Here is a 106,830-nt window from a genome sequence, read left to right on the forward strand (position 1 = left end):
ATGATCAAATTTTTCATCATTTACTCCAAATACTACTTTACCAAATAATTGAATAAACCTCCTATAGGAATCCCATGCAAAACGTGGATTCTTTGTTTGCTTTGCTAGGCCTCCTACGGTTTTTTCATTTAACCCTAAATTCAAAATTGTGTCCATCATTCCTGGCATTGATATGGCTGCCCCTGAGCGAACTGATACTAGTAATGGGTTTTTAGTTGAGTTCCATTGTTTTCCTGTCTTCTTTTCAATTTTTTCAATATTTTTCATAACTAATGGCATTACATCTTTTGGAAGTTTTCTGTTATTATCATAGTATTTGTTACAAACCTCAGTCGTAATTGTAAATCCTGGTGGTACCGGAAGCTTTAGTCGAGTCATTTCGCTTAATCCTGCGCCTTTCCCGCCTAGAAGCATCCTGTTTTCGCTATCTGCCTCCTCAAATGCATAAACTGGTTTTGTTTTTGCCATGCAAAAATGCGTAAATTTTTTGGCTTTTTAAACTAATGCCTTGGCAAATTCCGAAATTATTTTATCCCAATTTTTTGCTTTGATTATACCACTTGCAACTAGGATTCCTTTGGAACCTAATTCCACTGCCTTTGAAACATCTTTTCCAGAAACAATTCCTGCTCCACAAAGAAGTTTTGTATTGTTTTGTGCACTTTTTACAGCAATTGTTGCTTCTGTTATCAATTCTGGTCTTTCAGTTGATACAGCTTTGCCTGATCCTATGAGTTCTGGTGGCTCTATTGCAATATAATCTGGATTTAGTTTGGCATATTTTTTTGCCTCTGCCACATCTTTAACACAAACAATTGATGTCATCTTGAGATCTTTTAATTTCAATACTAATTTTTGAATTTCCTTTGATGTAATTCTGTGTTCACTGTGATTGATTAACGATCCATTCACTTTTGATTTTTTTAACAGTTCTGGAATTACAAAACCTGTTGTGCTTCCCACTTTGGAATTATCTACATGTTGTGCAAAAATTGGAATTGAACTGGTAGCTACCACTCCAATTAGATGTTGAGGTGGACAGATTGCAATTTTTATTTTAAATTTTTTTGAAATTTTTTCAGCAGTTTTTACAAATTTTATAATTTTGTCCCCTGAAATTTCTTCATAATTTTTACAATTGATTACAAACATCTTCTTTGAGCCTTCTTGTATTGTATTTAATCTTTAATTAAATGAATCAACTTGACGTTTAAACACCCTTTTTACCATAATATAGCGTGAAAAAATCAGGTACATTAAACAAGTCTCGATCAATCCTTATCTTTGAACAATATGTTCAAAGCCCTAAAACTAGAGAGCAATACCTGTATCATTTAACCAAATTTGCAGAGCATTATCATCTAAAATCCATTGATTCTATCTTATTCTTTGACATCAATGATCTAAAGGAGAAAATTGAGGACTATGTTTATTATTCAAGAATGAGGGTAAAAGTGTAAGCTATATCCGTTTGATTCTCTTTGCATTACAGTCATTCTGTGATGCTAATGATATTGAGGGGGTTAATTGGAAAAAAATTAGAAGATTACTTGGTAAAAAGCAGAAACCAAAGAAATCAAGACCTTTTACAACTGATGAAATCAAACTCATGTTAGGTGTTACAAAAGAACTTAGAAGTAAGGCAATTCTTTTGTTTCTAAGTTCTTCAGGTGTTAGACGAGAGGCTTTGACAGAATTAAAGATAGGACATCTAAAAGAAATGCCAAATGATTGTCTAGCAGTTACGGTTTATGCTGATACTGATGAAGAATACATTACTTTCATCAATAAAGAAGCTAAAGAAGCACTACCAAGATACTTTGAAAAAAGAAAGAAGGATGGAGAAAGTTTAGATCCTGATCACCCTGTATTTAGAACAAAGTACACATTAGCTATTTCAAAACCTAAAGTTGTTTCTGAAAAGACAGTTTCAAATTTAGTTCATAGAGCAAAAACAAATTCTGGAATCAATCTAAACGATGAACCAAATATGTTGTGTCATGCCTTTAGACGAAGATTCAACCCAATTCTAAAATTAAACAACAATGCAAACAACCCCTTAATTGAACGCCTTATGGGCCATGATATGAAGTTGGATAATGCTTATTTTCAACCAACAATAGAAAATCTATTTGAAGAATATCAAAAGGGCGTATCAAATCTAGTAATCGATGATAAGGAACGAGTCTTAGAAGAAAAGAAGAAAGTAGAACAAGAAAAAGAGGAACTAATCAAAATAAAGGAAGAAAATGAGAATTGGCAAAAGAAATACGCCCATGAAAGAAGAAAACAGTAAACAAAATATTATACAAAAGAACAGGTTGACGAACTACTAAAAAATCTAAAAAAATAATCTGAACTCGAATGAAGTTTTATCTTCGTTAACATCAAAATTATAACAATGAGTTTATTTGTCCAAATGAAAAAAAGTTCAACATTATATTATAGAAAAAAACATCATCTATGCCGTAACAAAAATGACAAGTGCGGGTGTGATTGTCACCTAGTCGAAAAGAATCAACACAAACTAGACCAGGGGGTCTAACTTGGGGCGTTTACTAAAAGCACGAAAGCGAGCACAAAATAAGGTTAATTCCGCTAATCGAATCAAGCGTGACATCGTTAAACAGGGTGGGCGGTTCATATCTTCAAATGATAGAAGCAAGCAACAGGCCGACCAACAACTAAAGGACGCCTCGCTTAATGATCCCGTAGCACAGATTAACGCCTTAGAAAACCAATTTGTAGCAAGCGGGGATTAACCCCGGCAGAAATAGACGGCATCAATAAAACCCGAAGCGGTCAGGGGTTTAGAAAAGGATCCAGTAAGCAAACTATTGAAGTAGTAAAGAAACAAATCCGCGATAGGGTATCAAGGGATGCTCAAATAAAACAAGCAAAATTAGATAAAATTAAACAACTAGAATCTGAAATTACAGCATTAAAGAAACCCGCTCGCGCTTCATGTCCCGGCCGTATAAGAATCGCAAAATTGCGAAGTCAATAATAAAAGAAAAAGAGCAAGCAATAGTAAATTTATGTGGGGATCTTATAACCATTGATAAAAACAATAAAATCACATTACAAAAACAACAGGCAAAAATAATGAATGAATATTCTAATCTCCGAGTTGCTTTCTACAGTAACATCAAACCGAATGAACTATAATTTTTGTAAATGTTTGTTCAAATGAACACATAATTTTGATGTTTGTTCAAATGAACATTTTCTAATTTAAATTTCAACTGTAAAATATATTCAATCCAAATTGAAACAAATAATAAATACCATGAAAATAATAGCATCATACTATAATATTTGATAAATCATGGTAAAAAAGAAACTACAAAGATTTGATCTCAAAGTTTTACTGCGTCTGCTTACTGTAATGTATGAATCTGGCCATGAAAAGAGGACAAATCTGGCGCTAAATGCAAAGCTTAGCTATGATACATGCGTATCATATCTTGAAATGTTAGAGTTTTTGGGATTTGTAACCAAGACCAAGAGATACCCACATCAGGTTTATGACATTACCGCTCATGGAATTTTACTGTGCAAGAAGAAACTTGATGTAGAGTTTGACAAAAAATATAACGCAATTCCGACAATTTTGGAATGACACTCACCATGTAGATACTATCTATGTAGATAGTATGTGATTGAGTAGTATCCATATAACGAGCGCGGCTTATTAGACTATTCCAATATTGGAAATGACAATGACTAGTAAAACGAAAATTTCATTGGCTTTAGTTGCAATTGCAGCTGCAATTATTCTTCCAGTATCCGCAATCAGTATTGATGCTGCTCCAGATACAGGAAATAATGCAGCCTTGGCAGAAACTGAACGAATCAATAAAATCGCAGAGCCATATTTTGCAGCAAAAGATCAATTGAATAGAGCCGAATTTGAACTAAAAACACTTCAAGCCAATGGCACATCAGCACAAGTATCTGACAAACAAACTCAGATAGATCAACTAAAAGATGAACTAGTTAGTTTGAAAAAAATAATTGCTGAAGCTGAAAGAGAAACAATTGAAAAATACAAAATTGAACCAATTCTGGAGAAGAAACTAAGAACAGCACAATCTTCTATTGATCACAAAGATTTGCCAGTTAGTTCTACTTCTGTGAGTGGATTAGAAAAAGTATTAATCATCAATTTAGATGAATCACGTTTTGAAGAAGGTAAAGATAGAGCATATTATGTTGCTTTATTTGAAGAAAGATTCTCCGACATACCTGTCAAAATAAGATTTAATGTTGCTGTGGCTGAAAGTTGTAATGGTGTAGGAAGTAACTGTGATCCATTAGTAGGCGGAATCAAAATTGAAGCAAAAAACCACGGTTATTGCTCAATGGCATTACCAATTGAGCGAAATGGTGTTGATGGATTCCTTACTGCTGCTCATTGTGTAGATGATGGTTCAGGTTCAGCTGATGACGTTTTCCAACCAACAGAAGATTGGCTTGGATGGAACAAAGTTGGAGATGTATCTATCATTGCAGACAATGCAGATTGTGACTGTGCTTGGGTAGATCAAAGCAGTTCTGAAACAAATGAAGAAGCTGTTTGGGATGGTTATAACTCATGGGAATATATAACAAGTTATAACAACAGGCCAACAAGTGGAACATATGTTCTAGTTCATGGTGCAACAAGCTCTTTAGGTTGGACAACAGTAGATGATCCAAATTCATCATGGTATAACCCTGATACGGGAATTACTTATGATGCAGTTCTTACAGTAGCTCATGTTACTGCTGGTGGTGACAGTGGTGGTGCATGGACTAATTGGGATTCTGATGAGTTTATGGGAATTCATGCTGCAGGGGATTCTGCAGGTTCCTATTTCACACCTTGGGAAAACGTCAATGATTCAACAACCGGTGTAGGTCCATTAGGATAAATCACCCTTTCTTTTTTATTTTAAAATATGAATATTCTAGTTTATATTGCAATTGCAACAATTACTGTAATAGGTATCGCAATCAGTGTTATTTTCTTTTTGAATTTCACTCCTACTGAAAAATTAGAATTATGTGCCGGAATCTATGATGATATGATAAAAAATAAAAATTCTGAAGAATTACGGTGGCAATATGATGCAAATAATTGCTCAGATTCGATCTTGCAGTGGGCACCTCTAGCAGAATCAGAAGTGACAATTCCAGAGTAAAAAGACATCCACGATTATTACGTCAAGGAATAGTATTGGTGTAAGGATGAGCAATAATACCTTAATCCTGACTTGTAACCACAAGGCATGGGCAAGAATAAAGTCATACTGCGCAGAAGCAGAATCTCAAATTATCTTGATGAACATGAGACAGTGGGAATTGACCAGCCAAAACCAATTTCTGAAGAACTTGGAATAAACTATGACACTGTAAAAAATGACCTGCGTTGGTTTGACAACCAGTTAAAGAATAGACTCAAGGGGATAATCTACATGTGTTTTTGAAAAAGACTTTATCCAAAAGAGACCGCATACACCAAATCCAACTTGAGGTAAAAGAGATTGCAAGAAACAGCGAGGATCCACATGTGCAGCTAAAGGCATACCATGTTGAACTCAAGGCAATACATGACGAGTTTGATATATAGTCTGATGGCATTGCTCTAATCCAAGACGAGTTAGAATCAAGGAAATGTGGCAGACAAAGCTAAGCAGGAAACTGTCCCAGAATAATGAATACTGCTCCTTTCCAGTACTGACATCCAACCTCTATGACTGGGCAAATACAGTAAGGACAAACATCGGAAACGAAAAAAGAAATTTCAAGAGATGATTGTTCTATTAGGATTCAAGTATTGAATTGAGAAAGATAAATCTGGACATCAAAGATAAAGATTATCTTGATTTTCTGCCAATCTGTATCGAGGAGGAATTATCAGTTGAAGATAAACTCAAAAACATCATAAAATATCATCTAATTACCTAAATAGGAATAGAGTAAAACTAAGGAATCAAAGATTGATGTAAAAGCCGATCAAATGGGGTTTAGCTCGTAAAAGCATTATCATAGCTTTAATTTAACCTCTTAATTTTCTATCGTATATTTTCTTCATTCCTAATACTATCATCATCAAGGCAATTGCAGCTACATTTGTTCCAATGATAAACACGTCTTCTACTATTATCCCATAAATCAGCCATAAAATTGCACCAGCTGATATGAATATCATCAAAAATTTTGAAACATCTTTGAGACTTTTTGTTTTATACCCCTTGTAGATTTGTTCTACCCATCCTGTTAGAATAAGAATCCCTGCAGTCACTCCTAGAATGGTAAGTAATGTACTGTCAACTTCCATTCTATTTTCACTAATTCCAGAAAAACTCGTCTAATCCTGTTTGCTTTGGTTTTCCCAAAATTGTGTCAAAATCCAAGTCCATTGATGATGTAATTTGCTCAAGTGTTGATTCCATAAATTCCATGTATTTTTTAGAATCAATCTCTTCTTTTTTTGCCATTTCTACAGGCTTTACTCCGGGTTTGTTTAGAATTTTGATGTATGATATCCTATCTCCTTTTTTTATTTCTCTTATGGACTCTAATTGTTTTGCTGCACGGATATGCTGTGGGATTGTCTTGGTGTATTCAGATGGAGCCTTACTAAGCATTACATTAAATGTTAAATCTTCAAGAGGAATTTCTTTTGACTCGACTTTTTTTCCACATGTTGCAATTTTTTCAGAGATCTGTTTTTTTGCTTTTTCAAAACCCTCCACTGTTTGAACTTCAGATAACACGTCAAGTAATTCATAAAATAATTTTTTGATAAATGGAGGAGTATGAGACTTTTTTCCTGTCAGTCCTTTAACGTCTACTTTACCTTCTTTAGTAACTCCCAGATAGTTTTTCTTTCTGTTACTTAGCACACAATATCTGTATGTTTTATCAATCTCTAAATCAACACCGTGATCTTTTTTTGCTTGTTCAATTACTGTTTGAATTTGTTCTTTAGTTGGATTTTTTATAAATAACGAATCTGTATCTCCATAAAGTACTTCAATACCTGCAGATTCACATTTTTTGATTGTCTCTAAAATTGTATGTCTTCCAATTGCAGTAGTGGCTTCAGCTGCAGGCAGAAAATATAATGGAAATATTTCAGCTCCCATTACCCCATAGCTCGCATTTAGAATTACCTTAAGTGCTTGACTTACTACTGTGTATTGCTGCCTTTGTTCTTCAGTTAGTGTCTCTTTTTTTGATAAACTCTTGTAGTAATTTACCCTCAGATCTCTTAATGAGCCAATAATCATTGATGTCAAGCCATTTCTCTTTGAGCATGTCCAGTGATTTGTTCCTGGGATTGAATTTTTTTTGCATTCTTCATGTGGGCATCTTACTGTTTCATACGAAAGGTTTCTGACTTTGATTATGCTTGGATACAGACTTGCAAAATCCATTACAACTACATCAAAATGAATTCCTTCTTTTGGTTCGACCACTAACCCTCCTCTGTATTTTTTATCTTTGATTACTGCATCTGACATCACTCCTTCTGATCTTCTTTCAAGTTCCTGCCTTTTTGGAATTAGGCAATTTCTTTTTCTATGCTCGTAATACAAAAGACTACGAATCCATTGAGATACTCCCATTCTTGCAATATCGTCAATTGGCATTCTTGCAATTCTTGAAATAATGACTAGTAACTGCATCAACAATTCACTGTTAAAACTGGTAAGCTCGTACGTCAGCAGGGCATCATTGTAACAATAATTTGCAGTCTGGTAGAGTGATAATTGATCAAACTCTAATCCATAGTCTATCTTTTCTTTTCCTAGTAACGCTTTTGAAACTTCGTTTAATGAGAAATTTGTATATTTTTGACTAAAGGCATAGATTTGAAATGATCTGTTTGAAAATGTTCTATACAAATCAAGATGAACCCCCTCTTTGAGTGTTGCAGAATCCCTCATCATATAAAATGGATTCTCTGAATTTTTAATCCCTAGTCTCTCTGCTCTGTTGTATAGATATGGCAAATCAAATTCATCTCCGTTGTATGTTACAACAAATGGAAATTCTTTGATTATCTTGAATGCATCATAAATCATATCTTTTTCTTTATCTAAATCATAAAATGTCACTTTGATGTTTTGATCTAATTCATTTGTACCTTGTTCTGTTCCTTCTGTTTTGAGCACAAAAATTTGGTCAAATCCATCTGTTCCCTTCATACCTATTGCTGTAACTTTTTTTTCTGCAATCTTTGGATCTGGTATTCTGCCAATTTCGGCTTCAACTTCTATATCTACACTTAGTCTTTTGATCTTTGGAATTGGTTGGTTAAGTAAATCTGCCCATTCAGAAACAAATTTTTTGAATCCTTCAGCATCTACCATGCTTTCACTATCAACCTTATCCCATAGCAAACTCTTTAGTGCAATCTTCACCTCGTCAGAAATTTCTAAATCATGTGGCTTTATCTTCCCACCAATTACTTCGTAATATTTTCCAACTATTAGCTTTCTATCATACAGATAATTCTCATAATACTTGATATCTGATTCCCATGTTTCAATTACATTTCTTATGCTTTTGTCTCCTGATGTTCCTCCAATTGCTAGCGGATCTGCTACAGTGATCTTTGACATGTCTATTTCTTTGTCTTTCATCAAATCATATCTCTGAACTGTTTTAATTTCTAAAACATCGTCTCTTTCTTGAAGAAATTCTAATTCCTCTGGTGCAAGTCTTGAGTAGCAATATGGTTTATGGCCAATCTCATCTTTCCACAAAAACAATTTTTGAGACTCTGGTTCGTAGAATTTTAGAACTGCTGATTTTGAATTGTTATCATACGTAGCTGATACTAACATAGCTGGTGGCATTGATTCAATTCTTTTTGATTCTTCCATATTGACTTGCATTTTATCATCCAGAATTGTATTTGTTAACTAGTTCTTGAGCCCATTTTGCAATTTTTGCTTTATCTAATTGTATGACTTCTACACCTGCTTCTTTTAGCAAGTCAAAGTCTGTTTCTGGATAAGAGTCAAGACATACAAATTTTCTAATGCCAATTGTAATTGCCATCTTGGTACATTCTAAGCATGGGACAAATGTTGTGTATAGTATGGCTCCCTCTATTCCTGCTTCTATGCCTAAAATTGCACAATGCATTATTGCATTAGCCTCTGCATGATTGCATAGACATCTATCAAGTGATGCTCCTGATTCTATTTTTCCCTCCATTCTTAATTGGCATCTTTTACATCCTCCTTCAAAACAATTTTTGATTCCTGGGGGTGTTCCATTATACCCTGTTGCCAACTGTCTGTGATTTCTGACAATAACTGCTCCTACTTGTCTTGTTACACAATTTGAACGCAGTTTAGCAAGTTCTGCTTGAAGCATAAAGTATTCATCCCAATTTGGTCTCTCAAAAGTACTCAACACATTTTCTGTTTGTCTGTTCAATATATGGATCGCGTTATGTGTAAGTGTTTTTGCGATCAATTCTCTTTAGATAAGTTGTACACAAACTACTTTAGCATCTTTGAAACTGTTGATTTGATGGCAAGCTATACAGCTGAAGTAAACGCAATTCATAAAAAATTCAATAATGCTGTCAAGAGAGCAAAAACAAAAAAATCTCTTAACCAAGCATATAGTGCTCATAAAAAAGCACATGAGCGTTTATTGAAGAAACACCTCCGTGAGGAGACTGCAATGATTAACAAAGCCAAGAAAAAACTAGACTAGTTTTTCCTGACTTTTTTTATTTTTGTTTACTACCTTAATGTTTAAGCATTTTATTTTTTGTTCATATTTTGAACTAATTCTAAGAATTTGTCTATGATTATTTTTGGTTGTGAGTCTGCTAATGCAAGCATTGCTCTTCCCATTTCAGAAATTATAACTTGTTGTTCTTGTGTAAGATCCTTTTTGATTGATTCATATTTTTCCAAATACTCTTCGACAACTCTCCAGTTAGGATCTTGATTCAAAGATTCAAGTAATGATTGAAAATATTCTTCATTGGAATTTTTATCACTCAACACACCCATCAGGTAATATTGAAATAAAAATGGACTCTTTTTGTCTAATTTTCTAGTTGAATTGCCGGTCTCAGGCACAGATTTTCATTAATCTAAATTGAATGGTATATGTTTGTCAATGGTCAACTACACGAAAGCATAAAATCAACAAATTACAAATTTTCTTTATACTTTGACTGAATTTATTGAAAAAAAATATGTAAAAAAAGGCTCTATTGAAAAACGAGATTATCAGGTAAACCTTGCAAATCAGGCTATTGATGAAAACTGTATTGTTGTTTTGCCTACTGGTCTTGGAAAAACTGCAATTGCATTACAAGTCATTGCTGAATTTCTATCTCAAGGAACTGGAGGTGCATTATTTTTAGCCCCTACTAGAGTTCTCGTCAATCAACATTACGAATTCTTAAAAAAAAATCTAGTCCTAGATGATATCTCACTAATTACTGGCGAAGATACTATTCAAAAAAGAACTAAGCTATGGAGCAATAGTGTAATTTGTGCAACTCCTGAAATTGCTAAAAATGATTTAGACAGGGGCATAGTATCATCTAATCAATTCAGTCTTGTAATTTTTGACGAAGTCCATCGAACAATTGGAGATTATGCATATTCTGGAATTGCAGAACGCTTTGTAAATTCAACTGCCAGAATTGTTGGAATGACTGCTACTTTGCCAAGTGAAAAGGATAAGGCAACTGAGATTCTCACCAAACTCAAAATTGCAAGTGTTGCTGAAAGAACTGAGAATAGTCCTGATGTAAGACCCTATACCCAAGAAACTAATACTGAATGGATAAATGTTGAACTCCCTCCTGAACTAACATCTATTCAAACATTGTTGAAATTAGCACTTGATCAAAGATATGAAACATTACGTAACAATGGAATCAAACTTGCTGAACAACAATCTCTTTCTGCATTGTTGAGAATTAGACAATTTGTTTTAAATCAAAACCGACGTTCTGCAAAACCATTATTCACTGCAATCCGAATTCATTACGCACTAAATATTTTAGAGGCCCATGGAATCACTCCTTTTTTGAAGTTTTGTGAACGTGCTCAAGCAAAAAAAGGTGCAGGTGTAAAGGAACTCTTTGAGGTTGATCCAAACTTTACTCGTGCAATACATCTTGCAAAAGAAGCTCAATCTCGAGGAATCGAGCATTCTAAAATCCCAAAACTAAAAGATATCATAGAATCTGTCCCCGGAAAGGCTTTGATCTTTACTAGTTACCGTGATTCTGTTGATTTAATTTTTAACAAATTGACTGAACTTGGAATTTCTGCAGGTATTCTGATTGGCAAAGCAGGTGAAACAGGGTTAAAGCAAAAAAAGCAAATTGAAACTGTACAGAAATTTCGTGATGGAGTTTTTGATGTTTTAATTGCAACACGTGTCGGTGAGGAAGGACTAGATATTGCAGAGGTAAACCAAGTAATTTTTTATGACAATGTCCCCAGTTCTGTCAGATTTATTCAAAGAAGAGGCAGAACTGGCAGAAAGGACACTGGAAAATTAGTAGTATTAATTGCAAAAAATACTATTGATGAAACGTATTATTGGATAGGAAAACGAAAGATGACTGCCTCAAAATCAATGGGTGATAAAATGACCAAAGTTTTAGAAAAAAATCAAGAAGTAACTTCTAAAAAAACAGGCCTTGATGCCTTTATCTAATTTTGATATTGTTTTGAAATGTTTTGAAAAACTTCTTGCTTTCTTTGAATGATTTTATTTTTCATTCCTGATTCTAAATGATGTGTACTGCTACCTTTTGCTACAAGTAGGTTTTCTAGTCTAATGTCAAACTGACTTTTTAAAAAATTTATAGCTTCGTCAAACCCTCCATCTAATTCTAAATTTCCAAATACATCTTTTGCTAAATTATTAATTGATTTTTCTAAATATGTCAAAATTTCATCTATTGTTTCTTGTGTTAGTATTGTCACTGCATTGTAAGTGTAAAATTAGCGTTTATTTTGTTTTGGTTTTTAATACTCTATGTTGCTAAAACAGATCAAAAACTAATCATCTGTTTGAAAATATTATTAATTAAAATCTAAATGAACTTAGCCAAGTCTTTTGATAATATGATATCCAAATTCTGATTTTACAGGTTCAGATGTCTCGCCAATTTGGAGTTTAAAGGCTGCATCTTCAAAAGGCTTTACCATCATACCTCTTGTGAAATATCCCAAGTTCCCATCTTTTTTGGCACTTCCTGAATCCATGGATAACTCTTTTGCTAATTTTCCAAACTTTTCTCCACTTTTTAGTTTCTCCATTATTGCTAGTGCTTCACTTTGTTTTGAAACAAGAATGTGTGAACATTTGATCTTATTACTCATTTACATTTCTAAATTATTCTACATCTTAATTGTTTAGGAATGGTTTTACAGGTTCACACTGGATATCTTTGATATATGATTATATACAACAGAAACTCTATATTTTTGTGAATTCCTTACTAGTATTTTCTATAATGGCAATTTTGGCAACTGGTATGGTTGCTCCAGCATTACCATTTTCTCATGCAGACATTATCCCACCAAAACATCAAACAAAAATTGGAATATCATCTGAAGATATTGTTTGTGATTCTGGTTTATTCAAGGTAATTCGAACTACAAGTGACTCTGTAGCATGTGTAAAAGCAAAAAGTGTCTTGAAACTTATTGAAAATGGGTGGGCAAAAACCGTTAATGATAAACAAGTTGATGAAGAACTCTTAAACAAAATTATCAATAGAAAAAGCATTGATCTTGCTACAATCAATATTCTTGAAACCGTTCCAATAAAATCTAAAACAGGTACTTCTGCACCTGGAAAATCAATTGCAAACTATGATGTTGCCTTTGAGATTTGTCCTTCTGTTCCAATCTATGCCCCAGATGTCCATATTTCTTCAGATAGTGAAACAAAGCACTATGAATTACCTGGATTAGTTGAATCTGGTTCTTGTACTCTTAGTGCAACAAAAATAAAAGCATCTGATGCAAAATCAATCAAAATTACATTATTAAACCAAGGTGACATCTCTGAAAAAATTGTAACTCTTCAAACTGAACTTGATTCATTAAAAGAACAATTAGCAAAAATCAGACAATCTATTACTCGAGATAACCCTGAAACTCAAAAACAAGGAACTAAAATTGCTGAACTTCGAAAGCAAATCAATGACAAACGTGAGCAATTACATAGAACCCTATTTGCTATCCATACACCATCTACGGTAAAAGATAAACTCAATGAGATGACTTTTTCAGGAAAAATAATTGAAGGTAACTCTGCTAGTATCTTGTCTGTCTTAGATTCAACTCCTGGGCTTTATCATACAGTCTTTGAAGTGTGTGCAGGGCCTACAACAATTAAACTGCCCGTAATCAAAGTTACTTCTGATAAACAGTCTCTAACCCTAAGGTTGGGCGATAAAATCACTGCAAACTCTTGTCAAATGACTTATGTAAAAATAGAGGCAGATGACAAAACTTCCATATCAGTTAAACCTGCAGGAAATAGTGATTCATCAAACAAAGCATCTGACCTTGAAGTTCAAATCAGCAGTTTGCAGAACTCATTAGTAAAAGAGAGACAAACCCTAAAATCATTAATTCATAATCCTGATAGGCCTGAAGATTTTGCAGAATTATTTGATGCACATGTAGTTAAAATCACAGAACTAAGAAACCAAATATCTGTGGCAAAAGCAGAGTTTAGTAAAATTCTATATTTGACATATAATTAGTAAAAGATTCTTTTTGTACTGTATTCTTGGAATGATTTATTCATCTAATGATTTACTTTATTTTGATACTATCTAATTAAGAGATAAACATAAAATCAAACATTTGAAAATTAAGCTATGATTTTTCTACATCTATCTTTATAATTAGTCATGCATTGTATTGGCTCCTGTAAAAATTACAAAGCAACAAGTACAAGTCTTGATGGGGGTCGATATGAATTAGGACAAAAGAGATGTCCTGAATGTGAATTATTCATTAATTGGGAAGGATTGTGGTGTCCTTGTTGTGGTCGTTTACTTAGAACAAAACCTAGAGCTAAAAAATTAAAAAATCGTCGTAAAAAGTAATTTTGAGTATTTTCAATTTCTTCACTTGTTGAATCCTTTTTGGAACGCCTAAACAACAAAAATTTCCATCGATTTTAAGATGAAATGCCAATATTGTAATTCATGGGAAATAGAGTTTTGCCTATATTGGGTATTACTAGTATTGCAATGTTGTTTGGTATGGGTATGGTTTTTCTAGCAATGGCTGAATCCCACCTAATTAAGATAGTATTAGACTCTGGCACCTGAAAGCAAAGTCTATGTCTCTGTTGATTTTGATAATGATGGCATTTGTGATGAACAAGCAGGTTTTAGTTTCAACTTCAACAATTGAAAAAATTGGTGTGACTCAACAGTGCTTGCTATCTAATATCTAAACCCCAACTAACTTTGTTTTTAGGAATGATTTTTAGAAATGGCGCCTCATTTTCTTTCCAGGGTTCTCTTCTAACCCATTCAAATTTCTCAAAAAACATGTTGTAAAATTTGTTAAATTCTGACCCGTTTTCTATTATCTCTGTTATGCCTTGAATTAATACTGCCTTATGACCTCCAGATTTGTAGATGTCGATCACTACACTTGCATTTGGATTTGTTTTTAGATTCATGTATGTTCTTGTATCATAGTCTGTTGCAATAATTATTTCATTTTCACTTAACACAAACGAAACTGGTTTTACATGTGGAATATCGTTATGTGATGTAGCTATTCTTGCTTCTTCTAGTGAATTAAGAAACTCTTTTTCTCTTTGATTGAATTTAATCAAGTGAAAATCCGTTCTCGTATCTCAGGTATGTGTTTGTAGACAATGTCTCTTACTTTGATTTGATCTTCTGGTGTTGGCATCTCTTTTTGTGCACTAAGTATTGCTCCGCTCATCCCCAATGCCATGCCCATAACAATCCCATACACAAATTCTTTTGGGTCTTCAACTTTTAGCACTTCTTTGTTTTCCTTAATCTCATCCAGATATGCTGGAATTGTTGCTACTGCTCCATTTATTGTTTGAATTATTAATGCCTCTAATTGGTCTTCACTCATATCTGTTCTTCAAAGAGATTTGTTAATAAATTTGCGCCTAAGATTTTTAATCAAGAAATATTGAGGTGGTACATGTTCTCATTTTTCACTACAAATGAAGCAAATAATGCCCTTCCTGACGTTATTAAAAAATTTGAATATGCTTTGGCAAAAAAGAATGAAGTGACAAAACTTGAGCAGCAATTGCAAATGAGCCTCTCTTCTACCAACTCTTTTGAAGAATATGTTACCCTAAAACAACAACTAAACTCTGCAATCACAAAATTTTATGAAGCGGTTGAAATTCTTGAAAGTACTGGTGTTGTAGTCAAAAGTATTGAGCAAGGATTACTAGACTTTCCTTCCAAAAGATTTGATGATGAGGTATGGTTATGCTGGAAATATGGTGAAACTGAAATCAAATTTTGGCATGAAAAAGATTCTGGGTTTATGGGAAGAAAACCTATTGAAGTAAATGATGAATCTCTGGTTTAATTTCTAACAAAATTCTTTACATTTATTGTTTTAAGTGGACTAGATGGTAGGTAACGTCCAAAAGTGATGAAAGATGATGAAAAATACTTGATCACTCCTACAAACGGATTGATTGCAATTGAAGGACATTCTATCTCATTTGACATTATATCTACTATTGAAGGATGCGCTGAAGGGCAGGATTCTTTTACTGTAAATGTATCTGTCCCACAAAAAACATTTGATGTCATTGATTTGGAATTATCTGAATGGATAATTTACATTGTAATTATAGGAATTTTCATGGTCGGTGCTACCGTGCTCATATTCCTAAAGAAATCAAAAGCCAATATTGAAGAAGAATGGGAAGAGGAACTTTAATCCCTTCTTTTCTTATCTCTGCATACTCCACAAAGATAGTTTTTCTTAAAATCCTCTAATTCTGCATGAAATTCTTGTGTTTGATAGTATGATTCTCCAGTTTGAAGTCTACCTGGAACCTTTTTTCCACAGTTTGTACAGAAAATATCTAGTTCAAATTTTACCTTTTTTTCATTTTCTAAAACTCTGCCAATTATCATAATTGTATTTGATTGAATTTTTTAATAAACAATAGCCTAAAATTCAATGTCATGAATATTATAATGAAAAAATTATATTATTTTTAATGCTCTCTGTATGGTTTAGGGTTATTAGAATTCGTTTCCTTCTGGCATCTGTAATTGCAGTATCTGTTGGTTTGGCACTTAATTGGTGGCAAAACTCAACAATTCAACCCATTGATGCCTTTTTGACATTTGCAGGAGTTATGGCGCTTCATGCCAGTGTTGATCTGCTAAATGATTTTTGGGATTTTAAACGTGGAATTGATACAAAGACTCCAAAAACAAAGATGAGCGGGGGAACAGGTGTTCTTCCAGAAGGATTGCTCAAACCATCTAGCGTTTATCGTGCTGGTATTGCTTTTTTGATAATTGGTTCAGTCATTGGAGCTTACTTTGTAATTGTTGATGGAATAATTATTGCAATTATTTTGGGATTTGCAATACTTTCAATTTATTTCTACTCTACAAAAATTGTAGACTCTGGATTGGGGGAATTCTTTGTTGCAGTAAAAGGTTGCATGATTGTTCTTGGCACGTACTTTATTCAATCTGGATACATAACTGCAGAATCCATTCTTGCAGGTGTGGTTGTTGGTTCTTTGTCGGCATTGGTTTTGTTCATTGCATCTTTTCCAGATCATGATGCAGACAAATCAAAGGGTAGAAAGACATTGGTTATTGCAATTGGAAAACAAAAAGCAGCAAGACTGTTTTGGATATTTCCACTTGTTTCTTATGGCGCAATAATTGTAGGTGTGTCTTTGAATCTATTTCCATTGATTTCTTTGATAAGCTTTCTTAGTATTCCATTAATGATTAAATCTGGATTTGGGTTGAAGAAAAATTATGATTCAGTTCATGAACTAGTCCCCTTTATGTCTTCAACTTTGATGTTTAGTCGAATTACTGGTGCATTATTTGTCATCAGTTTCTTAATTGGATTTACAGTTTAAACATAAATTTAGTTAAAATTAAGACCATACATGATTTCTGGATGTGCCACTCCTGAAGGAACCAAAAAATTTGCCCAAAATTCAGGTGTAAATCAAGAAAATTTTAAAGAATTCCAGCATCTTGTCCTCTCAAACGTTGGTATTGGAACATATCTTGGTGATCCTGATTCAAAAACTGATGAGTTAGTAACTAATGCAGTAAAGCAGTCTATCTTGTCTGGTGTTAATGTAGTTGATACCGCTATTAATTACCGCTCTCAAAAGGCAGAACGCTCTGTTGGAAAAGCAATTTCGGAATTAATTCAAGAAAATAAAATTTCACGTGATCAAATATTTGTATCAACTAAAAATGGCTATGTCACAAATGATGCTGATGTTCAACTTGGATTTTGGGAATATGTAAAAGAAGAATATACTAAAAAAGGTGTTGTCAAAGAAGGTGATATTACCTCTGGATATCATTGTATGACTCCTAGATATCTTTCAGATCAATTGGATCGCAGTCTAAAAAATCTTGACTTGGAATGTGTTGATTTAATGTATCTTCATAATGCAGTGGAAGGCCAAATTAAGGATGTTTCAAAAGAGCAATTCCTACAAAATCTTCAGGCTGTCTTTGAATTATATGAACAAAAACGTAGTGAAGGAAAAATTAAATTTTATGGAATGGCCACATGGGAATGCTTTAGAGTTTCAAATGATGACCCGCAATATCTTTCCTTAGAAGACACTGTAAACATGGCTCAAAAGGTAGGTGGAGAAAATCATGGCTTCCGTTTTATTCAATTACCTTATAACATGTATTATGATCAAGCACTTCTTGGAAAAAATCAAATGATTGGAGAAAAAAATATCTCTGCTTTAGAATCTGCAACTAGATTGAATATTGGAGTTTTTACAAGTGTTCCATTCATGCAAGGAAGATTACTTGCATCTGGAGCGATGCCTGAATTCAGTGACCTTAAGCCATCTCTGAGAGCATTGCAGTTTATTCGTTCTTCTCCTGGGGTTTTGGCTCCTTTGATTGGACAAAAGTCCTCTGAGCATGTTTCTGAAAATCTTGAAATTATGCAAATTCCTCCTTTAGGAGAAGATGAATTTCTTAATCTTGTCAAAAAACTTACTTCTTAAGATAACCTTCTCATAATTTTACTGAAAAATTTTATAAAAATATAATAAATGGCATTTTTGAATAGTGATGCATGTCTGCCAAAATTTATGATTATTCAAAAATTTGTGATTCTGTACTGTTAATTGATCCTAAAATACGATTTGCTGGTGTAATTAATGATAGAGGAAGATTAGTTGCAGGTGGTATGAAACCAAATGTTGAACCTCTAGAAAGTGAAAAAGACGACGAAATGATATTCATGGAACTTGCATTACGTGTTAAAATGAGAAAAGAATTTGATAAACAACTCGGAGTAGTCAATTTTGCAATGGCTTCTCGTGAGCGAGCAATAGCAATTAGTGTTCTTCTTAATGAAGATATTTTGTATGTGGTGTCTGAACCCGATTCTGATTATTGTGCACTACCAAAAAAAATCCTTGAAATTGTTAATTCTTAAACGATCTTTAGTCAATCTATAAATAGAATTTACAGAAGAAAACCTTGTGCCAGTAGATCCTGTTTGTGGAATTGAACTTGATGAAGAATTAGCTTTACTTCATGAACATGATGGAAAAAAATTCTATTTTTGCTGCAATGGCTGTAGAAGAATATTCATCAAAAAACCTCGTAAATACAAATAATCTCATATGGGGAAAGCCCCGCACATCCTACAGAATTTTGAATTCTCAACTTTGTGTTTACAATATGGGCATGTAGTTTTTGCGTTTTTGCTTATAGGCAAGCCATACAATTTCTTGAAAATTTCATAATAATGCATTGACTCTCTACTTCTAATTATTACGTCATCTTCTTTTTCCACAGTTAATTTTTTTTCAACATATTTTTCTTCCTCTATGATTGATTCAAATAAATCTGTCAGACCAGATGTTCCTGATCCTTCTTGCATGGGGGATTTTTCTCTCCAAACAATTTGTTCAGGAAGATAATTTTCAAAAGTTTTACGTAATATCCACTTTCCATGTTTCTTTTTATTCTCTGCTTTTACCTTCATATTTGCAGGAATTTTTTTGGCCAGATTAATGACTTTTTCATTTAGAAATGGTGACTCTACCTCTATTCCTAGTGCCTTTCCAATTTCTTGTGTTGGGAAATGCATAATTGAACACACTCTATTAATTTCTGATTCCAACTCATCTTCAGATTTGTGAACAAGAAAATTGTATCCTGCAAATAGTTCATCTGCACCATCTCCTGTGATGATTGATTTTGCCCCGTTATTTTTTGCCCATTTTATGGCAAGATACATCACAACATTATTCCTGATCTCAATGTCGTTGAAATTTTTCAAAATTTTTATTGTCTGCTCAACTGCATCTAAAATTTCTGCTGTCTTTACATTGTAAATTGTTAAAGGTAGATTCATCTCTTTTGAAACTAATTGGCAATATGTGAGATCTGTTGAAACAAAGTCTTCTGCAATTATTGCTAATGTTTTTGGTTTTCTGTCTTTTAGAAAATATGCAATGATTGAGCTATCCAATCCACCAGATAACGAAATTAAATTAGATTTGCACAAATTACAAGATTTTTCTAAAACATCATAAAGTTCCTTAGAAGTCTTATTCAATGCAAAACAAATTATTTTGAAATTAAAATAGCTATGCCTAATTTAATGAGTAGAATATCCAATATTATAATTGCAAACTTTAAATTCTTTATAGAATTCTTGAGAATTAATGCTACTTCCTGCTGAGATTGAATCTAAAACTCTAATTCCTGCATTACGTGCAATTTTAGCAAAAAAACTTGCAGAAGATCACAACATTAGGGAAGACGAAATTTCTAAAATGCTTGGTGTCACACAAGCTGCAGTCAGTAATTACATTCGTGGCACACGAGGTGACCCATCTTTGATTGCAAAACTCTTAGCAGAGAAACAAGTTTTAGACATGATTAATGAACTTAGTGACAATCTTTCATCTGATATGGCATACACCCCATCTAGCTTGTCCAAATTTATTGGATTGTGCAATTATATCAAATCAAGCTTGTTGATTTGTGAAATACACCATAACTTGGAATCTGACATTGATGAGCAAGTTTGTAAAGAATGTGAAAACATGCTTCTAAAAGGCCCTGGCAGTGTTTACTAATTTTTAATTAAAATTATTTCTATAGTTGATGTCATTCTACCAATACCTGCTGCATTCTCTGTATCTAATTTTATTTTTTCAACTTTAGAATTATCCTTTAACATTTTTTCTGTGATGATGTTTGCAACTGCTACGGCGTTTGGAATTGAATTTCCTTTTGACCTGATTATTACTTTTTTCTTATTTCCAAGAGTCGATAACACATCAACTGCAGATTGCATTACTGGGTCATTTCCAATATGTATTATGGCTTCATCAGACTTTTTGGTCTGCTCTTGACCATACGGTTCACTTGTCTCTTCCATGAGCATTATTCAACAATCAGCAATTTTGTCTTCTTTTAAGTTTTATCGACCAATGATTCATTTCTCAAAATAGTCGATTGGAATATTTTGGTAATCCCCATTTGGAAGAACTCTTCTAATTGTAATTGGTATTACTCTTTGTTCTAATTCTTCCATTGAAATATCCAATGAGATTCTTGCAGTTTTTGGAATTGGGATAAATGGTGGTGCTCCTAAAGACAACTGCAATGCTCTAGCGCCCATGATTCTTGCCTTCTCAAATCTAGTTAATGTTGGTGGTCCTATAGTGATTTTTCCTTTTTCACAAGGAATTTCAGCTGGTTCATGTTCTTCAATATTTTCAACAACTTCTCTAGTTTCAATTTCTTTGATTCTTTTTTCTAGGTCATCTTGTTCTTTTTCAGTTAATGGTTCTGCATCAACTTTTTTCTCAATTAATTTTCGATAAGTATCAAGTGCTTTGTTTAGTCCTGCATTGGTTTCAACTTCAGTTTCTGCGATTTCATCGGTTGCAGGAATTTCATCTTCGGCGACTTCTACGACTTTAGTTTTATTGGCATCAGACAAGTACCGATTTTTTCTTAAAACGTTATATAATCTAATCATTTTAAACTACGAATTGAGTACTGCATCTGTATCTAGAAAACAACTAATTTTGGAAATTAAGGGTAAGGCAAAAATTTCATGTGATCTAAAACGGCATTTGTCTCCTAGAACTGTTGGAACTATTATGAGATCTTTACCATTAGAGGGACATGCCCATCTTCTAGGAAAAAACATTGTTTACTTTGAAACTTCAGTTGATTCTGGTATTGAGCGTGCAAGATCAGAATTCAAAAAGGGTGATGTTGCATTTTTACCTTCATCGGGAAGTTTTTGTTTTTTTACCAATGATGTTGTATCTGGCAAAACAATGACTCCTATTGGAAAATTATCTGAAAATATTGATGCATTAAAGGATGTTAAATCTGGTGATGTATTGTGTATCTATGAAGAAACTGCTTGATACAAGTGATGTCCTGAGTAACCGCCAACTTTTTTCACAATTCCTTTTTCTGCTGATTCTTTTAGGAATTTGTTTGCTGCCGAAATTTTTACTCCTGTCTGTCTTGCCATATCTTGAACAGTAATTACTTTGGCATTTTGGATGATCTTCATTGCTTGTTGCTCATTAACCATTACTGTGATCTCTGCTTTCTTTGGACCTCCTTCACCCTTGTCTTTCTTACTTTTTTTAGAGTCTTTAGTATTGGATGATGTATCTTTCTTTGCTGCAGTTGGTTTTTTTGCTCCACCCATATCTTGAGAAAAAAATAATCCTCTTATAAACGATGAACCTGTGAATTAATTTTCTTTTTTAGAATTTTCAAATATAAATAACATCCTAGTTATGAAATTGTATGGGTGTAGTATCAAAAGGTGCAAAATGTAATGTTGATGGATGTGACAAAGATGGTGCACGTTCACTAAATACTACCAAAGTTGAAAATGCCGGTTTACGGGTAAATTCTGCAGGCAAAAAAACAGTTCTCTGCAAAGAACATTACAAAGAATACAAAAAGGAATCTAAAGATGACCGAGAACTTGAACGGGCAAGATACGACAGGTTTTAGTTTTTCTTTTTTACTCTTTTCTTCTTTACAGGATTTTTGAAATAATCTTTGCTTAACTTTTCATAGAGTTTATCTAATTTTTTGTATAACCTCTTTGGTTTTCTTGTTTTTTGATTACTTAGAACATATAATGCAAGAATTGGAAATGCAATTGTAGCATCTGCATAAACTGTAATCATTCCGTGGTGTGCATCTTGTACTTTGCCCCAGCTTTTTCCTTCTTGTAATGTTGCACCCGATAGTCCTCCAGTATCTGGTCTTGCATCTGTTATTTGTATGACGTAATCTTGCCCTCCATCGTTTCTTCTTAAAATTTGGTCTAGTAACGGACCTGTTTGCTGAGCTGTGTTTTTTGGAACTCCTCCTCCTAATTCTAAAATTCCCGATTTTTTTGAATCATACAAAATTGCTGCCTGCTCTATTATCTCTCTAACAAAATCTAGACTGTATGTCTTGTTTTCTAGTCTGTGCACTGCAAGATTTAGGGCAAGGGACGAGTCTTTCATTGTTGAAATGTATACTGGGACATCATAATCATATGCTGTTGTAATGAAACTTTTTTCAGGATACTTTGATTTTTCTTTGCTTATTTTACCCATTAAGTTACAAAATTCAGCTGTGGTAAATGGCTTGTCAATAAATTTGTCTTCAAACATTTTTTGAATAATTTGATCTTCTGTTTCTAATGTCTCATAGAACTTGATGTAAACATCTCTAATCCTAACAATTTCATTTTCATACAATTTCATATCATCTACATCAAAACTGCCTTGTTTTACTGGTAAGCCCCATGCAAAATGATCTTCATGATATACATTTGCACCTGTAGTAACTATCCAATCTATGAACCCTCTTTCAATTAGTGTTTTAATAATTCCACCAAATCCAACTGGTGTCATTGCTCCTGAAACAGTGAGACATATTGTTGCATTTTCTTTGATCATTTTTGCATAAAGTTTTGCTGCTTCGCCAAGTTGTCTTCCATTAAATCCAGAACTTGCAAAAACATTGACCAAGTCTTCAATGGTCATTTTTGGATCTAGTTTAATGTGAGGAATATCTTTGCCATGAAATTTGTGTGGATCCACAACCAAAAAACTATCTCCACTCTAAATAATACTTACGTAACATAATCAAAATATTACTTAATTAGGAATGAACTAAAATTAGTCTTGATGGATATTGTTGATTTACATGATCCTCAAAGAGTAAATAGAATTCCTGATAAAACTAAGGTTTTATTTTCATTAGGGAATTTTGTGCAAGATGAGTTTAAAATTTTAAAAGTAGAACTGCGTCTATATCTTGAAAAAACTGATGAAAATTTAGGAGATTATTCTCTGATAACCTCTTTTGTAGAAACTGACAAAGGTAGTGTGGAGATGATTTATGATGAAGGGTATAGAGGAGATGATTCTTTAACAAGGGCATCAGAATTTCTTACATCAAATCTGGGTATTTCTGGGCTAATTTTACGCTCAGTAATTTCATTACGTGGTAAAACCTCCTAAAAAAATTGTAAACTTCTCAGCAAACACTTATTTCAATTGTCTTTTCTGTTTGAAATTATGCGAATATTGCAATTACATTGTGATAGTATAGAATACACTCCTACAAAAAAGGAGATCAAATCAGCTGAAGACATTGAAAATCCTCAAACTCAAAAATTAGATGAAATTGTAGTTGCATTTGTTGCAATTGAAGATGGTGATGACTCATCTGTTGCAAAAGATGCCATATCTCAGATAAAAAATTCTATGGAGAAAATTGGTTGCAAGAAATTATTATTGTATCCATATGCTCATCTTAGCTCAAATCTTGCAAAACCTTCTGTTGCAATATCTTTGTTAAAAGAAATGGAAGAAGGTGCATCTGAACTTGAGGTTTCTCATTCTCCATTTGGCTGGACAAAATCATACAAGATACAAGTAAAGGGACATCCTTTATCTGAGAGTTCCAAAGTTGTTACAAAGGATTCTGCAGATTCTAAGGATGAAGAGATTACTTCTGATGCTCTAAAAGGCGAATCTACTATTCGGTCTTTTTGGAAAATAATGTCTCCTGATGGAACAATGGTAAACATTGGAGATTTTGATTTTTCAAATCATAAAAAATTAGAGGTCTTGGCAAAATACGAGTCTGCTAAACAACGCCAAGTTGACGAACCTCCTCCACATGTTGCATTGATGAAAAAACTAGCGATTGCAGATTATGAACCTGCTTCTGATTCGGGAAATATGCGGTTTTTTCCAAATGGACGTTTGATTAAATCCCTAATTGAGAGACATGTTACTGACAGAGTAAAAGAGTATGGAGGTTATGAGGTTGAAACTCCAATTATGTATGATTCAGAGCATCCAAGTATGGTTAGTTACTTTAATCGATTCCCTGCGCGACAATATAATATTGATTCAGAAGGCAAAAAACTCTTTTTGAGATTTGCAGCATGTTTTGGACAGTTTTTGATGGCTAACCAATTCCAAATGTCTTACAAAAATTTACCTTACAAACTCTATGAACTTACCAGATATAGCTTTAGACGCGAACAATCAGGCGAATTGGTCGGATTAAGGAGATTACGTGCATTTACAATGCCTGATTGTCATGCATTCTGCAAAGATATTCCTCAGGCAATAGATGAGATCAAAGTAAGATTTGATTTATCACAAAATGTTCTAAAGGAATTAGGAATTGATGAATCCGATTATGATATGGCAATAAGATTTACCGAAGACTTTTACAATGAAAATAAATCTGCCATTGAAGAATTAGTCAAAAAACATGGTAGGCCTGTTTTAGTTGAGATGTGGAAAGAGAAATTTTTCTATTTTGTTTTAAAATGGGAATTTAACTTTATAGATAATTTAGGCAAAGCTTCTGCTCTATCTACTGATCAAATAGATGTTGAAAATGGTAGCAGATATGGCATAGAATTTGTTGATGAGAACAACACTGCACAACATCCAATTATTTTACATAACTCTCCAAGCGGTGCAATTGAAAGAATAATTTATGCATTATTGGAAAAAGCTGCTGCTGATTCAAAAAAAGGTAAGAAGCCTCAATTTCCATTGTGGCTTGCACCTACTCAAGTGAGGATCATACCTCTTAAAGAAGAATTTTATGAGTTTTGTGAAAATTTATGTGAAAAAATATCTGCTCAAAATGTACGTGTTGATATTGATGATAGAAATGAAAGTATAGGGAAAAGAATTCGTGAAGCAGAAAAAGAATGGATTCAATATATTTTGGTAATAGGGGAAAAGGAGGCAGGTTCTGAAAATCTTAGTATTCGTGACCGACAAACAGGAAATGTCCGAGAGGTATCTTTTGGTGATTTTATGAATGAAATTAATGAACAAACTTCAGGAAAGCCCTTTACTGGGCTAAATCAGGCCATGCATCTTTCAAAGAGACCTCAACTAATGGTGTAGATTATGAGTTTTCTTGATTTATACATGAACAAAAATCCTATGATAACTGCTTCAGATGATGACTCTGAACCAGTAGCAACTGTATTTGGAATCCCATTTGATTCTACACATTCTTACAAACCTGGTTGCAGATTTGGACCTGATGCAATAAGGGATTCATTTAACAATATTGAAATTTTTCATCCTGAACTTTCTGTAGATTTAGAGACTGTAAACATTGAGGATTTGGGTAATGCACGTCATACAGTTGTAGCCTCTGAAATGATTGAGATGGTAAAGAAAATTACCTCTGAACTTGTTGCAAAAAAAAGACAGTTGTTTATTTTGGGTGGAGAACATTCTATTACTTATGGTACTTACACTAGTTTTCCTAAAGAAACTGGTTATGTTGTATTTGATGCACATTATGACTTGAGAGATGAGTTTGCAGACATTAAACTGAGCCATGCATCATATCTTAGACGAATTGTTGAAGAAAGAGGTGGTGAAAACATTTTGCATGTTGGGGCACGTGCATTTGTCAGAGAAGAATTAGAATTTCTAACTGAACATAAAATCAAGACTATCTCTGATAAAGAAATTCGTGATGGAAAAGGCCCTCAACTACTAAAGGAATTTGTCTCAACTTTTGATGATGTTTATTCTAGTTTTGATCTTGATGTACTTGATCCTGCATTTGCACCTGGTGTTGGTAATCCAGAAGCAGTTGGAATAACTACTCGAGAATTGTTTGATATGATTTACTCCTTCCAGAATACCAAAGTAACTGGTGTTGATATTGTTGAATTAAATCCCTATCATGATAATGGTGCTACAGCTTCTCTTGCAGCAAAGATAATGTCTACACTTATTGCAATTAATCTATCTCAGAATTCATAGATTTTAAAAAAATTGACTCTGATTTGCCTTGATTTTATTTCTGTTCACTTTATTAGATAGTACTGTTGGGATTATCACGTGTTAAATAATCTAAGAGATTCCCTCAAGCCTACACTTGAGAAAATTGGTAAAGGATTTGCTGCAACAGGATTGTCTCCAAACTTTTGGACTGCTGTAGGATTGGGTATTGCGTTACTTTCTGCAATAGTTTATGGACTTGGAATGGAATTTGGATTAATTATTGGTGGATTTTTGTTACTTGTATCTGGATTCTTTGATATGGTGGATGGCCAAGTAGCAAGAGTTACTGGAAAAACTTCACAAAAGGGCTCGTATCTTGATTCGATGTTTGATAAAATTGCAGAGACTGCAATATTTTTGGGAATCTTAATTGGAGGATATGCTGAACCATATTTGGTATTACTTGCAATTACTCTGTCTCTGTTGGTAAGCTATGCTAGAGCAAAGTCAGATGCAATAAATGTCAAACTCCAAGGTGTTGGAATTGGTGAGCGTGCAGAAAGATTACTTGTAATTGCAATAATTGGGATTATTGGATATATGGAGATTGCATTAATCATTGTAGTAATAATTGCTGCAATTACACTAATTCAAAGAATGGTTGTTACTGCAAAAAACATTAAAGAATAATACTATCGTAATTTTCCGCGTTTTCTTCTATTGTCTGCAGATCTAATTTTTAGAATTTTAAAGTGAATTGCACATGAAATACAATACCATTTTAGAACTGTAGGTGATGCAATGTATGCTCCTTGCGCACGTAGTTCTTTAGCTAATGTATGTTCGACCAAATTTAATCTGGATGTAACTTTCTTTGCCTTGTCTTTTGGAACTGTTTGTCCACAGTTTGTACATTGTACAACACCTGAAGATCCTTTTCCTCCTTTTGTACGGCCTCTACTTGCACGTTTAAGTGGCATGCACGTAAGCTGATTTGCCTCTTTATATTCTTGATGGAGATACGATCATTTTTTGAGTATGGCTTACAAGAATCACGATTATTTCTTGGATGTGATCCTGGTTTAGGGTTTGGAATTAGTAAAAATATTGTAGAATGGCATGATGGCCAATTCCATATGAAAACAGTTCTGCAACATTAGCCAACATCCTATCAAAAAATGGAATATTTTCCCTAAAATTTTGCAAAATATGGTTCATGTTTTAATGTGATAACTAGTAATTTTTATTGATAAATTATGCGGGGTTTGTGTCATGGTTGTTTTACATCTGGTGTTGAGCTTTTTCTGCTAAAAGGCAATATTTTGTGTAAAGAGTGTTTTGATAAAAATAATGCAAAAAACTAAATCTCTTATTATTTGACAAAGAGAAATGAAATTAGCTATATTTGCTCACTGTGCAATTGACACAATTACGATTGATGACTCAAATTATGAACAAATTGGTGGTTCTGCATGTTATTGTGGGCTTACTGCAAGAGAATTTAAATTTGATGTAGATTTGTTTACAAAATTTGGTAATGACTTTCCAAAACAATATCTTTCTGAACAAAAAATTAATTTTGTAAATCCTGATTCTGCAAACAAAACCACAAAATTTGCAATTTCAATTACTGGTGCTGATAGAACTTTAAAACTTGAAAATGAATGTGATCCGATTGAATATTCTAGTATTGATGCGGATGGTCATCTTGTTAGTCCTATTTTTCATGAAATCTCTGATGATACATTAAAAAAAATTAAAGATGATTCAAATTTCTTATTTGTTGATCCTCAAGGGTTTCTTAGAGAAAAGGATTCTCAAAACAATATTTTCTTACAGAAAAATAATATTGATTTAACAGGAGTTGATGCAATCAAAGTCAATCCTGAAGAGGCACAACAACTCGTTAACGGGACTCATGATGAGATGATGGTTGCACTACAGAAAAAAGGTGCAGAGTATATCATACTTACAAATAAAACACAAGTATCAATGTTGGTCAAAGACAAAGTATATTCTATTACTTTACCTAACAAAGAAATTCATGACACTACTGGAATAGGGGATATTTTTTGTTCTGCGTTTTGTTGTACTATGTTAAAAGAAAAGGACTTTTTGTGGGCATTATGCTTTGCTGGTGGAGCCGCACAGGCTGCACTTGATTCTAAAAATATTGGATTACAAAAAATCCCTCGTAAAGGAACAATTCAAAATAATGCTTCTTATTTTTACAATTTAGTAAAATTTCGTGACTTGTAGACATTATTCTTTTATTAAAGTCAATCAAATCTTTAGTCTGTGCAAATAGGAATCTATGGCTCTGGTACTACTAGTAATTCTGCTAAAACTGTAAAGAAAATACTAGATGATGCTGGAATCAAATCATTTACAATATCAAAATCCAAGAACAAACAAGCTGACTGTGTTATTGTTTTAGGTGGTGACAAGGGCGTTAGAAATTACTTTCATAGAACATTTGATTCAACATTGCCTATTTTAGGAATCAGCGAGGGTGAAACAAGTGGATTTTTAGCACAAATTGATCTTAAGGAATTTTCATCTTATGTTAATGTCTTAAAAAAACAAAAGTATACTGTAGAAGAAGTTCCACGACTTGGAGTTAAAATTGATGGAAAAAATGTTTATCCAGTTCTCAATGATGTTGCAGTATTTTCCTCTAGAAGCGCAATGTTGATGGAACATACTTTGCGTGTTAATGGGGAAGAAGTTTGGCACGATAACAGTGATGGAATAATAGTATCAACTCCTATTGGTTCTTCAGCTTATTCCATGTCTGCTGGAGGACCGGTTCTGTTTCAAGATTCTTCAGTGTTTGAAATTATTTCAGTAAATTCCCTTGATGTCACAAGACGACCTATCATAGTATCTAATGACAGTTCGATAGAAATTGATGATATTTCTGCAAGACTGCACTGTGAAGTTGTACTTGATGGTTTAGACAGATACAAAGTTAACAAAACTGTGGAGTGTACTCAATTCTTTCCTCCTGCAAAAATAATCCGTCTCAAAAAAGACTCTACTGCAATTTCGGCTCTTGCAAAAAAAGTCCATTTAGCAGAAGAACTACTTAGCATGCCTCCTAGCTCAAAATTATTATTGAAAACTTTAGAGTATGAGGGGGCATTGACTCAAAAAGACTTGGCCAACAAGACATTACTTCCAGATAGGACTGTAAGGTTAGCATTGAGTCATTTACTCAAAAAAGGATATGTCAAAAAGAAGGTATCAATTCGTGATGCAAGACAGAAAATCTATGAGATCTCTAAGATAGAGTAATTGATTATTCAGATGCTGCTTTGATAAAAGCTGCAAATGCTTCTTCTGGAAATCCTGGTCTGCTGTTAAACTCTGGGTGAAATTGCACTCCAAAGTAGAATTTGTGATTGGGAATCTCTAATATCTCCATTCTTTTACCATTGTCGCTATCTGCTGAAAATATCAATCCGTTTTTCTCAAATTCTGAAATGTAATCCTTGTTGATTTCATATCTATGTCTATGACGTTTACTAATTGTTGCTTTACCGTATATTTTCTGAGCATTTGTTTTTTCTTTGATTATTACATCATTAGCTCCTAATCTCAGTGATCCTCCCATGTCTGAAATCTCTTTTTGCTCTGGAAGTAAATCGACAATTGGATTTTTTGTGTCAGATTTAATTTCTGTAGAGTTTGCATCTTCTAATTTTAGAACACTTCTTCCAAATGCTATTGCAGCCAATTGAAATCCAAAACAAATTCCAAGATATGGTATATTTTTTTCACGTGCATAATTTGCAGTTTCTATAATTCCTTCAGAACCTCTAGTTCCAAACCCTCCTGGCACTAAAATTCCATCATAGTTTGATAATATAGAATAATCCGTAATTGATTCTGAGTCAATCCAATCTATATCCACTGATTTTCCTAGTTGTGCTCCTGCATGCTTTAGTGCATGATTTACGCTTACATAACTATCTGGTAATGTAACGTATTTTCCCACCATTGCAATCTTTACTTTTTGGTCTTCATGATTTACCATATTTTGTGCAATTTTATTCCACTTGTCCCAATTAGCTGACGCATTGACCATTCCAACAATTCCAAATTTTGTAAATATTGCATCCATAATTCCTTGATCATAGAGCATTTGTGGTACTTCAAAGATTGATTTTGCATCATGACATGATAGAACATCTTTTGCAGTTACATTAGTAAACATTGCAATTTTCTTTTTTGTTTTTTCCTCTAATGGCAAAGTACATCTTACTGCCAAAAAGTCTGGTTGAATACCAATTCTTCTTAACTCCTGTGCACTATGTTGTGTTGGTTTTGTTTTTTGTTCTCCTACTACATCAAGTGATGGTGCTAATGTTACATGAACAAAGATTACTCCTTGAGGACCTTCCTCCACTCTCATTTGTCTTAATGCTTCTAGAAATGGCAATGATTCAATATCTCCTACTGTCCCGCCACACTCTACAATTAAGAAATCTAGTTTTTCATCTTCGGCAATTCTCTTAATTCTATTTTTGATTTCATCTGTTATGTGGGGAATGATCTGAACACATGCTCCTAAATATTCTCCTTTTCTTTCTGCCTCTATTACTGAGGAATAGACTTGGGCAGTCGTAATGTTGTGACTTTTTGGAATATTCTGGTTTAGGAATCTCTCATAGTTTCCAATATCCATATCACACTCCCCTCCATCATCTGTCACAAACACCTCTCCATGCGCTACTGGATTCATAGTCCCTGCATCATAATTCAGGTATGGATCTATCTTAATGCAAGAGACCTTTTGATCTGCTAGCTGTAATAATTTTGCAATTGAGGAAGTTGTTACGCCTTTTCCAAGGCCAGACATCACACCACCTGTGACAAAAATAAACTTCGTCTGCACATTAATGAAACGAATATCTGGTTTTTGTATGTTTTGTCGATCAATGGTGTGGTTGAAATACTGTTAATCACATTATACATTCATGAAATCTGCACTAACTGTTTTACCCTTGCTTGCAATATTGGTGATGGGATTTACGGGGATTGCTTTTGCTGAAAATTACGAAATAAAAATCCCTTCAGGCGCATCTGATGAGAATTTCCCTTACTTTTGGTCTCAACAAAACACAGGCATAACCACTGGTGAAATCACTGTTTTTCCAGGAGACTCTGTAACTTGGTCAAACGCTGATACTGCATTTCATACTGTAACTTCTGTCTCTGCCTCAAGTATTGAAGTTGGTGATTTTGAAGAAGACGGTTTGTTTGATAGTGGATTTTTCTCCCCTGGAAAGTCATTTACCCAAGAATTTAATGAACTTGGTGATTTTTACTATTATTGTACCATTCATCCTTGGATGAACGGTGTGGTTCATGTGATTAATAATCCTGGAAGTGTCAAATCAATTGATCGGGTTGCCTCCGGTTTTAGTGAAGATGGATTAGGTTTTGAAGTAAAATACTTTTTAGATGTCTATTTGGCAGATGCTGTACATGTTGATCCTGATGAAAAAGCCATCACATTTACAATTTCTGGCAACACAAATAATGAACAAATTGTGTTGACTCTGCCTAATGACCTTATTGAAAATCCCACATCTGTATGGGTTGATGGAAAAATGACTGAGTTTCAATCTGATTCAAGCTTAAGCGATGGAGATGTTATTCAATTAATCATTCCACTTGAATCTAATTCCCGAGAAATCAAAATTATGGGGTCTTATGTAATTCCTGAATTTGGAGGACTATCTTTCCTAATTCTTACAATTTCAATCATTACAATTGTAATCTTTTCAAAAAGAACCAGTTTGATTGCTCTAAAATAAACTGATTTTTACAATAACCTCCTCTTTTAGGCTCAATTCCTCTAAATTATCTGGTGAGAGAGATTCACCTTAAACTAAATGACCAAGACTATTTTGGATTTCTAAGTGTTGCAACTGAGGATAACTTGACAGTTGAAGAGAAATTAAAACAAATTATTAACTATCATCTGATCGTTTATCGAAACAAGCAGAAATTAAAAAATGAGCACTTGATGTAGTTCAAAAACTTAAGTTTGTACAAAATCCAAACATTTTATGACAAATAATGTTGATTCAAACTACAAGGCAATTATAGTAATTCTAAATGACATTGAAAAAAATGGATTATACCATTTTAATCGTCAATACCATGACGAAAAGTTTTTTCTAAATTTTATTGGTTTTGAAAAAGGATTTTCTCATTCATTTTCTGAGATTATTAAAAAATTAGATAATTTTGAAAAGCGTGATGATGTAATACTTTTTGCAATTTATTCGATGATGTCATATATTAATTCACATCTAAAAGTATTTGAAAAATTTCTAAAAATAATAATTGATCCTACCAAACTCAAAGGTGGGTTTGATGAAAACACTACATTAAATCAAATTCTTAAAAAAACTTGCAACAAGATGCAATACAACCCAAAATTAAAAAATGCAATTAGAGGTTTGTTTTTAGTTGATTTTGCAGATGCTGTTGCATACCAACAATATCTGATTCAAAATGATGGATATTTGATAATCTATCCAAATGATGAAACAAAGAAAAAACAGATTACACTAGATGAACTATATGATAATTCCTTGCAGGTACGAACCATATTTTGTGCAATGCTTGATTGGGCAGATACCACATATAAGCCAAAAGAGCCTAAAGCAGAGGAAATTAGTGATATTGTAAAAAAATTGGTTAGCCAGGTTGATTCTTTGGATAAAAAACTAGGTCAAATCTCACACTAGTTTTTGATTAAGTTTTTGACTATGTTCTATCAATATGCTTAAGTTACTTGAATGCTCATTTGGTGTTATGGGATTTATGAAGACTCTTGCAAAATTCTGTGTTATGAAAAAAGTAAGAGACAAGGCAAATGAGCCAGACGAATCTGATGAAAAATAACTTAATCTTCAAAATCATACAATTGTAAAAAAAAATCTTGATTTTTGAACATGTATTAGTTTTTGATAAGGTGAATTTTTTATTTTTCTTTTACTATTATACACTGAGAACATCTAGTAGGTGGTCATAACTGAAATTGAGTTTCCCCTCTATGCCAGTTTGTAAACTTGGCCACCTAACTTAGACGGTTCTTATTTTTTCTGCAATGTCTGTTTTTTGAGAGATTTAGTAAACGATTCTATTTTTGATTCTAATTTACTTTGAGGAGTTTTCTCAATTAATTTCAAAAAAGCACTTCCTACAATTACTCCATCTGCTCCTGCCTTGATGTATTTTTTTACGTCATCTGGGGTTGACACTCCAAATCCTACTCCAATTGGAATCTTTCCATCGGTTTGTTTCTTTACATTCTTGATTGCCTTTATGGTATAATTTTTAATTCCTGTTTTAACTCCGGTGATTCCATAAATTGCAACAAGATACAAGAAGCCTGATGATGCTTTTGCGATTTTTTGAATTCTAGTTTTACTGGTGTTAGGAGATATTAGAAAAATAGTGTCCGCAATATTTTTTGCAGCTTGGAGATATTCTTTTGATTCTTCAACTGACATGTCTGGAAGAATGAATCCATCAATTCCTGCATTTTTTGCATCTTTGATGAATTTTTGATATCCCTTATGATATAGAATATTGGTATATGTCATCAGTACTAGTGGAATATCTGTCTCTTTTCTGATTTTTTTTACTAGCGCAAAAAATTTGTCTATTTTTGTGCCTTTTTTAAGTGAAATTGTGCTCGCATTTTGAATAACAGGACCATCTGCCAGAGGATCTGAGAAAGGAAATCCTAGTTCTATAATGTCTACCCCTCCTTTTACTAAACCTCTTACAACTGATATGGTTGATTTCTCATTTGGAAATCCTGCCATAATGTATGAAATCAGAGCTTTTTGATTTTTTTCTTGCAACTCTGCAAATTTTTCACTAATCTTTGACATTTTTACTCAAATAGTTTTGTACTTCTTCTACGTCTTTGTCACCTCTTCCAGAAAGTGTCACTACAATTGATTCAGATTTTTTACTCTTTTTTGCAACTTTGATTGCTTCGGCAATTGCATGAGCTGATTCTAAAGCTGGAATGATTCCCTCTGTTCTAGTTAGCATCAAAAATGCTTCAATTACTTCTGTGTCTGTAGCTGAGTGGTATTTTACACGTTTATTGTCTTTGAAATAAGAATGCTCAGGCCCTACTCCTGGATAGTCAAGACCAGCTGAAATACTGTGTGTCTCTGTAATTTGTCCTTCTTTATCTTGAAGTAAATATGTCATCATTCCATGAAGAACACCTTTGCTTCCAGCTGATAGTGTGGCAGAATGTTTTTTTGATTTTAAACCGTGACCTGCAGCTTCTACTCCAATGATTTCTGCATTAGAGTCTACTAGCGGATAAAATGTACCAATGGCATTTGATCCTCCGCCAACACATGCAATTACACTATCTGGTGTTTTGTTTAGTTTTTTCATCTGTGATTTTATCTCATTACCAATCACACTTTGAAAGTCTCTGACCATTACAGGATATGGATGAGGCCCTACTGCTGACCCAAGTAAATAATATGTAGTCTCAACATTTGTGATCCAATCCCTAATTGCTTCATTAATTGCATCTTTGAGTGTTTTTGAGCCTGATTTGACTGGATGAACCTTTGAACCAAGTAAATTCATTCTAAATACATTTAGCTTTTGCCTAATGGTGTCTTTGTATCCCATGTACACTTCGGCTTTCATTCCCAGTGCTGCACATGCCATGGCAGTTGCAACCCCGTGTTGTCCTGCACCTGTTTCTGCAATGATTCTCTTCTTCTTCATTTTTTTTGCAAGAAGTGCTTGCCCAAGTGTGTTGTTTATTTTATGAGCTCCGCCATGCAACAGGTCTTCTCTTTTTAGATAGATTTTTGCCCCTCCTAATTTTTCTGATAAGTTTTTTGCATAGTATAGTGGTGTTGGACGCCCTGCATAGACTTTGAGATAATAGTCTAATTCTTTTTTGAAATTTTTATCATTTTTGAATTTCAGATAGTTTTCTTCTAATTCTTCTATTGCTGGAACTAGTGTTTCTGGAATGTACTTTCCACCAAATTCGCCAAATTTACCATTTTTTGGATATTTCAATATGCATTCACCAAATTTCTTACCTGCTCTTCAATGTTGTCACTTTTCATTATACTTGAACCTATTAGAAATGCATCTGCGCCGCACTTTTTTAGATATTGAATGTCTTCAGGTGTTTCAATACCACTTTCAGAAAGTATCAGTCTTGTCTTTTCTGTTCCTGACAAAATTGTTTCAGTCGTTTTAAGATTGATCTCTAACGTGTCAAGATTTCTGTTATTGATTCCAATCAAATCAGCTTCAGTCTTTAGTGCATTTTCAAACTCCTCTTTTGTATGTACTTCTAGGAGAATCTGCAATCCTTGCTTGTGTCCATATGCAATAAAATCATCAATATCTTTTAGGTAATTTTTATCAAACAATGATTGAATTACTAACATAAAATCTGCACCAATTCTTTTTGCTGCATCTATCTGTACTTTGTCTATCATGATATCTTTCATCAGCATTGGGACGTCTACTGCATGCCTTACCTTCATAAAATATTCTGGTGAGCCATGAAACAGATGTGGCTGTGTTAGGACTGATAGTGCTTTTGAGCCTCCTGCTATCATCTGGGATGCAACACTTGCTGGGTCAGTTAGTGTACGTATTTTGCCCAACGATGGGGATGCAAATTTTATTTCTGTGAGTAGTGGTGCATGGCCACTTGTCTTAATAATTTGAATGAAATCTTTGGTTGATTTTTCTAAGTTAGCTTCAATTTCGTACACACCATCATCAATTGCCATTTGTGAATTATTGACTAGTTTTCGAAGAATGTTTTCAGCCATCTGTTATCTCCTTTAACCTTGAAATGTCTCCTGTGTCTTGAATAAATTTCTCTAATAATGACATAGCTTTGCCATCTTTAATTGTGTTTGATGCTAACTCTACTGCCTCTTCAAAATTATTTGAGATGTTTGCAACAATTAATCCACCAGCTGCATTAAGAACTGTCGTTTCAATCATTGCTTGGTTTGCAGTATTGTTTAAAACATGAACAAATGATTTTACTGCATCTTCTTTTGTCTTAATTTGAATGTCTTTTAATGATGATTTGTGTAATCCTACAACTTCAGGATCAATTGCATTCATCAAAACTTTGTCATCTCTTAAAACACATACTCTGTTTATTGAACTTGTGGAAAACTCATCCATTCCATCATCTGAGCGAACCGTCATAATGTTTTGAGCACCTTTTCTCTTTAGTATCAGTGGCAATCTGTCCAAATATTCTGCTGAAAACACACCAACTAGTTGGTTTTTTACCCCTGCAGGATTTGAGAGTGGTCCAAGTAAATTAAATGCTGTTCTTTTTCCCAATTGTTTTCTTGCTGCAGAAACATGTTTCATTGCAGGGTGAAATTTCTGTGCAAACATAAAGCAGATATTGTGTTTTTCTAAAATTTCTGCAATCTGTATTGGCTCTAAGTTTAGGTCGTAACCAAAGTATTCAAAAATATCTGCGCTTCCTGAAATCCCTGAACTTGAGCGATTTCCATGTTTGGCAACAATTCCTCCAGCTGCTGCCACAACAAATGACGCTGTAGTTGATATGTTAAATGTCTGAAGTTTGTCTCCACCTGTCCCACACATGTCAATAATGGTTCCAGTGTTTTTAGGCTCAATTTTGAGTGAAAACTCTTGTATTTTATCAAGCATTCCTAGCAACTCATCATCTGTCTCACCCTTATCTGCCAGATTTGAGAGAAAATCTGCATTCTCCATATCAGTTGTCTTGCCAGAAAGAATGTCTGTCATAACTTGATTCATTTCCTCGTATGTTAGATCTATTTTTTCTTGTATTTTTGAAATTAGTCTTGAAATCATTTCTTTTTCTCCTTTACTTGATTAATGAAATTCAAAAGAATCTTCTTTCCATCTTCTGTCATTATTGATTCTGGATGAAATTGTACTCCTTGAATCAGATAGTTTTTGTGTTCTATTGCCATAACTTCGCCGTCATCTGATGCAGTTGCAGTAACTTTTAGAATATCTGGAATAACTGTCTTGTCTCCAACTAAACTATGATATCTTGTTGCTTTAAATGGATTTTTTACATCTCTGAATAATTTTGAATCTATATGTTTGACGGGACTTGTTTTTCCATGTCTTACACATCCTGCATTAGTTACCTTTCCTCCAAATGCATCAATTATTCCTTGGTGTCCAAGACACACTCCGAGTATGGGTGTACTTGAACCCATTTCTTTGATCACATCACTGCACACTCCAAAATATTTTTTGTCTTCAGGTGTTCCTGGACCTGGTGAAATAATTATTGCATCATATCTTTTTTCTTGAATCTCATTTAGAGTAATCTTATCATTTCTAATTACATCACAGTCTACTCCTAATTCTCCTAGATATTGTGCAATATTGTATACAAATGAATCATAATTATCTATGATTAAAAATTTCATGATGATGCCTCCTTTAGTGCTTGCAGCATCGCTCCAGCTTTGTGTTCTGTTTCTTTGAACTCATTTTCTGGAATCGAATCTGAAACAATTCCTGCCCCTGACTGGACAAATCCTTTTCCGTCTTCGATGAATATGCTTCTAATGGCAATTGCGAAATCACAGCATCCATTATATGAGAAATATCCTACTGCCCCTGCATAAGGTCCTCTAGCTTCAGTCTCAAGCTCGTCTATGATCTCCATAGCCCTGACTTTGGGCGCACCTGATACTGTTCCTGCTGGAAACACTGCCTGAAAAGCATCAAACATGTCATTTTCAGGTGCTAAATTGCCTACCACATGGCTAACAATATGCTGAACATGACTGAACCGTTTTATCTCCATTAATGACTCTGGATGAACTGTTCCGTATTTGCATACTCTTCCAATATCATTTCTTCCCAAATCCACAAGCATGGTGTGTTCTGCCAACTCTTTTTCATCATGAATTAATTCATCAGCTAACTGTTTATTCTTCTCTTCATCAGATGTAATTTTTCTAGTTCCTGCAATTGGAAATGTTTCTACTTTGTCCTCTGTAATTCTAACTAACATTTCAGGTGAAGCTCCGATTATTGTTTTTTTATCTTGCTTTAGATGGTACATGTATGGTGATGGATTTAGTTTTCTTAATGTTTTGTAAAGTGTAAGATTATCTCCGTCTGTATCAAATGCGAATTTACGTGATAATACTACTTGAAAAATATCTCCATCATGAATGTATTTTTTTGCTTTGTTTACAATTTCAGAAAATTTTGATTCATTCATGTTTGGTTTAACATCACTTGAATGAAATTCACCAAACTTATCATCACTCATTACTAATTTATCAAATCGATTCTCATCGTGATAAAAATAAAATAGTTTTTTGTGTACATTATCATATAATAGCCCATCATCATATACTCCAAACTCCATTAACGGTTGTGGCGAATTGTGACTATCTGGAATGTCTTCGACCATTCTAATTGCATCATAATTTACAACTCCTACTGCTCCTCCAAGATATCTATAGCTCTGATCCTCTGATTTTCCAAGAAGTTTTTTCAACTCTTCAAATGGATTTCTAGTTTGAATTGTGCTGGTTTTATCATTTTGTATGACTTCAACTTTATCTGAATAGCCTTTTAGAATTATTTTAGGATCAAAACCCATTACCGAAGTTTCAGCCAAAACCTCTGGACCTGTTAGTGATTCAAAGAGAAATGAATGAGAATAATTTCTTGAAATTTTATTATAAATTTGAAATTGGTTTTCAGATAAATCTAGGGGTACTACTTTTGCCTGAGTCTTTCCAAAGGTGTCCACCCATAGACAAAATTCTAGTGGTTTATTATTTAAATTGTAAAGTAGGCTTTGATGAAACAATTTTTGTCTAAATTGACTCATCTCCCAGGCTTAACTAAATTACCGTATAGTACGGTACCTTTATAGGCTAGTTGATCGTAGTATAGTTACCATGCAGGGGGTAAATCGAGCAATTATGCACGACATGCAAATTCTCAAAAAACAAAATGTTCAGACATCGGTAAGTAAAGTTGAGTGCTATGTTTGTGGTAAGGGATTAGAAGATGGTCATTCTATTACTGCAAAAACATTGCCAAACGGAACTGTTCTGTTTTGTGATGTTCATTATTCATTACAGTAATTGACCATAAACGAGATTATTTACTAATACGTTCTGATTTCAATATGGTCATTCAACATTCTTTGATGATTTTTCAAGATCATGTTGATTTTTACAATCTTGTTTCAAATTTTATGGGTGTATTTCTTGATCCTATGGAAGATAATATAGAATTCAAGATGTTAGATCAACCCTGTCGCTGTGGTCCAATGCACATGCTATTAGCCATAATTAATCAAAAAAAATGCATTGCTTTCAAAAGATGTTGGGATAATGATCGCTGGATCCGACAAGAATTGATAGTTGCTGATGCCAAAAAGAAATTAGATTTTCCTTACTATAAAATTATGAAAATTAATGGATTAAAAATAAAGCATGTTTGGCCCAATTTTGATGTTAGGAAAATTAGAGAATTTTATTCTTTGGATACATTGATGATTGATTTTGGAAATTACAATTCATGTAAAAATTTTACAAATTTATGTATAGGTAATATCAAAAATCTTGATAATTTTTGTTATGATTATGGGAGATGGGCTGCTTTTAATTACCTGTTAGGTGTAAACGATAGAAAAGAGGAAAATTTCATCTTCGATATTGATAATCAAGTTCTTCATTCAGTTGATAATGAAGAAGGACCACTTGAACCTAATAGAAGACATCAAATAGGTACTTCTAATATCTTGATTAAAACACAGAGAAATATCTCAAAGTTTATCGAAGGGAAAGATAAAAAAGAACTTGTTGCATGCTTACAGAGAGGATTTTTGGATGGATTTTACCAAGTTTCAAAAAACTTGTCATTACTGCACATGTTTACAGAAAATGAACGTCAATTAATGTATCAAAAAGCATCTGTTCCCCCTAGAATTATTTCTGAAACATTATTCAGCGTATCATAAACATTTTAGATGCTTTTTCAAGGTATTTTTAGAAAGTTTTTATTTGAGCACATATTTTTTGTACGAGAAAATATGTCTGGTAATATGGTTGACAAGTCAGGTTTTGGATGCAGTTAGATTACGATACAAAACATCAGAAGCATTTTTCAATGACTGGGATTGATTTTCGTACAGTATGAGATATGTTGTAATCTTGCTTATTGTTTTGAGTATTGTTTTTGTTTTACCTGCTCAATCTTTTGCATTGTCTTGTGCCATTCCTCCCTTTGATGAAGCATTCAAAAGACATGACTTGTTATTACACGGAAAACTAGTTGAAAAGACGACTCCTCCATTGGCAACAAAGGAGACTACTTTGGTTTTTGAGACAATTAATGTCTACAAGGGAGAGTCTCAGAACCAATTCACAGTAAAGGCTGATTTGAGCTGGGATGACTATTACCGAGAAGGTGAAGAATACATATTGTTTGCAGACAAAATGGAAGATCATTATTTCAGAGATCTCTGTGTTGGCAACTATATTGCAACAAACGACATTCTGAAATTTCTAGATGACTATGTTGCAGGCAAATCCACAGGGAACAATGTGAATGGATTGTACGATGTAGTTTCAATCTTTGAGATGAATCAACTTGAATCAAAAATGAATCTTTATACTAAAATCAACAGAGGTAATGTCTTGTTAAATAATCTCATAAACGATAAAACAGAATATGACTATTCTTGTAACTTTGAAGAAGATTTGAAACAAGTAGAGAATCTATTTGCAGATAACGTGTATGTCTTTAACAAACTAAGGGATACCAGTCATGATTACACCATCACAACTGATGCAACATTATCTACAAACCCGCAGACAGGTCTTGTGGTAATTGAAAGCCCAGAACATAAAGCCATTATAAGCATACTAAACAGTCAACACTTTGAAAATTGCTTTTTTGTATATAATCAGAAACTAATTGACAAGACAACAGGAGAACTGGATGTGCACAGAGACAGTTTGGAGAAAATGTGCAATGCAGAAAATTCAACTGCAATACTGCCTGATTTGTGCAAACCTCTCAACACTTTTGACATAAATGATATTTTGTATATTGTTGTCCCGCTTGTAGTGTTTGGAGTGATATCTTTAGTTTTTATTATTTATAAGAGAAGAAAATGAAAACTAGACTTTTGGTAATTGTTGGAAATTGTTATAATGGGACTGATTATGATTTTAAGAGTTGAATACCGTAATGAAAGTCAGTATTATCAGTGGTACAATAAGCGTAATAATATTGGCTTTTGTCTTTGTAAATGCTGATGGTTTTTTTGTAAATGTTGTAAAAGAGTTTTCAAGTGATGCTGATGTTACTGCTGTTGTCTATTCAAATAAGATCAATACCGAATGTGAGTTGGTTAATTTTATCAACAAAGGAGACAATCTATCCAGCATTCAGAATTTCATAAAATCAAATGAAGACTTGTACCAAGATAGGTTTGAGGAATTATACAGTGAACAAACAAATCAGTCTGATTCACAAAGCATGATAAAAGATGAAGAAATTGCAAAAATAGTTTTTGCAGAGATGATAATTGAAGGATTTTCGATTAATCCTGACTTGAGAGATTTTATAATTGCCAGTTCCAATGACCCTTCTCAACAACTTGTTGAACGAGTAAGGGAAATCGATCCTGATTGCAAGATTGACCAAGGGCAGTTGAATCCAAAATCTACTCCAATACCTTCCCCCGAAGGTGTGGGAAAGATAGGTAGTGAGCATTCTCACGCTGGAATTTTGGTGAAAATTTTTGGAGACAAGTTTGATTTTTCAGCACCTGCATACCAAATCAAAGCAAGTTGGATTCACTTTGAGGCAGGAGATGGCACCACCATTCACAAGCATGCTACAGGCGTTACATTGGGTTATCTATTTAAAACACTGGGATTGGGTTTGACGGATCATTGTTTTGTATTTCAGGATGGAAGGAGTTTTTGCACAAATGATGAGTACTCCCTTAAATTCTTTGTAAATGAAAGTCAAGTGGATGATCTTAGTCAATATGAAATCAATGATGGTGATAAAATTCTAATTTCGTACGGAGGAGAAACTCCTCAAGAAATTAAACGCCAATTGACAGAACTGGACAAGCAGCCAATAATTGTATAAGCATAACTCAAAGCTTAATTACAAAATATTTTATTTGCTAGTCTTGGAATAAACCAATAAAAAATTAATGTAAAAATAAAAACTATGTCAAAACTCATCTGTTGGTAGTAAATAAGTAACATCATTTTTATTTTAAAATTATTTCTTATACTCCGTATTTTCTTCGATGATTGCTTTGCCATGTATTTGCAATTTCTTTTTCCTGTTTTGTAATGTCATCAATAATTAAAGGGGGTTCTGGCAAAACACCATATCTTATCAAAACTGTTCGGTATTTCCTATAATATACTTCAATCTCTTTTAGTAATAGTTCTACTAACTCTTGAAATTTTTTTGATTCTTTGTGCATCTCTTGATCACGTAGCCTGCTTGCTTTTTTCTGAGTAATTTTCATTTGTTTGAATCTTCTGTTATACTCTGCAAGTATTCTCAACTCTGAGGTATTTTCTAATGATTTTGAATTTCTCTTAAACTTCATAACCTTTTGATTCCATTTGCTAATTTACTACAGCAATCAAATATGTGATAAATTTTAAAATCCATTATCTTGATTCTATCTTTTTGATCTCTTTTTTAATTTTTTCAATATTTTGTGTCCAGATTTTTATCATTTTTTTATGGTTTTTAATTCCTTTTGAATCACCTGTATTTTCAAACTCTTTCATTTCTTGAATGTACTTTTTCAATGTCCCTTCAGCTAAGTCTAGTTTCTTTTTTTGAAAGTCTACCACTTTTTTTGAAAGAAAATTCAACAAGAATAGTTCTTACTCATTCAATAAAAAATTAGATATTTCAAAACAATCAAAGTTTGAGCCTATAATTTCCGTTTTTGACCCCATTTGTGTTCGATTTGAAGATGATCCTCTAATTTTCTAGGAGTTCCTAAAATCACGTTGCAAATAAGACATCTGTATCCCAAGAAGATAACCTATGGTAATTTTTGTTTAAAACCCACGGTTATTATGAAAATCTATTCACTGTCAATTTTTTTGTTATATTCATCTACTTTTTTGTTATATTCTTCAATCTCCTTGTTTTCTGAATCTCCATCTTCAAACAACTCTGGATTATCTTGTTGTGCTTTTTTCATTAATTTTGCAAATGTCTCTGGATCATCTTTTTGTAACTCCTGTAATATTTTTCCAATTGACTCATCTAGGTCGCTCATAATTTGAATGATAAATCGTGATACTTAACAATACTAAAACTCTTTGTAAAAATATGCCCTTAGACAAAATGACCAACACTGAAGATTTTGTACCAACCCACAAATCGGTCATTTTACATGTTAAAGGAAAACCGGTTGCATGCCTAATTGATACTCAAAATAATTATGATGTGATCAAAAATGATCCTTCTCTTAGATCTAGTCTTGTGGGATTTTTAAACAAAGATGACGAATTAGGTCTTTTTATGGGATTTCAATTAAAAATTAAAACTGCTGAGCAATTCCTTCAATTCACAGTATATCCTAATAAGGAATTTATTGAAACGCTAATCTTTGATGAACAAATTTTCATAATTAATAAAAAAATGGATCTTTTATTTGCTCTGAAAATTAATACAGATCAATTCGTAAAGACAAAATCTGAATTTGACAAATTTCAAAAAATGATTAAATGACTTAGCATTAAATTACTAGTATTCTAAATTTATTCATGCCCAATTTTGCCCAGATGCTAAAAATGCGAGAGCCTACATTGCTTGATAGAGAAGATGGACACTGGTATCAAACAAAATTTGATAAAATCTATCCTTCGATAAGTACAATTTTATCTTCAACTGCATCTGACGAAAAGAAAAATGGCTTGTCTGCCTGGAGGGAAAATGAACCTGCTCATGAATACATCACCACACAGTCTCAACACATTGGAACTCAATCTCATAAAATTATTGAAGATTATTTGAGCAGAAATTTGAATTTAGAAGAATTTGATTTACTTCCAATTGCTCATTTTAATAATTTAAAGCCCTTCTTAGAAAATATTTCAGATGTAATATGTATTGAACAACGAATGTATTCTGACAAGCTAAAGGTTGCAGGAACAAGTGATCTAATAGCAAGATACAATGGAAAATTATCTATTATTGATTATAAGACAAAAAGAAAACCCCAAGTTGATGAATACATGTATGAATATTACCTACAAACTACCTGTTATGCCAAAATGTTTCAAGAAGTTACGGGAGAAAAAATTAACCAAATAGTAATTCTTGTAAGCAGTGAAAAAAACACTCGTCAGGAATTCATTAAAACATGTGATGATTATGTTGAACCCATGAATGAAAGAATAGAAAAATACTATCTAAACAATGAGATGATCTCATGAAATCATGGGTTCCACCAGCAATTTTGATTGTGATTTTATCTGGAGTTTTAATCTACATGTCAAGTGGAAGTTAATTACTCTCTTGCGCATCCGCACTTTACATAGACTACTTTGAATTCCCCTTCACTTTTTATGTTGTGTGACATTGGTCTTCTACAATGTTGGCATTCTGTATATCCGTGATATTCTTCAACAGGAACAACTTTGTATTGCCATGATTTTGTTTTTTCATCCCAATAGACTGAATTTATCTCAGTTGGGTTTCCCATGATGTGTTTTTTAGATAACAATATTTGAGAATTTCTAGGCTCAATCTATGTGGAATCGTAGATAACCATAATTTTATCAAATGTTGTGATGATAGTTATTTTTGATAATTTACTCATCAATCTCTTTAATTAATTCCTCAACAAATTTGATCTTTTGTTCCAATTCTGTAAACTCTACTTCAGAATGTTCTAGGAGTCTGTGATTTGGAACATCATCCATTTAGGTTATAATATGAATTTAATACATAAAAGCAGTTTTAGAATTTCCAAAAATTAGAATGATTATGGAATTTCAGAAATAGTTTTTTATTTTCTAGGTCTTTTACGAGGATTTTTCTCATAATATTTTTCCACATTCTCATTCCACTCTTTGTTTTCTGGTAAGCGTGAACGTGGATGTGGGCGTTTTCCTTTTTTAGATAAAAGATCACTGTTCTCTTCATAAAATCGGTCTATTTCAGAAATTAATACATCTAGAAACTTTGATGCATCTATTGCTTCTTGACTTTTTGGTTCTCTATGAGTCATAATTGATTTTACAAGAGTATCCACTTTGGCAGTCTTGATTTTGTATTCATAACGGACTCTATTTTCAAATGTAATCATTAGGCTTTTTTGTGTAATCTCCTAGTGTATATTCATTTCATTTTCAACCCATAATTGATTTTCATTGTTGGTAATTAGACTGCATTTTTTATTACTCATTGACTTTTTGAAATTATGAAATATGCTAAGGATTACATGCATTCTCCTAGAACCATCAAGTATGAGTCAAATCTTGATGATGTACTTAAAAAAATCATTGATGAGAAAAAAAGTAGATTACTTGTTACTCAAAATGACAAAATTACCGGTTTAGTGTCTGAAAAAGATCTTGGATTGTTTCTTCTTACTGATAATTCTGAAAGAAAACTCAATGACATCCCATTATCTGAAATTTATAAAAAAATAATTAGCGTTAATGAAAAAACGGAATTGACAGAATGTGCTGAACTTATGCTTAGACAGGGCATTGGTTCTTTGGTTGTGACTACAAATAATGAGGTGTCTGGAATCATAACAAAAACAGATCTAGTGAGATTCTTTACAAAAATACATGCTAATCAAAAGACTGTGGGTGAATACATGTCTCCTTATTATGCGTGGCAATATTCAGACACTCCTCTTTACAAAGTTGTACTCAAAATGATTGATGACAAAATTTCTCGTGTAATTATTCGTGATCATAATGAAACTCCTGTTGGAATTGTAACTTTTCGTGATTTGTTTAATCTGGTACTAAAATTAGGACAGCAAGATGATGTTCTTGATAACAGTGATCCTCTCATCTCAGTAATTTTTCCAAGAAAAGGATTTGTTTCTGATTCTGGATTTGGGGGCAGTACAAAAATTGATGAAATAATGAGTAAGGATATTGTATCTGTGATCTATGATGATGATTTGGCAAAAACTGGACAAATTTTTTTGGATAAAAACATTAACGGTGCAGGTGTTTTGTCTGGTCACAATAATATTATCGGCATAATTAGCAAGACTGATATTGTCAAGGCATTGGCATTTTTAAAATAATTTTATGTCAAATTTTATATCTACTAGTTTAAATCAACTAAACTGGAAATAAAATTATGAGTGATAAACCCAAACATAGTGATTTTGAATTATTTGAAAAAATTAGTAAAAAATATTTTTTAGAACTTGAACAAAACGTTCCACATATTCAACAAACACTATTTGATTTGCAAAATGAATATTATAAAGTATGGAAGAATTTTGTAAATTCTAATCTTTCTCTTCAAAAAGAATTCCTAACCACATCTGGGCTTGATTCTAAATTACCTGATGCTACCAAAGATATTATTGAAAACATCGCTGATGAAACAATCCAATTTCGTTCAATATTGCATAAAATTACTATCAGCAATATTGAGTATGGAAAAAACTATGCAAAAAAACTCAATGATAATGCTGATGCATTTGTTGATCTTAATAGAAAAATAACCCAGTATTGGACATCTGCATTTATTCCACGCTAAGATATTTGATGTGAAAAAATCTATTGCTAGATATTACTGATTATTGTCTCAGTCTTGTGATGGTGTTATGGCATATGGGATATCTTATTCTAAATCTTTGATAATATCTTCTTTTTAGTTTCTTGAAATTCTTTTGCAGTGATTAATCCTTGTTTCCTTAATTTCCCAAGTTTTTCTAATTCATCAAGATGATTTTGAGTTGAGGTTTTTAGTTTCTTTGAAATCCTTTTTCTAACTGTGCCTGATTTTGCTGTTTTCTTAATCTGTGTCTCCAAATTTGCTTTTTTCCTTGAAATTATTTTACCTATCTCAAACCCTTTCTTTTTTGCGTGATTTATGATCTCTTCTGATTTTTGTTTGGTTACATCATCTACAAGCTTTCGTTTTTTTGCCATTTTCCCCAATTCTCGAGTTTTTTTGCGGGCTAGTCTGGCTTGATATTTTAAATCTTTGATAATCTCATCTTTTGTTTTTCTCTTGAATCGCTGTGTATATTCTTCAATCACTAGTATTGGAAATGGACTGTATTCTACATCCAGATAGTATTTGATTATTGTGTCATCTGGTAATTTTTTGAGGTACTCTTTGATTGATTTTTCAGATTTAAACATCATAATTGTTCTTTTAGTTGTTCTCTTAAAAAGATTGATTTGATGTCTCTACTGTGAATCTATTTTCTTGATATTCTTCGTCATAGATTTTCTTTATCTTTTTTTTAATAACAAACTCATCAAGAATTTTTTCTACCTCTTCCTCTGAAATGCCAAATCTTCTATGAATATGTCGTATTGCAGTTGTTTCATTAATTTCTGCTCTGTTTTTAATAAAATCAAATATTGTTTCTTTAATGTCTGTAGTTTCAGTCATAATTCTATGCTGCATGAACAATATTTAAAATTGGCAACGTTAATTTTGATGTTAACTATCTTGTTATCAAATCATATACATACAAATTTGACGTATGTAAATTATCAATATGGCTGAAAAAATAACTGCATCTGCGCTAAAATCTCAGAAAAATGATTTTGTAGTTATTGATGTGAGAGAAGATGATGAACTTGAGGGTGGAAAAATTGATGGTTCAATTCACATGCCTTTAGGTTTGAGCATTAGAAATGCAAAAAAGAAGCAGATTGAGGATCTTCGAGGAAAGAAAATCTGTACTTATTGTGGTACTGGTTATCGAGGAAATCTTGCTGCTGATGAATTAATTAAAGAGGGATTCATTGCAGTAACATTGGAAGGCGGATATCCTTCCTGGACCCAGTCCTAATTTTTTATTTATTCCAGACTGATTGAATTTTTAGCCATGCGATCAAATCTTTGTATAATTTACTTTTGTTCATATTTAGAATGCCGATCTCAAGGTTTGTAGATGATTTGACTGTTTTTGAATAGTTTTCATATTTTGCAAAAATTATTTTATCTAGATACATTTCATTTTGCATCTCTTTTTTTGCCAGCTCTTCAGATTCTGTCATTGCAAAGCTTGCAAACAACACACCATCAACCCAATATGCATTAGCTGACTCTAGAGATGACATCATTCCAATTAGATCATCAAGATCCAATTTTATCATATCTCGAACATAGATTTTGTCATATGGCTTATGGATAAACTCTGTCATGTGCTGAATCTTGTGTGGAGTTTAATGAGTATTTGGAAATTTTATAACTGGTTTTAAACAAATTATTTTATGGTTGAAACTAGTGGAGATTCTTTTGAACATGATTTGTTTGTTACAGAATTCCCAAAACAAGGCTATGGCATAGTTGATTACTTACAAGGTAGAGTTCATTTTGCTTTACTTGATCAAATGAAACTGATGCACACCTCTGGCATGACCCAGGAGAAGATAAAAGAAACAATTCTTATGCGCGTTACTGAAATTATTGAAAATTTTGAACCTAATTCTGACTCAAAAGGTTCTTGATTCTAAATTTTTTGAATCAGCCATAATGATCTTGTGGCATTTACAATAGCAATTAGTATGTGGTATATCATTATCCATTCGGTATTGACATTCTTTGGTATGTTCTATTGCTGACAATTTCCTTATTCAGATTATGCCTTGGTTGGATCACGACTAAGTATGTTTAGAACATGCTCAACAATTTGTTTCTGACCACCTTCATGAACATCTTTTCTTACCGTATCTGAACCCATACTGACAAAGATTAGGTTGTCATCTCCTAAAGGAAATGTCATTCTTGTAATCTTTTCAAATGCAGCTACTGCATACAACCCCTTTCCAATTTTTGAACTGAGTTCTTTTCTTCCTTTCCATGCTTGTGCGGCTCTTTTCAAAGATGCTTCTGTTTCTTGTTGTGACAGATAGTTTGTCACGCTTTCTCTGTGGCTTGTAGCAAGTATGTTTCCTTCATTATCTGTGACTATACTATGTCGTATGTTTACATCTGAATCCATTATTCTCTTTAAGAGATTTTCAAAATTCATACAATACTATATATCAAAATGTTACTTAAAAAGTTCTAAAAATTATGATGATTTTCTATAATCAAAATACTCTTGTATCTCATTGTTGAGTTTTTTTATTAAATACTCATCAGTAAAATCTGATTTTTTTAGTGATTCCCATGTCTCCTCAATTCCTTGTTTTAAGACAAATAATGTTCTTTTATCGTCACAGTGCATGATATTTCATCTTAATTATGAAATTTATGTTTACCAGAATTTAAAAAAATGATTAGAGTTTTCTCTAAGTTGTTTTGACTGTGTTTTTTAGCCTAGTAATTTTGACTGCACAGAAATTCAGGCATATCAGTCTTCGGATATTAGCCATGAAAGCCCAATTGCTTCTTCCCATGATGAATTGTTATTGTTATTTTCCATGATTTGGTATGAGTAATTTTCTATTTAACAAGAATGAATGAATTATCAGTATTAAAAATATGAACAAATCAGTAGTGATTCTTTATATTTAATCTCAGTAAAACTTCTTACCCGACCATGTGGTGGCGATTCAAATTTTTTTGAATCTTACCACTTTTAATTTTCTAAATTTGACATTTTTTCATAATAGTATTCTTGTTTTTTCAATTCTTTTTCGTTTATGATCCTGAATTTTCTTATTGGGATGAGTTTTGAAATCTCTTCATAAGTGGTAATGTCTATTGCATCAGCTGCATACGCAATTTGTAAAAGAGGAGCTTTTTCCTCAATTATTGGTTTTACTTGATTGTATCCGCTACTTTGCCTCATCCCAGTTCTAAATAGCCCAATGTGTTTATCGCTTTTTGAAACTTGAGGATCTTGATAACAACAAATTGCAAATTCATCTTCTTCTTTTTCAATAATCGTCAATCTGGTAAATTTTTCACTCCAATTTTCAATATTTTTTGAGATTTCAAGTGCTTCATCTTTATCTTCAAAAACAATTGATACTACTATCCTATCTTTTTCATGAGCCCATGATATGCCATAAAAATTTTTTCGCCAATCAATTTCAAATGACATAAAATCCTTTAAAAAATCTCACATTAATTCTTTCTAATAATCTATATTCTTAGAAAAAAATGATGAACTAACAATCTTTGTCACATTCACATTTTCTGCTCGTAAACAGATTTTTGAATGCTTCAAATCTTGACTGGTTAATTGATGGTTTTGTTCTTCCAACAATCTTGAATAATTTGATCCCAGTCTCCGCGCTAGTTCCTTTTAGTGCCCATGAACCATTTTTCATAAGGTATGGTTGTGGGTTCTTCATTGACACTTTTTTTCGTGCCTTGATATCATATGCCTCTATTACTGACATGTGCCTTTATTGCCAAATTTCTATTACTAGTCAAAAGTGAATTTTTTCGCAGCATCTAGCTCAAAAATTATTTTTTTAAAACAAAAAGAGAAATTAGGACGTAACATTTAGTGCGGATATCTCACATTCACACGCTTCTCTTTTTCCACAATATGGACAATTGCAGTCACAATGTAGTAATGGAACGCCGCAAGTTATGCATTTGGTATATTCTGCAAAGTCATCTCTCATGCTGTTATATCTCATTCAAAATTGATAAGTTGTCTGCTAAAAATTATGTAAATTAGTTTTAATTTGAATTTTTTTTTAAACAAATGTTTGAAAATTCCCTCCTGTCTCTTTTATATCTCGAGCCCATAATTGTATTGACGCCTTCGATTAGTGGTCTAGGCATGCTATAAACGACCACTATTCCAAGACGTTACTAGTCTCTTTTTTTCAATAATGCCTCTTGTGGGGATTTGTCTTTATTGGATTCCCAATGCCAACCATGATGTTTTTTCCAATGCTTTTCTAATTCCTCTGTTGTCGGCTCTTTCCCTAAGGGTGTACCACATAATTTACACTGTATCATTTTTGACTATCTCTTGTTTTTTCTTTTTTGGTTTTATTGTGGGATGACACTGTGCAGGTAAATTTTCATCATCCATGAGTTTTTAGAATGGTTTGCTGAAAATAAGTATTTGTTTAATTTTATGCAAATTTTTATTTTTTATTTTTGAAATTATTTGCTTTTTGTCTTTTTCTTTTTTGTTCTGAATTCATTATGGAGTACGTTTGACCTACTTTGCACAATTTCATTTCTCCTGAAAATTCATCATGAACTGACTCAATTGTTCCATTTGATAGTAATTCGCCAATAACATCCCATGCTTTACTCTCCGATATTTCAAATTTGTAGGGTATTGTTGTGACTTTGGTAAAAAATCCATTTTCTGAATTTCTCAAAATAAATTTTTCAACCTTTTGCTCAGTAGTTAGTGAAGGTCTTTTTTTCGTAAATTTTCTAAATGGCTTTTTTTGAGACAATATTTGATTAAAAAATAATCTAGTATTTTAGCTATACATCATTTTGCATTAATTGTATCTGGATCATTATTTCCTGGCAGATATTTGTCTCCTAAGATTCCTTTCATATTCTCATCAAATTCTTCTTGAAGTCTTGTAAGGTACATTTCAGCTTCTGTTTCATCCTGGGGAATACCCGTGTCTGTATCGTAATTGAAGCCTGTTGCGAGGTGGTAAAATTCTTCAAAGAATTCTTTGCAATCAATTACATCTGCATCTGAGTCAATTGATACTACAAAGCAACCATTATCAATTTTAAAATTCAAACATATTTCTTCCTCAATCATTACATCTGCCATTACGGCCATTAGATAAGGTACGTATTTCTCATCAATATTTCTCTGATTCTTGTTTGAAATCCATAATTCTTCTCCGTCAATCATATGATCAAATGTTCTAACTACCATATCTCTTATCTCCACATCAAGATGGGCTGATTTTGATTTCCATAATTTTTCATCATAGTTTAGAGGCTTGACATAAATAGCATCAAATCTTAAATCTTCATTTAACTGATCAAATTCCCACACCTGCTTGTTAGTCCACATTGGAGAAAATTTTGCAATTAATGCTCTAGTTGTCTGATTCAATAGATGTTTTCCACTTTTTCTGTAGTTTAATCTTACCTAGATTATTTGATTCCTGACTTTAGATACTCTATAGTGCATTCTGCAAGCTCTTTATCTTTGTGCTTTGTTATTTCGTGTTTGCAATTAGGGCAGATCCCCTCTTGCCCTTCTGTATATTCATCTCCGACTTGTTTCATACAACATTCCATCAATTCTGATGTTGAATGTGATTCCATTGAAAGTTTGCATGTTGGGCATTCAGTCATACTATTGCAACTTTATGACTGGTAATAAATTATATTTAATTTTGAATGCATTATTACATGAATCCACAAAAATTTCATAATACAATCAAATGTGTTTGTAACGAATCAGTTAATTTTGAAATAATTGATGAAATTGAATGTGATTGGGGAATTCATTCTGTAATACAATGTCCAAAATGTCAAGAACTGTTTTCAATTGATAATATTTGTCCTGCATTTTGTGATGTTTTAGATTTAGAAAAAAATAATTTTAATCTATTTTCTGAAAAAGAAAAATTTGATTATACCTTAAACTCTCATCCTAATTGACTTAGGCCACAGATAAAAGTTGATAATCAATGTCGTGTTGCGTTAATGCTATTATCAACAATCCAGCTACACCTATGGCAATACCTTAACTATTAAAATATTAATAAAATAAAAAAACAATGCAAAAATTGATTTAGGCAATTAAAAAAATTAATCAAATTTAACTAAACAAAATTATGAAACCTACAGCTAGTGCAACTATTGAAATTCCCATGCATACATAAAACCTGTTATTCATGATTTATGCTAGAAATTATCTAAAATTAATAGTTTGGATTTGGAAAGCAAGCAAGTTTGATATCTTTTATGCATCGACTCTTTGGGAGTTACAGCCAGATATCAAACAGGCAAACAACCTTGCTTCCAATATTTGTAATGGTTTGTATTCCCAAAAATTCTTAAAATAAAACATGTCTTGCATATTGATCAAAATGGGTTGAAAAAATTATCCACTTTGTGCTCATAAATCTGAGCCTAGGAGCATTTTTTGATGCATATTTAAAAAATACATACACTTTCTTTTAGTCTGAATTCACGTTAGATATATTGAGTCATCCGTTTGATGGCGTTCTAAGTTTGCCTTAACTGACTATACTCCTAGAATCATGCCGTCAAATACACTCCACTTTTAACAAAAAATTTTTCAATTCTAAAACTTAATGATACATGTTTGTTAATCACATGTAAAGGCGTCCAGAAAAACAATAGACATGAAAAATGTCCATTCCTCCATGATGGTGACTGGGGGGATTCACAATTAGTAGACCATCAAAACTATCACAGATCACAAGAAACTCAAAATTATTCGTGGCTTGGATTTGAAACCTCTCAACCTATTGGAAAATTCAGTGGACGAGATGGAAAAAATTCCTAATCACAATCTAATTATTCTAAAATATCTAAATCATCCTCAAGAAAATGAGCGAAAATAATACTTTGTCTTGGTCAAAGAACTACTCACTGAAATGGTCTGATTTCAAAGCAGAACATAACCCTGCAACTTTTGAAGATTCTCACAGTGTGATAAAATATGGTTTTACTTGGATAGTTGACTCTGAAAAACTGGGTAGTGAAGTACTATTTTTTATAAAAAATATTGATCTTTCTGTAGAGTTCTGCCCCCTATTGTCTTCTGTTAGAATATCTGAGGCGAATGATCGTTTGCTAAAACATGAACAAGGGCATTTTGATTTGGCTGAATTAGTTAGACGTGAAAATATTTCAGCACTGCAGATGAAATTTGAAGGAAAGAAATTTCAAACAAGAGGAAAAAATGAAGAACAAAGAAAACAATTTGCAAAAGAAGATTCTGGCAAATTAATTGCTCAAGAAGTTGAAAAAATACAAAAAATATTAGATGAACGTATTAAGAAATATGATAAAGTTACTGATTTTGGTAATAATTTAGAAATACAGTCTGAATATAATTTAAAATTTGAACCGTTAAGACTCTGATTATGCTTCTGATTTAGAATTATTAGAAATTTTCCGTTAACATTAGTTATCCGTACTGGTTTTGACTAATCTTAGTGTGACTTTTCAAAAATCTTGTTTTCTTGAATTGAGTTTATGTAATTTACCAGACTGCGGTAATATTTTAAATGAAAATCTAAGTCTCGAATCTCTGTTTGTTTTAACTCCTCTAACTCTGGCCCAAAATCCCTTTTGTCTGATTGAATTTGATTCAAAGTATTTTCATTAACTTCAATCATGTGAAATAAACTGTGAAGAACCTCTTCTTTGGTCAATGTTCTTTCGCATGATTTTCTTAATAATGCCTCAACCCAATCCATATTTTTTTAAAACCAAGTTGTTATATCACCACCTAAATGTGATTAATTCTTACCTTTACTCTATTTTTTTTAATTGAGGCTAAAATTACTTTTTTTCTGATTTCTTTTTTCTATCCATTATTTCCTTATTTCTTTCCGTATCTGAATGCACTTCTACATGGTCATAAAGTGCCTCTTTTGAATCAAAAATCTGTTCACAGTAATAGCATTGATGCATTTCTAAATTACTACATTCTTAGATTAATTGTTTTCTCCAATGTAAGGCTAATTCATTCGTATTTCAGTATGCAGTAAAATGAAATTCTGGATTTTTCTTACAATCTTGTTTTTTCAATTGGACTCAAATCTTGCAGACTAACGTCTTTGAATGTAGATTAAAAATGGGTGTGCTGTCCATATTAGGACATATCTATTTGTAAATAATTTTTTAAATATGGTCTAAGCTTGATGAATTCTGAGAAATCATTATTTTGTCAGGTCAAATGAACAAATCTTTGTCTCAAATAGTATGATGTCCATATGCCCTTTATTCAATAGTTTTTGATTGGGATTTGGATTTTTTAATGTGTCTCTATCTTTATCTCTGAATTACATGTGGGCAATTCATTTGTCTCACTTCTAAATTGATCAATCAATTGTAATTGAAGTTCTTTTGAATTATCTGAGAATACTCTTTGATAAAATTGAGTTTTTTGTTTGCATTCATTTCCTTCAAAATCTGTGTCAACATATTTTGTGAATGTTTTTTCCAGATTATTACTTTCTCCGATGTAGATTGGGTCTTTGTTTCTGTTGTATAGAACATATACGCCTGGATTTGGTTTTACAAATTTTGCGCTCTCTAGCCATACTCTCATCTTATCATCTAATAATTCCATGATCTATGATGTATTTACTAGATATTAAACTAGATTACTATAATTCAGATATTACAAGAACCTTCATGCTTTTAATATAAAGGAGAATCCAGATTAATCCTGTCTCTTTTAGAAAAATTTCCTCAACAATTTGTTCCTAGAAATATTCAAAAGGAAATACTTTCTGATATTGAAGAGCAGTTCAATTCTGGACATAAAAAAATTATTTTGTGTGCTCCTACAGGGGTTGGCAAGTCTCTTGTGGGTGCAACAATCTCCAAACATTTTGATAGTTCTTTTACTGTAACTGCATCAAAACATCTTCAAGATCAATACATCAAAGACATTCCTTTTCTCAAACCTGTAAAGGGCAAATCAAATTTTCCTTGTCTAAAATTAATGTCTGCTGAAAAAGTCGATAATTCTAGAAGGGCAATGAGGTGGGGCCTGACATGTGAGAAAGGAGAGTGTCAGGAAAGGACTAGCAAAAATGGCAAAGAAGTAGTTGAGGTTTGTAAATTCAAGCCTACAATAAAACAAGTTGAGGAAAATACCCAGGATTCTGATTCTTGCCATTACTATCTTCAAAAATACGATGCTCTGGTTTCAAAGCATTCACTTTGGAATTACCATGCATTTTTTCAAATTATGAAATTCAACAAGAAATTATTTGAAGATTATCTAGATCGTAAAGTGTCAGTTTTTGATGAGGCCCATAAAATTGAAGATCAAATTATTCAGTTTGTAGGATTCGATATTTTTAGTGGCCAAGTAGATGAATGTAATCTTAATGTTGACAGATATGATTTTACAGATTTAGATTCTATGATAAATTTAACTGATGATATTGCATACTCTTATGCTAAAAAAATTAAAGACATCAAAGAAAGTCCATCATTTGAAAAGGAACCTGACTATGAATTAATTTCAAGATTGGAACGACGTTATGATAGAGCCGCACAGGCCAAAATTGATATTGCATCTGATAAAGATAATTTTGTTGTAAATGATCCTGTTAGGGATTTAAATGGAAATTTTAGAACAATATCTGTAAAACCAATTGATGTTTCAAAGTTTGCAAATACTTTTTTTGAAACAGAATATCAGCTTTTCATGTCTGCAACAATTGATAAAAACAGTTTTTGTGAAAATATGGGGTTGAACAAAGATGATGTTGCATTTGTTGATGCTCCTAAATCTCCGTTTCCTATTGAACATAGAAAAATTGACTTGCTAAATATTCGACGACTAAGCTATGGTTCCACAGAAGAAGATGAATTAGAAGTAATCAAAACAATTGATAGGATTTTAGATGAACACTCTGATGAACGTGGATTGATTCTTACGTCTTCTATTCCAAGATGTCACAAAATCTTAAGATATCTGTCTCCAAAAAACACTAGAAGAATAAGGATTTGTCATAGTAAGAATAAAGATGGGAAAACCCAAGATGAAGTGATATCTGAGCATGCCTCTGATCCTACAGGGGTCTTGTTATCCTCTTCATTGTGGGAGGGTGTTGATCTCAAAGATGACCTTTCTCGTTTTCAAATAATTGCAAAGGTTCCATATCCAAATTATAAAGAAAAGCGTACAAAAGCCAAGATGGATAAATTCCCTCTTTGGTATACTTCTCAAACCCTTACCAAACTACTACAGGGATTTGGGCGTTCTATTCGAAGTGAGGATGACTGGGCAAGAACATATGTGCTTGATGCTGCAGTAAATAACGTCTTTTTTAAGGCACAACAAATGATTCCAAAATCTTACTATGATGTTTTAGGAATAGAAAACCTGTAGTAGGTGAATCTCTATAGATTCAGTAAATAGACTAGATGTGAGGATCTACATTTTTGTTGAATATATTCAAACAAAAAATTTGTTTTAATCATTGTATATTTCGTTTTTCTTTCTATTGAATTTGTTGTATCCTTCTTTATCGTAATCTGGGTGATCATATCCTAGCACATCGTACCCGCTACTATCATACCCATCTTTGTCATACCCATCTAGATCATATCCATACTTGTCAAATGTACGACTGAATCTGCCCAACAAACCCATAACAGAATTTCATGAATTCAATTCAGATAAGCATTTTCCTATCTGATACGTCCAATTTTATCCTAAAAATAGTTGTTCAATCCACGTGGGCAAAATTTGTAACAACTCTTTTCTAATTTAGAGAAGGAGAGAAACTAGTGACTAAAAAGAAACAATTTTGCAATTATTGTCCTGAAAACAAGTGTTTGCTAGATTGCAAAATCTGTAATCCAAAACTTGGAACAGGATACATTTGTGATTGTTAATTATGAAAAATTATACTTTCATGATTAATAATCTAACAGTTTCATTACATCATCTCGTGAAACTGCAGTCATTGTCTGAAAACGCATTACTTCACTTGCCATAACGCTAAGCTTCATTGCATCTTTTTCAGATGGTGCTTCGTAGATCCATACGGCATCAAATTTTCCAAGAGTCCAGTATGTTCCAACTATCTTTATTCCTGAAGGGGGATTTTTCATAATTTCTTTTCCAGATTCCACTACATCTTTTGTTTTTTTCTTGAATTTGATCATACTAATGAAGATCATTTCAAATGATTAATCTCGATTATCTGATTTAACAATATTGAATATTTTACAAGTTTAGAATTATACAAATTATTATTTATTTTTGAACAGGGATTTTCATTTTTGCTTATTCTTATTTAACTTCTGCACCCCCTGGTTTTTCTTTTTGCACGTAGGTGTGTTCTGCAGCATGGGCACTGAACTCCCTCAAATTCTAGATATGCATCACAATTTGTGCATCTCTTGACCCCTTGACTGTATCTTCTACTCTCAGAACGATACCTTTCACAAATTCCTCTACAAGCCATTATGGGATCAGCAATCCTTTGCATTTTGGACATTTGTATTTGTATTTTGTATAGTGAATTGTGAAAATTCCTCCACATAAACTACAAATTTTCAGAGATGACTGTCTACTCATTTTTCAAATTTGGATTTTTAGTAAATAATATTGATGGCTCGAACTCTTTGATGGTGATTGTGACATCTTTTATCATGCTTTGATAATATGTGACTATGTGTCCATTTTCTGCAAAATCTGATTTTTTTAAAATCAATGAGCAGTCTTTGAGACTTTGAACTCTTTTGTAGGCTGAACTTAGGGGAATCTTCAACTCTTTTGCTATTTCTTGTATTCTCTTTGGTTTTTTTATAATTGAAAATAAAATATGTCTTGATTCTAAATTTATTAATTCATTGAAAATTTTATGTGAAATATCATATTTTTCTACTAGCAACGGTCTGAGTTTTTTTGCCACAAGAGATTTTAAATTTTTATGGGATATAAAAAAACTAGAGACTCTCATCATCTAGAATATGATTCTAAAATGAAACTTGATTTTAACAAAGAAAACATTAACACAGTTTATTCGAAGTTATGCCAATAGCAACTTCCATGTGGATGAACCTTGAATTGCGTTAATGCTTTCTTTGATTCAAACCTTGCTTGCAAAAAAGTGTCAGGGTAAGAAAACATGGCTTGAACATATTTTGATATAAAGTATTTGTAATAAAATAGATGATTATTTTATTATGCTATTCTAAAGTTTTGACATATCAAATTGTATTATGCTATTACAACCATCTCTATCTTTAATTTATAATTTGCAGATAACACATTATGTCTGATCAACTAAAACCATGGGTTATAGTAAGCTCAATCAGTGATGATGCTTCTGAACAAGATATTGATAGGATTCGCCCCCAAATTATTTCCCTAGTAGATAATTGGCAATCCTCTAATGGAACTATGTGGTCTGGCTCTTTTAGTGGCAAGCCAAGCGGAATGGCAGTGTTTGAGGCAACAGAGCAAGAGGCAAAAAAATTCTACGATGAGTACTCTAAGGTATGTGGAGATGTACTGGTACATCACATGTATCAGTGGGATGCAATGCCCATACTTTCAGTTTTATCAAAATGACTGAAAGATTTTTTATTTTTTAGGTGCCCAAAATGGTAAATAGACCACTGAGTTGAATCTTAATTGAATCATGATTTGTAATCTGTAAATTACATCAGTATTTTTTTTGCTCAAGAATCATCTATTTTTAAAAAAGTAGGCATGAAAATACGGATAAAACAATTACTATTTGGTAACCTGTAGTAGATAACAGTAATTAACAATATGATAATTTCATTTTCTTTTCTGTTATCTCTGAACTAATTTTTGATCGCTGATCTATAAAGATTGTGGACAAATTGATCATCTATCCTGACACTCTCAAATCCTTAATTGATTGATATCATTTTGTTGCCATATGAGTGCCTCAAAGTTTTTGGTAAATATTAAAAAACAAACACATTTTGCCAAAAATTCGGTTATATCTAATTGACAAGGACAAATATTATTTCATTAACTAGGGAACAAGAAAAATTTGATTTGAAAAGACTTTCTATGGATTAGCTTTGGTGATTGCGCCTTCTGCTGCTGAACCAACTAGAGTTGCAAATTTTGCCAAAGCTCCTGTTGTGTAATTTGGTTTTGGAGGATTCCACTGTTTTCTTCTATCTTCCAATTCTTCAGATGATACGTGAAGTTCAATTAGATTAGTCTCAACATCTATTGTGATTTCATCATCATCTTTTACTAGTGCTATTGGTCCTCCCACATATGCCTCAGGTGCTACGTGGCCTACCATGAATCCTCTTGTTCCTCCTGAAAATCGCCCATCAGTTACCATTGCAACTTTTTTTCCTAATCCTTGACCTACTAGTGCTGCAGTTGTAGCTAGCATCTCTCTCATACCTGGACCTCCTTTTGGTCCTTCATATCTGATTACGACAACATGACCTTCGTCAATTTCTCCTTTTTTTACGGCTTCAAATGCAAATTCCTCTCTATCAAAAACCCGTGCTTTTCCTGTAAATTTTGTCATCTCTACACCTGCAGTTTTTATCACTGCTCCTTCTGGTGCAAGTGAGCCTTTGAGTATAACTGCAGTACCTACTGTATGTATTGGGTTCTCTATTGACCTTACTATTTGCTGATCTGCTTCAGGCATACTCATTGAAGTTAAATTCTCTTTGATAGTTTTTCCAGTAACTGTAATACAATTTTCATGTAATAGTCCTTTGTCAAGTAACTTCTTTAGTACAAATGGGATTCCACCAATTTTATCAAGTGAATTCATTACATAGTTTCCACCAGGCTTCATGTCTGCTAGATGTGGTGTCTTTTTTCTCACTCTTTCAAAATCATCATATGTTAATTTGATACCTACTTCATTTGCAAGTGCAAGTAAATGTAAAATTCCGTTAGTTGAACCCCCAACTGAATTTAACATGGTAATTGCATTCTCAAATGCCTCAAAAGTAAGAATCTCTTTAGGTCTAATATTCATCTGTAATAATTTTGCACATGCCACTCCTGTATCATATACCATCTTTTCTCTTCTATCATCTTCTGCTGGAGGACTGGCACTACCTGGTAATGCAAGACCAATAGCTTCTGATATTGATGCCATTGTATTTGCAGTAAACATACCTCCACAAGATCCTTCATTTGGACATGCAGTATTTTCAATATTTTTGAGTCCTTCTAATGATAATTGACCTGCATCATATGCGCCAACTGCCTCATAGACATCTACAACTGTTAGTTCTTTTCCATCTAGCATTCCTGGCATGATGGTTCCTCCATAAACAAATACTGATGGGATGTTTAGTCTTGCCATTGCCATCATTGTGCCTGGAAGACTCTTATCGCAACCTGCAATTCCTACCAGTGCATCATATTGATGGGCTCTTACCATTAATTCAATAGAATCTGCAATTATTTCACGAGAAACCAAAGAAGATTTCATTCCTTCATGTCCCATAGCAATTCCATCACTTACAGCAATTGTTGAAAATTCTCTAGGTGTTGCACCTGTATCTGAGACACCTTCTTTAGCTTTTAATGCTAATCTGGGAAGATGAATGTTACATGGTGTTGCTTCGTTTCCTGTATGGCATACTCCAATGAACTGCTTTGATAAATCATTGTCATCTAATCCCATAGCTTTGTACATTGCTCTTTGTGGTGCACGGGAAGTTCCTTCTACAACGTTTCTGCTAGAAATTTCCATAATATTGAATTCTTGATTGCTATAATTTAGACTTTGTTGATTTAGTCAATTCAAAAATTTTCATTGAGTTTAAATTGTAATTGTTTAGTTGGATTCCATGGAGCAAAAAGCACTTGAATGCCCAGTTTGTAAAAGTAACAAAGCCGAAATTGCAGGTGAAAATGTTAAACTTGGTGGTAGATTCAAAGACAAAGAATTTCTCACAACAGAACTTACTGTATTAAGATGTGCTCGCTGTGGATTTTACATGTTCTTTGATAAAATGGCACAGTTTACAACAAAAGAAGAATCTTAGAATTCTATTTGACTATTCTTTGGTTTTCTAACTCAATTAATTGACCTTCGATTTCTTCAGGTGTTTCGCCACCATATGAAACTAAAATTCTATCATCTTCCATAATTTCAATGTCTCTGATATCTGGAACTTGTTTTCCGTTATAGTAGAATTTCAGAGAATAGTCCTCATTTGTACAGAACTCTCGCCCATCCTGGAAAACAAAGCATTTGTCATCAAGACCTAATGACAGTGTCTCAAATAGATATCCTAGTGTAACTCCTGTTGCATGTTTGTGTATTGTGGAACCATCTCTTCCTTCAAAGTGAATCCAACTTGATTTGATTTGATATGCTGGGGCTGAAAAGTCGAAATAATCTCCAAATATTCTTACTGCAATTGCAGCGTGTGCATGATCACTGCCTAATGCACCTGCATTTTCTGGCCCACCTGGAGCAGTACTTTGATCCATTGTGACAAACATCCATACGGCATATCCTACAATTACTGCAATTACTGCAAAGACACCAATTGCAATCAGGGTGTTTTTTCTTTGCTCAGCTGAATGTTTTGTAGCATAGTTTTCACGTTTTTGTTCACGTGCTCGTCTCTCTTTTCTGCCCATAGGATGTTCAAACTCTCAAATTTGCCCTAATTAACCATTCGATAAACTCTTTTCTCAAAGTATTTTTTTCTAAAAAATAATAAATAAAATTACAAACTGCTGAATTTATGACTTGTATCTTTTGTGATATTTTAGATGGCAAGATTGATGGTCACTTTTTGTACGAAGATGACTCTCACGTTTCATTTTTGGATAAATACCCAATCGATGTGGGTCATAGCTTGGTAATTCCTCGCGAACATCATGAAAGGATCACTGACATGGCCTCTGAAGATGTTGGAAAAGCATTTTCTTTGGTCCCAAAAATTGCAAAGGCTATACTAACTGCTACAGGAGCTGATGCGTTTAGCCTTGGCCAAAATAATGGACGTGCTGCAAAACAAATAATTCCTCATGTGCATATCCATATAATTCCCAGGTATAATCACAAGGGAACAATTTGGACTAAACGACAAATATCAACTGATGATGAACTCTCAGAACTTGCAAAAAAGATTCGCAGTGTTATTTAGCGTGCCCTGGGTTGTATCTTAAAATCGCGCCAATTTTTCCAAGACTTGCAAGCATATTTCCGTGTTCTGCACTTCCTGACACCACTTCTAATTTTGAACCTGTCTTTGATGAAAGTAATTCTAGATAGTCTACAATATCTTGTTCGTTTACCTCCACTTCCATGGCTTTACATCCAGGACATGGGTTGTTAGAATACTCTGTCTTTTTTGGGATTACTTGTGGCCTTTCAACAATTTCTTCTTGCATGTGTTGACAGCGTTTACATTTTCCTTCTACTCTATGCAAATTTGTATTATCTGTAATGATCAAGGTTTCTACTACGTTATTTTTTAGAAACTCGATTACTTCTTTTAATCCATATGATCCTTTTCCAGTATTTCCGTTAATCTCTCTGAACAAGTCTTCAACTAGTTTTTTTTCTTCAACTAGTCTAAAGTTTCCCAAAATATCTGAAGACTTTGCAAATGCTTCTCTAATTCCTTCTGACCCTGAATATGATGAATCAATTGTTGCAATGATGTTGTTTTGTAATCGATATTCTAGATAATTTCCATTGATAAAATCTTCTTTTGTAGGTCCTGGACCTGAAATGACAAGTCCCTTTACTGGATAGATATCAATAAAATATTCTCTTGTTGTTTGTGCTACTCTGTTAAAATAATATGTCAGCTCCATTTCTCTTAATTTTTGAAACCTCTTTGCAGATTGTCCTCCTTGTCTATGTTTTCCTGCAACTCCTGAACCTGTTTGGGCAAGTACTTCAATTTTGTCCCCATGTAGCAATCCCCAACCTGCATCTTTTGCATCAATTGCTAAAAACCCAATCAGATTGTCATCCTTGAGCATGTCTTTTAAAATGTCGACATGGAAATGGTCATCACATCTGTACAGATATTGATTCAAATCTTTTGGTGGGTCTATCTCCCAAACTTTGACAACTTCGCTTCCTAATGGACCGCCTTCTTCTGGAGGTAACGCTCCACAAAACATCACTAATCCTCTTTCAGGTGTTTTTTTGTAGAGTTTTAATCTCTGAACTACTTTCCCCAAAGAATCTACAACATGACTTCTAGTAAGATCTGATTTGATATTGTCTGCTGTACCTTGTTCTTGTTGAAGTGTTCCAATAATCTCATGAAGTTGCTTTCCTTTGGGAATGTATACTGTGATTAGTTCTGTTCCGCGACCAGACTTTTTTGATAACTCTTCCAATGTTTTTCTAATTTTATAGATTTTAACAGAATCTTGTTTTTCTATCTTTATTTTGCCCATTTGTGCTTTCTCCAAACTATGCGGATATTAATTTTGATTGATTGATTTGGGTTTTCTAATCATAATTCATCAAATGTTTTAAGAAATACCTCTAATGGTTGATTTCCTCTAATTTTGATAATTTTTTCATCATTGAATACTAAAAATGAAGGTGTGGCATCAATTCCTATCTCTCGACCAAATTCATACAATTCATTTACTTTGTTTTGATATTTGTGTTCATCAAGACATTTGTTGAACATGTCTAAATCCAAATTAACAGTTATTGCAAAACTATCTAATGAATTTCTTGTAATCCATCCTGTTCTTTCTCCTCCCCAATTTTTGTAAAGTTCATTATGATATTGCCAATATTTTCCTTGATCTTCAGCACAATATGATGCTTCAGCAGCCAATAGTGAATCTGGTCCATTTAATGGGAAGTCTTTGAATACAAGTTTAATTTTACCAGTTTTGATAAAATCCTCATTAATTACATCCAATGTGTTTTGATGAAATTTGTAACAAAATGTACATTGATAATCTCCCCATTCTAAAATGGTGATAGGTGCATTATTCTTACCCATAACGGGTGACCCGTTTTCGATTAGTTTTGATACTGTTAATTTTTCTGAATTGTCTTCTGGCTCTGGATAAAATACTAGAAAACTGCCTGCAATAATGCCTATTACAATAGGAATTACTAAAAGATAGAATTTACTCACACCATCTTTTTTTTGTAATACATGTAAAAATCTTGTTTAACTTGTAGCAATTGTCCACAATGCAGAGTTTTTTGCAGATATCTCTGCAACAAAGGGATCATCTGATGATGAAATAATAACTATGTCTCCTTCTGATGGGTTTAATTTTTCTAAAAGCGTTTGTTTGATTTTTTTGTATGGTGCAAGGCAGTCTTTGCCTTCCCCTGGAAAGACAAATCTATTGTTTTCAAACATCAATGTGATACATCCTGATGAGCCATACATTATCGCATAATCTCTTTGTTCTAATCCTGTTTTTATTACTGAAGAGAATTTTTTGAGAATAATTGCATGATTGTTTTTGCTTTTGGTCAATCCATTTTTCTCAATCTTACATTCATTTGAAATAATTTTTTTTAATTGCAAAGTAATTTTTTCCCCTTTGTCTGTAAGAAAATTCCCAGATCTTGTTGATTCAATTATTCCTGCTTCTTTTAGATGCAAAACAAGTGTTTTTACTGCACCTTCTCCTAGATGGATTTCTTTTCCCAATGTAGCTCTGCTTACAAATTTTTCTTCTGATAATAATTGAAGGGCTTTGAATACATGCGGAATACTAAATGTGAGTATTTTACTAGATCCCTTTCTTGATACTATGTTTTGTAATGTTTGAATAGTTTTTTTCAGTTTTTTTCCTTTTGTATTATTATTTATAAATTGGATAAATCATCCAAGAGCTTAAATACGCTCAACTGATGCTAATCTCATGTCTGAAACAAGACAAATTAATGTGTCTAAAACAAGCGTACCTAAACTTGCATTACTTGCATTAGGAATTATCTTTGCAGCCGGATTGTTTGTTGTAGGCTTTGATCAAGGACACATCTTTAGTCTAGTTTATGGTGAGCAAGCATTTACAGATCTTTACATCCATGAACTTACTCATGATATGAGACACGCTGCTGGATTTCCTTGTCATTAGAGGTCTTTAATCATGAAAACATTTCTTTTTATCATAATTGTCTTAATTTCAGGTGCGTTTGCAGGTTTTGTTCATGGAACTGTTAATTTTGCAATTGTAGAACCATATCTTGATCAAGCAATTGGAATTGAAAACCAAAATCTATTTGCAACTGGTGAAGAAGAAGACACCCCTGAGTTTTGGGTAGAATATGAAGGATATCGAACTTGGCAAAAAGGTGGACAGATTCTTGCTGGAGTGATTCTAGGTGTTTCAGTTGGCTCTTTGTTTGGAATAGTTTTTGCATTGTCTAGAAATTCATTACCTGGAAGTAATGATGTCAAAAAATCACTTGTATTGGCTGGCATCATGTGGCTTACTCTTTATTTTATACCCTTTCTCAAATACCCTGCAAACCCTCCAACAGTGGGTGATACTGAAACCGTTGTATTGCGTGCAATTTTGTATTTGACATTTATTGCTATTTCTGGATTTGGGGCCGTGGGATTTTATCAGTTATCAAAGAAACTACAAAATAACAAAAAACTCCTTGCGTTACTGGGTTATGGCGTTTTTATTTCTGCAGTATTTCTTGCAATGCCAGAAAACCCTGATGAGATTACAGCCCCTATGAATTTGGTCAATGAATTTAGGATAATGTCTGTTCTTGGAGTAACATCATTTTGGATATCTGTTGGCATAATTCTTGGGTTATTGTGGAATAGACTTTTAACTAAACAAGAAACCCCTCAATCATACAGCTAGTTATTCTAAATCTCTAGAATGAGAATAAAATATCTAGTTTTAAATACACCAAATAATTTTTCAACATTATGTCCAGAAAATTAACTTTACCGCAATTAAAAAAATATGATATCACTCAAAAGGTAATAGAGGCATTAGCTGATTCAGAATCTCGCGCAATACTATTTTCTATTATTAAGAAAGGAAATACAGCTGCAGAACTTTCTGACAAACTCAAAATCCCTCTTAGCTCTGTATACAAAAAATTATCTGACCTTGAAGAACTCACTCTAATTGAAGTTGAAAAATGGATGTTGTCTGATAAAGGTAGAAAATACAAAGTCTATAGAAGTAGAATCAGCAAAGCAGATATTTCTATTAAAAAACCTGAACCTGTTCTTGTGTTACTGCCAAACAAGTGATATGAATGTCCAAACCTAACATTATTCAATTATCCGAATTCGATATCACTCAAAAAATTATTGAATCTCTAAGCAATGTTTGCACAAGAGCTGTATTGTTTTCTGTAAAAAATGAATCAAAAGATGCAACCCAAATTGCAGATGAATTGAAACTTTCTCTTTCAACAGTATACAAAACACTCTCCAATCTTGAAGTTCTTGCTTTAGCTGAAGTGGACAAGTATGTAATTTCTCCAGAAGGAAAAAAAATTAAACTGTATCGTAGTAGGATCGGAAAAGTTGAGATTACATTAGATGATCTAGAGCCCAGCTTGAATCTATATCCTAACACTACCAATCCAAAATCAAACCTATAGATATTCTCATTCTAGAGATTTGGAATGATTTCTTGGAATGAAAATTCAGTTTAAATAATTTAGCTACTCCTAATTTTTTTAGAAATCATGAAACAAAAAACAACCATGGCAATTATTGTTGCATTTGTAGCTATTGGCATAGCAACAATTCCTTTGAGCCAGACTGCACAAGCACAGAGTTCTATTCCTGATTGGATTAAAACAAATGCTGGTTGGTGGGCCGAAGGTGCTGTAGATGATACCACTTTTCTAAATGGAATTGAATTCCTAATTGAAAATGGAATCATCAATGTTTCATCTGATTCAAAATCTGTTGATGTTGACACACTAACAATAGGATTCATTCCAGTCGAAAAGGCTGATGAATTAACTCCAAAAGCACAAGCCTTGGAGGCATTCCTTGAAAATGAGTTAGGTGTTGATGTCGAAGTAGTTGTACCAACAAACTATGAGACCATTATTGAAGGAATGAGGTTTGGTCACATAGATGCTGCCTTTATGGATACTGGTCCTGCATGGATCACTCATGAAAGAACAGGAGCAGAAGCAGTTTTGGCAGAACTTGTTAAAGGAAAAGTGAACTACCAGGCAACAGTTTGGACCCTGGCAGACAATGATTCTTTGCAATCAATTGAAGATACTGTTGGCAAAAAAGTTGCATTTACTAGCATTACTGGTTCCTCTGGTTTTGTTAGACCAATGGGAACTTTGGTAACTGATGGACATGTAACAATTGAAGGTGACGATATAGTTGCACTAGAATCTGCATTGGCAAAAAACTTTGAAAGTTATACCTTTGCAGGAGGATACAAAGCAGCATTAGAATTATTACTAAATGGAAATGTTGATGTTGCATTTGGTTCTGATATCGCCCCACAAAAGTATCTTGAATTAGAGGATCAAAAGAAATTACGTCCGATAACAACTATTGGACCAGTACCATCACATGTGTTTATGGTAAGTGCTGATATGTCAGACTCTACCAAAAATGCACTAGTTGATGCTCTCATACAACTAAACTATGATGAGCACAATTCCATTTTGAGGGATTTGTATGGTGCTGAAGCACTAGTTCCAACAACAACTACGATGCATATAGGCGAATTTGGAGAATTCATCAACGCATTAACAGGACTTGATCAGTTGATTCTAGACAAATACAACAAGAGCAAATAAAAACAGGAATTCTGAAAATGATTCAAATTCAGATGACCAAAAACCCTTCTTTTTCATTAATCTCTACAAAGAAAATTATTCAAATGAATGATGTTTGGACATCTTATGATTCTAAGAACTTTGCATTGGAAGGAATTAACATGTCAATTGACAGAGGTACAAATTATGCCATAGTAGGACAATCGGGTTCTGGAAAATCCACTTTGTTAAAACTGCTTAACGGTATGATGGTTCCCAGTAAAGGAATTATCAAAATTGATTATGTGACTCCAAACATGAATGATAAAAAATTCAAAAAAATGATGCATTCAATTGGATATATTCCTCAAAGTCTTGGATTGGTAAAAAATAGTACTGTTCTTGAAAATATTTTGATTGGCTCTTTACCTAGAATAGGGAAAATCCAATCTTTTCTAAAAAATTTTCCAGAATCTGAGATTCACGATGCCAAAAAAATTATTTCTCAAGTTGGTTTGTCTGGTAAAGAAGAAAGAAAGGCCTACATGTTAAGTGGTGGTGAGAAGAGAAGAGTTGCAATTGCTCGAGCCTTAATGCAAAAACCCACTATCTTGTTAGCAGATGAAATTGTTTCAGAGTTGGATCATGTAACTGCTCGTGAAATTATGGATTTAATTGCAGATGCTCAAAAGAGAATGAATCTCACTGCAATAATGGTACACCATGATATGCAACTTGCCTTAGAATATGCAAATCGTGTTGCTGTTATCAAAGAAGGACAAAAAATTCTTGAGATAGGTGTTGAGGGTGATACTATTGTTGATTTTCAAACGGGGGATATGACTACTGAAGAAATTATGGAGATGTATGCTGATGACGCCCAAAAATAATATTCTCATTGGAATAATCGTTGCCTTGGTAGTAGTTGCATCCTACAATGTGGATGCAAATCCTGTTGACTTTGTTCAAGGATTGCCAAATATTGCAATTGTAGTTGAAGAAATGCTTGTAGTTGAACCAAAATATGTGCCAACAGCTCTTTGGGCAATGTTTGAAACAGTTCAGATGGCATTTATTGGAACAATTGTGGGTGTTGCAATTGCATTGCCTTTGAGTATGCTTGCTGCAAGAAATCTAAATAGCAAATATGTCTATGCCCCAATTAGGGCATTATTAGCTGCCATTCGTACATTCCCTTCAATATTATGGGCAATTTTGTTTGTGATAATGGTTGGATTAGGCCCATTTGCAGGTGTTCTTGCAATTATTATGTATACAATTGGATTTGTAGCAAAATTACAATACGAAGCAATTGAAACAATTGATTCTGATCCTATGGATGCAGTTAGTTCTATAGGTATATCAAAATGGCAATTAATCAGATATGTTGTAATTCCAGAATCTGCATCTCATCTTTTAAGTCAAATGCTTTACATGTTTGATTACAATGTACGTCAAACAAGTATTCTTGGATTGGTTGGTGCTGGTGGAATTGGATTTTATATTATTAATTATATTAAATTCTTTGAATATGGAAAAGCTGCAATCTTTATGCTTGTAGTTTTAGTAGTTGTATTAATTATTGATTGGATTAGTGTCAAGATTAGAGACAAGTTTATCATAAAATCACAACATGGAATGGAAGTAACTGCAAAAAATACGTAATCTTAGGTTGTAATTTTATCTAGTTGGTTAGATTCTTGAGCAGTCTTTACTTCTCTTGCTATTCTTTTACCCATACTCATGTTCTCATTGAATAATAATGAATAATATGGAGACCCATCCATGTAGATGTTAGTTCCTGCTACGATTCTTGCTGAAAACTCAAATGATGTGAATTTTGCATTTTCATCATATACTCCTTCAATACAAAACGGACCATTCATTCCAGGTGGGACAACTCTTTTTGCAGCTTCAACAAAATTTTCCCCCATTGTATACACATCATCTAAAAGTGATTCCCGTAAAACTAATGGACTATTTCCTATGACGTTAAAAGATGGCACTTTGTTATTTTTTAGTTGTTGTTCTGATGGAATTCTAGCTAGTCCTTCGATATCTGATTCATGTCTTTGATCAACTCCAAAAAATTCCAACTCTTCTTTTAATGGTGAATAGAAGAATTGTAAATAAGCTAAAACACCTGCTGCATATTCTTGAATGTATAGTGTTTCATCTTTTGAAATGATTCCTTCTGAAATCAGTTGATTTCTTTTTGTATTATAGTCGTCTTGATTTGCCACCATAAAGTAACCCTTTCCTCCTGCGGCACCTTGTCTTTTCACAATAGAGAGTTTTTCAATGTCTTTTGGATCTGTAACTGGTTTTGGAACTGGTAAATTTGCCTCTCTCATGAGTTTTTCTTTCATTTCTCTGTCTGATTCCCATCTTAGAATCCACTTGTTTCCAAAAATTGGTGTCTTGATTGATTCTATTTCCTCAGAACTCATTTGTGCAATTAATGTTCCATGTGGGATTAGCACCGCATCGTTTTGCTCTAGAACTGATTGACACTTTTCATCAATAACCTCTTTGAATTTATCAACTATGATCAATTCATCAATGAATGGAAATCTTTTGTAAAGCCTCTCTCGTTTTTTCTCACATACTAGAATTGTTTTTAACCCTTCATCTTTTGCGCCCTTGAGAACCTGAAGTGAGCAGTGAGAGCCTAATGTTGCAATCGAGGTCATTTTATGCCTATTCTAGTATTTTGTACTTTATGAACTATGTGCGGATGTAACATATTGGAATACTTCATCTATCAACTCTGCACTAAGTTCTGATTTTATATCTTCAGGAATTACTTTTAAAACAAAATCATACATGGTTGTATTTTTTGGAATCTCTTCTCTTTCTTGTAACAATGAAAATACTGCAATTCCATTTGAAATAACTGCAACAATCTTCTCTTTATCTGATAGAGTCATAACATTTGTAAAAATTACTGGTAATTTAATGTAAAACTAGTTTAGGTGATGGATTTTGATAGTTCAAATTTTGAATTTGAAGGGAATTCTCATTCTCATTGACTGATTGAATTTCTAGTTTCATGTCGTGTCCTTCTGCATCATCTACCTGCTGGGAGGCATGATATCCTACAAATCCTGCTACGACTATGATAAATGCTATTACAATGCCCATTAGTATGTCCATCTTGTTTTGTTGTGGAATTAGTGCTGGCTATAAGCATTATGAAAATTAATGTGTTCATTAGTTAAATTATATAAAAATTAATTACACCATCCAATTGAGTAATGTAAATTATGATTGAAACTGAATTAGGAACATTACGTAGATCACATTATTCTGATGAAATTAACTCCTCAATGGATGGTACACAAGTAACAGTAATGGGATGGGTTTTGACTATTCGAGGACATGGCAACATCAGTTTTGCCACGATCCGAGACAAAAATGGTGATGTTTCTGTAGTTGCAAAGAAAGGAGATTGTCCAGATGATATTAGAGAAAAGATATCTTCTCTAAAGGCACATTCCTCAATTGCAATAACTGGCAAAGTAAAATCTTCTGAGAAATCCCCGAGTGGATATGAAATTGTTCCAACAGAACTTCGAGTGTTTTCTGAGGTTGAAAAAATACCTCCTTTTGAGCCTATTGCAAAGACTGTCAAAAATATTGATACTAGACTTGAGGTAAGACCAATTGATCTTAGACGAAAGGTTTTGCAACATATCTTCAATACTAGAAGTTTAGTTTTAAAATCAATCCGAGAATATTTCAATACTCAGAATTTTGTTGAAATCAATACTCCAAAAATGATAGCAACAGCTACTGAGGGTGGCGCTGCATTGTTTCCAATATTTTACTATAACAAAGAGGCATTCTTAGCTCAGAGTCCGCAACTGTATAAAGAACAATTAACGATGAGCTTTGAAAAAGTATTTGAGATAGCACCAATCTTTAGAGCAGAGCCTTCTAGAACTAATCGCCATTTAGCTGAAGCAATATCTATTGATTTAGAAGAGGCATTTGTAGATTACAATGATGTCATGATTAGAATTGAAGAGATTGTTAAAATTTCAATCAAGGCTGTTAGTGAATATGCAAAAAACAATCCTGACACAGAATTTACTATTCCATCATTACCAGAATCCATTCCTCAATATTCATATGATGACTTGGTTGATAGAATGCAAAAGGCAGGAGCTAAAACTGAATGGGGTGATGACCTGTATCCATCAAACCTTAAAAAAATCGGGCTAGAAGGATTTTACTTTATCAAAGACTGGCCTTTGGCACCAAAACCATTCTATGTTAAGGATAGTAAGTCTAATCCAAAAATTTCCGAATCCTTTGATTTGATGTTTGGTGATTTAGAATTATCTTCTGGCAGTACAAGAATAGAAAAAAGAGATGAATTAGCTGAGAGAATGAAAAACAAAGGTATGAACACTGATGCATTTGAATATCATCTTGGTGCTTTTGATTATGGTGTCCCCCCACATGCTGGATGCGGTATTGGTCTTGAGAGGTTAATTATGGCACTCACTGGAACAGAAAACATTCGTGATGTTACATTTTATCCACGAGATGTCGATAGACTAACTCCATAGTTTTTGAATTAGTTTCTAATGTTAATCACTAGCATTATATCAAAGAAATTCAATCTCAAATTGAATTAAGAATGAAGCAGTTCTGTGTTGATTTTTGGGCACAATTTACTCGATCAGACTCAAAAACCTTAGAATATGTGGATAAAAATTAGCACTTTAGGTGAATTGTTGTGGTAAGTGAAGAAGAAATTGAAATTGTAACAAAGATGATGAAAATTGATGTACATGATCATAAGGAATTCATTGACAAAGTCCATACGATGATTGATTATTTTGGTATTCTAGATTCAGCAGGAGTTGAAGGTGAAGAGATTGTTATGGATGATATTTCTATTTCCTCTTTGAGAAAAGATGAACACATTCCATATCCTGATAAACTAATTGAAAAACTAAATCACTATAAAGGAACCTACGTTAGAGCCCCAAAGATGGTATAATTGAATCTGAAAATTTCTGCTTTAGAGTATGTGCAAGAAGTTAAAAATGGAAATATTTCTGCTGAAGATTTTACTGCAAAAACAGTTGAAAGAATCAACCAAATTGATGACAAAGTACATGCATTTTTGGATGTTAATTCAGATGCAGTAGAACGTGCAAGGCAGATAGATAAGAAAATAAAATCTGGTGAAAATGTTGGTGGATGTTTTGGAATGCCAATATCAATTAAAGATAATATTTGCATCAAAGATAGCAGAACTTCGTGTGCATCAAAAATGTTGCACGACTTTATTGCGCCCTATGATGCAACTGTAATTTCAAAACTTAAGGCACAAGATGCGGTATTTATTGGAAAAGCAAACATGGATGAATTTGCAATGGGGTTGACAACTGAATTTAGTGCATATGGACCTACGCACAACCCTTGGAATCTTGATTGTGTTCCTGGAGGTTCATCTGGCGGAAGTGGTGCATCTGTTGGCGCACTGGAATGTGTTGCGTCTCTTGGTTCTGATACTGGTGGGTCTGTACGAAACCCTGCAAGTTTTTGTGGCATTGTGGGATACAAGCCAACATACGGTTTGATTAGCAGGTTTGGACTTATCTCTTATGCTAACAGCATAGAACAAATCGGACCGATGACTAGAACTGTAAAAGATACAGCGTTTTTGCTTGATATTATTTCTGGACAAGATCCTAATGATGATACAACCATATCTAATTCAAATCAAAATTACTTATCTGGTATAGATGCTGGAATTGAAGGTAAAAAAATTGGCATAATTCAAGAGATGATTGGAGATGGAATTGATCCTGCAGTATTATCTGCTACAAAAAATGCTGTTTCAAAATTTGAAGGGTTGGGTGCTACTTGTGAGTATGTCTCACTTGATATGGTAAAATACTCTGTTGCCGCATACTATACAATTACTGCAACAGAGGCTGGAAGTAATTTGGCACGATATGACAACTTGCTATATGGTTATGATTTTCCAGTGGAAGGTTACGAGTTTAATTCCTATATTTCAAAGGCCAGAACAAAATTTGGACCAGAGGTAACTAGAAGAATGATTCTCGGAGGGTTTGTTCCGTCAGCAGGACATGCAGGAAAGTATTTCCTCAAAGCACTCAAAGTAAAACAAAAACTAACTAGAGAAATTACAGAGTTATTTAAAAAATATGATTATCTTATAGCTCCCACTGTTCCAATATTACCATTTAAGATTGGAGAAAAGATTGATGATCCTATTGCACTATTTTTAGTTGATATTAATACCGTAACTGCAAATCTTACTGGCATACCTGCAATCTCCGTACCCTTTGATGTCTCAGATGGTTTACCAATTGGAATGCAAATCATGGCAAATACCATGGAAGACAAATCACTATTGCAAGCAGCATTTGCACTTGAAAGTACTGTGAAATTACCTGAGGTTCCAATATGACTAAGATAGGGCTTGAAATTCATTGTCAATTAACAAATCTTGAGAGCAAGTTATTTTGTCCATGTAAGGCAAATTATCGTTCATATGAGATTAATACTAACATCTGTCCAATATGCATGGGTTTGCCAGGAAGTTTACCTCGTTTAAACCAAGAAGCAGTAAAAAAAGCAACAATGATTGCGATGGCTCTAAACTGTTCAACTCCTGAGAAAATTGCATTTTTTAGAAAAAATTACTTTTATCCAGACTTGCCCAAAAATTTCCAAATTACTCAATTAAACATCTATGGCGATACTAGTATTGGTGGTGCTGGTTCTGTCATGGTTGGAGATAAGAAAATCAGAATTACTCGAATCCAACTAGAAGAAGACCCTGGTAGATTGATTTACGAAGGAAGTTCATCTAAAAATCAGATAACATTAGTTGATTATAATCGAGCAGGCACACCCTTAGTGGAAATTGTAACAGAGCCTGACTTTGAGAATCCAAAACAAGTAAGAGAATTTCTTAATATTTTGTCTGATTTACTTGAGAATTTGGGAGTATCTGATCCTAGTTTGGAAGGTGCAATGAGGGCTGATGCCAATGTCTCAATTGAAGGCGAAAAAAAAGTTGAGATAAAAAATATCGGCTCATTTCATGATTTAGAAAAAGCGGTGCATTTTGAAATAACTAGACAAGAGAGCTTACATGCACGTGATATTGAGATTGTTCAAGAAACTCGTCATTGGGATGATAAACGTAAAATCACAATATCGTCTCGCTCAAAAGAAGAAGCACTTGACTATAGATATTTCTTAGAAGGAGATATTCCTTGGGTAAAAATTGATTCAGAAACTTTTGAGAAATTAAAATCTAACATGCCTGAAAGTATTAGTTCTAAAAAAGAACGATATGTTTCTAACCACCATATCCCTAATCAAGTCGCTGATGTTTTATCATCAGATAAATTCTATTCTGATTTATTTGAACAATCATATACAGAATCAAACGCAAAAGAGATTGCAAATATCATTACCACTGATTTGATGGGGTTAGTAGATACAAGAGAAAAACGTGAATCTTCAAAAATTACACCTAATCATCTTAGAGATTTAGCTGATTCAATACAATCTGGAAAAATTTCAAGAAATTCTGCAAAAAATGCATTGTATGAAATTGTAAAAACCGGAAAAGACTTGGCCCAAGTAATCTCTGATTTAGATTTGGGAAATGTTTCTGATGAATCAGAGTTAACAAAAACTATTGATGAAGTAATATCTGAAGAAGCAGGAGCAGTAGAGCAAGCAAAAACAAATCCTCAAACCATTAACTATCTTGTAGGAAAAGTTATGCAAAAAACAAAAGGCAAGGCAGATCCCAAAATGACATTGGAACTGTTAAAAAAGAAAATTGAATAACTATGCTTTCACTTGAGAATGTTGAATTTATCAAAATATTGGCAACTTCTGATGCAACAATCCTTCAGGCAGGCATGACTGAGGCAATTAGGAGGAGACTAGATGAAGAAATAGGCGTAATTTTAAGGGAATATTACCGTGAAAATACTCAATTTACTGGAACCACTTGGACTGATGAATTTCAAAAGGCAGGAATTACTGAAGACCAAGGAAAAGCTGCGATTGCATGTGCTAGACGACTAGGAATTGACATATCTTAATCTGAAATCTTTTTACACTCAATATCATTTTAACAATTGAATCTTGTCTAATTTTGAATTTGTTCCAACACAAAAACAAATTGAAGAATCAAATATTTTTCGTTTTATGCAGAAACATAATATCAACTCATTATCTGAATTATCTGAAAAAGCAAAAAACAATTTAGAATGGTTTTGGCAAGAAGTCGATAAAGATATTGGAGTTGTTTGGGATAGTATGTATTCACAAACATTAGATTCCTCCAAAGGAATAATGTGGTCCAAGTGGTTTGTAAATGGAAAGACAAACATCTGCAAGTCTACTGTTGAAAAATTTGCAAAAATATCCCCAGACAAAACTGCATATCATTTTATTTCAGAAGGTGGAAAAATATCAAAAATATCCTATTTAGAATTAGATCATAAAGTATCAAAACTTGCAAATGGTCTAAAATCTCTAGGTGTAAAGAGAGGTGACGTTGTTGCAATTTATCTTCCAATGATTGAAGAAGCAATATTGGCAATTTTAGCATCAGCAAAAATTGGTGCAGTTCAAACAGTAATTTTTTCTGGGTATAGCACAGAATCTCTACATGTTAGATTGCAAGATTGTAATGCAAAGATTCTTTTTGTTACTGATGGATTTACTAGAAAAGGAAAACCAATGTCTCAAAAAGAAATTGTTCAAAAAGCAACATCTCAAACAAAAATCGAAAAAATAATTGTTGTAAAATATGGTGATGTTGATGTCTATGAAAAGTCTGAAAATATTGTTTTTTATGATGAATTAGTTTCAGATCAAAATTCAAACTGTGATACAGAAATAATGGATTCTGAAGATCCTCTCTTTATCTTGTATACTTCTGGAACTACTGGTAAACCAAAGGGTGTTGTACATGTTCATGGAGGTTTTTCTGTTTTTGCAGGTCATCAGGCAGCATATTTGATAGATTTACAGCCTAGGGATGTGCTGTTTTGGCCTGCAGATATTGGTTGGATTACAGGTTTAGTGTGGAATGTTTATGGTTTGCTGATTATGGGGGGCAGTGCAGTAATTTATGATGGTGCGCTAGATTTCCCAAATTCTGACAGAGTCTGGAAAATTTTATCTGAATACGATGTTACAATATTTGGAATTTCCCCCACTGCAACAAGATTATTTAAAAAAAATAACGAGGAGCCTTTGAGAAACTACTCTCTTGATAAAATTAAAAACATTCCAACTACTGGTGAACCACTCGATGAAGATTCTTGGTGGTGGCTGTTTGAAAAAATTGGTCAAAAAAAAATACCGATAATGAATTTGTCTGGTGGCACTGAAATTGGTGGTGCAATGTTGTCTGTACTTCCTGGAATGAGTATTAAGCCATCTACCGTAGGAATACCTGTTCCTGGAATGAATCTTGACGTAGTTGATGATGATGGGAATTCTATTCAAAACCAAAATGGATATTTGGTGATAAGATCCCCTTGGCCTGGAATGACTAGAGGATTGTTAAATGATGATCAGAGATTCATTGAAACATACTGGTCTCGATTTGATAACATTTGGTTTCATGGCGATTATGTTTTTGCTGATAATGATAATCTTTGGTTCATGAGAGGAAGAACTGATGATGTAATCAATGTTTCAGGTCACAGAATGAGTACTGCTGAAATTGAACACACAGTAATTTCACATGAAAAAATTTCTGATGCTGCCTCTATTGCAATTCCTGATGATTTAACAGGTGAGGCAATTGTTGTTTTTATTGTATCTGACAAGAAAACTAACTCTGGTTTGGAATCTGAAATTTCAGATTATATTGGAAACAAGATAGGCAAAGTTGCCAAACCCAAATTTGTTTTCCAATTAAGTGATTTACCAAAAACTCGAACTGGTAAAATCATGAGAAGGCTCTTAAAATCAAAACTTTTGGGAATGGACATGGGTGATTTATCCTCTCTAGAAAACCCCAACATTTTAGAGGAAATTCCAAAAATCAGTTAATATTTACTCGCGCTCTAATACTTTGTATTTTTACAAAACATCAAATCTTTTTTAATTTTTTTTCTAGCATTTCAAATTCTTCTATTGTTATCTCTCCTTTAGCTAGTCTTACCTGAATTTTCTCTAAAGATTTGTTTCTGATAATTGGATTAAAAACAATCTAATTTTGTGGGCAAATTTGAAGAATGTCCTTATTGTAAAAGAGATGGTCTAAGCATACCTTTACGGTTTAAAAATGAAATTAAATTCTGCCTAATATAAGATGAAGCATAAATTTAGATAAAAAACTTCAAAACATGATATATTTGATTATTTCTTTTTTCTAATTTGTTGTGCAACCATGGGCAAGAATGCTCCTACATCTGAAACTATTCCAAGTGCTTGCCATGTTCCTCTATCCATAAGTTTTGTTACGGTTGGCTGGTTGATATCAACAACAATGACTTTGACATTTGCAGGTAGCATGTTTCCAGTTGCAATTGAATGAAGCATGGTTGAGATCATTATGACCATCTTTGCATCTTTTAGAACTTTTTTGTATTCTCTTTGGGCTTGTGCTACATCGGTAATTACATCAGGCAGTGGACCATCATCTCTAATTGAGCCTGCCAAAACAAATGGGACTTTATTTTTTACACATTCATACATGATCCCTTTGGTAAGTTTTTTTGATTTTACCATATTTGCAATAGATCCTGCCTTGAAAACAGAGTTAATTGCATCCATATGGTTTCTATGACCACGATATGCTAGAGTTGCATCATGAACATTCATTCCAAGTGATGTTCCCAAAGTAGCATACTCAATATCATGTACTGCCAAAGCATTACCTGCTAGTACTCCGTCAATATATCCTGCTCTGATTAGCTCAGATACTGCATCAGATGCACCTGTATGAACAATTGCTGGACCTCCTACTATGACGATTTTTCCCCCATTCTTTTTTGTATTGTATATGTCGTCTGCTACTTTTTTTGCAATATGCTGCGTTGGTCTTTCACTAGAACTTGAACTTCCCATAAATTCAAAGACGTTGGAGCCCTCTCGAGGTCTTTCAGGAGGATTAATCTTAACCCCATCTTCACCTACGATGATTTGATCACCTTTTTTGACATCCCTTACAGGAACACAAAATGCCTTGTTGTTTTTTACAACAATACACTTGTCCATCATCATATTTTCTACTTGAATCCATTTGCCTTTGTGAAAAACTTGGGTGTGATTATTGGTAGTACTGTAAAAATTATCGGGCATTACATAGTTTTTTGGAGATCTTTTTAATTTAATTTCCTTTTGGATTTTAGATACTGCTCCTTCTCTGTAAATTGTTTGCAGAATTTCATCAAGATGTTTTTGGTTTTTTCCTTTGACTAGCAATCTTGCATAGGACTGATCTTTTTTTCTTTTCCCAATACTGATTTCTTGTACTTGAAATTCACCTTGCAAATCCATAATTTTATCAAATATTTTGGTTAAAATTAACGAGTCAATCAAATGGCCACTGACTTCGATCTCTTGAGAAAATTTACTCATTTTATTATTCTTGACACAATCATAACTAAAGCTTTACGTTTTATTTGAGGCTAAAATTATACAGGAAGAATTACCTTTCCCTCAAATTTTGGAATATTATCTGACTGGAACATTTTTTCTAACTTTTCTTTTTGTTCTTGAGTAACTCCTTGAACAATAGTTTTAGATGCTCCGCTATTATCAACTAAAGCCAAGATGTAACCGCTGTTATCTGTTAAAACAAACCCTGCTGATTCATCTACAAATGCATAAAGATTTTCTTCACCTACAGGCTTCCAAACATTGGATTTTGTATCAGTTAACGCCAATGCTGGCATTGCTTTTCCATCAGTTAACTTATTGAGATATTCTCTTGCTTCTGCTACTCTTTTTTGGCCAAGCTTTAATGCCTGAAAATATTGCATATTTGGCAAAGTATCTAATTGTTATAAAAACAGTATTGCCACAAAAGATAGTTATAGAATATTATTCTAAACAAATCGATGCCCCTTACAAATAATGTAATAATCAAATTAAATGAAATTACGACTATGATTGAGGATAAATCAAAATTATCTGAATCCGAAGTTGACGAAATAAAATCAATATTCAAAGGGCTAGTTGAAAGTGGAGAGAGATATGATGTTGATGAGATTGAATTCTGGTTTGAAAATGAAGGTAGTTGGAAAAATAAAGAATCTCGGGTAAGAATTGCAAATCTTTCAAACTATGTTCAAGACAAATACCAACAAACTGCTCATCTAAGAATACTTTCTGATGATGATTGTAGTTGCGGTCATTAGGTTTCGAGTTGTTCTAACAGTCTACCTACAATCTTTGCATTTTCTTGTCGTTCTTTTAGAATCTCATCTAATCTTGATTGATCTTTTTTTTCTTTTGTAATTAACTCAAAATACTCTTCATCTAAATCACTGTTGGCTTGTAATCTTTTAATCACTTCAAATAATATTCCAATAATCTGTTTTTGTGCTTCGATTAATTCATCTTTTTCAGATTCTGACATTCAATTACTCTCTACAATCTTTGTAAATAATTCTTTTAATCTTGGATGGGTTATGCTTTTTTTTGCAGATTCAAAAAAAGTGTCCAGTTTTTCTTTAGAAAGTCCTTGAGATTGATACATTTTTGCTTGAAGTGCCATCTCCAACTTGTCAATTTGATGAACAATTTGACTTTCTGCAGTAGAATTTTCCTGATACTCTCTCCACATATCAAAATACTGTGAACTTGTTGCATCCGGCAAAGTTTGGATAATTTCGTCAAATGCAGAGTTTTCTAGTTTTTCTTTTTCTTTTTCGTTTATTTTTTCTGGAACAATATCTCCAATTTTAGATTCAGCCAAATCATGCAATAAAATCATTTTTAGAATTTTTTCCGAATTTAGATTCTCTAAATCAGATATTATCATTCCTATAATACTCATAGAAAACGTATGATCTGCAACAGATTCAGGGTTGTTGATTGATAATTTGTCTATCCATCCCTGCCGTGGTACGTTTTTCAGATTTACAGCAATTTTTAAAAAATCTTCTATCATTGTAAGTTAATACAAAGTATTCTCCTAAAGAGTTTTGAGATTTTCGAACAACATAATAGTTGAGTTGGATTATACCATCATATGAAAATATACACCAAAACAGGTGATGATGGAAATACTGGTATTCAAGGAAATTTGCGTATATCCAAATCTCATCCCAGAATTATTGCCTATGGGGCAGTAGATGAGACAAATGCTGCGTTAGGAATTGTTTTAGCAAATTCAGTAGATAAGGATATTTTTAATTGTCTTACAAAAATTCAAAATGATTTGTTTGTTGTAGGATCTGATCTGTCAAATCCCAATCTTAATGATGTAAAAAATAGAGTTACACTGGAAATGATTCAAGAATTAGAACATTATATTGATAAATTCGAATTAGAATTACCGCCTTTGACAAATTTCATTTTGCCAGGGGGGGCAATTCCGGCAGCTCAATTACAATTTACGAGAACAATTGTCCGAAGAGCTGAAACCTTAACAGTAGATCTTGCAGAAAAAGATGAAATTAACACTAATTGCTTAATTTACCTTAATCGATTATCTGATCTGTTTTTTGTTCTAGGTCGTCTAATCAATAAAAGACAGGGGAAAAAGGACATCCTCTGGAAACCATAGAGAATGAAATGCAATAACTCTTGCAACGGATTCTTTTTGGGATGCAGATGTGGTGAACATACATTTATGATAATAATTGATTATGATAATACTCTAAAAGACCATTATACAATCCCAAAAATAATGAATTATTAAAAAAAAATTAACCTTGAACCATCCCTTGAATCACAATTTTATTTTAACATTCCCCCCCATACATAATATCAAATGTTAATCAAATGAATACTGTAAACGGTATCTTGGTCGAAAAAATAACTGAAATGCCAATTTCAGAACATAATGTTTACACTAAATGAAGAAAAAACCAAAATGCAGTTTAGTCAACAAAATTATTAAAAACCAGTGACTTTTTTGTCAATATTTACAATATAATTTCTTTAATGTAAAAATTCTAGATAACAACAATGAAGTTTTCTCTAGATTTTTATAATTTCATATTCAAAATTAGTTCCCAAATTAGATTTATCGGCATATATCATCATGATCATTTAGATGGACAGATGAAATGGGGTTTAGAAAGTTATATGACAAAAGAAGAAACAAAAAAATCTCTCCAAAACGCACTGAGAAGATGGAACGAGCGTAAGGAATTATCTTCAAAATTAGGATCTCCAGTTTACACTATGACTGTCTATAAATTAGTAAAGAGAGCAACAATTGAATTATCTGATAAAACATTAATTTTAATCAGTACTGACATTGATGCAGATATAGAACAAATAGTTAAAAAATTACTAGGCAATAAAGAAAAAATTCTAGAAAAATTAGAGATACGATAATACGTTTGATTATGTTGGATTAAAAACTTGGATTAAACATAATGTATTTGGGATTAGAAAAATACTATTATGAAAATCTAGACGGATGGACACACTTTAATTCCTCAACCAGCAACATTTTTTGAGTGCCGGGGTAGCTCAGCCTGGGAGAGCACTCGGCTGAAGACCGGGCTGTCGCGCGTTCAAATCCCGCCCCCGGCATTGTAATATCACATTAGTGCCCTTACATGAAAAATAATGGATTATTCTAAATTTTCGTAATCTTGTATAGGGGTATGAAATCCAAATTATCGCGTCTGTTGAACGTGTGGTTGGCCAAAAGAATCTCTGAAATCATGATAGCGCAGACTAATGCTTCCCCCTCCAGAAGAAATTAATTCAGTACCTGATTTATTGCAGATTTTAGTTGGTACTTTGAAGGCGCCCTCAAATATTCCAGAACTTGGACTTGTTTCAACAAGCGTAAACCCTGTAGATGCCAATCCTCCATGTTCTATGCCATCAACGGTACATCTTTGATACCTCACATCTTTGATTCTAACTTCTAATAAGATTCCACCACTAGCGGACCCAACGGTATCAACAAATGGAGAATTAGGATTATTTACGACCAGGTAAATATCTTGCAGGTTACTGTTCAAGTTCAAGTCAGGATCAATCAGAGTAATTGTGACAGGTTGGCCAAAACGATAATTTTTAGGAGTAATAAAAAGAGTAGCTGGATTTTTTGGGCTGTCTTCATCAAGTAAATATTGAAGTGACTTTAAAAATTCAGAATTTGATAAACGGCCATCACTCCACCATTCAGAGTTTTTTCTAATCTCTGCAAGATCTTTTCGCATGTCTTTACCTTTCATGGATACGTCTTTTGGAAAATCAATTGTCTTTTGCTTTATCAGATATTTGATGCCTTCAATGAACTCAAAATCAGATATTTGGTTCAATGACCACCATTTCGCAGTACTACGAACCCATCCTGGAATAAGTTCTTGTGATTCAGAATTTGTTGTAAAAATATCAGTATTGACGCCAATATTTTGATTTGGGTTAGGTTTCTCATACGAATTAATTACAAAGCTAATCTCTGCGATTTCAGAATACCGTCCGAAATTAGATTTAATAGTATATACGCCAGTTTTTTTGAAATCAGCCGTATCAATAAATATTGAAAAATTTTTCTCTGGACTGACATCCGTTTTCAGCAGCGATACTATCTTTCCAGTAGGAGCATAAAGGATTATTTGGACGGATTCATTTTCATGGTATTTCTCAACCGCGCCCGTAATGTTTATCACCTCACCAATCACGTAAGATTCTTTGTCGGATTCAACAAGCAGGTATTCATATTCTGATTCTAGTTGATAGTTTCCATATGCACTAGCTTCGATAATTACTCCGAATGCAAGTAAAACAACAACTAATAGAACAAGCACCTTCACACTATCATATGGTTTTCATTTTAGATAAACTTGAGAACTTTCATAGTCTAACTACAGATTACAAATTATCAAAGTGTTAAAAGTCTGAAACAGACAATAAAATTATGAATACAGCACCAGTATGACACCATAGACAGATGTGTTCAGATTGCAAACAAGTAAAATGTATGAGTGGTTGTGATTGTCAGACATGTAACTCAGAACATGGTTTCCAATCAGATGAATCCTGGTTTCCTGCTGTAATTATTTTTTGAGCCATTTAGCAATGTTTGTTGCATCTTGTACTTTATCTCCAAAATCATCAAAATAGTCTCCCAAGAATACAATTTTGTGAGGATTTTCTTGAGATAATTTTTTGCTGTATTGTAATCATTATGAATATCGGGAATAATCAATGTTTTTTCTGATGTATCTTTGACCATGATTTTTATCGACATGATAGTCTGAAACCATTGTTTCCGTTCAAATCCCTATCAAGGAATTTACTGTGGCGTTGGGATACTCTGTAGGGGCACTGAACACGTTTTGCAAAAAATTCAATTTCTCAAAAAAATTTTTTAATTTTTTTGAAATGTTAGAGTACTCATGTGATTTCATAAATCCCGCCAGGCACTGTTTTAATATTAAAAAAAATATTAAGTATGGTGATCATGATTTTTTTAAAATATCATACATCTACTAAATTATAAAAACTCTTTCCAGAAGCGGATTTTTCAGAGACGCATTTAACTGGTCCCAAAGCATTTCCATTATTTACATCTGAACGTAATTTCTCATTACTGAATTTTTTAACAATTGCTACTCTTGTTGTATGGAATTTATTTACAAAATTACCTTCAACTTCAAAAGTTTCTTTAGTGGTAATCTTTACTCCTTTTGTGATTATGTCTCCTTGAGTATAATCTGAATCTTCAATGAATGTAATGGTAAACGCTTTATCGCCAATTTTTGCCAAGCTGACTGAATCGCCAATAGTTGCATAATCTGCTAACGTTGCTATCTTCTTTCACCTCCCAAAATTAATGATTAAGATACTTTTGATAAATTGATCTTAAAGTAAATTTTTGACTCAGATGGCTACTTTCATCTACCATTAACAAAAAGTTTGGTTGATCGGAAAATATTTGTACAAAATCCTCAAAAAACCAATTCTACAAAATATTTAAAAATAAGGCGACCTCTAGATTTTCGACATTCATGGCTGAAAAAAAATCTGTAAAGAAGACTAAATCAAAAAACCCTAAGGCAAAAACTACAAAATCTAAGGCTAAAGCAACCAAATCAAAGGCTAAGGCAAAAACTACAAAATCTAAGGCTAAAGCAACCAAATCAAAAACCAAAAAAGATGAACCTGTTGGAGATATGGGGATAGTTATAGTAGATGATGATATTGAAATTGATCAGGAAAAAGTCAATGAAGAAAGACGTGCATATTTAGAAGAAGCAAGGTCTCAGGAAGCATTTGACTAGGAATCTTTATCCGATTCAATAACATAGTACCTGTATGCGTGCATTATGTCTAATTACTGTAAAACCAGGAAAAGTAGACTCTGTTGTCCAAATTCTAAAAAAGAAAAGAAAGGTGGTCAAACAGATTATGGTAGTAACAGGTCGTGCAGACATTAGTGTTCTTTTACAAGGAGGAATCGAAGACATCAATAACATGGTAATAGATTTCAAGAAAATCAAAGATATTGTAACTACTGAAACTCTAATTGAGGTGGAGGTAAATCTGGGATGGTAAGGGCCATAATTTTAGTAAAATCTCCCAAAAAATTAATTGCGGCAAGATTACGTAAGATCAATTCAGTGTCTGATTCATTTCCTACTAGTGGTCAATTTGATGCAGTCGCTATTATTGATGTTAACCAATTAATACAAATTAAAGAAGTTGCCAACCAAATCCAAAAAATCAACGGAGTTGAACGAACTGAAACCATGGTCGAAGTTCAATGACAATTAATTTAAAGAACTTCGAGGTAGCATATCTGTGAATATTAAAAAAGTTGGAAATGTGATTTTGGCCGTAAAGGACCTAGACAAATCAGTTCAATTCTACAATGAAATTATTGGACTCCCAATAAAAAATCAGAGAAGAACATGGGTTGATTTGGGCACTTCAGGAGCTTTACTGAGTCTCCATCCAGCTTCCATAACAGAACAACATGGAAATGCTCTTGAAAGTGGAATCACAATCGGTTTTCTAGTTGGAGATGTAAAATCCGCAGTTGAAGAATTAAGAGAAAAAGGAGTCAAAATCCATCGTGAAATTGTTGAAAAAGATGCAGGAAAAAATGCTGTAATTTCAGATCCTGATGATTATTTGATTTCCTTGTTTGAGCCAAGTTTCTCAGATAAAGCTGAACAAACTGGCGGATACCACGGATTTACACCTGCTTAGACTATCTTCTTTATTGAAGAAATAATTTTTTCTAAGCCTTTTTCTTTTCTATTAATAGAAACATAAAAGGTAATGTCATTTTTTTGCAAAATGACAATTGTTACTTTTTGATGTTGTAAAATAACATGTTCTAATTTTCCAACAGTACTTGCAGTATTTTTTCGCAAAGACATCAAAGTTGAAAGAATAAAAAATTCATTTTTTACTTGTTCAGATTTTAATAGAGGTTTAAGATTTGGTTGTACCATTCCAGCTAGAGTTCTACCATATACATTGATTACACCTGCATATCTTATGCTCTTTGACACTTTTAGGATTCGTTGACATTGTTTTCGATATTTGACTACAGTATCTTTCCATTTATCTGCAGGAGTTTTGCCCATATTAAAAATTGGATTTGGAATTAATAAGGATTCTTACCATTTGCAACATATGAATTGCCACATTTTCAATTTTACTTTTTAGATTTTTTTTCTAATTTTTTCTTTAATTCGGTATTTTCTTTAAGCAATTTATCGTTTTCAGCTTTTAGTGTTTGCACCGAATTTTGTTTAGTGTATAATGGATGGCTTGGAGGGATGATTGGATGACCTGATAATAACCCTGCTGCATATTGTTGATACATATGTTGGAATCCTTGAAGCTTTTGACTAACTGTTTCTACATTTCTTGAAAATTGTTCTTTTACTGGATTTTCATGTATCTTAAACATTGGATGTGTCAATCCAGGTGGTAATCTAGGGAATTGTAATGCCATATGAGGAATATTTGGATTCAATCCATACAGGTCTTGAAGATGTTTATTCACTGAGTTTTCCATGAGATTGGTTTGAATTTGCTATATTTCTGCCTTGCTTTAGGCATTTGATATACCGTTTAGTAAAATCTGAGTCGTTTTTGCTCAATTCAAGCTGATCGCAGATCCTTATAGATTCCCAGTTTAGATCGCAGGTACGCATGGTCGAATCAAAAAAGACATGTCTTAGATGTAAAAAAGACATTGGAGAAAAGGAACTACATAAGATAGTAATCTACGTGGTTCAAGAAAAATTCACAGAACATCATTATGAACATGTAGAATGTCCTGACAATTTCACAGTATGAACAAAAATTTCAGACTATCCTTTGAATTCATAAACTTTGTAAATTTCCCCAGTTACTCTGGAACGATATTTCCATTCATCCTTTTTCCACACAACACTCACAAAGTCTCTTTGAAGATTTGGGTGTAATCTTTGATACACATCATTGCCAATCAAAATTTGATTAGGTTTTGCCATATTTTGAATTTTAGCAGCAATATTCATGGCAGGCCCCATTAAATCTACATGTGAATGCTCAGCATCAGCTCCATATCTTACCACCATGTTTTGTCCAAAATCCACTCCAATCTTTACCATCAAATCTGGATAATCATATTGATTAAGAATTGGGTTAATTCCTTTTTGAATAACTGAAATCATTGATTTTGCACAATTAACAGCACTATCTGATGCAAGCAATCCGTTACTTTGAGCATCAAAATATCCGATAACTGCATCACCTACAAATTTTAAGACATATCCTTCATGTTGTCTAATTACTGCTGCCATTTCTTGTGCAAAGGAGCTAATTATTATCGCAATTTTTTCTTCAGGCATTTCTAAAGTCATGGTAGTTGAACCAACAAGATCAACATAGATTACAACTAAATCCACTTTTGAAAATACATTTTTTCGTAAAAATTTATCAGATTCATTTGCAACTCCAGAATACTGATATCCTTTTTTTAATGCCCCCCAAACTCGTTTTTGGGTTTCTAAAATCATAGATTCTGAATCCAATGTTTTTTCAGATGCAGAACTAAGTAGCATATCTACTACCTCTTTCTTGTTATTAGAATCTGACTTTTTTTCGACATTATTTTCTTCCAATATTCATCACCTATTCTAGTGGGAATTCATGCCCACATTGAAGACATTTTCCTCTCTTTCCCTTATATCCTTCATGATAATACTCTACAATCTCTCCTTTGCAATCATGACACCTGAAATCGGAATCCCTCATGCCTAGAATCACCTTATTCTGTATTTAGAGATTGATGAAGGTTTAAGGAGAACAATAATTTGGTAATTCTTGTGCGTTTAGGAACAAGATCTCCAAATGAATTTATTCAACTTTTGAATCAAAAAAATGAATCAATCCAAAAATCATTTCTATCAAAAATTTCCGATATGACAAAAATGATCGATGTTAAAGTGATGTTAGGAGACTCTACCGTGTCTGAACAAAAAACATTTGATCCTAAACTAGTGATGGATTATTTTCAAAATATAAGTAAAAATCTAAAGGAATGGTCTATTCAAGATGTTACAATATCAAATAATGAAGACATTAGAAGGATTTTTATGAAATTTGAAATCATGGAAGGAAATTATTTAATTTCAGGACACATTTCAATACAATTTCATGTTTTGCTATATTACAAACCAGTTCAAAGAGTAATTGATTGTCAAAAAGAGTTAGCAGAGATAATTGATATGACAAAAAACAAAGAACAAGAGTTTTCAGATAATAGTGATCAATTTGTTTTAGATAAATTAAAAGAGATGGGGTACAAGGATTTTGATCATCAAAAATTATTTGAAGTGTTTTATGAAAATGATGAGTTTAGGGAAAAAATTTTCGCCGAAATTGAAAAACAATCAGGTGTTGATTTTCAAAAACTGTCTGAAAAAAAGACAAAATTATTTAATGAATTAGATTCTCTTTTAGTTGAAACATATCAAACAACTCCGACATTAATTGATGATTCAAAACTCGTTACAGGTGAAGAAGGATGTTTATGTACATTTGATTTAGAATTTGTAAAAAATAATACTAAAGAAGGGTTATTTGATCCGCGAAAAATGTCGAACTCTACAAAAGAAAACATCATAAAAAGATTAGATGAGTTTTCAGATATCATAAATTCATAAAGATCAAGGAACCAGAAAATGAGAAAATTTTCTCAAAGGGGAGTTTCTGATTCCTTGATATATTTTCAACGGGATTTCTAAAGTATTTAGGCATTCCTGGAAATTTACGTATAAAATTTGACTAAAAAAATAATTTTTGTATAGAAGAAGTCAAATACATCGTTTTCTTAGCAACATTTCCAATGGACCCAACATACGATGAGATAAAAAAAGCAAACTCTATGCGAGGAAATGAAATAAAAAAGACTCCTTTAATTCATTCTCCTACTTTTAGTGAACTTACAAATTCAGAGATTTTTCTAAAAGCAGAATTTCGGCAAAAAACTGGATCATTTAAAATTCGTGGAGCATACTATAAAATCAAATCATTGTCTGATGATGAAAAAAAACATGGAGTAGTAGCTGCATCTGCCGGAAATCATGCACAGGGTGTTGCACTCGCATCGGCATTAGAAAAAATTCCATGTACTATAGTTATGCCAAAAAATGCTTCTCCTGCAAAGGTTGCAGCAACAAAAGGATATGGCGCAAAAGTAATCTTAGAGGGAATTAACTATGATGAATCATCTGCCAAAGCAAAAGAGATAGCAAATGAAACAGGTGCAACTATGATACATGCATTTGACGATCCACAAATCATAGCAGCACAAGGAGTCATCGGATTAGAAATACTTGAAGAGTTACCAGATGTAGAAGAGGTTTATCTTCCAATAGGTGGTGGGGGTCTAGCAGCTGGGGTATTAATTGCCATTAAAGAAAAAAATCCTGATGTTAAAGTAGTAGGTGTTCAATCAAGATCATTTCCATCTATGTATGAATCAGTTAAACAAGGTTCAATAACTGCAACCGGAGGTGCAAGAACTATAGCAGATGGCATATCTGTAAAAATCCCGGGACAATTAACATTTAGTGTAATTAACCAATTGGTTGATGAGGTTGTTTTAGTAGATGATACTGAAATTACAAAAGCCATGTTCTTATTAATGGAACGAATGAAATTTGTGGTTGAACCAGCTGGCGCTGCAAGTCTGGCATATCTAATTTCTAAAAAACCGGCACAAGGAAAAAAAGTTGTTGCGATTTTAGCAGGAGGTAATGTAGACATGTATCTATTAGGCCAAATTGTTGATAAGGGACTAGCTGCTATGGGTAGATTATTAAAATTATCAGTTTTGTTGCCTGATAGACCAGGAGCATTCAAAGAAATTGTGGATGAAATCACCCTTGCCAATGCAAACATCGTTGAAGTCGTTCATGATAGATTAAGCTCAAATGTTAATGCTGGTTCTGCAGCAGTTACTATGAATCTAGAAACTCAAGGAAAAGAGCAAGCGGATGCCTTAATTGAGGCATTACGAAAGAAGGATGTTCAATTCACATTATTAACTTGAATCATTTGAATTTAGTTTTAGTAAATTTTGATAAGCCTTGTTTTTTCAATTGTTCAGATTCTTTAAGAACTGATTTGTGTTGATCAGATTTATGTTGTTTCAATTTATTTTTTAATTCAGGGAATTCATTTGCAAGAATTTTCATTGCATAAATTCCAGCATTTCCAGCTTTATTGACTCCCACAGAAACTACTGGTGACCCTGAAGGCATTTCCGTGATGGACAATAGTGAATCTAAACCCCCAAATGCGGAAAACTTTGCGGCATCTGTTTTCTTTGGGTGCTTGTCATTGTATACTAAAATAGGAACTCCAATCACAGGAATGATTGTATGAGATGCAATCATTCCAGGCAAATGTGCAGCTCCTCCCGCACCTGCAATTATTACTTTAAATCCCATCTTTTCAGCATGTTGTGCATATTCTGCCAATCTGGAAGGAGTTCTATGTGCCGAAATTATTTGATCTTCATGCTTAATTTTAAATTCATCAAAAATTTCAGCCGCACCTTTCATGATTCTGCTATCTGAACTAGATCCCATAATTATTCCAACTAATGGTTTTTTTGAATATGTCACAGTATTAGAAAAAACTAGAGAGTAATTAACAATAACTGTTACAAAAAGAATAGGAAAAACAAAACAGCATTAGCTATATTTGTTCGATAAATATTGAATACGATAATGACAAAAATTCTGGGGATTATAGGAGGTGGACAGCTTGGAATGATGATTACTGAGGCAGCTAAAAAGATGCCAGAACATGTTTCAAAAATCATAGTGCTAGATCCAACTGAAAATTGCCCCGCTACCCAAGTTGGAGCTGAGCAAATACTTGCAGATTTCAAAGATAAGGCAGCCATAATTGAGCTCTCTGAAAAATCAGATATCATTACATATGAGATTGAGTCGGGAGACAGTAATGTACTAAAATCCGTTGAAAAAAATGCTGAGATAAATCCCTCGCCAGAAACACTACATACAATTCAAGACAAATTTTTACAAAAAACATTTCTAAAAGAACACAATATTCCTGTTCCAGAATTTATAGAAATCTCAAATACCGATGATGTGAGAGATGGATTGAAAAAATTTGGAATTCCTGCAGTACTAAAAGCAAGACGTGATGCATATGATGGACGAGGTAATTTTAAAATAAATTCTGAAAATGATGTAGAAAAAGCATTTGATTATTTCAAGGGCCAAAAATTAATGCTAGAAAAATTTGTTTCATTTAAAATGGAAGTATCAGTAATTGCAGCTAGAAATACCAAAGGTCAAATCAAAACATACCCTCTAGTTGAAAATATCCATGAAGAAAACATTTTACGTGAGACAATTGCCCCCGCAAGAGTTTCTTCAGATGTAACAGAAAAGGCTGAAAAAATTGCCAATCAAACAATGGATGTGTTAAAAGGAGCAGGGGTATTTGGAATAGAAATGTTTGTAACACAAAATGATCAAATAGCAATTAATGAAATTGCTCCACGAGTACACAATTCTGGACATCATACTTTACAATCAAGTGAAACATCTCAATTTGAACAACATTTGCGTGCAATTTTGGGATTAGAACTTGGTAGCACCAAACTTTTACGTCCAACAATCATGTATAACATATTGGGAACAAAATCATTTGAAGGAGAATACAAACCATTAGAAATTCTTGATGAAAATTTATTTCTTAAAATGTATGGTAAGAAAATTTCTAAACCCATGAGAAAATTGGGTCATTTTAATCTCATTTCAACTAACAATGAATCAATTGAAGATTTACTCAAAAAATTAGAATCCATTAAACCTAGGGCAGTAGTACAATCAGTCTAACTAAGTTTATTAATTGTGAAGAAAAAAAATCATTATGGCATTAAGTGCTGCACTAGTTATTACAGGAATCGCAATAGCATTACTTGTAATTTATGCGGCAGATGTAGCAGTTGCAATGTCTTCAGATAGCGATAACGGATTTTTACCACTTGATCACATGCAAAGAGGTATGGGCTTAGGTGGACCTGCATTAATTTTACCAATTATTGCATTCTTTATTTCTAGAAAAGAACCATCAAAAGGATTAGGAGTCATGATCGTTATCTCAGGAATTTTGATCATTATAGGTGGAATTGTGGTTTTAGCAAATCCTGCCCCGGGAGCAGAAGCCTCAGACAGAGATCCTGTTGCATCTACTGCAATGTTGTTTGCCCCTGCAATAATCCAGTTGGCTTTAGGTGGAATTAAAATAGCAAAATCTTAACTGAGAACATCATGCCAATTTGTGCTAAATGTAACAATGATGTAAAAAAAGTATATGATTGTGATCATACAGACTATGAAGAATATTGTGTAGAGTGTTACACTGAACTACACTACTATATGACAGAAAGTGAAAACGATGCTAACTGAACGAGAGATAGCAATTTATGCTCTAGGTAAAACCGAAGGACTCAATTCCATTGCAGAAACATTAGGAAAAGGATTTGATGATGAAAAATATATCGAGTCTTGGCATAAAACTATGAAACTTTTAGGAACTGAAATACCTTTAAAAGATTTAGAAAAAATCTACAATGAATTTGCAAAAAAAATGGATGCAGTTGTAGAATCTAATGAATCAAAAAAACAAGAGTAGACATTTTCATATACTGTATAGATAGAATAGTTTTATTGAGAGCAATAATTTTAGCTGGCGGTCGTGGAAAACGTCTAAAACCAATAACAGATTATGTGCCAAAACCCCTAGTTCCAATAAAAAATGTCCCTATAATTGAATGGCAAATAAGATATTTGAAAAAATTTGGAATTAATGAGGTTATTATTTGTACAGGATATAAGACAGAAATGATTGAAAATCACTTGAATATGAAAGATGTTGGAATCAAAATCAAATTCTCTATAGAAAAAACTCCTTTAGGTACCGGAGGAGCAATTAAAAAAGCTGGAAAGATGATTAAAGAAAAATCATTTTTTGTATTAAATGGAGATACAATTACAAACATTGATTTAAAGAAATTAAGAGAAAAGAAAAATGCAATTGCTGCAATTGAATTAAGGACAAAATATGGTATTTTAGAAACAGATGATGATAAAATTTTGAATTTCAGAGAAAAAAAAGAAATTTCAGATACTTGGATGAATGCAGGAATTTATCACTTACAAAAAGAAGTCCTAAAAGAACTTCCAGATATAGGAGATATTGAAAAAACAGTTTTTCCAAAATATGCAAAAAAAGGTATACTAAACACAGTTAAATTCAAAAATGCAAAATGGTATTCAGTAGACTCATTCAAAGACATGGAAGAATGTGCGCTAGAAATAAAGAAAATAATAAAATAAAATTTTAATTTAGGCACCAGTTCTGTGCAATGTAACCATCATGTATGCCACTTCTTCAACAAAGGATTCATCTTTGCTCGCAGAGGCATATTTTGTAGCGTCATTCCAAAAATTGGATTCATAAGATGGTTTTTGTACAAATACTTGTTCACTCATCAAGTTGTATTTTAGGGATTTTCTGATAATACGGCGCCTCAAGGAAAATTAACCCAATGCTAAAACAGAACACTAGAATATCCAAACATCGTATGGTCTTCATGCGTATTGCATGCAGTTTGGGTTCAATGCTTTCAGTAAATGAGATATTAAATTGTGCCAAAATCATGTCTAATACTCAAACAGAGACAATTTGGGTGCCTGAAACATGGGGAATGGAGAATTTTTCCATGTTAACCGCAGTTTCTGGAAAAACATCTACTCAAAAAATAGGCTCATCAATTATCAACATCTATTCTAGAAGTCCTGCAGCGATTGCAATGGGTGCAGTCACAGTAGACACCATATCAAATGGAAGGCTGATCCTAGGTCTTGGGACTAGCAGTCTCCCGATAGTAGAAACTTTTCACGGATACAAATTTGAAAAACCATTAGAGCGAATGAAAGAATATGTGGAAATAATTAGACTAATCTCATCTGGAAAAACAATCACTTATTCAGGAAACATTTTCAATTTAAAAAATTTTAGATTACTAATTAAACCACAAAGAGAATCAATTCCAATCTACATTGCAACAGTTAATGAAAAGATGGTAAATTTAACATGGAGTATTGGAGATGGAGTAATTTTTTATCTTAGACCAAAAAATGAAATGAAAGAAATTATTACAAAAATGCAGTCAAAAAGAAAAATCGATGTTACGTGTCAAATAATCACATGTGTTTCAGAAAATTCTGAAAAGGCAATTGAACGTGCAAAAAAAACATTGGCATTTTATATATCTGTAGGTAAAGTGTATAGAGAGTTTTTAGCAAAAAATGGATTCAAAAATGAGACATCAAACATATATGAAGAGTTCAAAAAATCTGGTTTTTCATCAAATCATGAATTAGTTTCAAATTCCATGTTACAAAAACTTACAATATGTGGAACACCTGAGGAATGTAAGAAACAACTTGATGAATTTAAAGAAACAGGGATTGATTTACCAATTATTCAATTCAACCCAATAGATGACACTATGGAATCATTTAGATTATTACAAAAAACATTTTTGGATGAGTAGTAATGAAGAAAGTAGGAATTGCAGGATATGGAATTACCCCTTTTACCAAAGAAGATAAAAAAATAGAATCCATACTTTTTGAATCTACAAAATCTCTGCTTGAAAACAACCCAAAAATCTCAAAAAACAACATTGATGCAGTACTAGTATCGACAAATAATAATTCAAAATACCTCTCACCTATTTTGTCAGAAATGATGGGCATTCAACCAAAAATTGCTCATTCAGTAGAAAATTTGTGTAATTCAGGCACAAATTCCATAGTGTCTGCATTTTCATATGTTGCCTCAGGTCTTGCAGATATGGTATTAGTAAGCGGGGCTGAAAGATATGACAGTCCAGGTCAGATTTTAGAATGGGATAATTCTCGTGGAGAATTTAAACATCCAATATTTTGGGCATCAATTTTTACAAGTTCCTATAAACGACAGTTTGCTGTTTCTGATGAACAACTAGCTTTAGTATCTGTAAAAAACCATGCACAGGCACAAAATAATCCAAATGCCATATCAAAAAAAACATATTCAATACAAGATGTGATTAATTCTAAAATAATCACAGGTGATCTAAAATTACTTGATTGCTCAAGATCATGTACTGGCAGTGCATCAATCATTTTAGCATCAGATGAGATGATTAAACAAATTACTGATCAACCAATATGGATTTCAGGGATAGGACAAAAAACAACATCAGCAGGATTTACAAAAAATGAATCGTTTAATTCAATGGAATCAACAAAAATAGCTAGTCACACAGCATTACAGATGGCAAATAAAAAAATTCAAGATGTTGATGTAGCAGAAATACATGATGCATTTTCAGTATGTGAACCAATGGCATTAGAAGCAATTGGTTTTTCAAAAAATGGAGAGGGATTAAATTTGGTTAAAGAACTGTATGACAAAAAAGATTACAAAATTAATCCCAGAGGGGGATTGATAGGTTCTGGACATCCACTTGGAGCAACAGGAATTGCACAAACAATAGAAATTACTCAACAATTAGAATCAAATGCAAAAAATAGACAAATTGAAAATGCTAAAGTAGGATTAGTACACAACATGTCAGCTGCTGCAACATCTTCAACTGTTTTGGTGTTGGAAAAATGAATTTTGAATCAGAGCTTGCTCAAGGAAAATTTTTCATTCCAGAATGTACTGTATGTGAAAAAATTGTATGGCCTCCTGCGGAGTTTTGTAATAATTGTATGGGAACAGTGTCTCTAAAAAAAGGAGATTTTATGGGTAAAATCTTGGAGTATTCAGTGCATAATGAAGCGTATTTTTGCATTGTAGAGATTGAAAATACGTTTAGAATTATGGCAAAAATATCTGAAAAACCACACATAGGCCAAGATGTAAAAATTTCAAAATGCGGTATTAATAATGGGAATTATTTTTTTCAGGTCAATTGAATTTAGTGTAGATGTAAGGTGTTTCGCTAGTCTGATCAAATGTCCACACTGTAGGAAGTGAAACGGTTTTAATCACTTGTAAATTATGATTTTGGATTAATGAACTCCAACCACCATCGGATAGATTTCCAGACAATTGTCGTTTGGAATGAGTTCCGGCAAAAACTATTCCTGTTGATTTTTTAAGATTGTCAATAGAATTTATTTTATCAATTATACTTGTAGCCAGCATATCACCTCCCATTTGAGGTAATCCTCCAATAAAAAATACAGGTGATTTTAATTGGAATTTTGAATAATCAAATTCTAATGCATCATCGCAAACAGGATCAAAATTTTGTTCAATGTCATTGCAAATTAGTTTTTGTAATTCTACCAAACCATCATCGATTTCAATACTGTGAGAAGTAAACCCTAAAAATTTTCCACAAAAGGCAATCCGTCCATCACCTGAACCAATATCGATTAATTCTTGATAACCTAATTTTTTTGCAATTAACACCATCAAGTATGCTGAAAACATCCAAGTTGGGTAAAATGGTTGACAGCTAGTTCCATGTTTAATGCTATTGAGCCAATAATCATTGATGTCTCCTTCATATACAACACAGTCAATTCCTAAAATTTTTTCTTCAAATGAATTAAAGTAGATAGGGTTTTTTTCTACAAATTTATGAATATACTCTAGATGAGATTCTTCTAATGGGAATTGATCTGAGGTGGATGCAGGAATTACTTCCTGAATATGTGCATTTCCTGAATAATTTTTAGCAAAATCTTGCTTTATTGAAACAAAATTTTTGATAATTTGATCAAACATAAATTTTCTAAATACAGGGGTTTGATAAACTCACTGCAAATTATGGTGATTTTCTTGATAAAAGATAAGCAATTTCTTGTTCCACTTTTTTTAGTTGATGAATTGTTGTTACCTGTAACTTTTCAATATCATTATTTTCATTTTCAGAAGGTTCCATTACTAGTTGGAATTCAAGTTGTTTTAGGGTATTGAGGTAGAAATCACGTTGTTCCAATAATTTTTCAATTATAATTTCAGACAATTAGATAATTTTGAATCAGGTTCTATTTAGATAGAGTATTCGATGACCTCGGAATAGTTGAATTAGCAACGATCACGACATTCATTACTAAATTAATAGATGAAATTCAAATTATTTTAAAAATGTTAATGTTAAAATGACTTTTTGTTGAGTTATTATGTAATTACCCACCTTACTATACCTAAAATTAGGAACTAAAAGGCATGCAAACAAAAACAATGACAATCTCCAAACTAGCAAAAAAAACAAAAACCAATAATCAAAAAGCTGCCAAAACAAGAAGACAACGGGGCTATCAATGGGAAGACACACTAGTTAAACGATTCAATACAACAAAAAACTGGAAAGCATTCAGATTAGGTTCACCAAGTATTGCGTTGCCTGATGTATTAGCGGTAAATACAGATAACAGCACAATTTTTACCATTGAGGCCAAATCAGGAACAAGTACATCCCTTCCGGTTCCAGCTGATCAAATTGAACGATGCTTAGAGTGGATAAAGACATTTGACATATATCAAAAAAGACATGTTTTGCTAGCCTTCAAGTTTCTATCTAAGAAAAGGATAGGAATAGGCCAGTATGAGGGTAGAGAACTCAGAGAATTTTACAAGATATGGGATGATACTCTGGAAATTACTGATTGTGTCTGTACATATGAAGGCAAATTCTTTGCAAAAATTAATGGAGAACGAAAAGAGATTCCTCTTAAAGAATGTACAATGCCATTTAAAACAAAACAGCGTAAATAGTGCCTAATTTTCCAAAATCTGCAAATCGTTTTTTAAGGATAAATAAGAATCAAAATTATTGTCTGATGTAAACAAAGATGAAGAGGCCCAGTCGCTATGGGAAATAGAATCAAAGAGAATTCAAGAAATCAAAAATCCTCCAAAACCTGAAGAGGTAGTTACAGAAAAAGTCGATATCCCAACTGAAAAAATACCTGAATCTGAGGAGAAATACATACCAAAGTCCAATACAGAACCAGAACTACCCGAAATCAATATCAATACAAGTTATGATGAAAAACCAACCTCTGAGTTGAATTCAGCAGCACTTTTGGAAACCGTTTCTGATGCAGAAGTAAATTCCAGAATCAGTTTTGAGGAATTCACTGATGAAAAAATATTGATCAGTCACGATGCATTTGGAAATAAGCAGATGAAAATCAAAGTGTTAGAAGTATCTGATGAAACGCCACCATCAAAATGGAAGTTTGGAGACAGAGTCAAAGTAACTAAAATTCTTGTAACAATAAAACATCTCACAACACAAGAAGTTGAAGAAGGGGAGTTTGATGTTGAGGCAATTGAAAGAGAATTACAAGAAAAAAGACATTATACATCTACTAATAGATGGATCCCTGCTAGCGACATTAAAAATGGCTATGTTGTAGGTTCAAAACATACAAGATTGATTAGTGATGCTTCAGCACTAGATTATATCGTATTCTAAAAATTCATTATTTTTCTCTGAAAAACATTATAAAGATAAGAATTCGAAAAATGGTATGAGTTCAAAAGAATTCGAGGTAAATGGAACCGATTACCGGATTGTGATTACAGATCAAGTAGTAGGACATGTAAACAACCTCAAAAATCTCTATAATGCAGCATATGAGGATCCTGAAAGCTTCGAGGATGTTAGTGCTGAGATTTCAAACACAATTAATGAAATTGCCGCAACCGTAGAGCCTGATGCAGAAGATAGTGACCTTGACGGATTAATTCAAGAGATTATCAAGGCAGTAGATAGCAAAGCTGAAGAAATTGAAAAAGAGTTAGAAGGGAAAGAATCTACAGGAAAGAAATCAAAATCCAAATCTAAAAAATAATCTCATTTGACCTTAAACTCATAAAAATTTGGGGGATAAAATATATTCTAAATAAGACTACAAACAACATGTCTGGAAGTTGTGAATGTGGGATTTGTGGTCATCATTCTGAGTCAGAATGTCTTGAAAAAGAATGTAAATGCTGTTTGAATTTCCATGAAAGATCTGGACCTAAACGAAAATAATTTTAAAAATTAACTTTCTTCTTTATAACAACTGCAGTTTTTTGACATATGTCTATTACAACCAAATAATTTATGATCCTTACACCCACACAAGACACATTTTTTTTCACTCAAACCTTCTCTAACAACTCCTTAACATCTGCCATCATTTTATTTTCTTCTAGTGACTCTAAAATCTTTAATCGCATATTTTTCACCCTATGCAGATCCTCATGATAGAGTGGAGCCATAGTTTCAATTTCTTGCTCAAATGAATAATTTGTTAAATAATGTTTAAATTTTAATTTCAAAGGTTTAAAATCCGAATGATGTATTTTACTTTCATCAATCTTATTTGAGATTACTTTTAGAAATCCGCTAATTTTGAGTAATTCTTTTTTAATAACATCCAGATCTCCAGGTTTTTCCTGAATCTCAGATAGATGATCATATGATTCAAGAATTTGGGATAGAATACTTTTCAAATATTCATTATATGTGGTCACAATTATTTTCCAAATACATCTAATCTAAAGTTTAGGAAAAATAGCTTGACTTGTCTAAAAATTACACATTTGCTTTAAATTATCATTAATTTTTCGTAATGACTATGCAGGGAGACGCTTATCTCAAATGTATTGATCCACAATGCGGATTAGAATATCCAATTGAGAGCACAAATGTACAATGTGATAAAGGTCACTTGCTAGATGTAAAATACAAAAAAACACCATCCACAAATCTAAAAGATGTCTTTTCTAATCGACGAAATCCACAAGGAAGTATTTTTAATGAAAGTGGGGTTTGGCGATTCAGAGAATTACTAAATTTTTGTCAAATTGATACAGAAAATATTGATGAATGCTCAAAGTACTTAGTATCATTAGATGGGGCTGAAGGAAGACAGTCAAAACCATACCAAATGTCAAAGGCTGCTGAATTTGTTGGAATTTCAAGTAATAATTTATGGCTACAACCAGAAGGATACAATCCAAGTGGTTCATTCAAAGATAACGGAATGTCTACTGCAGTAACACATGCTAAGATGATCGGTGCAAAGAAAATTGTTTGTGCGTCAACTGGAAACACATCAGCTTCGGCAGGGATGTTTGCAGCAAATGAAGGAATTAATTGTGATGTGTACATACCAGCAGGTCAAATTGCGCCAGGGAAGCTTAGTCAAGCATATCAATTTGGAGCTCAAATTATAGAAGTTGATGGAAATTTTGATGATGCCTTAAAACAATCATTAGAAGATGCTCAAAACCATGAAGGATACACAGTAAATTCCATTAATCCATTTAGAATCGAAGGACAAAAAACAATTCCATTTAGGGCATTAGAGTATCTCAACTGGGAATCCCCTGATTGGATTGTCTATCCTGGCGGAGCACTTGGAAATACTTCGAGTTGTGGGAAAGCATTAATGGAACTCTATGAATGGGGATGGATTAAAAAAATTCCAAGAATTGCAGTAATCAATTCTGAAGGCGCAAGTACACTATCTGATTTGTATAATGGTAAATTCGAAGGAGAGGAATTAAGGTGGAATAAGGGTAAACCAAATACGGATTTAATCACAAAATATTATGATCATTTGGATAAAGAAGGAATACGTCCCAAAACTAAAGCCACTGCAATTCAAATTGGAAGACCCGCAAATATTTTGAAAGGACTTCGAGCATTAGAATTTACAAATGGAGTTGCAACTACGGTTTCAGATTCAGAAATGCTTGATGGAATGTCCGTAGTAGGATTAAATGGGTTTGATTGTGAGATGGCATCGGGGGCATCAGTAGTAGGAATTAAAAAATTGATGGATGAGGAAATCATCAAAAAAGACGATACAGTAGTAGGTATTCTTACAGGTAGACAAAAAGATGCAATGCTTCCAGTTGATTACCACAAAAATCCAGAAAACAAATTTGCCATACCTCCAAAAAGCTAGCCTCAGATCATCTGCAAAATAACAAATGCTCAATATCAAGAGTTAAATCCAAGAACAACAAAATGATGGTAACCAAGAGATGGTGTTTGACACATAAAATGAATGACCGTTATAGTTGTTCTAATTTAATTTTCAGGAGAAAGAAATGGTAGAACTTTGGATGGAGTTAGCAGCACTTGCAGGATTAATTGGCCTCTCAGGTTTTTTTAGTGGATTAGAAGTTGCATTAGTGGGAACTAGTCAAGCGACAGTTGAACGTTTACTTAAAGAAAAAAAACGTGGCTCTAAAGCACTTTACAAATTAAAATCAAATCCAGGATGGATGATGTCCTCTGTTAATCTAGGCAATAATTTAGTAAATGTTGGGTCGTCTGCATTAGCAACGGTTGTTGCCATAAAAATTTTTGGAGACGAGGGTTTAGGAATTGCTGTTGGGATTATGACATTTTTAATTATTATTTTTGGTGAAGTTACTCCAAAAACATACTGTAATGCTAATGCCTCAAAAGTAGCATTAAGAACAAGTGGAATATTGATTTTCTTTAGTTATGCAACATATCCTGTTGTTTGGATTTTAGAAAAAATAACACGAGGAATGATAAAAATTACTGGTAGCGATTATCACCCCCCTGCTTTAACAGAAAAGGAGATTAAAGGAATTATTGATCAAGGATTCAAAGATGATGCATTAGAGAAAACAGAAAGGGATTTGGTTCATAGTGCACTAAACTTTGATGATACCGTTATCAGATCAGTAATGACACCAAGAACAAAGATGTTTGTACTTCCAGCAAAAATGTTGATTTTTGATGCATTACCATTAATTAATAAAAGTACACATTCTAGATTTCCAATTTATGGCGAGACTAATGACGACATTATAGGATTTATTCATGTTAGAGATGTTTTGAGAGAATTAGAATCAGAAAACAAAATGGTTACATTAAAAGAAATCTCAAGAGAGCCAGTCTTTGCGTCACAAGAAAAAATGGTCAGTGCATTACTAAAAGAGATGAAGGGAAGGAAAACACACATGGCCATTGTAATTGATGAACATGGAGGCGTTGAGGGACTAGTAACACTAGAAGATTTGATTGAAGAGATTGTAGGGGAGATTGAAGATGAAACAGATGCAGAAATAAAGAAAAACATTCGGGTTGTAGATAAAAATACCTTAATTGTAAGTGGAGATATTCAAATAGAACAAATTAATGAATATTTCAAGTCAGATATTCCTGAAGGAGATGACTATTCAACATTAAATGGATTGTTACATCATGAATTACAAGACATTCCTCGTTCAGGTGACAAAGTGGAGTTGAATAATTTGAAAATCATTGTAGATAAAGTTGTAAAAAATCTACCCACAGAAGTTAGAATAGAACGAATGCGTGAAAAAAATTAGAATTTTTTAAAGTGCTCTTGTAATTTTTGTTTCTTTTCAGTCATATGGAATATAGATTCAGTATGTGCAAATGCCTCAGAATATGATTTTTCAAATAACATTGCCTGCATTAACATATGATTTTCAGGAATAACAATTCCTGTTTGATCATCAGAATACATCATTTGAACTGTATCTCCAATTGAGGTAGTCATATTGGCATGAATATGAATCATGTTTGTATCAGTAAAATTGAAGCCCATGTTTTGAGCATAATCTCTAACATCTTTTGTGCCTTTTGCAGTCCATAATGTTGCGACCCCAAACTCATTTGTAAAAAGTTCATGAATTTCAGAATGCTTTGGGGCAGTTCCATTGAATCTAACATCCATAATATGCAGATGCATCTGTCTTGTTGGTACTTTGATTGCTCTAACATAAAGAGGGGCATCTTTGCCAAAATACAACTTCACATCATCTCCGTGATGAGGTTTTTCAGTCATTTCAATAGTGTCAGAAAGTTTCTTTTCAGTTTGTTCAATGTCTGCCCATCTTCGCACAAGTGTTACATCAAAGCGAATAATACTGTCTCCAAATTTTTCTCTTAAAGGTTCTAAAATTCTACCCATTCCAGTAACATTACAACTTCCCTGCATGACATGGTTTTTTCCTATTGCAAGATCATAATTTGCACGAGAGTTAAACAATAAATCAGAAACAGCATTATCTCCCATAGTGGATTCCCCACCCTGGTAAATTGCAGAAATGTTACGTGGCTCATACAGATTTTTTTTATTTTTAAAACCATGACCGCCAGGTGCAGCATCAACTACAAGATCAGATTTGTCTAATGCCGATTCAATTGAACCAGAAATTTTAAAATCTTTGAAATCATCTACTTTACTTTCAGGTACATAAACATCAAGGCCTCTAGAAATAGCAACGTTGACATCTTCATCAGGAGAATATTTTCCAACTCCAACAACAGAGATTTCTGGATCATCTTTTAGAAAGGCAGTAATTCTACTACCAATGGATCCATATCCATTAACAAATACATTCTTCACACATTATCACAAATTATCCCGTTTTTTTAGGTATTGATATCTAACAGATAGTAGCCTCTAGCAAAAAGAACAAAAACTAGTATAATTTGATAAAAATTCTTTTTAGCGTATTCATACAGTCAAAATCATGAATCATTATTTACTCATGGGGATTTTTTCATTAATGTTTGGGTTTTTCTCAATAACTACAGCTTTTGCAGAAGTAGATCCACTAACAGAAGTATCATTTATGAAAACAGGCACGCTACACACAAACGAAAATAAATTTCAAATAAGTAATGAAATTACCGTTAGAGAATTTTTCAATGGTAAAATAATTCGGATTTCAGGACAGACCTTGGAAGGATTTCCATACATAACATATTCTAAAATTTTAAACGACGATATTCAAACTCATGGAATAATTTTTGTGGGAGGAAAATTTGTAAAACTGTCATTTGAGGAAACGCTCCCACAAAAAGATGAATTAGAAAAAGAAGATAATTTGCAGATTCTGGTCCAGTACACACAAAGAGTTCATTCACAAAAAACTGCACATGTAGACATCAAAGTATATGATCCAACACAAAACAAACTAAATGATTTTAATCTCAATTATGGATTTCTAGCAAATACAAGTATTGAGGTAATTGTTTTAGATGAAGACGGTAAAAAATTTCATTCATCTACAGGATTTACGAACAACAAAGGACTTTTTGAAACAGAATTTTATATCCCTGAAAGATATCCTAGAGAAACATTAACGGTAACAATTAATGCTGAAGACCAAGATTCAAAATCATCTAAAATATTACAGATTTTCACATTAGGTGCAGTACCGGAACATGGGAGTTCTCCATAGCGCAAAAGACTAAATGATATAAATAATTTCAAAAATTATTGATACATGGTCCATCTTTGGCAATAGGTGCAGGAATATCTGCAGCTGTACTAGTTGTTGTGTTTCTTGGATTTGATCAAGTTGCTAATGAGCATGAATTAGTAATTGAACCCACACCTAATGTACAACCAGAAGGACCAGCAAAGATTACAATGAGTACATTTTTGGAGAACGGTTCTTCAATATTAGGAGATTCTAGTGCACCAGTAATATTAGTAGAGTTTGGAGACTACCAATGCCATTTTTGCAATGTCTTTTTTCATTCAACTGAAGGAGATATCTTGAAAAATTATGTAGAAACAGGTAAAGTTCGCATGATCTTCAAAGATTTCAACATTATAGGACCCGATTCAATTAATGCATCTCATGGAGCACATTGTGCAAATGATCAAGGAATGTTTTGGGAATACCATGATATCTTGTATTCTAATTGGACTGGAGAAAATAATGGATGGGCATCATCAGAAAACTTGCTCAAATTTGCACAAGAGATTGGATTAGATATTGATTTGTGGTCTGAATGCATGATTAGTGGAAAACATTCACAAACAATAGTTGCAAGCAATGATGATGCAAGATCGCTTGAATT

154 protein-coding genes and 1 tRNA gene (2 of these 155 only partly in view) are annotated in these 106,830 nt (G+C 33.1%); 86 read left to right on the forward strand and 69 right to left on the reverse strand.

What is annotated here, in order from left to right; genetic code table 11:
* Positions 1-468, reverse strand: partial view of a pyruvate, phosphate dikinase gene (gene ppdK / locus NPIRD3C_RS05910; RefSeq protein WP_148703271.1) — the 5' portion only. It extends 2,196 nt beyond the left edge of the window; 468 of the gene's 2,664 nt are visible here — the first part of the coding sequence; its start codon is at positions 466-468; the stop codon falls past the left edge of the window.
* Positions 469-495: 27 nt separating this feature from the next.
* Positions 496-1,152, reverse strand: a complete 657-nt coding sequence (gene tpiA, locus NPIRD3C_RS05915) for a triose-phosphate isomerase (RefSeq protein ID WP_148703272.1) — start codon at positions 1,150-1,152, stop codon at positions 496-498.
* 319 nt (positions 1,153-1,471) lie between these two features.
* Between tpiA and NPIRD3C_RS05920 the strand changes: the two genes are divergently transcribed.
* The 6 genes from NPIRD3C_RS05920 (at position 1,472) to NPIRD3C_RS10455 (ending at position 5,614) form a co-directional block, all read left to right on the forward strand.
* Positions 1,472-2,296, forward strand: coding sequence for a tyrosine-type recombinase/integrase (locus tag NPIRD3C_RS05920; RefSeq protein WP_148703273.1), 825 nt, complete (start codon positions 1,472-1,474; stop codon positions 2,294-2,296).
* 1,032 nt (positions 2,297-3,328) lie between these two features.
* The gene (locus NPIRD3C_RS05925) at positions 3,329-3,622 is read left to right on the forward strand and encodes a winged helix-turn-helix domain-containing protein (RefSeq protein WP_148703274.1); all 294 of its coding nucleotides are present in this window, start codon (positions 3,329-3,331) and stop codon (positions 3,620-3,622) included.
* A 100-nt stretch (positions 3,623-3,722) separates the two neighbouring features.
* Positions 3,723-4,916 (forward strand): hypothetical protein, encoded by a 1,194-nt coding sequence (locus tag NPIRD3C_RS05930; RefSeq protein ID WP_148703275.1) that lies wholly within the window; start codon positions 3,723-3,725, stop codon positions 4,914-4,916.
* 27 nt (positions 4,917-4,943) lie between these two features.
* Positions 4,944-5,186, forward strand: coding sequence for a hypothetical protein (locus NPIRD3C_RS05935; RefSeq protein ID WP_148703276.1), 243 nt, complete (start codon positions 4,944-4,946; stop codon positions 5,184-5,186).
* 87 nt (positions 5,187-5,273) lie between these two features.
* The gene (locus NPIRD3C_RS05940; RefSeq protein ID WP_148703277.1) at positions 5,274-5,471 is read left to right on the forward strand and encodes a hypothetical protein; all 198 of its coding nucleotides are present in this window, start codon (positions 5,274-5,276) and stop codon (positions 5,469-5,471) included.
* Positions 5,468-5,614, forward strand: coding sequence for a hypothetical protein (locus NPIRD3C_RS10455; protein WP_160272880.1), 147 nt, complete (start codon positions 5,468-5,470; stop codon positions 5,612-5,614). The genes NPIRD3C_RS05940 and NPIRD3C_RS10455 overlap by 4 nt, the downstream gene beginning before the upstream one ends.
* A 429-nt stretch (positions 5,615-6,043) precedes the next feature.
* On the opposite strand, the gene NPIRD3C_RS05945 is transcribed toward NPIRD3C_RS10455, so the two are convergent.
* From NPIRD3C_RS05945 to NPIRD3C_RS05955, 3 genes are read right to left on the reverse strand one after another with little or no spacing between them, the layout of a single operon-like run.
* On the reverse strand, positions 6,044-6,325 hold the full coding sequence (locus NPIRD3C_RS05945) for a SemiSWEET family sugar transporter (RefSeq protein WP_148703278.1): 282 nt from the start codon (positions 6,323-6,325) through the stop codon (positions 6,044-6,046).
* Positions 6,326-6,335: 10 nt separating this feature from the next.
* Entirely contained in the window at positions 6,336-8,894 is a 2,559-nt protein-coding gene (locus NPIRD3C_RS05950) for a DNA-directed DNA polymerase I (protein ID WP_148703279.1), read from the reverse strand.
* Positions 8,895-8,898: 4 nt separating this feature from the next.
* Positions 8,899-9,444 (reverse strand): deoxycytidylate deaminase, encoded by a 546-nt coding sequence (locus NPIRD3C_RS05955; RefSeq protein WP_202812467.1) that lies wholly within the window; start codon positions 9,442-9,444, stop codon positions 8,899-8,901.
* A gap of 96 nt (positions 9,445-9,540) precedes the next feature.
* Between NPIRD3C_RS05955 and NPIRD3C_RS05960 the strand changes: the two genes are divergently transcribed.
* Positions 9,541-9,729: a hypothetical protein gene (locus NPIRD3C_RS05960; RefSeq protein ID WP_148703281.1), complete on the forward strand. Its 189-nt coding sequence runs from the start codon at positions 9,541-9,543 to the stop codon at positions 9,727-9,729.
* Between the two features lie 50 nt (positions 9,730-9,779).
* Here the strand turns inward: NPIRD3C_RS05960 and NPIRD3C_RS05965 are convergent, their stop codons facing one another.
* A complete protein-coding gene (locus NPIRD3C_RS05965) occupies positions 9,780-10,103 on the reverse strand; it encodes a hypothetical protein (protein ID WP_237087617.1) in 324 nt (107 codons plus the stop codon).
* A gap of 94 nt (positions 10,104-10,197) precedes the next feature.
* Between NPIRD3C_RS05965 and NPIRD3C_RS05970 the strand changes: the two genes are divergently transcribed.
* Positions 10,198-11,706, forward strand: a complete 1,509-nt coding sequence (locus NPIRD3C_RS05970) for a DEAD/DEAH box helicase (protein ID WP_148703282.1) — start codon at positions 10,198-10,200, stop codon at positions 11,704-11,706.
* Here the strand turns inward: NPIRD3C_RS05970 and NPIRD3C_RS05975 are convergent.
* Positions 11,703-11,978, reverse strand: coding sequence for a hypothetical protein (locus NPIRD3C_RS05975; RefSeq protein ID WP_148703283.1), 276 nt, complete (start codon positions 11,976-11,978; stop codon positions 11,703-11,705). The two genes, NPIRD3C_RS05970 and NPIRD3C_RS05975, sit on opposite strands and share 4 nt — an antisense overlap.
* A gap of 120 nt (positions 11,979-12,098) precedes the next feature.
* Positions 12,099-12,377, reverse strand: a complete 279-nt coding sequence (locus NPIRD3C_RS05980) for a peptidylprolyl isomerase (protein ID WP_148703284.1) — start codon at positions 12,375-12,377, stop codon at positions 12,099-12,101.
* 107 nt (positions 12,378-12,484) lie between these two features.
* On the opposite strand from NPIRD3C_RS05980, the gene NPIRD3C_RS05985 reads away from it, so the two are divergent.
* The 3 genes from NPIRD3C_RS05985 to NPIRD3C_RS10995 all read left to right on the forward strand — a co-directional run bounded on the left by NPIRD3C_RS05985 (position 12,485) and on the right by NPIRD3C_RS10995 (position 14,350).
* Positions 12,485-13,774, forward strand: a complete 1,290-nt coding sequence (locus NPIRD3C_RS05985) for a coiled-coil domain-containing protein (RefSeq protein ID WP_237087618.1) — start codon at positions 12,485-12,487, stop codon at positions 13,772-13,774.
* A 150-nt stretch (positions 13,775-13,924) separates the two neighbouring features.
* Positions 13,925-14,122, forward strand: coding sequence for a hypothetical protein (locus NPIRD3C_RS05990; protein WP_148703285.1), 198 nt, complete (start codon positions 13,925-13,927; stop codon positions 14,120-14,122).
* Between the two features lie 102 nt (positions 14,123-14,224).
* Positions 14,225-14,350 (forward strand): hypothetical protein, encoded by a 126-nt coding sequence (locus NPIRD3C_RS10995; RefSeq protein WP_257720262.1) that lies wholly within the window; start codon positions 14,225-14,227, stop codon positions 14,348-14,350.
* Positions 14,351-14,463: 113 nt separating this feature from the next.
* On the opposite strand, the gene NPIRD3C_RS05995 is transcribed toward NPIRD3C_RS10995, so the two are convergent.
* A complete protein-coding gene (locus NPIRD3C_RS05995) occupies positions 14,464-14,868 on the reverse strand; it encodes a pyridoxamine 5'-phosphate oxidase family protein (RefSeq protein ID WP_148703286.1) in 405 nt (134 codons plus the stop codon).
* Positions 14,865-15,143, reverse strand: a complete 279-nt coding sequence (locus NPIRD3C_RS06000; RefSeq protein WP_148703287.1) for a hypothetical protein — start codon at positions 15,141-15,143, stop codon at positions 14,865-14,867. The genes NPIRD3C_RS05995 and NPIRD3C_RS06000 overlap by 4 nt, the downstream gene beginning before the upstream one ends.
* Positions 15,144-15,215: 72 nt before the next feature.
* On the opposite strand from NPIRD3C_RS06000, the gene NPIRD3C_RS06005 reads away from it, so the two are divergent.
* Both NPIRD3C_RS06005 and NPIRD3C_RS06010 read left to right on the forward strand, forming a co-directional pair.
* Positions 15,216-15,617: a DUF2203 domain-containing protein gene (locus tag NPIRD3C_RS06005; protein ID WP_148703288.1), complete on the forward strand. Its 402-nt coding sequence runs from the start codon at positions 15,216-15,218 to the stop codon at positions 15,615-15,617.
* A 63-nt stretch (positions 15,618-15,680) separates the two neighbouring features.
* Positions 15,681-15,977: a hypothetical protein gene (locus tag NPIRD3C_RS06010; protein ID WP_237087619.1), complete on the forward strand. Its 297-nt coding sequence runs from the start codon at positions 15,681-15,683 to the stop codon at positions 15,975-15,977.
* Here NPIRD3C_RS06010 and NPIRD3C_RS06015 read toward each other — a convergent pair.
* Positions 15,974-16,177, reverse strand: coding sequence for a hypothetical protein (locus NPIRD3C_RS06015; protein WP_148703289.1), 204 nt, complete (start codon positions 16,175-16,177; stop codon positions 15,974-15,976). The two genes, NPIRD3C_RS06010 and NPIRD3C_RS06015, sit on opposite strands and share 4 nt — an antisense overlap.
* An 86-nt stretch (positions 16,178-16,263) precedes the next feature.
* On the opposite strand from NPIRD3C_RS06015, the gene NPIRD3C_RS06020 reads away from it, so the two are divergent.
* The 4 genes from NPIRD3C_RS06020 to NPIRD3C_RS06035 all read left to right on the forward strand — a co-directional run bounded on the left by NPIRD3C_RS06020 (position 16,264) and on the right by NPIRD3C_RS06035 (position 18,906).
* Positions 16,264-17,154 (forward strand): prenyltransferase, encoded by an 891-nt coding sequence (locus NPIRD3C_RS06020; RefSeq protein WP_148703290.1) that lies wholly within the window; start codon positions 16,264-16,266, stop codon positions 17,152-17,154.
* A 30-nt stretch (positions 17,155-17,184) separates the two neighbouring features.
* Positions 17,185-18,285, forward strand: a complete 1,101-nt coding sequence (locus NPIRD3C_RS06025; protein ID WP_148703291.1) for an aldo/keto reductase — start codon at positions 17,185-17,187, stop codon at positions 18,283-18,285.
* A gap of 71 nt (positions 18,286-18,356) precedes the next feature.
* Complete coding sequence (locus NPIRD3C_RS06030) at positions 18,357-18,722, forward strand: DUF6659 family protein (RefSeq protein WP_148703292.1); 366 nt, start codon at positions 18,357-18,359, stop codon at positions 18,720-18,722.
* Between the two features lie 46 nt (positions 18,723-18,768).
* On the forward strand, positions 18,769-18,906 hold the full coding sequence (locus tag NPIRD3C_RS06035; protein ID WP_014963322.1) for a YHS domain-containing protein: 138 nt from the start codon (positions 18,769-18,771) through the stop codon (positions 18,904-18,906).
* Positions 18,907-18,908: 2 nt separating this feature from the next.
* Here the strand turns inward: NPIRD3C_RS06035 and NPIRD3C_RS06040 are convergent, their stop codons facing one another.
* Positions 18,909-19,853, reverse strand: coding sequence for an asparagine synthase C-terminal domain-containing protein (locus tag NPIRD3C_RS06040; protein ID WP_148703293.1), 945 nt, complete (start codon positions 19,851-19,853; stop codon positions 18,909-18,911).
* Between the two features lie 109 nt (positions 19,854-19,962).
* Between NPIRD3C_RS06040 and NPIRD3C_RS06045 the strand changes: the two genes are divergently transcribed.
* Positions 19,963-20,379: a transcriptional regulator gene (locus NPIRD3C_RS06045; protein ID WP_148703294.1), complete on the forward strand. Its 417-nt coding sequence runs from the start codon at positions 19,963-19,965 to the stop codon at positions 20,377-20,379.
* Here NPIRD3C_RS06045 and NPIRD3C_RS06050 read toward each other — a convergent pair.
* Together NPIRD3C_RS06050 and NPIRD3C_RS06055 are read right to left on the reverse strand one after the other, a co-directional pair.
* Positions 20,376-20,690, reverse strand: coding sequence for an AlbA family DNA/RNA-binding protein (locus tag NPIRD3C_RS06050; RefSeq protein ID WP_148703295.1), 315 nt, complete (start codon positions 20,688-20,690; stop codon positions 20,376-20,378). The two genes, NPIRD3C_RS06045 and NPIRD3C_RS06050, sit on opposite strands and share 4 nt — an antisense overlap.
* Positions 20,691-20,741: 51 nt before the next feature.
* Positions 20,742-21,251: a DNA-directed RNA polymerase subunit K gene (locus NPIRD3C_RS06055; RefSeq protein ID WP_148703296.1), complete on the reverse strand. Its 510-nt coding sequence runs from the start codon at positions 21,249-21,251 to the stop codon at positions 20,742-20,744.
* A gap of 88 nt (positions 21,252-21,339) precedes the next feature.
* Between NPIRD3C_RS06055 and NPIRD3C_RS06060 the strand changes: the two genes are divergently transcribed.
* Positions 21,340-21,690 carry a cyclophilin-like fold protein gene (locus NPIRD3C_RS06060; RefSeq protein WP_148704156.1) on the forward strand — a complete coding sequence of 117 codons (351 nt, stop codon included), beginning with the start codon at positions 21,340-21,342 and terminating at the stop codon, positions 21,688-21,690.
* On the opposite strand, the gene NPIRD3C_RS06065 is transcribed toward NPIRD3C_RS06060, so the two are convergent.
* Entirely contained in the window at positions 21,672-21,983 is a 312-nt protein-coding gene (locus NPIRD3C_RS06065) for a MarR family transcriptional regulator (protein ID WP_148703297.1), read from the reverse strand. The genes NPIRD3C_RS06060 and NPIRD3C_RS06065 overlap by 19 nt on opposite strands.
* A 101-nt stretch (positions 21,984-22,084) precedes the next feature.
* Between NPIRD3C_RS06065 and NPIRD3C_RS06070 the strand changes: the two genes are divergently transcribed.
* Positions 22,085-22,297, forward strand: coding sequence for a hypothetical protein (locus NPIRD3C_RS06070; RefSeq protein WP_148703298.1), 213 nt, complete (start codon positions 22,085-22,087; stop codon positions 22,295-22,297).
* Here the strand turns inward: NPIRD3C_RS06070 and NPIRD3C_RS06075 are convergent.
* Positions 22,294-23,385, reverse strand: a complete 1,092-nt coding sequence (locus NPIRD3C_RS06075) for a homospermidine biosynthesis protein (RefSeq protein WP_148703299.1) — start codon at positions 23,383-23,385, stop codon at positions 22,294-22,296. The genes NPIRD3C_RS06070 and NPIRD3C_RS06075 overlap by 4 nt on opposite strands.
* An 87-nt stretch (positions 23,386-23,472) precedes the next feature.
* On the opposite strand from NPIRD3C_RS06075, the gene NPIRD3C_RS06080 reads away from it, so the two are divergent.
* The 4 genes from NPIRD3C_RS06080 to NPIRD3C_RS06095 all read left to right on the forward strand — a co-directional run bounded on the left by NPIRD3C_RS06080 (position 23,473) and on the right by NPIRD3C_RS06095 (position 27,261).
* Positions 23,473-23,808 (forward strand): hypothetical protein, encoded by a 336-nt coding sequence (locus NPIRD3C_RS06080; RefSeq protein WP_148703300.1) that lies wholly within the window; start codon positions 23,473-23,475, stop codon positions 23,806-23,808.
* Between the two features lie 57 nt (positions 23,809-23,865).
* A complete protein-coding gene (locus tag NPIRD3C_RS06085) occupies positions 23,866-25,731 on the forward strand; it encodes a threonine--tRNA ligase (protein ID WP_148703301.1) in 1,866 nt (621 codons plus the stop codon).
* 3 nt (positions 25,732-25,734) lie between these two features.
* Positions 25,735-26,610 (forward strand): agmatinase, encoded by an 876-nt coding sequence (gene speB / locus NPIRD3C_RS06090; protein WP_148703302.1) that lies wholly within the window; start codon positions 25,735-25,737, stop codon positions 26,608-26,610.
* A gap of 78 nt (positions 26,611-26,688) precedes the next feature.
* Positions 26,689-27,261 (forward strand): CDP-alcohol phosphatidyltransferase family protein, encoded by a 573-nt coding sequence (locus tag NPIRD3C_RS06095; RefSeq protein ID WP_148703303.1) that lies wholly within the window; start codon positions 26,689-26,691, stop codon positions 27,259-27,261.
* Positions 27,262-27,263: 2 nt separating this feature from the next.
* Here the strand turns inward: NPIRD3C_RS06095 and NPIRD3C_RS06100 are convergent, their stop codons facing one another.
* Positions 27,264-27,551 (reverse strand): 30S ribosomal protein S26e, encoded by a 288-nt coding sequence (locus tag NPIRD3C_RS06100; RefSeq protein ID WP_012215306.1) that lies wholly within the window; start codon positions 27,549-27,551, stop codon positions 27,264-27,266.
* 33 nt (positions 27,552-27,584) lie between these two features.
* Here NPIRD3C_RS06100 and NPIRD3C_RS10460 point away from each other — a divergent pair, with 33 nt between their 5' ends.
* From NPIRD3C_RS10460 to NPIRD3C_RS06110, 3 genes are all read left to right on the forward strand, one after another.
* Positions 27,585-27,731: a hypothetical protein gene (locus NPIRD3C_RS10460; RefSeq protein WP_160272882.1), complete on the forward strand. Its 147-nt coding sequence runs from the start codon at positions 27,585-27,587 to the stop codon at positions 27,729-27,731.
* 229 nt (positions 27,732-27,960) lie between these two features.
* Positions 27,961-28,830, forward strand: a complete 870-nt coding sequence (locus tag NPIRD3C_RS06105; protein WP_148703304.1) for a PfkB family carbohydrate kinase — start codon at positions 27,961-27,963, stop codon at positions 28,828-28,830.
* Positions 28,831-28,869: 39 nt separating this feature from the next.
* Positions 28,870-29,868 (forward strand): NAD(+)/NADH kinase, encoded by a 999-nt coding sequence (locus NPIRD3C_RS06110; protein ID WP_148703305.1) that lies wholly within the window; start codon positions 28,870-28,872, stop codon positions 29,866-29,868.
* Between the two features lie 4 nt (positions 29,869-29,872).
* Here the strand turns inward: NPIRD3C_RS06110 and pyrG are convergent, their stop codons facing one another.
* Positions 29,873-31,435, reverse strand: coding sequence for a glutamine hydrolyzing CTP synthase (gene pyrG, locus NPIRD3C_RS06115; protein ID WP_342751997.1), 1,563 nt, complete (start codon positions 31,433-31,435; stop codon positions 29,873-29,875).
* 118 nt (positions 31,436-31,553) lie between these two features.
* Here pyrG and NPIRD3C_RS06120 point away from each other — a divergent pair, with 118 nt between their 5' ends.
* Genes NPIRD3C_RS06120 through NPIRD3C_RS11000 form a run of 4 tightly spaced genes read left to right on the forward strand, consistent with a single transcriptional unit; the run spans position 31,554 to position 33,495 of the window.
* Positions 31,554-32,396, forward strand: a complete 843-nt coding sequence (locus NPIRD3C_RS06120) for a cupredoxin domain-containing protein (protein ID WP_148703307.1) — start codon at positions 31,554-31,556, stop codon at positions 32,394-32,396.
* A 53-nt stretch (positions 32,397-32,449) separates the two neighbouring features.
* Positions 32,450-32,614, forward strand: coding sequence for a hypothetical protein (locus tag NPIRD3C_RS06125; RefSeq protein WP_237087620.1), 165 nt, complete (start codon positions 32,450-32,452; stop codon positions 32,612-32,614).
* A 37-nt stretch (positions 32,615-32,651) separates the two neighbouring features.
* Positions 32,652-33,338, forward strand: coding sequence for a hypothetical protein (locus NPIRD3C_RS06130; RefSeq protein ID WP_148703309.1), 687 nt, complete (start codon positions 32,652-32,654; stop codon positions 33,336-33,338).
* 34 nt (positions 33,339-33,372) lie between these two features.
* A complete protein-coding gene (locus NPIRD3C_RS11000; RefSeq protein ID WP_255464688.1) occupies positions 33,373-33,495 on the forward strand; it encodes a hypothetical protein in 123 nt (40 codons plus the stop codon).
* A 191-nt stretch (positions 33,496-33,686) separates the two neighbouring features.
* Here the strand turns inward: NPIRD3C_RS11000 and trpA are convergent, their stop codons facing one another.
* Genes trpA through NPIRD3C_RS06160 form a run of 6 tightly spaced genes read right to left on the reverse strand, consistent with a single transcriptional unit; the run spans position 33,687 to position 39,418 of the window.
* Positions 33,687-34,493, reverse strand: a complete 807-nt coding sequence (gene trpA, locus NPIRD3C_RS06135) for a tryptophan synthase subunit alpha (protein ID WP_148703310.1) — start codon at positions 34,491-34,493, stop codon at positions 33,687-33,689.
* Positions 34,480-35,667: a tryptophan synthase subunit beta gene (trpB, locus tag NPIRD3C_RS06140; protein WP_148703311.1), complete on the reverse strand. Its 1,188-nt coding sequence runs from the start codon at positions 35,665-35,667 to the stop codon at positions 34,480-34,482. Before trpB ends, trpA begins: the two co-directional genes overlap by 14 nt.
* A complete protein-coding gene (locus tag NPIRD3C_RS06145; RefSeq protein ID WP_148703312.1) occupies positions 35,664-36,440 on the reverse strand; it encodes an indole-3-glycerol phosphate synthase TrpC in 777 nt (258 codons plus the stop codon). Before NPIRD3C_RS06145 ends, trpB begins: the two co-directional genes overlap by 4 nt.
* Positions 36,433-37,479 (reverse strand): anthranilate phosphoribosyltransferase, encoded by a 1,047-nt coding sequence (trpD, locus tag NPIRD3C_RS06150; RefSeq protein ID WP_148703313.1) that lies wholly within the window; start codon positions 37,477-37,479, stop codon positions 36,433-36,435. Before trpD ends, NPIRD3C_RS06145 begins: the two co-directional genes overlap by 8 nt.
* Entirely contained in the window at positions 37,476-38,072 is a 597-nt protein-coding gene (locus NPIRD3C_RS06155) for an anthranilate synthase component II (protein WP_148703314.1), read from the reverse strand. Before NPIRD3C_RS06155 ends, trpD begins: the two co-directional genes overlap by 4 nt.
* Positions 38,069-39,418: an anthranilate synthase component I family protein gene (locus NPIRD3C_RS06160; RefSeq protein ID WP_148703315.1), complete on the reverse strand. Its 1,350-nt coding sequence runs from the start codon at positions 39,416-39,418 to the stop codon at positions 38,069-38,071. The genes NPIRD3C_RS06155 and NPIRD3C_RS06160 overlap by 4 nt, the downstream gene beginning before the upstream one ends.
* Positions 39,419-39,569: 151 nt before the next feature.
* Here NPIRD3C_RS06160 and NPIRD3C_RS06165 point away from each other — a divergent pair, with 151 nt between their 5' ends.
* From NPIRD3C_RS06165 to NPIRD3C_RS10875, 4 genes are all read left to right on the forward strand, one after another.
* On the forward strand, positions 39,570-39,758 hold the full coding sequence (locus NPIRD3C_RS06165; RefSeq protein ID WP_148703316.1) for a hypothetical protein: 189 nt from the start codon (positions 39,570-39,572) through the stop codon (positions 39,756-39,758).
* Positions 39,759-39,802: 44 nt separating this feature from the next.
* Positions 39,803-40,639, forward strand: coding sequence for a hypothetical protein (locus tag NPIRD3C_RS06170; protein WP_148703317.1), 837 nt, complete (start codon positions 39,803-39,805; stop codon positions 40,637-40,639).
* A 175-nt stretch (positions 40,640-40,814) separates the two neighbouring features.
* Positions 40,815-41,801 carry a hypothetical protein gene (locus NPIRD3C_RS06175; protein WP_148703318.1) on the forward strand — a complete coding sequence of 329 codons (987 nt, stop codon included), beginning with the start codon at positions 40,815-40,817 and terminating at the stop codon, positions 41,799-41,801.
* 73 nt (positions 41,802-41,874) lie between these two features.
* The gene (locus NPIRD3C_RS10875; RefSeq protein WP_237087621.1) at positions 41,875-42,789 is read left to right on the forward strand and encodes a hypothetical protein; all 915 of its coding nucleotides are present in this window, start codon (positions 41,875-41,877) and stop codon (positions 42,787-42,789) included.
* A gap of 145 nt (positions 42,790-42,934) precedes the next feature.
* Here NPIRD3C_RS10875 and NPIRD3C_RS06185 read toward each other — a convergent pair whose 3' ends face one another.
* From NPIRD3C_RS06185 to NPIRD3C_RS06195, 3 genes are all read right to left on the reverse strand, one after another.
* Complete coding sequence (locus NPIRD3C_RS06185) at positions 42,935-43,267, reverse strand: hypothetical protein (protein WP_148703319.1); 333 nt, start codon at positions 43,265-43,267, stop codon at positions 42,935-42,937.
* A gap of 64 nt (positions 43,268-43,331) precedes the next feature.
* Positions 43,332-43,541 (reverse strand): hypothetical protein, encoded by a 210-nt coding sequence (locus tag NPIRD3C_RS06190; protein WP_148703320.1) that lies wholly within the window; start codon positions 43,539-43,541, stop codon positions 43,332-43,334.
* A 218-nt stretch (positions 43,542-43,759) separates the two neighbouring features.
* A complete protein-coding gene (locus NPIRD3C_RS06195) occupies positions 43,760-43,957 on the reverse strand; it encodes a hypothetical protein (RefSeq protein WP_148703321.1) in 198 nt (65 codons plus the stop codon).
* A 53-nt stretch (positions 43,958-44,010) separates the two neighbouring features.
* Here NPIRD3C_RS06195 and NPIRD3C_RS06200 point away from each other — a divergent pair, with 53 nt between their 5' ends.
* Positions 44,011-44,412, forward strand: coding sequence for a hypothetical protein (locus NPIRD3C_RS06200; protein ID WP_148703322.1), 402 nt, complete (start codon positions 44,011-44,013; stop codon positions 44,410-44,412).
* A gap of 35 nt (positions 44,413-44,447) precedes the next feature.
* Positions 44,448-45,119: a PD-(D/E)XK nuclease family protein gene (locus NPIRD3C_RS06205; RefSeq protein WP_148703323.1), complete on the forward strand. Its 672-nt coding sequence runs from the start codon at positions 44,448-44,450 to the stop codon at positions 45,117-45,119.
* A gap of 74 nt (positions 45,120-45,193) precedes the next feature.
* Here NPIRD3C_RS06205 and NPIRD3C_RS06210 read toward each other — a convergent pair whose 3' ends face one another.
* Both NPIRD3C_RS06210 and NPIRD3C_RS06215 read right to left on the reverse strand, forming a co-directional pair.
* Entirely contained in the window at positions 45,194-45,388 is a 195-nt protein-coding gene (locus NPIRD3C_RS06210) for a hypothetical protein (protein WP_148703324.1), read from the reverse strand.
* A 306-nt stretch (positions 45,389-45,694) separates the two neighbouring features.
* Positions 45,695-45,994: a hypothetical protein gene (locus NPIRD3C_RS06215; protein WP_148703325.1), complete on the reverse strand. Its 300-nt coding sequence runs from the start codon at positions 45,992-45,994 to the stop codon at positions 45,695-45,697.
* A gap of 114 nt (positions 45,995-46,108) precedes the next feature.
* Between NPIRD3C_RS06215 and NPIRD3C_RS06220 the strand changes: the two genes are divergently transcribed.
* Positions 46,109-46,957, forward strand: a complete 849-nt coding sequence (locus NPIRD3C_RS06220; RefSeq protein WP_148703326.1) for a CBS domain-containing protein — start codon at positions 46,109-46,111, stop codon at positions 46,955-46,957.
* A 56-nt stretch (positions 46,958-47,013) separates the two neighbouring features.
* Positions 47,014-47,421 carry a hypothetical protein gene (locus tag NPIRD3C_RS06225; protein WP_148703327.1) on the forward strand — a complete coding sequence of 136 codons (408 nt, stop codon included), beginning with the start codon at positions 47,014-47,016 and terminating at the stop codon, positions 47,419-47,421.
* Positions 47,422-47,510: 89 nt separating this feature from the next.
* Here the strand turns inward: NPIRD3C_RS06225 and NPIRD3C_RS06230 are convergent, their stop codons facing one another.
* Entirely contained in the window at positions 47,511-48,035 is a 525-nt protein-coding gene (locus tag NPIRD3C_RS06230; RefSeq protein ID WP_148703328.1) for an SHOCT domain-containing protein, read from the reverse strand.
* Positions 48,036-48,057: 22 nt separating this feature from the next.
* Entirely contained in the window at positions 48,058-48,288 is a 231-nt protein-coding gene (locus tag NPIRD3C_RS06235) for a hypothetical protein (protein WP_148703329.1), read from the reverse strand.
* Between the two features lie 109 nt (positions 48,289-48,397).
* Between NPIRD3C_RS06235 and NPIRD3C_RS06240 the strand changes: the two genes are divergently transcribed.
* A complete protein-coding gene (locus NPIRD3C_RS06240; protein WP_148703330.1) occupies positions 48,398-48,694 on the forward strand; it encodes a rhodanese-like domain-containing protein in 297 nt (98 codons plus the stop codon).
* A gap of 4 nt (positions 48,695-48,698) precedes the next feature.
* On the opposite strand, the gene NPIRD3C_RS06245 is transcribed toward NPIRD3C_RS06240, so the two are convergent.
* The gene (locus NPIRD3C_RS06245; protein ID WP_148703331.1) at positions 48,699-49,049 is read right to left on the reverse strand and encodes a hypothetical protein; all 351 of its coding nucleotides are present in this window, start codon (positions 49,047-49,049) and stop codon (positions 48,699-48,701) included.
* Between the two features lie 69 nt (positions 49,050-49,118).
* On the opposite strand from NPIRD3C_RS06245, the gene NPIRD3C_RS06250 reads away from it, so the two are divergent.
* The gene (locus NPIRD3C_RS06250) at positions 49,119-49,355 is read left to right on the forward strand and encodes a hypothetical protein (RefSeq protein WP_148703332.1); all 237 of its coding nucleotides are present in this window, start codon (positions 49,119-49,121) and stop codon (positions 49,353-49,355) included.
* A gap of 131 nt (positions 49,356-49,486) precedes the next feature.
* On the opposite strand, the gene NPIRD3C_RS06255 is transcribed toward NPIRD3C_RS06250, so the two are convergent.
* The 8 genes from NPIRD3C_RS06255 to NPIRD3C_RS06280 all read right to left on the reverse strand — a co-directional run bounded on the left by NPIRD3C_RS06255 (position 49,487) and on the right by NPIRD3C_RS06280 (position 53,103).
* Positions 49,487-49,879, reverse strand: coding sequence for a hypothetical protein (locus NPIRD3C_RS06255; protein WP_237087622.1), 393 nt, complete (start codon positions 49,877-49,879; stop codon positions 49,487-49,489).
* 42 nt (positions 49,880-49,921) lie between these two features.
* Positions 49,922-50,077: a hypothetical protein gene (locus NPIRD3C_RS10635; protein ID WP_182126961.1), complete on the reverse strand. Its 156-nt coding sequence runs from the start codon at positions 50,075-50,077 to the stop codon at positions 49,922-49,924.
* A 354-nt stretch (positions 50,078-50,431) separates the two neighbouring features.
* The gene (locus NPIRD3C_RS06260; RefSeq protein ID WP_148703333.1) at positions 50,432-50,899 is read right to left on the reverse strand and encodes a hypothetical protein; all 468 of its coding nucleotides are present in this window, start codon (positions 50,897-50,899) and stop codon (positions 50,432-50,434) included.
* 67 nt (positions 50,900-50,966) lie between these two features.
* Positions 50,967-51,200 (reverse strand): hypothetical protein, encoded by a 234-nt coding sequence (locus tag NPIRD3C_RS06265; protein ID WP_148703334.1) that lies wholly within the window; start codon positions 51,198-51,200, stop codon positions 50,967-50,969.
* 424 nt (positions 51,201-51,624) lie between these two features.
* A complete protein-coding gene (locus tag NPIRD3C_RS10640) occupies positions 51,625-51,774 on the reverse strand; it encodes a hypothetical protein (protein ID WP_192827838.1) in 150 nt (49 codons plus the stop codon).
* Positions 51,775-51,905: 131 nt separating this feature from the next.
* Positions 51,906-52,229, reverse strand: a complete 324-nt coding sequence (locus tag NPIRD3C_RS06270) for a hypothetical protein (protein ID WP_148703335.1) — start codon at positions 52,227-52,229, stop codon at positions 51,906-51,908.
* 38 nt (positions 52,230-52,267) lie between these two features.
* The gene (locus tag NPIRD3C_RS06275; RefSeq protein ID WP_148703336.1) at positions 52,268-52,858 is read right to left on the reverse strand and encodes a hypothetical protein; all 591 of its coding nucleotides are present in this window, start codon (positions 52,856-52,858) and stop codon (positions 52,268-52,270) included.
* Positions 52,859-52,899: 41 nt separating this feature from the next.
* Positions 52,900-53,103: a hypothetical protein gene (locus NPIRD3C_RS06280; RefSeq protein WP_148703337.1), complete on the reverse strand. Its 204-nt coding sequence runs from the start codon at positions 53,101-53,103 to the stop codon at positions 52,900-52,902.
* A gap of 57 nt (positions 53,104-53,160) precedes the next feature.
* On the opposite strand from NPIRD3C_RS06280, the gene NPIRD3C_RS06285 reads away from it, so the two are divergent.
* The 3 genes from NPIRD3C_RS06285 (at position 53,161) to NPIRD3C_RS06295 (ending at position 54,867) form a co-directional block, all read left to right on the forward strand.
* Positions 53,161-53,412, forward strand: a complete 252-nt coding sequence (locus NPIRD3C_RS06285) for a hypothetical protein (RefSeq protein ID WP_148703338.1) — start codon at positions 53,161-53,163, stop codon at positions 53,410-53,412.
* A 670-nt stretch (positions 53,413-54,082) separates the two neighbouring features.
* The gene (locus NPIRD3C_RS10880; protein ID WP_237087623.1) at positions 54,083-54,286 is read left to right on the forward strand and encodes a hypothetical protein; all 204 of its coding nucleotides are present in this window, start codon (positions 54,083-54,085) and stop codon (positions 54,284-54,286) included.
* Between the two features lie 44 nt (positions 54,287-54,330).
* Positions 54,331-54,867, forward strand: a complete 537-nt coding sequence (locus tag NPIRD3C_RS06295; protein WP_148703339.1) for a hypothetical protein — start codon at positions 54,331-54,333, stop codon at positions 54,865-54,867.
* Positions 54,868-54,938: 71 nt separating this feature from the next.
* Here NPIRD3C_RS06295 and NPIRD3C_RS06300 read toward each other — a convergent pair whose 3' ends face one another.
* On the reverse strand, positions 54,939-55,205 hold the full coding sequence (locus NPIRD3C_RS06300) for a hypothetical protein (protein ID WP_148703340.1): 267 nt from the start codon (positions 55,203-55,205) through the stop codon (positions 54,939-54,941).
* Positions 55,206-55,765: 560 nt separating this feature from the next.
* Entirely contained in the window at positions 55,766-56,083 is a 318-nt protein-coding gene (locus NPIRD3C_RS06305; protein WP_148703341.1) for a GIY-YIG nuclease family protein, read from the reverse strand.
* A gap of 96 nt (positions 56,084-56,179) precedes the next feature.
* On the opposite strand from NPIRD3C_RS06305, the gene NPIRD3C_RS06310 reads away from it, so the two are divergent.
* The gene (locus NPIRD3C_RS06310; protein ID WP_237087753.1) at positions 56,180-57,862 is read left to right on the forward strand and encodes a helicase C-terminal domain-containing protein; all 1,683 of its coding nucleotides are present in this window, start codon (positions 56,180-56,182) and stop codon (positions 57,860-57,862) included.
* An 84-nt stretch (positions 57,863-57,946) separates the two neighbouring features.
* Here the strand turns inward: NPIRD3C_RS06310 and NPIRD3C_RS06315 are convergent, their stop codons facing one another.
* The 3 genes from NPIRD3C_RS06315 to NPIRD3C_RS06325 all read right to left on the reverse strand — a co-directional run bounded on the left by NPIRD3C_RS06315 (position 57,947) and on the right by NPIRD3C_RS06325 (position 59,396).
* Complete coding sequence (locus tag NPIRD3C_RS06315) at positions 57,947-58,126, reverse strand: hypothetical protein (RefSeq protein WP_148703343.1); 180 nt, start codon at positions 58,124-58,126, stop codon at positions 57,947-57,949.
* 269 nt (positions 58,127-58,395) lie between these two features.
* Entirely contained in the window at positions 58,396-58,644 is a 249-nt protein-coding gene (locus tag NPIRD3C_RS06320; RefSeq protein WP_160272884.1) for a GYD domain-containing protein, read from the reverse strand.
* A gap of 407 nt (positions 58,645-59,051) precedes the next feature.
* Positions 59,052-59,396, reverse strand: a complete 345-nt coding sequence (locus tag NPIRD3C_RS06325) for a helix-turn-helix domain-containing protein (protein ID WP_182126964.1) — start codon at positions 59,394-59,396, stop codon at positions 59,052-59,054.
* A gap of 362 nt (positions 59,397-59,758) precedes the next feature.
* Between NPIRD3C_RS06325 and NPIRD3C_RS06330 the strand changes: the two genes are divergently transcribed.
* Entirely contained in the window at positions 59,759-60,058 is a 300-nt protein-coding gene (locus NPIRD3C_RS06330; RefSeq protein WP_148703345.1) for a hypothetical protein, read from the forward strand.
* Between the two features lie 472 nt (positions 60,059-60,530).
* Here the strand turns inward: NPIRD3C_RS06330 and ilvD are convergent, their stop codons facing one another.
* The gene (gene ilvD, locus NPIRD3C_RS06335) at positions 60,531-62,204 is read right to left on the reverse strand and encodes a dihydroxy-acid dehydratase (RefSeq protein WP_148703346.1); all 1,674 of its coding nucleotides are present in this window, start codon (positions 62,202-62,204) and stop codon (positions 60,531-60,533) included.
* A gap of 97 nt (positions 62,205-62,301) precedes the next feature.
* Between ilvD and NPIRD3C_RS06340 the strand changes: the two genes are divergently transcribed.
* Positions 62,302-62,499 carry a hypothetical protein gene (locus NPIRD3C_RS06340; RefSeq protein ID WP_148703347.1) on the forward strand — a complete coding sequence of 66 codons (198 nt, stop codon included), beginning with the start codon at positions 62,302-62,304 and terminating at the stop codon, positions 62,497-62,499.
* A gap of 4 nt (positions 62,500-62,503) precedes the next feature.
* On the opposite strand, the gene NPIRD3C_RS06345 is transcribed toward NPIRD3C_RS06340, so the two are convergent.
* Positions 62,504-63,103: a protein-disulfide isomerase gene (locus tag NPIRD3C_RS06345; RefSeq protein ID WP_148703348.1), complete on the reverse strand. Its 600-nt coding sequence runs from the start codon at positions 63,101-63,103 to the stop codon at positions 62,504-62,506.
* Between the two features lie 107 nt (positions 63,104-63,210).
* On the opposite strand from NPIRD3C_RS06345, the gene NPIRD3C_RS06350 reads away from it, so the two are divergent.
* On the forward strand, positions 63,211-63,615 hold the full coding sequence (locus NPIRD3C_RS06350; protein WP_148703349.1) for an HIT domain-containing protein: 405 nt from the start codon (positions 63,211-63,213) through the stop codon (positions 63,613-63,615).
* On the opposite strand, the gene prf1 is transcribed toward NPIRD3C_RS06350, so the two are convergent.
* Genes prf1 through NPIRD3C_RS06365 form a run of 3 tightly spaced genes read right to left on the reverse strand, consistent with a single transcriptional unit; the run spans position 63,608 to position 66,123 of the window.
* Positions 63,608-64,888 carry a peptide chain release factor aRF-1 gene (prf1, locus tag NPIRD3C_RS06355; protein ID WP_148703350.1) on the reverse strand — a complete coding sequence of 427 codons (1,281 nt, stop codon included), beginning with the start codon at positions 64,886-64,888 and terminating at the stop codon, positions 63,608-63,610. The genes NPIRD3C_RS06350 and prf1 overlap by 8 nt on opposite strands.
* Before the next feature lie 59 nt (positions 64,889-64,947).
* On the reverse strand, positions 64,948-65,592 hold the full coding sequence (locus tag NPIRD3C_RS06360) for a DsbA family protein (RefSeq protein ID WP_148703351.1): 645 nt from the start codon (positions 65,590-65,592) through the stop codon (positions 64,948-64,950).
* A gap of 36 nt (positions 65,593-65,628) precedes the next feature.
* Complete coding sequence (locus NPIRD3C_RS06365; RefSeq protein ID WP_237087624.1) at positions 65,629-66,123, reverse strand: DUF4443 domain-containing protein; 495 nt, start codon at positions 66,121-66,123, stop codon at positions 65,629-65,631.
* Between the two features lie 214 nt (positions 66,124-66,337).
* Between NPIRD3C_RS06365 and NPIRD3C_RS06370 the strand changes: the two genes are divergently transcribed.
* The 7 genes from NPIRD3C_RS06370 to phnE all read left to right on the forward strand — a co-directional run bounded on the left by NPIRD3C_RS06370 (position 66,338) and on the right by phnE (position 70,853).
* Positions 66,338-66,553, forward strand: coding sequence for a CbtB domain-containing protein (locus NPIRD3C_RS06370; RefSeq protein ID WP_148703353.1), 216 nt, complete (start codon positions 66,338-66,340; stop codon positions 66,551-66,553).
* Between the two features lie 12 nt (positions 66,554-66,565).
* Complete coding sequence (locus NPIRD3C_RS06375; protein WP_148703354.1) at positions 66,566-67,297, forward strand: CbtA family protein; 732 nt, start codon at positions 66,566-66,568, stop codon at positions 67,295-67,297.
* Between the two features lie 68 nt (positions 67,298-67,365).
* A complete protein-coding gene (locus tag NPIRD3C_RS06380; protein ID WP_014963261.1) occupies positions 67,366-67,698 on the forward strand; it encodes an ArsR/SmtB family transcription factor in 333 nt (110 codons plus the stop codon).
* A 5-nt stretch (positions 67,699-67,703) separates the two neighbouring features.
* Positions 67,704-68,054, forward strand: a complete 351-nt coding sequence (locus tag NPIRD3C_RS06385) for an ArsR family transcriptional regulator (protein WP_148703355.1) — start codon at positions 67,704-67,706, stop codon at positions 68,052-68,054.
* Between the two features lie 87 nt (positions 68,055-68,141).
* Positions 68,142-69,230: a phosphate/phosphite/phosphonate ABC transporter substrate-binding protein gene (locus NPIRD3C_RS06390; protein ID WP_237087625.1), complete on the forward strand. Its 1,089-nt coding sequence runs from the start codon at positions 68,142-68,144 to the stop codon at positions 69,228-69,230.
* A 17-nt stretch (positions 69,231-69,247) separates the two neighbouring features.
* Positions 69,248-70,078 (forward strand): phosphonate ABC transporter ATP-binding protein, encoded by an 831-nt coding sequence (locus NPIRD3C_RS06395; protein WP_148703356.1) that lies wholly within the window; start codon positions 69,248-69,250, stop codon positions 70,076-70,078.
* Positions 70,062-70,853: a phosphonate ABC transporter, permease protein PhnE gene (gene phnE / locus NPIRD3C_RS06400; protein ID WP_148703357.1), complete on the forward strand. Its 792-nt coding sequence runs from the start codon at positions 70,062-70,064 to the stop codon at positions 70,851-70,853. The genes NPIRD3C_RS06395 and phnE overlap by 17 nt, the downstream gene beginning before the upstream one ends.
* Before the next feature lie 2 nt (positions 70,854-70,855).
* Here the strand turns inward: phnE and NPIRD3C_RS06405 are convergent, their stop codons facing one another.
* From NPIRD3C_RS06405 to NPIRD3C_RS06415, 3 genes are read right to left on the reverse strand one after another with little or no spacing between them, the layout of a single operon-like run.
* The gene (locus tag NPIRD3C_RS06405) at positions 70,856-71,881 is read right to left on the reverse strand and encodes a formate--phosphoribosylaminoimidazolecarboxamide ligase (RefSeq protein WP_148703358.1); all 1,026 of its coding nucleotides are present in this window, start codon (positions 71,879-71,881) and stop codon (positions 70,856-70,858) included.
* Between the two features lie 27 nt (positions 71,882-71,908).
* Positions 71,909-72,118, reverse strand: a complete 210-nt coding sequence (locus NPIRD3C_RS06410; protein WP_148703359.1) for a hypothetical protein — start codon at positions 72,116-72,118, stop codon at positions 71,909-71,911.
* Between the two features lie 25 nt (positions 72,119-72,143).
* Entirely contained in the window at positions 72,144-72,332 is a 189-nt protein-coding gene (locus NPIRD3C_RS06415; RefSeq protein ID WP_192827879.1) for a hypothetical protein, read from the reverse strand.
* Positions 72,333-72,454: 122 nt separating this feature from the next.
* On the opposite strand from NPIRD3C_RS06415, the gene aspS reads away from it, so the two are divergent.
* The 6 genes from aspS to NPIRD3C_RS06445 all read left to right on the forward strand — a co-directional run bounded on the left by aspS (position 72,455) and on the right by NPIRD3C_RS06445 (position 79,277).
* Entirely contained in the window at positions 72,455-73,765 is a 1,311-nt protein-coding gene (aspS, locus tag NPIRD3C_RS06420; RefSeq protein WP_148703361.1) for an aspartate--tRNA(Asn) ligase, read from the forward strand.
* Positions 73,766-73,935: 170 nt separating this feature from the next.
* Positions 73,936-74,202, forward strand: coding sequence for a hypothetical protein (locus tag NPIRD3C_RS06425; RefSeq protein ID WP_148703362.1), 267 nt, complete (start codon positions 73,936-73,938; stop codon positions 74,200-74,202).
* On the forward strand, positions 74,203-75,648 hold the full coding sequence (gene gatA, locus NPIRD3C_RS06430; RefSeq protein ID WP_148703363.1) for an Asp-tRNA(Asn)/Glu-tRNA(Gln) amidotransferase subunit GatA: 1,446 nt from the start codon (positions 74,203-74,205) through the stop codon (positions 75,646-75,648).
* Positions 75,645-77,048, forward strand: a complete 1,404-nt coding sequence (gene gatB / locus NPIRD3C_RS06435; RefSeq protein WP_148703364.1) for an Asp-tRNA(Asn)/Glu-tRNA(Gln) amidotransferase subunit GatB — start codon at positions 75,645-75,647, stop codon at positions 77,046-77,048. The genes gatA and gatB overlap by 4 nt, the downstream gene beginning before the upstream one ends.
* Positions 77,045-77,308 carry a hypothetical protein gene (locus NPIRD3C_RS06440; RefSeq protein ID WP_148703365.1) on the forward strand — a complete coding sequence of 88 codons (264 nt, stop codon included), beginning with the start codon at positions 77,045-77,047 and terminating at the stop codon, positions 77,306-77,308. Before gatB ends, NPIRD3C_RS06440 begins: the two co-directional genes overlap by 4 nt.
* A 43-nt stretch (positions 77,309-77,351) precedes the next feature.
* Positions 77,352-79,277: an AMP-binding protein gene (locus NPIRD3C_RS06445; protein WP_148703366.1), complete on the forward strand. Its 1,926-nt coding sequence runs from the start codon at positions 77,352-77,354 to the stop codon at positions 79,275-79,277.
* A 309-nt stretch (positions 79,278-79,586) separates the two neighbouring features.
* On the opposite strand, the gene NPIRD3C_RS06450 is transcribed toward NPIRD3C_RS06445, so the two are convergent.
* Positions 79,587-80,810: an ornithine cyclodeaminase, nickel-pincer nucleotide-dependent gene (locus tag NPIRD3C_RS06450; RefSeq protein WP_148703367.1), complete on the reverse strand. Its 1,224-nt coding sequence runs from the start codon at positions 80,808-80,810 to the stop codon at positions 79,587-79,589.
* A 56-nt stretch (positions 80,811-80,866) separates the two neighbouring features.
* Positions 80,867-81,214: a hypothetical protein gene (locus NPIRD3C_RS06455; protein ID WP_148703368.1), complete on the reverse strand. Its 348-nt coding sequence runs from the start codon at positions 81,212-81,214 to the stop codon at positions 80,867-80,869.
* Between the two features lie 78 nt (positions 81,215-81,292).
* Here NPIRD3C_RS06455 and NPIRD3C_RS06460 point away from each other — a divergent pair, with 78 nt between their 5' ends.
* A complete protein-coding gene (locus tag NPIRD3C_RS06460) occupies positions 81,293-81,592 on the forward strand; it encodes a hypothetical protein (RefSeq protein WP_148703369.1) in 300 nt (99 codons plus the stop codon).
* Here the strand turns inward: NPIRD3C_RS06460 and NPIRD3C_RS06465 are convergent.
* Positions 81,589-81,813 carry a hydrolase gene (locus NPIRD3C_RS06465; protein WP_148703370.1) on the reverse strand — a complete coding sequence of 75 codons (225 nt, stop codon included), beginning with the start codon at positions 81,811-81,813 and terminating at the stop codon, positions 81,589-81,591. The genes NPIRD3C_RS06460 and NPIRD3C_RS06465 overlap by 4 nt on opposite strands.
* A complete protein-coding gene (locus tag NPIRD3C_RS06470; RefSeq protein ID WP_148703371.1) occupies positions 81,814-82,347 on the reverse strand; it encodes an HD domain-containing protein in 534 nt (177 codons plus the stop codon). It abuts the gene before it with no gap.
* An 81-nt stretch (positions 82,348-82,428) separates the two neighbouring features.
* Between NPIRD3C_RS06470 and NPIRD3C_RS06475 the strand changes: the two genes are divergently transcribed.
* The 3 genes from NPIRD3C_RS06475 (at position 82,429) to NPIRD3C_RS06485 (ending at position 83,945) form a co-directional block, all read left to right on the forward strand.
* Positions 82,429-82,965, forward strand: coding sequence for a cob(I)yrinic acid a,c-diamide adenosyltransferase (locus tag NPIRD3C_RS06475; protein ID WP_148703372.1), 537 nt, complete (start codon positions 82,429-82,431; stop codon positions 82,963-82,965).
* A gap of 524 nt (positions 82,966-83,489) precedes the next feature.
* Entirely contained in the window at positions 83,490-83,744 is a 255-nt protein-coding gene (locus NPIRD3C_RS06480; protein WP_148703373.1) for a hypothetical protein, read from the forward strand.
* A 127-nt stretch (positions 83,745-83,871) separates the two neighbouring features.
* Positions 83,872-83,945 (forward strand) — tRNA-Phe (locus NPIRD3C_RS06485).
* An 86-nt stretch (positions 83,946-84,031) separates the two neighbouring features.
* On the opposite strand, the gene NPIRD3C_RS06490 is transcribed toward NPIRD3C_RS06485, so the two are convergent.
* The 3 genes from NPIRD3C_RS06490 to NPIRD3C_RS06500 all read right to left on the reverse strand — a co-directional run bounded on the left by NPIRD3C_RS06490 (position 84,032) and on the right by NPIRD3C_RS06500 (position 86,138).
* Complete coding sequence (locus NPIRD3C_RS06490) at positions 84,032-85,183, reverse strand: hypothetical protein (protein WP_148703374.1); 1,152 nt, start codon at positions 85,181-85,183, stop codon at positions 84,032-84,034.
* A gap of 215 nt (positions 85,184-85,398) precedes the next feature.
* Entirely contained in the window at positions 85,399-85,620 is a 222-nt protein-coding gene (locus tag NPIRD3C_RS06495) for a hypothetical protein (RefSeq protein ID WP_148703375.1), read from the reverse strand.
* Positions 85,621-85,850: 230 nt separating this feature from the next.
* Complete coding sequence (locus NPIRD3C_RS06500) at positions 85,851-86,138, reverse strand: hypothetical protein (protein WP_148703376.1); 288 nt, start codon at positions 86,136-86,138, stop codon at positions 85,851-85,853.
* A gap of 242 nt (positions 86,139-86,380) precedes the next feature.
* Between NPIRD3C_RS06500 and NPIRD3C_RS06505 the strand changes: the two genes are divergently transcribed.
* From NPIRD3C_RS06505 to NPIRD3C_RS06520, 4 genes are read left to right on the forward strand one after another with little or no spacing between them, the layout of a single operon-like run.
* Positions 86,381-86,653 carry a hypothetical protein gene (locus NPIRD3C_RS06505; RefSeq protein WP_148703377.1) on the forward strand — a complete coding sequence of 91 codons (273 nt, stop codon included), beginning with the start codon at positions 86,381-86,383 and terminating at the stop codon, positions 86,651-86,653.
* 34 nt (positions 86,654-86,687) lie between these two features.
* Entirely contained in the window at positions 86,688-86,927 is a 240-nt protein-coding gene (locus tag NPIRD3C_RS06510; protein ID WP_148703378.1) for a hypothetical protein, read from the forward strand.
* Entirely contained in the window at positions 86,921-87,139 is a 219-nt protein-coding gene (locus NPIRD3C_RS06515) for an Lrp/AsnC ligand binding domain-containing protein (RefSeq protein WP_148703379.1), read from the forward strand. Before NPIRD3C_RS06510 ends, NPIRD3C_RS06515 begins: the two co-directional genes overlap by 7 nt.
* Positions 87,140-87,173: 34 nt before the next feature.
* On the forward strand, positions 87,174-87,584 hold the full coding sequence (locus NPIRD3C_RS06520; RefSeq protein ID WP_148703380.1) for a VOC family protein: 411 nt from the start codon (positions 87,174-87,176) through the stop codon (positions 87,582-87,584).
* On the opposite strand, the gene NPIRD3C_RS06525 is transcribed toward NPIRD3C_RS06520, so the two are convergent.
* Positions 87,581-87,967, reverse strand: a complete 387-nt coding sequence (locus NPIRD3C_RS06525) for a hypothetical protein (protein WP_148703381.1) — start codon at positions 87,965-87,967, stop codon at positions 87,581-87,583. The genes NPIRD3C_RS06520 and NPIRD3C_RS06525 overlap by 4 nt on opposite strands.
* A gap of 71 nt (positions 87,968-88,038) precedes the next feature.
* Positions 88,039-88,404, reverse strand: coding sequence for a hypothetical protein (locus NPIRD3C_RS06530; RefSeq protein ID WP_148703382.1), 366 nt, complete (start codon positions 88,402-88,404; stop codon positions 88,039-88,041).
* A 137-nt stretch (positions 88,405-88,541) separates the two neighbouring features.
* Between NPIRD3C_RS06530 and NPIRD3C_RS10645 the strand changes: the two genes are divergently transcribed.
* Positions 88,542-88,688, forward strand: a complete 147-nt coding sequence (locus NPIRD3C_RS10645) for a hypothetical protein (RefSeq protein WP_182126981.1) — start codon at positions 88,542-88,544, stop codon at positions 88,686-88,688.
* A gap of 14 nt (positions 88,689-88,702) precedes the next feature.
* On the opposite strand, the gene NPIRD3C_RS06535 is transcribed toward NPIRD3C_RS10645, so the two are convergent.
* Complete coding sequence (locus NPIRD3C_RS06535) at positions 88,703-89,437, reverse strand: adenylate/guanylate cyclase domain-containing protein (protein ID WP_237087754.1); 735 nt, start codon at positions 89,435-89,437, stop codon at positions 88,703-88,705.
* Positions 89,438-89,701: 264 nt separating this feature from the next.
* On the opposite strand from NPIRD3C_RS06535, the gene NPIRD3C_RS06540 reads away from it, so the two are divergent.
* Entirely contained in the window at positions 89,702-90,541 is an 840-nt protein-coding gene (locus tag NPIRD3C_RS06540; protein WP_148704160.1) for a hypothetical protein, read from the forward strand.
* A gap of 182 nt (positions 90,542-90,723) precedes the next feature.
* Positions 90,724-91,932 carry a threonine ammonia-lyase gene (gene ilvA / locus NPIRD3C_RS06545; RefSeq protein ID WP_148703384.1) on the forward strand — a complete coding sequence of 403 codons (1,209 nt, stop codon included), beginning with the start codon at positions 90,724-90,726 and terminating at the stop codon, positions 91,930-91,932.
* Position 91,933: 1 nt separating this feature from the next.
* On the opposite strand, the gene purE is transcribed toward ilvA, so the two are convergent.
* Positions 91,934-92,509, reverse strand: a complete 576-nt coding sequence (gene purE, locus NPIRD3C_RS06550; RefSeq protein ID WP_148703385.1) for a 5-(carboxyamino)imidazole ribonucleotide mutase — start codon at positions 92,507-92,509, stop codon at positions 91,934-91,936.
* Between the two features lie 105 nt (positions 92,510-92,614).
* Between purE and NPIRD3C_RS06555 the strand changes: the two genes are divergently transcribed.
* The 4 genes from NPIRD3C_RS06555 (at position 92,615) to NPIRD3C_RS06570 (ending at position 95,260) form a co-directional block, all read left to right on the forward strand.
* Positions 92,615-93,757 carry a 5-(carboxyamino)imidazole ribonucleotide synthase gene (locus tag NPIRD3C_RS06555; RefSeq protein WP_192827839.1) on the forward strand — a complete coding sequence of 381 codons (1,143 nt, stop codon included), beginning with the start codon at positions 92,615-92,617 and terminating at the stop codon, positions 93,755-93,757.
* A 34-nt stretch (positions 93,758-93,791) separates the two neighbouring features.
* A complete protein-coding gene (locus tag NPIRD3C_RS06560) occupies positions 93,792-94,181 on the forward strand; it encodes a hypothetical protein (RefSeq protein WP_148703387.1) in 390 nt (129 codons plus the stop codon).
* A gap of 138 nt (positions 94,182-94,319) precedes the next feature.
* Complete coding sequence (locus tag NPIRD3C_RS06565; RefSeq protein ID WP_148703388.1) at positions 94,320-94,556, forward strand: hypothetical protein; 237 nt, start codon at positions 94,320-94,322, stop codon at positions 94,554-94,556.
* 35 nt (positions 94,557-94,591) lie between these two features.
* Positions 94,592-95,260: a nucleotidyltransferase family protein gene (locus tag NPIRD3C_RS06570; RefSeq protein WP_148703389.1), complete on the forward strand. Its 669-nt coding sequence runs from the start codon at positions 94,592-94,594 to the stop codon at positions 95,258-95,260.
* Positions 95,261-95,269: 9 nt separating this feature from the next.
* On the opposite strand, the gene NPIRD3C_RS10650 is transcribed toward NPIRD3C_RS06570, so the two are convergent.
* The gene (locus NPIRD3C_RS10650) at positions 95,270-95,416 is read right to left on the reverse strand and encodes a hypothetical protein (protein ID WP_182126985.1); all 147 of its coding nucleotides are present in this window, start codon (positions 95,414-95,416) and stop codon (positions 95,270-95,272) included.
* Positions 95,417-95,517: 101 nt separating this feature from the next.
* On the opposite strand from NPIRD3C_RS10650, the gene NPIRD3C_RS06575 reads away from it, so the two are divergent.
* From NPIRD3C_RS06575 to NPIRD3C_RS06585, 3 genes are read left to right on the forward strand one after another with little or no spacing between them, the layout of a single operon-like run.
* Complete coding sequence (locus NPIRD3C_RS06575; RefSeq protein WP_148703390.1) at positions 95,518-96,483, forward strand: LLM class flavin-dependent oxidoreductase; 966 nt, start codon at positions 95,518-95,520, stop codon at positions 96,481-96,483.
* 2 nt (positions 96,484-96,485) lie between these two features.
* A complete protein-coding gene (locus NPIRD3C_RS06580; RefSeq protein ID WP_148703391.1) occupies positions 96,486-97,595 on the forward strand; it encodes a thiolase C-terminal domain-containing protein in 1,110 nt (369 codons plus the stop codon).
* Positions 97,592-97,900 carry a zinc ribbon domain-containing protein gene (locus NPIRD3C_RS06585; protein ID WP_148703392.1) on the forward strand — a complete coding sequence of 103 codons (309 nt, stop codon included), beginning with the start codon at positions 97,592-97,594 and terminating at the stop codon, positions 97,898-97,900. Before NPIRD3C_RS06580 ends, NPIRD3C_RS06585 begins: the two co-directional genes overlap by 4 nt.
* Here the strand turns inward: NPIRD3C_RS06585 and NPIRD3C_RS06590 are convergent.
* Both NPIRD3C_RS06590 and NPIRD3C_RS06595 read right to left on the reverse strand, forming a co-directional pair.
* Positions 97,893-98,720, reverse strand: coding sequence for a hypothetical protein (locus NPIRD3C_RS06590; RefSeq protein WP_148703393.1), 828 nt, complete (start codon positions 98,718-98,720; stop codon positions 97,893-97,895). The two genes, NPIRD3C_RS06585 and NPIRD3C_RS06590, sit on opposite strands and share 8 nt — an antisense overlap.
* Before the next feature lie 40 nt (positions 98,721-98,760).
* On the reverse strand, positions 98,761-98,961 hold the full coding sequence (locus NPIRD3C_RS06595) for a hypothetical protein (protein ID WP_148703394.1): 201 nt from the start codon (positions 98,959-98,961) through the stop codon (positions 98,761-98,763).
* A 203-nt stretch (positions 98,962-99,164) separates the two neighbouring features.
* On the opposite strand from NPIRD3C_RS06595, the gene NPIRD3C_RS06600 reads away from it, so the two are divergent.
* The 3 genes from NPIRD3C_RS06600 (at position 99,165) to NPIRD3C_RS06610 (ending at position 100,798) form a co-directional block, all read left to right on the forward strand.
* On the forward strand, positions 99,165-99,713 hold the full coding sequence (locus tag NPIRD3C_RS06600) for a PDDEXK family nuclease (protein ID WP_148703395.1): 549 nt from the start codon (positions 99,165-99,167) through the stop codon (positions 99,711-99,713).
* A 256-nt stretch (positions 99,714-99,969) separates the two neighbouring features.
* Positions 99,970-100,419, forward strand: coding sequence for a hypothetical protein (locus tag NPIRD3C_RS06605; RefSeq protein ID WP_425338882.1), 450 nt, complete (start codon positions 99,970-99,972; stop codon positions 100,417-100,419).
* Positions 100,420-100,474: 55 nt separating this feature from the next.
* Complete coding sequence (locus tag NPIRD3C_RS06610) at positions 100,475-100,798, forward strand: hypothetical protein (protein WP_148703397.1); 324 nt, start codon at positions 100,475-100,477, stop codon at positions 100,796-100,798.
* Between the two features lie 295 nt (positions 100,799-101,093).
* Here the strand turns inward: NPIRD3C_RS06610 and NPIRD3C_RS06615 are convergent, their stop codons facing one another.
* A complete protein-coding gene (locus NPIRD3C_RS06615; RefSeq protein WP_237087629.1) occupies positions 101,094-101,468 on the reverse strand; it encodes a hypothetical protein in 375 nt (124 codons plus the stop codon).
* 104 nt (positions 101,469-101,572) lie between these two features.
* Between NPIRD3C_RS06615 and thrC the strand changes: the two genes are divergently transcribed.
* A complete protein-coding gene (gene thrC / locus NPIRD3C_RS06620) occupies positions 101,573-102,910 on the forward strand; it encodes a threonine synthase (RefSeq protein WP_148703398.1) in 1,338 nt (445 codons plus the stop codon).
* Between the two features lie 145 nt (positions 102,911-103,055).
* Positions 103,056-104,315: a hemolysin family protein gene (locus NPIRD3C_RS06625; protein ID WP_148703399.1), complete on the forward strand. Its 1,260-nt coding sequence runs from the start codon at positions 103,056-103,058 to the stop codon at positions 104,313-104,315.
* Here NPIRD3C_RS06625 and NPIRD3C_RS06630 read toward each other — a convergent pair.
* Positions 104,312-105,361, reverse strand: a complete 1,050-nt coding sequence (locus NPIRD3C_RS06630) for a type II glyceraldehyde-3-phosphate dehydrogenase (RefSeq protein WP_148703400.1) — start codon at positions 105,359-105,361, stop codon at positions 104,312-104,314. The genes NPIRD3C_RS06625 and NPIRD3C_RS06630 overlap by 4 nt on opposite strands.
* Before the next feature lie 127 nt (positions 105,362-105,488).
* Between NPIRD3C_RS06630 and NPIRD3C_RS06635 the strand changes: the two genes are divergently transcribed.
* Together NPIRD3C_RS06635 and NPIRD3C_RS06640 are read left to right on the forward strand one after the other, a co-directional pair.
* Positions 105,489-106,202: a hypothetical protein gene (locus tag NPIRD3C_RS06635; protein WP_182126995.1), complete on the forward strand. Its 714-nt coding sequence runs from the start codon at positions 105,489-105,491 to the stop codon at positions 106,200-106,202.
* A 38-nt stretch (positions 106,203-106,240) separates the two neighbouring features.
* On the forward strand, positions 106,241-106,830 hold the 5' portion of the coding sequence (locus tag NPIRD3C_RS06640; protein ID WP_148703402.1) for a DsbA family protein. The gene runs 121 nt beyond the window's last position; 590 of the gene's 711 nt are visible here — the first part of the coding sequence; it begins with the start codon at positions 106,241-106,243; the stop codon falls past the right edge of the window.

The organism is Nitrosopumilus piranensis, assembly GCF_000875775.1.
Classification (GTDB): Archaea; Thermoproteota; Nitrososphaeria; order Nitrososphaerales; family Nitrosopumilaceae; genus Nitrosopumilus; species Nitrosopumilus piranensis.

Excerpts from the sequence above, each read along its gene's own strand:
- NPIRD3C_RS06330 (WP_148703345.1), top strand. The coding sequence starts at position 59,759 with ATGTCTGATCAACTAAAACCATGGGTTATAGTAAGCTCAATCAGTGAT.
- NPIRD3C_RS06240 (WP_148703330.1), top strand. The coding sequence starts at position 48,398 with ATGGCTGAAAAAATAACTGCATCTGCGCTAAAATCTCAGAAAAATGAT.
- NPIRD3C_RS10635 (WP_182126961.1), bottom strand. The coding sequence starts at position 50,077 with ATGCACTGTGACGATAAAAGAACATTATTTGTCTTAAAACAAGGAATT.
- NPIRD3C_RS06495 (WP_148703375.1), bottom strand. The coding sequence starts at position 85,620 with ATGTCGATAAAAATCATGGTCAAAGATACATCAGAAAAAACATTGATT.
- NPIRD3C_RS06045 (WP_148703294.1), top strand. The coding sequence starts at position 19,963 with ATGCTACTTCCTGCTGAGATTGAATCTAAAACTCTAATTCCTGCATTA.
- NPIRD3C_RS06465 (WP_148703370.1), bottom strand. The coding sequence starts at position 81,813 with ATGTCAGAATCTGAAAAAGATGAATTAATCGAAGCACAAAAACAGATT.
- NPIRD3C_RS06185 (WP_148703319.1), bottom strand. The coding sequence starts at position 43,267 with ATGAAGTTTAAGAGAAATTCAAAATCATTAGAAAATACCTCAGAGTTG.
- NPIRD3C_RS05930 (WP_148703275.1), top strand. The coding sequence starts at position 3,723 with ATGACTAGTAAAACGAAAATTTCATTGGCTTTAGTTGCAATTGCAGCT.
- NPIRD3C_RS06220 (WP_148703326.1), top strand. The coding sequence starts at position 46,109 with ATGAAATATGCTAAGGATTACATGCATTCTCCTAGAACCATCAAGTAT.
- NPIRD3C_RS06280 (WP_148703337.1), bottom strand. The coding sequence starts at position 53,103 with ATGACTGAATGCCCAACATGCAAACTTTCAATGGAATCACATTCAACA.
- NPIRD3C_RS06345 (WP_148703348.1), bottom strand. The coding sequence starts at position 63,103 with ATGGGCAGAAAAGAGAGACGAGCACGTGAACAAAAACGTGAAAACTAT.
- NPIRD3C_RS06555 (WP_192827839.1), top strand. The coding sequence starts at position 92,615 with ATGACAAAAATTCTGGGGATTATAGGAGGTGGACAGCTTGGAATGATG.
- NPIRD3C_RS06315 (WP_148703343.1), bottom strand. The coding sequence starts at position 58,126 with ATGGGTTTGTTGGGCAGATTCAGTCGTACATTTGACAAGTATGGATAT.
- NPIRD3C_RS06130 (WP_148703309.1), top strand. The coding sequence starts at position 32,652 with ATGACAAATAATGTTGATTCAAACTACAAGGCAATTATAGTAATTCTA.
- NPIRD3C_RS06590 (WP_148703393.1), bottom strand. The coding sequence starts at position 98,720 with ATGTTTGATCAAATTATCAAAAATTTTGTTTCAATAAAGCAAGATTTT.
- NPIRD3C_RS06295 (WP_148703339.1), top strand. The coding sequence starts at position 54,331 with ATGAGCGAAAATAATACTTTGTCTTGGTCAAAGAACTACTCACTGAAA.
- NPIRD3C_RS06340 (WP_148703347.1), top strand. The coding sequence starts at position 62,302 with ATGGAGCAAAAAGCACTTGAATGCCCAGTTTGTAAAAGTAACAAAGCC.
- NPIRD3C_RS05940 (WP_148703277.1), top strand. The coding sequence starts at position 5,274 with ATGGGCAAGAATAAAGTCATACTGCGCAGAAGCAGAATCTCAAATTAT.
- NPIRD3C_RS06250 (WP_148703332.1), top strand. The coding sequence starts at position 49,119 with ATGGTTGAAACTAGTGGAGATTCTTTTGAACATGATTTGTTTGTTACA.
- phnE (WP_148703357.1), top strand. The coding sequence starts at position 70,062 with ATGACGCCCAAAAATAATATTCTCATTGGAATAATCGTTGCCTTGGTA.
- NPIRD3C_RS06285 (WP_148703338.1), top strand. The coding sequence starts at position 53,161 with ATGAATCCACAAAAATTTCATAATACAATCAAATGTGTTTGTAACGAA.
- gatB (WP_148703364.1), top strand. The coding sequence starts at position 75,645 with ATGACTAAGATAGGGCTTGAAATTCATTGTCAATTAACAAATCTTGAG.
- NPIRD3C_RS06255 (WP_237087622.1), bottom strand. The coding sequence starts at position 49,879 with ATGAATTTTGAAAATCTCTTAAAGAGAATAATGGATTCAGATGTAAAC.
- NPIRD3C_RS06470 (WP_148703371.1), bottom strand. The coding sequence starts at position 82,347 with ATGATAGAAGATTTTTTAAAAATTGCTGTAAATCTGAAAAACGTACCA.
- NPIRD3C_RS06205 (WP_148703323.1), top strand. The coding sequence starts at position 44,448 with ATGCCCAATTTTGCCCAGATGCTAAAAATGCGAGAGCCTACATTGCTT.
- NPIRD3C_RS06070 (WP_148703298.1), top strand. The coding sequence starts at position 22,085 with ATGGGTGTAGTATCAAAAGGTGCAAAATGTAATGTTGATGGATGTGAC.
- NPIRD3C_RS05925 (WP_148703274.1), top strand. The coding sequence starts at position 3,329 with ATGGTAAAAAAGAAACTACAAAGATTTGATCTCAAAGTTTTACTGCGT.
- pyrG (WP_342751997.1), bottom strand. The coding sequence starts at position 31,435 with ATGTCTGGCCTTGGAAAAGGCGTAACAACTTCCTCAATTGCAAAATTA.
- NPIRD3C_RS10650 (WP_182126985.1), bottom strand. The coding sequence starts at position 95,416 with ATGAGTGAACAAGTATTTGTACAAAAACCATCTTATGAATCCAATTTT.
- NPIRD3C_RS06505 (WP_148703377.1), top strand. The coding sequence starts at position 86,381 with ATGGCTGAAAAAAAATCTGTAAAGAAGACTAAATCAAAAAACCCTAAG.
- NPIRD3C_RS06260 (WP_148703333.1), bottom strand. The coding sequence starts at position 50,899 with ATGTCATTTGAAATTGATTGGCGAAAAAATTTTTATGGCATATCATGG.
- NPIRD3C_RS05950 (WP_148703279.1), bottom strand. The coding sequence starts at position 8,894 with ATGCAAGTCAATATGGAAGAATCAAAAAGAATTGAATCAATGCCACCA.
- NPIRD3C_RS11000 (WP_255464688.1), top strand. The coding sequence starts at position 33,373 with ATGCTTAAGTTACTTGAATGCTCATTTGGTGTTATGGGATTTATGAAG.
- NPIRD3C_RS06020 (WP_148703290.1), top strand. The coding sequence starts at position 16,264 with ATGCTCTCTGTATGGTTTAGGGTTATTAGAATTCGTTTCCTTCTGGCA.
- NPIRD3C_RS06380 (WP_014963261.1), top strand. The coding sequence starts at position 67,366 with ATGTCCAGAAAATTAACTTTACCGCAATTAAAAAAATATGATATCACT.
- NPIRD3C_RS06120 (WP_148703307.1), top strand. The coding sequence starts at position 31,554 with ATGAAATCTGCACTAACTGTTTTACCCTTGCTTGCAATATTGGTGATG.
- trpD (WP_148703313.1), bottom strand. The coding sequence starts at position 37,479 with ATGATTTCAAGACTAATTTCAAAAATACAAGAAAAAATAGATCTAACA.
- NPIRD3C_RS06625 (WP_148703399.1), top strand. The coding sequence starts at position 103,056 with ATGGTAGAACTTTGGATGGAGTTAGCAGCACTTGCAGGATTAATTGGC.
- NPIRD3C_RS10460 (WP_160272882.1), top strand. The coding sequence starts at position 27,585 with ATGGAGATACGATCATTTTTTGAGTATGGCTTACAAGAATCACGATTA.
- NPIRD3C_RS06510 (WP_148703378.1), top strand. The coding sequence starts at position 86,688 with ATGCGTGCATTATGTCTAATTACTGTAAAACCAGGAAAAGTAGACTCT.
- NPIRD3C_RS06105 (WP_148703304.1), top strand. The coding sequence starts at position 27,961 with ATGAAATTAGCTATATTTGCTCACTGTGCAATTGACACAATTACGATT.
- NPIRD3C_RS06155 (WP_148703314.1), bottom strand. The coding sequence starts at position 38,072 with ATGAAATTTTTAATCATAGATAATTATGATTCATTTGTATACAATATT.
- aspS (WP_148703361.1), top strand. The coding sequence starts at position 72,455 with ATGATTGAAACTGAATTAGGAACATTACGTAGATCACATTATTCTGAT.
- NPIRD3C_RS06085 (WP_148703301.1), top strand. The coding sequence starts at position 23,866 with ATGCGAATATTGCAATTACATTGTGATAGTATAGAATACACTCCTACA.
- NPIRD3C_RS06320 (WP_160272884.1), bottom strand. The coding sequence starts at position 58,644 with ATGATCAAATTCAAGAAAAAAACAAAAGATGTAGTGGAATCTGGAAAA.
- NPIRD3C_RS10995 (WP_257720262.1), top strand. The coding sequence starts at position 14,225 with ATGGGAAATAGAGTTTTGCCTATATTGGGTATTACTAGTATTGCAATG.
- NPIRD3C_RS06265 (WP_148703334.1), bottom strand. The coding sequence starts at position 51,200 with ATGTCAGTAATAGAGGCATATGATATCAAGGCACGAAAAAAAGTGTCA.
- NPIRD3C_RS06165 (WP_148703316.1), top strand. The coding sequence starts at position 39,570 with ATGCAGGGGGTAAATCGAGCAATTATGCACGACATGCAAATTCTCAAA.
- NPIRD3C_RS06235 (WP_148703329.1), bottom strand. The coding sequence starts at position 48,288 with ATGACTGAAACTACAGACATTAAAGAAACAATATTTGATTTTATTAAA.
- NPIRD3C_RS06530 (WP_148703382.1), bottom strand. The coding sequence starts at position 88,404 with ATGGAAAACTCAGTGAATAAACATCTTCAAGACCTGTATGGATTGAAT.
- NPIRD3C_RS06170 (WP_148703317.1), top strand. The coding sequence starts at position 39,803 with ATGGTCATTCAACATTCTTTGATGATTTTTCAAGATCATGTTGATTTT.
- NPIRD3C_RS06245 (WP_148703331.1), bottom strand. The coding sequence starts at position 49,049 with ATGACAGAGTTTATCCATAAGCCATATGACAAAATCTATGTTCGAGAT.
- NPIRD3C_RS06375 (WP_148703354.1), top strand. The coding sequence starts at position 66,566 with ATGAAAACATTTCTTTTTATCATAATTGTCTTAATTTCAGGTGCGTTT.
- NPIRD3C_RS06610 (WP_148703397.1), top strand. The coding sequence starts at position 100,475 with ATGAGTTCAAAAGAATTCGAGGTAAATGGAACCGATTACCGGATTGTG.
- NPIRD3C_RS06175 (WP_148703318.1), top strand. The coding sequence starts at position 40,815 with ATGAGATATGTTGTAATCTTGCTTATTGTTTTGAGTATTGTTTTTGTT.
- NPIRD3C_RS06030 (WP_148703292.1), top strand. The coding sequence starts at position 18,357 with ATGTCTGCCAAAATTTATGATTATTCAAAAATTTGTGATTCTGTACTG.
- NPIRD3C_RS06200 (WP_148703322.1), top strand. The coding sequence starts at position 44,011 with ATGCCCTTAGACAAAATGACCAACACTGAAGATTTTGTACCAACCCAC.
- NPIRD3C_RS06600 (WP_148703395.1), top strand. The coding sequence starts at position 99,165 with ATGCAAACAAAAACAATGACAATCTCCAAACTAGCAAAAAAAACAAAA.
- NPIRD3C_RS06565 (WP_148703388.1), top strand. The coding sequence starts at position 94,320 with ATGCTAACTGAACGAGAGATAGCAATTTATGCTCTAGGTAAAACCGAA.
- prf1 (WP_148703350.1), bottom strand. The coding sequence starts at position 64,888 with ATGGGCAAAATAAAGATAGAAAAACAAGATTCTGTTAAAATCTATAAA.
- NPIRD3C_RS06515 (WP_148703379.1), top strand. The coding sequence starts at position 86,921 with ATGGTAAGGGCCATAATTTTAGTAAAATCTCCCAAAAAATTAATTGCG.
- NPIRD3C_RS06305 (WP_148703341.1), bottom strand. The coding sequence starts at position 56,083 with ATGGAATTATTAGATGATAAGATGAGAGTATGGCTAGAGAGCGCAAAA.
- NPIRD3C_RS10645 (WP_182126981.1), top strand. The coding sequence starts at position 88,542 with ATGGTCGAATCAAAAAAGACATGTCTTAGATGTAAAAAAGACATTGGA.
- NPIRD3C_RS06395 (WP_148703356.1), top strand. The coding sequence starts at position 69,248 with ATGATTCAAATTCAGATGACCAAAAACCCTTCTTTTTCATTAATCTCT.
- NPIRD3C_RS06225 (WP_148703327.1), top strand. The coding sequence starts at position 47,014 with ATGAGTGATAAACCCAAACATAGTGATTTTGAATTATTTGAAAAAATT.
- NPIRD3C_RS06575 (WP_148703390.1), top strand. The coding sequence starts at position 95,518 with ATGCGTATTGCATGCAGTTTGGGTTCAATGCTTTCAGTAAATGAGATA.
- NPIRD3C_RS05980 (WP_148703284.1), bottom strand. The coding sequence starts at position 12,377 with ATGAGTAATAAGATCAAATGTTCACACATTCTTGTTTCAAAACAAAGT.
- NPIRD3C_RS06450 (WP_148703367.1), bottom strand. The coding sequence starts at position 80,810 with ATGAGTAAATTTTCTCAAGAGATCGAAGTCAGTGGCCATTTGATTGAC.
- NPIRD3C_RS06065 (WP_148703297.1), bottom strand. The coding sequence starts at position 21,983 with ATGGGTGGAGCAAAAAAACCAACTGCAGCAAAGAAAGATACATCATCC.
- NPIRD3C_RS06560 (WP_148703387.1), top strand. The coding sequence starts at position 93,792 with ATGGCATTAAGTGCTGCACTAGTTATTACAGGAATCGCAATAGCATTA.
- NPIRD3C_RS06100 (WP_012215306.1), bottom strand. The coding sequence starts at position 27,551 with ATGCCACTTAAACGTGCAAGTAGAGGCCGTACAAAAGGAGGAAAAGGA.
- NPIRD3C_RS06080 (WP_148703300.1), top strand. The coding sequence starts at position 23,473 with ATGGATATTGTTGATTTACATGATCCTCAAAGAGTAAATAGAATTCCT.
- NPIRD3C_RS06410 (WP_148703359.1), bottom strand. The coding sequence starts at position 72,118 with ATGACTCTATCAGATAAAGAGAAGATTGTTGCAGTTATTTCAAATGGA.
- NPIRD3C_RS06210 (WP_148703324.1), bottom strand. The coding sequence starts at position 45,388 with ATGGGAAACCCAACTGAGATAAATTCAGTCTATTGGGATGAAAAAACA.
- NPIRD3C_RS06405 (WP_148703358.1), bottom strand. The coding sequence starts at position 71,881 with ATGACCTCGATTGCAACATTAGGCTCTCACTGCTCACTTCAGGTTCTC.
- NPIRD3C_RS06460 (WP_148703369.1), top strand. The coding sequence starts at position 81,293 with ATGCCCCTTACAAATAATGTAATAATCAAATTAAATGAAATTACGACT.
- ilvA (WP_148703384.1), top strand. The coding sequence starts at position 90,724 with ATGGACCCAACATACGATGAGATAAAAAAAGCAAACTCTATGCGAGGA.
- NPIRD3C_RS06475 (WP_148703372.1), top strand. The coding sequence starts at position 82,429 with ATGAAAATATACACCAAAACAGGTGATGATGGAAATACTGGTATTCAA.
- speB (WP_148703302.1), top strand. The coding sequence starts at position 25,735 with ATGAGTTTTCTTGATTTATACATGAACAAAAATCCTATGATAACTGCT.
- NPIRD3C_RS10640 (WP_192827838.1), bottom strand. The coding sequence starts at position 51,774 with ATGATACAGTGTAAATTATGTGGTACACCCTTAGGGAAAGAGCCGACA.
- NPIRD3C_RS06215 (WP_148703325.1), bottom strand. The coding sequence starts at position 45,994 with ATGATTACATTTGAAAATAGAGTCCGTTATGAATACAAAATCAAGACT.
- NPIRD3C_RS06385 (WP_148703355.1), top strand. The coding sequence starts at position 67,704 with ATGTCCAAACCTAACATTATTCAATTATCCGAATTCGATATCACTCAA.
- NPIRD3C_RS05960 (WP_148703281.1), top strand. The coding sequence starts at position 9,541 with ATGGCAAGCTATACAGCTGAAGTAAACGCAATTCATAAAAAATTCAAT.
- NPIRD3C_RS06350 (WP_148703349.1), top strand. The coding sequence starts at position 63,211 with ATGACTTGTATCTTTTGTGATATTTTAGATGGCAAGATTGATGGTCAC.
- NPIRD3C_RS06525 (WP_148703381.1), bottom strand. The coding sequence starts at position 87,967 with ATGGGCAAAACTCCTGCAGATAAATGGAAAGATACTGTAGTCAAATAT.
- NPIRD3C_RS06050 (WP_148703295.1), bottom strand. The coding sequence starts at position 20,690 with ATGCTCATGGAAGAGACAAGTGAACCGTATGGTCAAGAGCAGACCAAA.
- NPIRD3C_RS06370 (WP_148703353.1), top strand. The coding sequence starts at position 66,338 with ATGTCTGAAACAAGACAAATTAATGTGTCTAAAACAAGCGTACCTAAA.
- NPIRD3C_RS06025 (WP_148703291.1), top strand. The coding sequence starts at position 17,185 with ATGATTTCTGGATGTGCCACTCCTGAAGGAACCAAAAAATTTGCCCAA.
- ilvD (WP_148703346.1), bottom strand. The coding sequence starts at position 62,204 with ATGGAAATTTCTAGCAGAAACGTTGTAGAAGGAACTTCCCGTGCACCA.
- NPIRD3C_RS06580 (WP_148703391.1), top strand. The coding sequence starts at position 96,486 with ATGAAGAAAGTAGGAATTGCAGGATATGGAATTACCCCTTTTACCAAA.
- NPIRD3C_RS06415 (WP_192827879.1), bottom strand. The coding sequence starts at position 72,332 with ATGGGCATTGTAATAGCATTTATCATAGTCGTAGCAGGATTTGTAGGA.
- tpiA (WP_148703272.1), bottom strand. The coding sequence starts at position 1,152 with ATGTTTGTAATCAATTGTAAAAATTATGAAGAAATTTCAGGGGACAAA.
- NPIRD3C_RS05935 (WP_148703276.1), top strand. The coding sequence starts at position 4,944 with ATGAATATTCTAGTTTATATTGCAATTGCAACAATTACTGTAATAGGT.
- NPIRD3C_RS06390 (WP_237087625.1), top strand. The coding sequence starts at position 68,142 with ATGAAACAAAAAACAACCATGGCAATTATTGTTGCATTTGTAGCTATT.
- NPIRD3C_RS05990 (WP_148703285.1), top strand. The coding sequence starts at position 13,925 with ATGCATTGTATTGGCTCCTGTAAAAATTACAAAGCAACAAGTACAAGT.
- NPIRD3C_RS06005 (WP_148703288.1), top strand. The coding sequence starts at position 15,216 with ATGTTCTCATTTTTCACTACAAATGAAGCAAATAATGCCCTTCCTGAC.
- NPIRD3C_RS06300 (WP_148703340.1), bottom strand. The coding sequence starts at position 55,205 with ATGGATTGGGTTGAGGCATTATTAAGAAAATCATGCGAAAGAACATTG.
- NPIRD3C_RS10875 (WP_237087621.1), top strand. The coding sequence starts at position 41,875 with ATGAAAGTCAGTATTATCAGTGGTACAATAAGCGTAATAATATTGGCT.
- NPIRD3C_RS06145 (WP_148703312.1), bottom strand. The coding sequence starts at position 36,440 with ATGGCTGAAAACATTCTTCGAAAACTAGTCAATAATTCACAAATGGCA.
- thrC (WP_148703398.1), top strand. The coding sequence starts at position 101,573 with ATGCAGGGAGACGCTTATCTCAAATGTATTGATCCACAATGCGGATTA.
- trpA (WP_148703310.1), bottom strand. The coding sequence starts at position 34,493 with ATGTCAAAGATTAGTGAAAAATTTGCAGAGTTGCAAGAAAAAAATCAA.
- NPIRD3C_RS06480 (WP_148703373.1), top strand. The coding sequence starts at position 83,490 with ATGACAAAAGAAGAAACAAAAAAATCTCTCCAAAACGCACTGAGAAGA.
- NPIRD3C_RS05945 (WP_148703278.1), bottom strand. The coding sequence starts at position 6,325 with ATGGAAGTTGACAGTACATTACTTACCATTCTAGGAGTGACTGCAGGG.
- NPIRD3C_RS06000 (WP_148703287.1), bottom strand. The coding sequence starts at position 15,143 with ATGAGTGAAGACCAATTAGAGGCATTAATAATTCAAACAATAAATGGA.
- NPIRD3C_RS06195 (WP_148703321.1), bottom strand. The coding sequence starts at position 43,957 with ATGAGCGACCTAGATGAGTCAATTGGAAAAATATTACAGGAGTTACAA.
- NPIRD3C_RS06015 (WP_148703289.1), bottom strand. The coding sequence starts at position 16,177 with ATGATAATTGGCAGAGTTTTAGAAAATGAAAAAAAGGTAAAATTTGAA.
- NPIRD3C_RS06635 (WP_182126995.1), top strand. The coding sequence starts at position 105,489 with ATGAATCATTATTTACTCATGGGGATTTTTTCATTAATGTTTGGGTTT.
- NPIRD3C_RS06455 (WP_148703368.1), bottom strand. The coding sequence starts at position 81,214 with ATGCAATATTTTCAGGCATTAAAGCTTGGCCAAAAAAGAGTAGCAGAA.
- NPIRD3C_RS06585 (WP_148703392.1), top strand. The coding sequence starts at position 97,592 with ATGAATTTTGAATCAGAGCTTGCTCAAGGAAAATTTTTCATTCCAGAA.
- NPIRD3C_RS06535 (WP_237087754.1), bottom strand. The coding sequence starts at position 89,437 with ATGCTACTTAGTTCTGCATCTGAAAAAACATTGGATTCAGAATCTATG.
- NPIRD3C_RS06230 (WP_148703328.1), bottom strand. The coding sequence starts at position 48,035 with ATGATGTTTAAATCTGAAAAATCAATCAAAGAGTACCTCAAAAAATTA.